General features: G+C 68.0%; 86 protein-coding genes and 12 pseudogenes (1 of these 98 cut by a window edge). 53 read left to right on the forward strand and 45 right to left on the reverse strand.

What is annotated here, in order from left to right:
- Positions 1 to 151, reverse strand: a pseudogene (locus ACTWQF_RS10295) (IS5 family transposase) (it extends 702 nt beyond the left edge of the window).
- Between the two features lie 325 nt (positions 152 to 476).
- Between ACTWQF_RS10295 and ACTWQF_RS10300 the strand changes: the two are divergent.
- The 6 genes from ACTWQF_RS10300 (at position 477) to ACTWQF_RS10325 (ending at position 5,905) form a co-directional block, all read left to right on the forward strand.
- Positions 477 to 1,274, forward strand: a complete 798-nt coding sequence (locus tag ACTWQF_RS10300) for an ABC transporter ATP-binding protein (protein WP_443278860.1) — start codon at positions 477 to 479, stop codon at positions 1,272 to 1,274.
- Positions 1,271 to 2,041 carry an ABC transporter permease gene (locus ACTWQF_RS10305; RefSeq protein ID WP_443278861.1) on the forward strand — a complete coding sequence of 257 codons (771 nt, stop codon included), beginning with the start codon at positions 1,271 to 1,273 and terminating at the stop codon, positions 2,039 to 2,041. The genes ACTWQF_RS10300 and ACTWQF_RS10305 overlap by 4 nt, the downstream gene beginning before the upstream one ends.
- 21 nt (positions 2,042 to 2,062) lie before the next feature.
- A complete protein-coding gene (locus tag ACTWQF_RS10310) occupies positions 2,063 to 2,677 on the forward strand; it encodes a TetR/AcrR family transcriptional regulator (protein ID WP_443278862.1) in 615 nt (204 codons plus the stop codon).
- 68 nt (positions 2,678 to 2,745) lie between these two features.
- Positions 2,746 to 3,777 (forward strand): IS481 family transposase, encoded by a 1,032-nt coding sequence (locus ACTWQF_RS10315; RefSeq protein WP_443278863.1) that lies wholly within the window; start codon positions 2,746 to 2,748, stop codon positions 3,775 to 3,777.
- On the forward strand, positions 3,744 to 4,223 hold the full coding sequence (locus ACTWQF_RS10320; RefSeq protein WP_443278864.1) for a GNAT family N-acetyltransferase: 480 nt from the start codon (positions 3,744 to 3,746) through the stop codon (positions 4,221 to 4,223). Before ACTWQF_RS10315 ends, ACTWQF_RS10320 begins: the two co-directional genes overlap by 34 nt.
- 386 nt (positions 4,224 to 4,609) lie before the next feature.
- Positions 4,610 to 5,905 carry a cytochrome P450 gene (locus ACTWQF_RS10325; protein WP_443278865.1) on the forward strand — a complete coding sequence of 432 codons (1,296 nt, stop codon included), beginning with the start codon at positions 4,610 to 4,612 and terminating at the stop codon, positions 5,903 to 5,905.
- Positions 5,906 to 5,967: 62 nt separating this feature from the next.
- Here the strand turns inward: ACTWQF_RS10325 and ACTWQF_RS10330 are convergent, their stop codons facing one another.
- The 3 genes and pseudogenes from ACTWQF_RS10330 to ACTWQF_RS10340 all read right to left on the reverse strand — a co-directional run.
- Entirely contained in the window at positions 5,968 to 6,600 is a 633-nt protein-coding gene (locus tag ACTWQF_RS10330; RefSeq protein WP_443278866.1) for a hypothetical protein, read from the reverse strand.
- 428 nt (positions 6,601 to 7,028) lie between these two features.
- Positions 7,029 to 7,298: a hypothetical protein gene (locus ACTWQF_RS10335; protein WP_443278867.1), complete on the reverse strand. Its 270-nt coding sequence runs from the start codon at positions 7,296 to 7,298 to the stop codon at positions 7,029 to 7,031.
- Between the two features lie 388 nt (positions 7,299 to 7,686).
- A pseudogene (locus ACTWQF_RS10340) lies at positions 7,687 to 7,857 on the reverse strand (ATP-dependent DNA ligase); the annotation flags it as partial.
- 139 nt (positions 7,858 to 7,996) lie between these two features.
- Here ACTWQF_RS10340 and ACTWQF_RS10345 point away from each other — a divergent pair.
- Complete coding sequence (locus tag ACTWQF_RS10345; protein WP_443278868.1) at positions 7,997 to 8,380, forward strand: hypothetical protein; 384 nt, start codon at positions 7,997 to 7,999, stop codon at positions 8,378 to 8,380.
- 51 nt (positions 8,381 to 8,431) lie between these two features.
- On the opposite strand, the gene ACTWQF_RS10350 is transcribed toward ACTWQF_RS10345, so the two are convergent.
- A complete protein-coding gene (locus tag ACTWQF_RS10350; protein WP_443278869.1) occupies positions 8,432 to 9,052 on the reverse strand; it encodes a TetR/AcrR family transcriptional regulator in 621 nt (206 codons plus the stop codon).
- 106 nt (positions 9,053 to 9,158) lie between these two features.
- Between ACTWQF_RS10350 and ACTWQF_RS10355 the strand changes: the two genes are divergently transcribed.
- From ACTWQF_RS10355 to ACTWQF_RS10375, 5 genes are all read left to right on the forward strand, one after another.
- Positions 9,159 to 10,553: an MFS transporter gene (locus ACTWQF_RS10355; RefSeq protein WP_443278870.1), complete on the forward strand. Its 1,395-nt coding sequence runs from the start codon at positions 9,159 to 9,161 to the stop codon at positions 10,551 to 10,553.
- Positions 10,554 to 10,631: 78 nt separating this feature from the next.
- Positions 10,632 to 11,159, forward strand: a complete 528-nt coding sequence (locus ACTWQF_RS10360; protein WP_443278871.1) for an aspartate carbamoyltransferase — start codon at positions 10,632 to 10,634, stop codon at positions 11,157 to 11,159.
- Between the two features lie 53 nt (positions 11,160 to 11,212).
- Positions 11,213 to 11,674, forward strand: a complete 462-nt coding sequence (locus tag ACTWQF_RS10365; RefSeq protein WP_443278872.1) for a GNAT family N-acetyltransferase — start codon at positions 11,213 to 11,215, stop codon at positions 11,672 to 11,674.
- 174 nt (positions 11,675 to 11,848) lie between these two features.
- Positions 11,849 to 12,634, forward strand: a complete 786-nt coding sequence (locus ACTWQF_RS10370; protein WP_443278873.1) for a sulfite exporter TauE/SafE family protein — start codon at positions 11,849 to 11,851, stop codon at positions 12,632 to 12,634.
- 17 nt (positions 12,635 to 12,651) lie between these two features.
- Positions 12,652 to 13,446: a DUF6233 domain-containing protein gene (locus ACTWQF_RS10375; protein WP_443278874.1), complete on the forward strand. Its 795-nt coding sequence runs from the start codon at positions 12,652 to 12,654 to the stop codon at positions 13,444 to 13,446.
- A gap of 421 nt (positions 13,447 to 13,867) precedes the next feature.
- On the opposite strand, the gene ACTWQF_RS10380 is transcribed toward ACTWQF_RS10375, so the two are convergent.
- Positions 13,868 to 14,260, reverse strand: coding sequence for a hypothetical protein (locus ACTWQF_RS10380; RefSeq protein WP_443278875.1), 393 nt, complete (start codon positions 14,258 to 14,260; stop codon positions 13,868 to 13,870).
- A 196-nt stretch (positions 14,261 to 14,456) separates the two neighbouring features.
- Positions 14,457 to 15,145: pseudogene (locus ACTWQF_RS10385) on the reverse strand (class I SAM-dependent methyltransferase).
- A 144-nt stretch (positions 15,146 to 15,289) separates the two neighbouring features.
- Here ACTWQF_RS10385 and ACTWQF_RS10390 point away from each other — a divergent pair.
- Together ACTWQF_RS10390 and ACTWQF_RS10395 are read left to right on the forward strand one after the other, a co-directional pair.
- Positions 15,290 to 15,955 (forward strand): hypothetical protein, encoded by a 666-nt coding sequence (locus tag ACTWQF_RS10390; RefSeq protein ID WP_443278876.1) that lies wholly within the window; start codon positions 15,290 to 15,292, stop codon positions 15,953 to 15,955.
- Positions 15,956 to 16,444: 489 nt separating this feature from the next.
- Positions 16,445 to 16,852, forward strand: a complete 408-nt coding sequence (locus tag ACTWQF_RS10395) for a hypothetical protein (protein WP_443278877.1) — start codon at positions 16,445 to 16,447, stop codon at positions 16,850 to 16,852.
- 71 nt (positions 16,853 to 16,923) lie between these two features.
- Here ACTWQF_RS10395 and ACTWQF_RS10400 read toward each other — a convergent pair.
- Positions 16,924 to 17,741 (reverse strand): IS5 family transposase gene (locus ACTWQF_RS10400; protein WP_443278878.1). Its coding sequence is split into 2 segments (ribosomal slippage): positions 16,924 to 17,399 and positions 17,399 to 17,741, totalling 819 coding nucleotides; the frame shifts between segments, so codons are not numbered across the junction.
- A gap of 96 nt (positions 17,742 to 17,837) precedes the next feature.
- On the opposite strand from ACTWQF_RS10400, the pseudogene ACTWQF_RS10405 reads away from it, so the two are divergent.
- Positions 17,838 to 18,344 (forward strand): annotated as a pseudogene (locus tag ACTWQF_RS10405) (ISAzo13-like element transposase-related protein); the annotation flags it as partial.
- Between the two features lie 137 nt (positions 18,345 to 18,481).
- Here ACTWQF_RS10405 and ACTWQF_RS10410 read toward each other — a convergent pair.
- A pseudogene (locus tag ACTWQF_RS10410) lies at positions 18,482 to 18,788 on the reverse strand (aldehyde dehydrogenase family protein); the annotation flags it as partial.
- 188 nt (positions 18,789 to 18,976) lie between these two features.
- On the opposite strand from ACTWQF_RS10410, the gene ACTWQF_RS10415 reads away from it, so the two are divergent.
- From ACTWQF_RS10415 to ACTWQF_RS10450, 8 genes and pseudogenes are all read left to right on the forward strand, one after another.
- On the forward strand, positions 18,977 to 19,201 hold the full coding sequence (locus ACTWQF_RS10415) for a hypothetical protein (protein ID WP_443278963.1): 225 nt from the start codon (positions 18,977 to 18,979) through the stop codon (positions 19,199 to 19,201).
- Between the two features lie 68 nt (positions 19,202 to 19,269).
- Complete coding sequence (locus tag ACTWQF_RS10420) at positions 19,270 to 19,500, forward strand: IclR family transcriptional regulator domain-containing protein (protein WP_443278879.1); 231 nt, start codon at positions 19,270 to 19,272, stop codon at positions 19,498 to 19,500.
- The gene (locus ACTWQF_RS10425; protein WP_443278880.1) at positions 19,422 to 19,616 is read left to right on the forward strand and encodes an IclR family transcriptional regulator domain-containing protein; all 195 of its coding nucleotides are present in this window, start codon (positions 19,422 to 19,424) and stop codon (positions 19,614 to 19,616) included. Before ACTWQF_RS10420 ends, ACTWQF_RS10425 begins: the two co-directional genes overlap by 79 nt.
- Positions 19,617 to 20,023: 407 nt before the next feature.
- Positions 20,024 to 21,706, forward strand: coding sequence for a SpoIIE family protein phosphatase (locus tag ACTWQF_RS10430; protein WP_443278881.1), 1,683 nt, complete (start codon positions 20,024 to 20,026; stop codon positions 21,704 to 21,706).
- Between the two features lie 423 nt (positions 21,707 to 22,129).
- Positions 22,130 to 22,681: an MBL fold metallo-hydrolase gene (locus tag ACTWQF_RS10435; RefSeq protein ID WP_443278882.1), complete on the forward strand. Its 552-nt coding sequence runs from the start codon at positions 22,130 to 22,132 to the stop codon at positions 22,679 to 22,681.
- Positions 22,653 to 22,952, forward strand: a complete 300-nt coding sequence (locus tag ACTWQF_RS10440; protein WP_443278883.1) for a hypothetical protein — start codon at positions 22,653 to 22,655, stop codon at positions 22,950 to 22,952. Before ACTWQF_RS10435 ends, ACTWQF_RS10440 begins: the two co-directional genes overlap by 29 nt.
- Before the next feature lie 148 nt (positions 22,953 to 23,100).
- A pseudogene (locus tag ACTWQF_RS10445) lies at positions 23,101 to 23,856 on the forward strand (transposase family protein).
- A 16-nt stretch (positions 23,857 to 23,872) separates the two neighbouring features.
- Positions 23,873 to 24,019, forward strand: a pseudogene (locus ACTWQF_RS10450) (IS5/IS1182 family transposase); the annotation flags it as partial.
- Positions 24,020 to 24,233: 214 nt separating this feature from the next.
- Here ACTWQF_RS10450 and ACTWQF_RS10455 read toward each other — a convergent pair.
- Positions 24,234 to 24,773, reverse strand: coding sequence for a hypothetical protein (locus ACTWQF_RS10455; protein WP_443278884.1), 540 nt, complete (start codon positions 24,771 to 24,773; stop codon positions 24,234 to 24,236).
- Between the two features lie 1,591 nt (positions 24,774 to 26,364).
- Between ACTWQF_RS10455 and ACTWQF_RS10460 the strand changes: the two genes are divergently transcribed.
- Both ACTWQF_RS10460 and ACTWQF_RS10465 read left to right on the forward strand, forming a co-directional pair.
- A complete protein-coding gene (locus ACTWQF_RS10460) occupies positions 26,365 to 26,565 on the forward strand; it encodes a hypothetical protein (protein ID WP_443278885.1) in 201 nt (66 codons plus the stop codon).
- 499 nt (positions 26,566 to 27,064) lie between these two features.
- On the forward strand, positions 27,065 to 27,598 hold the full coding sequence (locus ACTWQF_RS10465) for a hypothetical protein (RefSeq protein ID WP_443278886.1): 534 nt from the start codon (positions 27,065 to 27,067) through the stop codon (positions 27,596 to 27,598).
- Positions 27,599 to 28,547: 949 nt separating this feature from the next.
- On the opposite strand, the gene ACTWQF_RS10470 is transcribed toward ACTWQF_RS10465, so the two are convergent.
- Both ACTWQF_RS10470 and ACTWQF_RS10475 read right to left on the reverse strand, forming a co-directional pair.
- Positions 28,548 to 29,153, reverse strand: coding sequence for a dihydrofolate reductase family protein (locus ACTWQF_RS10470; protein WP_443278887.1), 606 nt, complete (start codon positions 29,151 to 29,153; stop codon positions 28,548 to 28,550).
- A 331-nt stretch (positions 29,154 to 29,484) separates the two neighbouring features.
- Positions 29,485 to 30,000 carry a hypothetical protein gene (locus tag ACTWQF_RS10475; RefSeq protein WP_443278888.1) on the reverse strand — a complete coding sequence of 172 codons (516 nt, stop codon included), beginning with the start codon at positions 29,998 to 30,000 and terminating at the stop codon, positions 29,485 to 29,487.
- A 133-nt stretch (positions 30,001 to 30,133) separates the two neighbouring features.
- On the opposite strand from ACTWQF_RS10475, the gene ACTWQF_RS10480 reads away from it, so the two are divergent.
- Complete coding sequence (locus ACTWQF_RS10480; protein WP_443278889.1) at positions 30,134 to 32,110, forward strand: hypothetical protein; 1,977 nt, start codon at positions 30,134 to 30,136, stop codon at positions 32,108 to 32,110.
- A gap of 197 nt (positions 32,111 to 32,307) precedes the next feature.
- Here the strand turns inward: ACTWQF_RS10480 and ACTWQF_RS10485 are convergent, their stop codons facing one another.
- Both ACTWQF_RS10485 and ACTWQF_RS10490 read right to left on the reverse strand, forming a co-directional pair.
- Positions 32,308 to 32,814 carry a hypothetical protein gene (locus ACTWQF_RS10485; protein WP_443278890.1) on the reverse strand — a complete coding sequence of 169 codons (507 nt, stop codon included), beginning with the start codon at positions 32,812 to 32,814 and terminating at the stop codon, positions 32,308 to 32,310.
- Positions 32,815 to 32,882: 68 nt separating this feature from the next.
- Positions 32,883 to 33,011, reverse strand: a complete 129-nt coding sequence (locus tag ACTWQF_RS10490) for a hypothetical protein (protein WP_443278891.1) — start codon at positions 33,009 to 33,011, stop codon at positions 32,883 to 32,885.
- 40 nt (positions 33,012 to 33,051) lie between these two features.
- Between ACTWQF_RS10490 and ACTWQF_RS10495 the strand changes: the two genes are divergently transcribed.
- Positions 33,052 to 33,195, forward strand: coding sequence for a hypothetical protein (locus tag ACTWQF_RS10495; RefSeq protein ID WP_443278892.1), 144 nt, complete (start codon positions 33,052 to 33,054; stop codon positions 33,193 to 33,195).
- A gap of 1,232 nt (positions 33,196 to 34,427) precedes the next feature.
- Here ACTWQF_RS10495 and ACTWQF_RS10500 read toward each other — a convergent pair.
- Positions 34,428 to 34,649 carry a hypothetical protein gene (locus ACTWQF_RS10500; RefSeq protein ID WP_443278893.1) on the reverse strand — a complete coding sequence of 74 codons (222 nt, stop codon included), beginning with the start codon at positions 34,647 to 34,649 and terminating at the stop codon, positions 34,428 to 34,430.
- Between the two features lie 9 nt (positions 34,650 to 34,658).
- A complete protein-coding gene (locus ACTWQF_RS10505) occupies positions 34,659 to 35,153 on the reverse strand; it encodes a hypothetical protein (RefSeq protein ID WP_443278894.1) in 495 nt (164 codons plus the stop codon).
- A gap of 32 nt (positions 35,154 to 35,185) precedes the next feature.
- Here ACTWQF_RS10505 and ACTWQF_RS10510 point away from each other — a divergent pair, with 32 nt between their 5' ends.
- Together ACTWQF_RS10510 and ACTWQF_RS10515 are read left to right on the forward strand one after the other, a co-directional pair.
- Entirely contained in the window at positions 35,186 to 35,668 is a 483-nt protein-coding gene (locus ACTWQF_RS10510; protein ID WP_443278895.1) for a protein-tyrosine phosphatase family protein, read from the forward strand.
- A gap of 29 nt (positions 35,669 to 35,697) precedes the next feature.
- A pseudogene (locus tag ACTWQF_RS10515) lies at positions 35,698 to 36,125 on the forward strand (Tn3 family transposase).
- 60 nt (positions 36,126 to 36,185) lie between these two features.
- Here ACTWQF_RS10515 and ACTWQF_RS10520 read toward each other — a convergent pair.
- Positions 36,186 to 38,006, reverse strand: coding sequence for a pentapeptide repeat-containing protein (locus ACTWQF_RS10520; protein ID WP_443278896.1), 1,821 nt, complete (start codon positions 38,004 to 38,006; stop codon positions 36,186 to 36,188).
- 285 nt (positions 38,007 to 38,291) lie between these two features.
- Between ACTWQF_RS10520 and ACTWQF_RS10525 the strand changes: the two genes are divergently transcribed.
- Both ACTWQF_RS10525 and ACTWQF_RS10530 read left to right on the forward strand, forming a co-directional pair.
- Positions 38,292 to 39,341 carry a tyrosine-type recombinase/integrase gene (locus ACTWQF_RS10525; RefSeq protein ID WP_443278897.1) on the forward strand — a complete coding sequence of 350 codons (1,050 nt, stop codon included), beginning with the start codon at positions 38,292 to 38,294 and terminating at the stop codon, positions 39,339 to 39,341.
- Between the two features lie 1,464 nt (positions 39,342 to 40,805).
- Positions 40,806 to 41,468, forward strand: a complete 663-nt coding sequence (locus ACTWQF_RS10530) for a hypothetical protein (RefSeq protein WP_443278898.1) — start codon at positions 40,806 to 40,808, stop codon at positions 41,466 to 41,468.
- A 1,004-nt stretch (positions 41,469 to 42,472) separates the two neighbouring features.
- Here ACTWQF_RS10530 and ACTWQF_RS10535 read toward each other — a convergent pair.
- Positions 42,473 to 44,923, reverse strand: a complete 2,451-nt coding sequence (locus ACTWQF_RS10535) for a tetratricopeptide repeat protein (protein ID WP_443278899.1) — start codon at positions 44,921 to 44,923, stop codon at positions 42,473 to 42,475.
- Between the two features lie 388 nt (positions 44,924 to 45,311).
- Between ACTWQF_RS10535 and ACTWQF_RS10540 the strand changes: the two genes are divergently transcribed.
- Positions 45,312 to 45,977: a recombinase family protein gene (locus tag ACTWQF_RS10540; RefSeq protein WP_443278900.1), complete on the forward strand. Its 666-nt coding sequence runs from the start codon at positions 45,312 to 45,314 to the stop codon at positions 45,975 to 45,977.
- Positions 45,978 to 46,662: 685 nt separating this feature from the next.
- On the opposite strand, the gene ACTWQF_RS10545 is transcribed toward ACTWQF_RS10540, so the two are convergent.
- Both ACTWQF_RS10545 and ACTWQF_RS10550 read right to left on the reverse strand, forming a co-directional pair.
- Entirely contained in the window at positions 46,663 to 47,739 is a 1,077-nt protein-coding gene (locus ACTWQF_RS10545; protein WP_443278901.1) for a methyltransferase domain-containing protein, read from the reverse strand.
- Positions 47,740 to 48,046: 307 nt separating this feature from the next.
- Positions 48,047 to 48,346, reverse strand: a complete 300-nt coding sequence (locus tag ACTWQF_RS10550; RefSeq protein WP_443278902.1) for a tetratricopeptide repeat protein — start codon at positions 48,344 to 48,346, stop codon at positions 48,047 to 48,049.
- Positions 48,347 to 48,544: 198 nt separating this feature from the next.
- Here ACTWQF_RS10550 and ACTWQF_RS10555 point away from each other — a divergent pair, with 198 nt between their 5' ends.
- Both ACTWQF_RS10555 and ACTWQF_RS10560 read left to right on the forward strand, forming a co-directional pair.
- Entirely contained in the window at positions 48,545 to 48,811 is a 267-nt protein-coding gene (locus ACTWQF_RS10555; RefSeq protein WP_443278964.1) for a hypothetical protein, read from the forward strand.
- The gene (locus ACTWQF_RS10560; protein WP_443278903.1) at positions 48,702 to 49,175 is read left to right on the forward strand and encodes a hypothetical protein; all 474 of its coding nucleotides are present in this window, start codon (positions 48,702 to 48,704) and stop codon (positions 49,173 to 49,175) included. Before ACTWQF_RS10555 ends, ACTWQF_RS10560 begins: the two co-directional genes overlap by 110 nt.
- A gap of 388 nt (positions 49,176 to 49,563) precedes the next feature.
- Here the strand turns inward: ACTWQF_RS10560 and ACTWQF_RS10565 are convergent, their stop codons facing one another.
- Positions 49,564 to 51,069 (reverse strand): SulP family inorganic anion transporter, encoded by a 1,506-nt coding sequence (locus ACTWQF_RS10565; RefSeq protein ID WP_443278904.1) that lies wholly within the window; start codon positions 51,067 to 51,069, stop codon positions 49,564 to 49,566.
- A gap of 413 nt (positions 51,070 to 51,482) precedes the next feature.
- Between ACTWQF_RS10565 and ACTWQF_RS10570 the strand changes: the two genes are divergently transcribed.
- Positions 51,483 to 51,893: a MerR family transcriptional regulator gene (locus ACTWQF_RS10570; RefSeq protein WP_443278905.1), complete on the forward strand. Its 411-nt coding sequence runs from the start codon at positions 51,483 to 51,485 to the stop codon at positions 51,891 to 51,893.
- Positions 51,894 to 51,962: 69 nt separating this feature from the next.
- Complete coding sequence (locus ACTWQF_RS10575) at positions 51,963 to 52,613, forward strand: VOC family protein (RefSeq protein ID WP_443278906.1); 651 nt, start codon at positions 51,963 to 51,965, stop codon at positions 52,611 to 52,613.
- Between the two features lie 48 nt (positions 52,614 to 52,661).
- On the opposite strand, the gene ACTWQF_RS10580 is transcribed toward ACTWQF_RS10575, so the two are convergent.
- Complete coding sequence (locus tag ACTWQF_RS10580) at positions 52,662 to 53,312, reverse strand: TetR/AcrR family transcriptional regulator (RefSeq protein ID WP_443278907.1); 651 nt, start codon at positions 53,310 to 53,312, stop codon at positions 52,662 to 52,664.
- An 88-nt stretch (positions 53,313 to 53,400) separates the two neighbouring features.
- On the opposite strand from ACTWQF_RS10580, the gene ACTWQF_RS10585 reads away from it, so the two are divergent.
- Entirely contained in the window at positions 53,401 to 54,840 is a 1,440-nt protein-coding gene (locus ACTWQF_RS10585) for an MFS transporter (RefSeq protein ID WP_443278908.1), read from the forward strand.
- Positions 54,841 to 54,889: 49 nt separating this feature from the next.
- Here ACTWQF_RS10585 and ACTWQF_RS10590 read toward each other — a convergent pair whose 3' ends face one another.
- The gene (locus ACTWQF_RS10590) at positions 54,890 to 56,152 is read right to left on the reverse strand and encodes an MFS transporter (protein ID WP_443278909.1); all 1,263 of its coding nucleotides are present in this window, start codon (positions 56,150 to 56,152) and stop codon (positions 54,890 to 54,892) included.
- On the reverse strand, positions 56,152 to 56,817 hold the full coding sequence (locus ACTWQF_RS10595) for an antibiotic biosynthesis monooxygenase (RefSeq protein ID WP_443278910.1): 666 nt from the start codon (positions 56,815 to 56,817) through the stop codon (positions 56,152 to 56,154). Before ACTWQF_RS10595 ends, ACTWQF_RS10590 begins: the two co-directional genes overlap by 1 nt.
- A 147-nt stretch (positions 56,818 to 56,964) precedes the next feature.
- Between ACTWQF_RS10595 and ACTWQF_RS10600 the strand changes: the two genes are divergently transcribed.
- Positions 56,965 to 57,654: a TetR/AcrR family transcriptional regulator gene (locus ACTWQF_RS10600; RefSeq protein WP_443278911.1), complete on the forward strand. Its 690-nt coding sequence runs from the start codon at positions 56,965 to 56,967 to the stop codon at positions 57,652 to 57,654.
- A gap of 18 nt (positions 57,655 to 57,672) precedes the next feature.
- Here ACTWQF_RS10600 and ACTWQF_RS10605 read toward each other — a convergent pair whose 3' ends face one another.
- Complete coding sequence (locus ACTWQF_RS10605; RefSeq protein WP_443278912.1) at positions 57,673 to 58,185, reverse strand: DUF6262 family protein; 513 nt, start codon at positions 58,183 to 58,185, stop codon at positions 57,673 to 57,675.
- A gap of 5 nt (positions 58,186 to 58,190) precedes the next feature.
- Complete coding sequence (locus ACTWQF_RS10610) at positions 58,191 to 58,361, reverse strand: hypothetical protein (protein WP_443278913.1); 171 nt, start codon at positions 58,359 to 58,361, stop codon at positions 58,191 to 58,193.
- Positions 58,362 to 58,364: 3 nt separating this feature from the next.
- Between ACTWQF_RS10610 and ACTWQF_RS10615 the strand changes: the two genes are divergently transcribed.
- A complete protein-coding gene (locus tag ACTWQF_RS10615; RefSeq protein ID WP_443278914.1) occupies positions 58,365 to 58,739 on the forward strand; it encodes a hypothetical protein in 375 nt (124 codons plus the stop codon).
- Positions 58,740 to 58,777: 38 nt separating this feature from the next.
- Here ACTWQF_RS10615 and ACTWQF_RS10620 read toward each other — a convergent pair whose 3' ends face one another.
- Positions 58,778 to 59,143: a hypothetical protein gene (locus ACTWQF_RS10620; RefSeq protein WP_443278915.1), complete on the reverse strand. Its 366-nt coding sequence runs from the start codon at positions 59,141 to 59,143 to the stop codon at positions 58,778 to 58,780.
- Positions 59,144 to 59,333: 190 nt separating this feature from the next.
- A complete protein-coding gene (locus ACTWQF_RS10625) occupies positions 59,334 to 59,768 on the reverse strand; it encodes a nuclear transport factor 2 family protein (protein ID WP_443278916.1) in 435 nt (144 codons plus the stop codon).
- Positions 59,769 to 59,863: 95 nt separating this feature from the next.
- Between ACTWQF_RS10625 and ACTWQF_RS10630 the strand changes: the two genes are divergently transcribed.
- The 4 genes and pseudogenes from ACTWQF_RS10630 to ACTWQF_RS10645 form a co-directional block, all read left to right on the forward strand.
- Entirely contained in the window at positions 59,864 to 60,346 is a 483-nt protein-coding gene (locus ACTWQF_RS10630; RefSeq protein WP_443278917.1) for a MarR family winged helix-turn-helix transcriptional regulator, read from the forward strand.
- 242 nt (positions 60,347 to 60,588) lie between these two features.
- A pseudogene (locus ACTWQF_RS10635) lies at positions 60,589 to 61,426 on the forward strand (isocitrate lyase/PEP mutase family protein).
- 131 nt (positions 61,427 to 61,557) lie between these two features.
- Positions 61,558 to 62,615, forward strand: a pseudogene (locus ACTWQF_RS10640) (IS701 family transposase); the annotation flags it as partial.
- A 150-nt stretch (positions 62,616 to 62,765) separates the two neighbouring features.
- A pseudogene (locus tag ACTWQF_RS10645) lies at positions 62,766 to 63,227 on the forward strand (transposase); the annotation flags it as partial.
- 146 nt (positions 63,228 to 63,373) lie between these two features.
- Here ACTWQF_RS10645 and ACTWQF_RS10650 read toward each other — a convergent pair.
- Positions 63,374 to 63,505: a hypothetical protein gene (locus ACTWQF_RS10650; protein WP_443278918.1), complete on the reverse strand. Its 132-nt coding sequence runs from the start codon at positions 63,503 to 63,505 to the stop codon at positions 63,374 to 63,376.
- Between the two features lie 610 nt (positions 63,506 to 64,115).
- On the opposite strand from ACTWQF_RS10650, the pseudogene istB reads away from it, so the two are divergent.
- A pseudogene (gene istB, locus ACTWQF_RS10655) lies at positions 64,116 to 64,858 on the forward strand (IS21-like element helper ATPase IstB).
- Between the two features lie 39 nt (positions 64,859 to 64,897).
- Here the strand turns inward: istB and ACTWQF_RS10660 are convergent.
- On the reverse strand, positions 64,898 to 65,386 hold the full coding sequence (locus ACTWQF_RS10660) for a MarR family winged helix-turn-helix transcriptional regulator (RefSeq protein ID WP_443278919.1): 489 nt from the start codon (positions 65,384 to 65,386) through the stop codon (positions 64,898 to 64,900).
- 77 nt (positions 65,387 to 65,463) lie between these two features.
- On the opposite strand from ACTWQF_RS10660, the gene ACTWQF_RS10665 reads away from it, so the two are divergent.
- The 3 genes from ACTWQF_RS10665 to ACTWQF_RS10675 all read left to right on the forward strand — a co-directional run bounded on the left by ACTWQF_RS10665 (position 65,464) and on the right by ACTWQF_RS10675 (position 68,472).
- Positions 65,464 to 66,723, forward strand: coding sequence for a multidrug effflux MFS transporter (locus ACTWQF_RS10665; RefSeq protein ID WP_443278920.1), 1,260 nt, complete (start codon positions 65,464 to 65,466; stop codon positions 66,721 to 66,723).
- Positions 66,724 to 67,109: 386 nt separating this feature from the next.
- Entirely contained in the window at positions 67,110 to 67,805 is a 696-nt protein-coding gene (locus ACTWQF_RS10670) for an HNH endonuclease family protein (RefSeq protein WP_443278921.1), read from the forward strand.
- Positions 67,806 to 68,178: 373 nt separating this feature from the next.
- Complete coding sequence (locus tag ACTWQF_RS10675) at positions 68,179 to 68,472, forward strand: hypothetical protein (protein ID WP_443278922.1); 294 nt, start codon at positions 68,179 to 68,181, stop codon at positions 68,470 to 68,472.
- 21 nt (positions 68,473 to 68,493) lie between these two features.
- Here ACTWQF_RS10675 and ACTWQF_RS10680 read toward each other — a convergent pair whose 3' ends face one another.
- The gene (locus ACTWQF_RS10680) at positions 68,494 to 68,913 is read right to left on the reverse strand and encodes a hypothetical protein (RefSeq protein WP_443278923.1); all 420 of its coding nucleotides are present in this window, start codon (positions 68,911 to 68,913) and stop codon (positions 68,494 to 68,496) included.
- 1,229 nt (positions 68,914 to 70,142) lie between these two features.
- On the opposite strand from ACTWQF_RS10680, the gene ACTWQF_RS10685 reads away from it, so the two are divergent.
- Together ACTWQF_RS10685 and ACTWQF_RS10690 are read left to right on the forward strand one after the other, a co-directional pair.
- On the forward strand, positions 70,143 to 71,006 hold the full coding sequence (locus ACTWQF_RS10685) for a hypothetical protein (RefSeq protein WP_443278924.1): 864 nt from the start codon (positions 70,143 to 70,145) through the stop codon (positions 71,004 to 71,006).
- Between the two features lie 1,366 nt (positions 71,007 to 72,372).
- Positions 72,373 to 72,747, forward strand: coding sequence for a hypothetical protein (locus ACTWQF_RS10690; protein WP_443278925.1), 375 nt, complete (start codon positions 72,373 to 72,375; stop codon positions 72,745 to 72,747).
- Here ACTWQF_RS10690 and ACTWQF_RS10695 read toward each other — a convergent pair.
- Both ACTWQF_RS10695 and ACTWQF_RS10700 read right to left on the reverse strand, forming a co-directional pair.
- Positions 72,672 to 73,355 (reverse strand): hypothetical protein, encoded by a 684-nt coding sequence (locus ACTWQF_RS10695; protein ID WP_443278926.1) that lies wholly within the window; start codon positions 73,353 to 73,355, stop codon positions 72,672 to 72,674. The genes ACTWQF_RS10690 and ACTWQF_RS10695 overlap by 76 nt on opposite strands.
- A gap of 328 nt (positions 73,356 to 73,683) precedes the next feature.
- Entirely contained in the window at positions 73,684 to 74,706 is a 1,023-nt protein-coding gene (locus ACTWQF_RS10700; protein ID WP_443278927.1) for a hypothetical protein, read from the reverse strand.
- Positions 74,707 to 74,816: 110 nt separating this feature from the next.
- Here ACTWQF_RS10700 and ACTWQF_RS10705 point away from each other — a divergent pair, with 110 nt between their 5' ends.
- Complete coding sequence (locus tag ACTWQF_RS10705; protein ID WP_443278928.1) at positions 74,817 to 75,131, forward strand: hypothetical protein; 315 nt, start codon at positions 74,817 to 74,819, stop codon at positions 75,129 to 75,131.
- A 68-nt stretch (positions 75,132 to 75,199) separates the two neighbouring features.
- Here the strand turns inward: ACTWQF_RS10705 and ACTWQF_RS10710 are convergent, their stop codons facing one another.
- From ACTWQF_RS10710 to ACTWQF_RS10740, 7 genes are all read right to left on the reverse strand, one after another.
- Positions 75,200 to 75,541, reverse strand: a complete 342-nt coding sequence (locus ACTWQF_RS10710) for a hypothetical protein (RefSeq protein ID WP_443278929.1) — start codon at positions 75,539 to 75,541, stop codon at positions 75,200 to 75,202.
- 299 nt (positions 75,542 to 75,840) lie between these two features.
- Positions 75,841 to 76,053 (reverse strand): DUF6207 family protein, encoded by a 213-nt coding sequence (locus tag ACTWQF_RS10715; RefSeq protein ID WP_443278930.1) that lies wholly within the window; start codon positions 76,051 to 76,053, stop codon positions 75,841 to 75,843.
- A 551-nt stretch (positions 76,054 to 76,604) separates the two neighbouring features.
- Entirely contained in the window at positions 76,605 to 77,741 is a 1,137-nt protein-coding gene (locus tag ACTWQF_RS10720) for a hypothetical protein (RefSeq protein ID WP_443278931.1), read from the reverse strand.
- A 237-nt stretch (positions 77,742 to 77,978) separates the two neighbouring features.
- A complete protein-coding gene (locus ACTWQF_RS10725) occupies positions 77,979 to 80,189 on the reverse strand; it encodes a DEAD/DEAH box helicase (RefSeq protein ID WP_443278932.1) in 2,211 nt (736 codons plus the stop codon).
- A complete protein-coding gene (locus tag ACTWQF_RS10730) occupies positions 80,129 to 80,503 on the reverse strand; it encodes a DEAD/DEAH box helicase (protein WP_443278933.1) in 375 nt (124 codons plus the stop codon). Before ACTWQF_RS10730 ends, ACTWQF_RS10725 begins: the two co-directional genes overlap by 61 nt.
- Before the next feature lie 263 nt (positions 80,504 to 80,766).
- Positions 80,767 to 81,510: a hypothetical protein gene (locus ACTWQF_RS10735; protein ID WP_443278934.1), complete on the reverse strand. Its 744-nt coding sequence runs from the start codon at positions 81,508 to 81,510 to the stop codon at positions 80,767 to 80,769.
- A gap of 457 nt (positions 81,511 to 81,967) precedes the next feature.
- Entirely contained in the window at positions 81,968 to 83,419 is a 1,452-nt protein-coding gene (locus ACTWQF_RS10740) for a hypothetical protein (RefSeq protein ID WP_443278935.1), read from the reverse strand.
- A gap of 60 nt (positions 83,420 to 83,479) precedes the next feature.
- Between ACTWQF_RS10740 and ACTWQF_RS10745 the strand changes: the two genes are divergently transcribed.
- Positions 83,480 to 83,935 (forward strand): hypothetical protein, encoded by a 456-nt coding sequence (locus tag ACTWQF_RS10745; protein WP_443278936.1) that lies wholly within the window; start codon positions 83,480 to 83,482, stop codon positions 83,933 to 83,935.
- A 111-nt stretch (positions 83,936 to 84,046) separates the two neighbouring features.
- On the opposite strand, the gene ACTWQF_RS10750 is transcribed toward ACTWQF_RS10745, so the two are convergent.
- Positions 84,047 to 85,495, reverse strand: a complete 1,449-nt coding sequence (locus ACTWQF_RS10750) for a hypothetical protein (RefSeq protein ID WP_443278937.1) — start codon at positions 85,493 to 85,495, stop codon at positions 84,047 to 84,049.
- Between the two features lie 448 nt (positions 85,496 to 85,943).
- On the opposite strand from ACTWQF_RS10750, the gene ACTWQF_RS10755 reads away from it, so the two are divergent.
- On the forward strand, positions 85,944 to 86,492 hold the full coding sequence (locus ACTWQF_RS10755; RefSeq protein WP_443278965.1) for a DUF6082 family protein: 549 nt from the start codon (positions 85,944 to 85,946) through the stop codon (positions 86,490 to 86,492).
- Between the two features lie 490 nt (positions 86,493 to 86,982).
- On the opposite strand, the gene ACTWQF_RS10760 is transcribed toward ACTWQF_RS10755, so the two are convergent.
- The 4 genes from ACTWQF_RS10760 to ACTWQF_RS10775 all read right to left on the reverse strand — a co-directional run bounded on the left by ACTWQF_RS10760 (position 86,983) and on the right by ACTWQF_RS10775 (position 92,602).
- Positions 86,983 to 88,020, reverse strand: coding sequence for a TniB family NTP-binding protein (locus ACTWQF_RS10760; protein ID WP_443278938.1), 1,038 nt, complete (start codon positions 88,018 to 88,020; stop codon positions 86,983 to 86,985).
- Positions 88,014 to 90,074, reverse strand: a complete 2,061-nt coding sequence (locus tag ACTWQF_RS10765) for a transposase (protein ID WP_443278939.1) — start codon at positions 90,072 to 90,074, stop codon at positions 88,014 to 88,016. The genes ACTWQF_RS10760 and ACTWQF_RS10765 overlap by 7 nt, the downstream gene beginning before the upstream one ends.
- An 80-nt stretch (positions 90,075 to 90,154) precedes the next feature.
- The gene (locus ACTWQF_RS10770; RefSeq protein ID WP_443278940.1) at positions 90,155 to 90,988 is read right to left on the reverse strand and encodes a TnsA-like heteromeric transposase endonuclease subunit; all 834 of its coding nucleotides are present in this window, start codon (positions 90,986 to 90,988) and stop codon (positions 90,155 to 90,157) included.
- Positions 90,989 to 91,207: 219 nt separating this feature from the next.
- On the reverse strand, positions 91,208 to 92,602 hold the full coding sequence (locus ACTWQF_RS10775; RefSeq protein WP_443278941.1) for a DNA-binding protein: 1,395 nt from the start codon (positions 92,600 to 92,602) through the stop codon (positions 91,208 to 91,210).
- A 242-nt stretch (positions 92,603 to 92,844) separates the two neighbouring features.
- Between ACTWQF_RS10775 and ACTWQF_RS10780 the strand changes: the two genes are divergently transcribed.
- Positions 92,845 to 93,420 (forward strand): hypothetical protein, encoded by a 576-nt coding sequence (locus ACTWQF_RS10780; protein ID WP_443278942.1) that lies wholly within the window; start codon positions 92,845 to 92,847, stop codon positions 93,418 to 93,420.
- Positions 93,421 to 94,021: the final 601 nt, after the last annotated feature.

Below are 94,021 nucleotides of genomic sequence, written 5' to 3' on the forward strand. Positions count from 1 at the left end.
AAGATCGCGTTCACGACCTCCCTCAGGTCACAGGACCCGGGGTCTCCGGTTGCCGACCGCTTCACCCGGCCTGCTTCCAGGCCGTGATCATCGGCGCTATCAAGGCCCACCGCTCGTCCGATAAGTCGCTGGGGTACGGCTCTCGCTCCATACCCCGCATCCCAGCATGGACATGCCCAGCAGATGGCTAGAGCGGCGCTCAGTACCACGATCGAGCGATCAGCAACCAAGGAAGATCAGACTTGACGTCCACTCAGCGCGGCCGTACAGCACAGTCACCCTCGCAGAAATGAGGCCGTGCCTCCGAAAAGGGCCTGCCGAACTCCGCCTAGGTGTATTGCCCACGAACGTTGTTGACAGGGGCCGGGAACCCGTCGATGAGTGAGGTGTCTGGACGGCGTGAAGTTGATCATTTGGCCCTGCTGCCCATTCGCGTTAGTATCTAACAAAAGTTAGTCACTAACGTAGGCGGTCTCATGCATGATCCCACCGTCGCGGGCGCTGGAACGCAGCGGCCGGTGACTTCTGGGCGGCAGACCGGCGATGTCCTTGTGGAGGCGCAGGGTGTGCGTCGGTCGCTCGGTGGCGAAGTTGTCTTGCGCGGCGTCGACCTGGCGGTCCGGTCCGGCAGCATCCACGCGCTGGTCGGGATGAACGGCGCCGGCAAGACGACACTGATGCGGATCATGCTCGGAATGCTGTCGGCCGACGGCGGGAGAGCGTCGCTGTTCGGCATCCCGGTCGGTGCGCTGCCCGCCGCCCGCTGGCGCGAGGTCGGGCAGATGATCGAGACCCCGGCCATCTACCCCGAGCTCACCGCTCGCGAGAACATCACCGCCGCCGCCCTCCTGCACGGCATGGACCGCGCGGCCCTCCCGGACAGCGTGCAGACCGTTGCCGAGAACCTCGGGATGGAGCGATGGCTGGACCAGCGCGGCAAACGGCTGTCGCTGGGCACCCGGCAAAAGGTGGCGCTCGCCTGTGCGCTCGTACATCGGCCGACCGTGCTCGTCCTCGACGAACCGAGCAACTCCCTCGACCCCTCGGCGGTCGTCCGCCTCCGGGAGAGCATCACCGGCGTCGCCGAGCGCGGCGGCGCGGTACTGGTCTCCAGCCACCACCTGGACGAGCTGGCCCGGCTCGCGGAGACCGTGACCGTGCTGCACCGGGGCCGGATCGTCGGCGGCCTCGATCCGCGCGGCTTCGACCTGGAGCGTGCGTTCTTCGACCTGATCTACCAGGCTGACCAGGACCATCCCGGGGAAGCGGCATGACCGGCGACTTCGGCAGGCTCCTCGCCGCCGAGACCAGGAAAATGCGCCGGGCGCCGGTGGCCGTCATCTGCACCGCCATCATCGTGGCCGCGCCCGCGCTGCTCGCCGCGGGGGCCATCCTGGCCCTGCGGGCCAACTCCTCGTCGAGCTTTGCGGCGAAGGCCCGGCTGCTGGTGCACGGATCCGGCTGGACCGCCTATCTCGGTACCGGCGCGCAGGTGATGGCGGTGGCTGTGCTGCTGTGCCTTGGTTTCGGGTTCGCCTGGTGCTTCGGCCGGGAGTTCACCGAGGGCACCGTCGCAGGGCTGTTCGGCCTGCCCGCGGGCCGCGGTGCCATCGCGCTGGCGAAGTGCACCGTCCTACTGATCTGGAGCCTGCTCGCCTCGGTGGCGTCGACCCTGGTGCTGGTCGGGATGGGTCTGGTCCTCGGTGACCTCGGATCCCAGCCGCCGCGGTGGTGGTTGCCGCTCGGCGTGTGCCTGCTGAGCGCGTGCAACACCTTCCCGCTGGCCTGGTTGGCCACCGTCACCCGGGGCTACCTCGGCGCCGTCGGCGGCCTGATCGGCCTGGTCGTCGCCACCCAGCTCGTCACCTCGTTCGGCGGTGGCGGCTGGTTCCCGTGGGCCGTGCCGGGATTGTGGTCCGGACTCGGCGGCGCCGACATCCACGTCGCCGGCATCCAGCTCGTCCTGCCGGTCGCCGTCGCGGTGATCTCCATCGTCGCGACGACAATGCGGTGGCGCCGCCTCGAACTCGGAAACGCCTGACCAAAGAAGGAGCCACCAGCGATGACCGCATCTGAGCCCGAGCCGACGGGTCTGCGGGCCCGCAAGAAGGCCCAGACCCGTCGCACCATCCAGGAACAGGCCCTGCAGCTGTTCCTGGCCAAGGGGTATGAGAACACCACGGTGGAGGAGATCGCCGCGGCTTCCGGGGTGTCCCACATGACCTTCTTCCGGCACTTCCCCACCAAAGAGGCCGTCGTCGAGACCGACGACTACGACCCGATGATCCGCCAGCTGATTGCGCAGCGTCCTCCAGAAGAGGACACGCTCACGGCCCTGCACCAGGCCCTGGCCCACGGACTGAAGACCGTCTACGCCACCGACAAAGAGGCACTGCTGATCCGCACCAGGCTCGTCCTGCGGACCCCTGCCCTACGCGCGCGGGTCTGGGAGAACCAGCACGCCACCGAGGAAATGCTCACCCACGCCCTTGCCAGCCGCCGACCAGAGCAAAGCGAACTGGCGACCCGCGTCCTGGCCGCCGCCGCCTTGGCCGCACTGACCACCGCCCTCACCGCCTGGGTGGACAGCGACGGCGCCGAAGACCTGCCCACCCTGGTGGATGCGGCATTCACCACCCTGCAGGGGCACAGCCCACCGTCGAAAGCCACCCGATGAGGGTGTCAATGGCCTCGTGATCGTCCCCGCTGGTACTCGTTCGCACCTACACCACAACAAAGGACCTCGTGTCTCATCCCCATGCCCGGCTGACCGTCCATGGCAGGCGGCTCCTTGTTGACCGGGTACGGGCCGGCCGACCCGTCGCCCACGTCGCCGAAGAGATGGGCATCTCCCGCACCACCGCCCACAAATGGGTTCGCCGCTGGCGCGCCGAAGGCGACACCGGGCTCTACGATCGCCCCAGCCAGCCCCGGACGACACCGCATCGCACCCCCGCCGACGTCGAAGCCCGGATCTGCGAGCTGCGGCGCGAGCGGAAACTCGGCCCCGCCAGAATCGGCCCGATCCTGGGCATGCCTGCATCCACCGTTCACCGCCTCCTGACCCGGCACCACGTCAACCGCATGCGCTGGATGGACCGGCCCACCGGCCAAATCATCCGCCGCTACGAACGCTCACGCCCCGGCGAGCTGGTCCACGTCGACATCAAGAAGCTCGGCAACGTACCCGACGGCGGCGGACATCGGATCATGCCCCGGCAGCAGGCTGGCGCCAACCGGCAAGCCACGACAGATGCGCGCAAGGGCGGCAGCCCGATAATCGGCTACAGCTTCGTCCACACCGCCATCGACGATCACTCCCGCCTCGCCTACAGCGAAGTTCTGGCCAGCGAACGCAAAGAGACCGCCGCCGCGTTCTGGCAACGCGCGAACGCCTTCTTCACGGCGCACGGCATCACCGTCGAGCGCGTACTCACCGACAACGGCTCCTGCTTCCGGGCCAAGCTCTTCGCTCAGACGCTGCACGCCACCGGTATCACCCACAAACGCACCCGACCGTATCGCCCGCAGACGAACGGCAAGGTGGAGCGCCTCAATCGAACCCTGCTGGACGAATGGGCCTACGTCCGTCCGTACTCCAGCAACGCCGAACGCACCGCCGCTCTGGCCGACTTCCTCCACACCTACAACCACCACCGGTGCCACACCGCACTCGGAGGCCGACCACCCATCAGCCGCGTGAACAACCCTGCGGGGCAATACAAGGGTCTGATCTCGATCCGTTGTGTGCGCTCTTCGAGGACCCGCTCGCGCTGAAGAACCTCGGGGGTGAAGCCGCCTGGGGCCGGGAGACGGCCCGCGGGCGGCTTGAGAAGTGGGCGCGGGAGTATGAGGAGCTGGGATCCGCTGTATATACGGTGGTGCAGCGCATCGACGGCGCGGTTGTCGGTCTGTGTGGGCTGTCTGCCAACGAGGACGGCGACCTTGAGGTCGTGTCCATGTTCATCCGTCGCTACTGGCGCCGGGGCTACTGCCGGGAGGCGTCCGCCGCGGTGCTGCCCCGGGCCCAGGCCCATGGTGGTCTGCTGTCCCTCACCGCCCGTATGGAAGCCGATCATCCGTCGCTCTCGTACATCGAGCAGGCGGTGCTCTTCGCGCACGGTTTCGTCTTCGAGGGGGAAGCTCCGTATCCCTACAGCGGCAAACTCATGCGCAATTACCGCTGGTCGTCGCAGCCTGTCGTTCAGGCCCGGGCACAGTGAGGGGGGTCCCCCACATGAGCGGCGCGCTGCGCGCACTACCGGACTGGGGCAACGCTCCCAAGCGCCGTGTGCTCCGCGCGTCTCCTCTCGTGCAGAAGGGGAGGAGATCTCATGAAGTCCCGGTGATGAGGCACAGGGAAGAGAAACCAGTGAGGAGCACGACCGTGATCAAGAAGCTGATGGGCAAGCTGCACATTTCACGCCAGTATGGGGCTTACTTCTTCTACTGGGCGTAGTCCAGCTCAACGCCGCTGATCATCGGGCCGCTGTGGTGGCAGGTGGCGTGGAGCTGTCTTGAGGTGGGCGGACGTTGCCTGGATAGCGGCGTCCCCGTCACTCGTCCGATGCGCTTTGCCAGGGGTGGAGTGAGGCCAGGAATGCGGCGTATGCAGCAGCCCCCGCGGCTGCCCGGGGTCAGCGGACGCGCGTCGGCCTGGCGGCGTGACCGGCTGGCTGCCGCGGAGCGGGGCGCCCGTGAGTGCGGCGACGTCTGGCAGTTGGATCCGGATGTCTACGTGGCTGCCACCGCTGGGCCCTGCGAGGCGGTACTGCGGCGGACCACCTACGAGTACGCCACGCTTCCGGGAACCTTCCGGCCCATGAAGCGGATCGACGGATCCGAGCCTGGCCCCACCGAGCGGGCCCACGGTCACGCCGCGCGGATGCGCGGGCTGCGGCCGAAGGCGGTGGCGGCCCGCATCGGGGAGATCGCCCCGGACACGGCGCGGTTCGCCGAACACTGGCCGCCCGACAAGGAAGTCGCCGTACTGCCCCGGGCTCAGCGCGTGCTGGCCGACATCGGATGCCGCTACCTCTTCTCCCAAGACGCGCACGCCCTCCAGGAGGCGGGCGCCCGCCTCGCCGAGGCCCGCGAGGGCATCATCAACAGCTGGCCCCTGCCTGGCTGGGTTCCCACCCCCGCGCGTCGCTTCCTGGCCGGCCAACAGGCCGTCTTCGCCCAGATGCTGCAAAGTGTCATCGACCGGCGACGAAGCACGGGCCGACTCGGCGATGACCTGTTGGGGCAGATGCTGCGCCCCTCCTCCCAGTATGGGCTGCTCCCCGACGCGGCGATCACCGACAGCCTCACCGGGCTGATCGTCGCCACCGCCGAGACACCGACCCGGGCCACAGGCTGGCTCCTTCTCACCTTGGCGCGGCATCCGCAGGTGGCGGACCGGGTGGCCGAGGAGGCGGCCCGTACGCTGCCCGAAGACCCGCACACGATCACCGGCGCCCATCTGGACGCCCTCCGCTACACCCAGGCATACGTCCGCGAGGTGTTGCGATGGCGCCCGCCCAACTGGCTGCTGGCGCGCCGGGCCACGCACCCGACCGAACTCGGCGGCTACCGGGTCGAACCCGGCACCACGGTGCTTGTCTGCCCCTATACCGCTCACCGCGACCCCCGTGAGCACCCGGCGCCCGACCAATTCCGCCCCGAACGCTGGCTGGACGCGTCGGGCTCCCTCACCACCCCCGGGGTGTTCCTCCCTTTCAGCACCGGACCGCGCGCCTGCGAGGGCACGGCCATGGCACTGGCCGAACTCACCCTCCTCACCGCCGAGACCGCCCGCCGCTACCACCTGAGCGAGCCCGCCGGCCCTGCCCCCAGCCACCAGGTCACCACCTTCGGCGCCCTCACCCCTGCCGGCCTGCGCCTGCGCGCCACCCGCCGCTAGTTCGTTCCTCCAGACCGCTCATGCCGACCTCGCTTCCAGGAGGAGTGGTCATTTCGGGATTTTCACGCTCGTGCTGTCGATTGCCGGGAGGTTGGGTGTGCCTGCGTCGGGAGGGAGATGCCCTGGAGCTGGGCGGACCTACCCGGCCGCAGAGTCCACGGCACGGGGGCCGTGTCCGTCAGCCACTCGTTGGCCAGCAGCCGCTGCACAACGAACCCCCGCAATGCAGGGCTCACGTTCCAGCCGAGCCCTGTGCACAGCTGGTTGTAGGAGGGGCCGTGGCCGTGCTCGGCACGGAAGGCGACGGTGTAGCGGGCGGCCAGCAGGCCCCGGTCCGGGTGCTCTGCTTTCCAGGATCCGTACTGGGCTTTCGTCTTCTTGTCGGGGTGGGACACGCGCGGCGGCTCCATGAAGGCGCGAGCGACTCGCTCCTCAGGCAAAGCGCACACAGCGCACTGCTCGACTACTTCGACGTGCCGCCGCAGCGCCGGGCTGGCCTCCTTCTTCCACTGCGCCCACGCCTGAGAGTCAAAGGGTGACTCCGGGTGCGGTGCCGGCTGGGTGCGCTCTCCCGTACGGCCGACGACAGGGTCAGGGCGCCGCAATCCTGACAGGTGGCGTACCGCAGGGGAGAGCCGGTAGCGGTCCTCCTCCGCCTCGTTCAGGAAGCCTTTGTTCACCAGATCGGGAAGCACCGGCCCGGCATGCTTCGGGCAGATTGCTGGGCAGAGTTCCGTGCAGCTTGGAGGAGCTGTGGGCGGCCAGGAACAGGGCGGCCAGTCGCGCGGCCGGACTGGTCTTCTTCACCGGCTTCGCTGCGAGTGTCTGCCTGGCCCATCCGGAAACACGCAAGCGCATCAACTTCCCGAACGGCATTCGGCGATCGGATTCACCGGCCAGGTCCGGCACGGTGACGGGCACGACCAGCTCCGGGTCACCGTCCAAGAGCTCGTCGGCCACCTGCCACCCCAGTTCCTTCGTGAATGCGTGGCGTGTCCGGGCCACGGTGGAGGAGTTCGAACTCCCGCCAGACGGCGTCCCGTTCGACACGCGGGTGCTGACGGAGGGTCGTGGCGACTGACTTCGCGAGGTGGGACTGGAGCCGGGAACGCCGTTCCTCATCTCACCGGTGTTCCGGGACGACGTCGCCCTGAATCGCTTCTTTCAGTCGCCCAGGATGCGGATGCAGGCGGTGAACACCCAGTTCGGCTACGCCCGGGACTTGGCGGCGTTCCTGACGTTCCTGTGGCTGGCCCGACGTCAGAAGGGGTGGCGAGACGCGGTCGAGGAAGGCCGCCTCGCCTACCTGGCCTGGCGGCGCCACCAGAGGCAGCATGATCATCGTGACGCACTGGGAGCCGAAGTACGGCCCGTCGTCGAGAGCGGATTTCACCACCGCCCATGCTGCGGCGGTCAGCGCGAGGGCGCTGAGCCACCGGGCCCGGCTCCACCAGGGTCACGTCGAGCGTCCTGCGGCTTCCCCACCCCGCCGATAATGTCCATCCCTCCCACGGGTGCCGGCAACACCAGCAGTCCGGCCACGGCACGAGTCGCTTCCCGGGACAAGGACCGTGCTGCGGCCGACGACTGCAAGCGGCTGCCCCGGTCGAACCGGCCCAGCAGCAGGGTGCGTGGAGAACCCGGCGTGCCGGACACCGCACCGACCACCGCCTCCGTGGTCACGCGAACCTTGTCTTGCGCCAGCCACGGCGTCCAGGCAGGTAGGGCTCCTCCAACCGCTTCATGCACAGCCCTTCGAGGCCGGCCACGGTCCAGTCCAGCTACTCTCGCGCCTGCTCCGGGTCGGTGGTGGAGGGGCACAACGTCAACGGGGCCGTCACGCCGTCCTCAACGAAGAGCTCCTCCAGCGCCGCGCGGCGCTCCTCGTACGGCCGTCCGGTCAGATCGGCATCACCAAGTTGGAGCAGGTCGAACGCGATCAGTTCCCTGTTAGATCTGCGTGTTGAAGCGGATCGGCAGAGGTGGGTCGTGTGGTCGGGCGGCGGGTTTTCTGGGTGCCGAAACTCCGAGCGGCGCCGTCATCAAGGGCAGTGAGCAGCCCTACCTGCCCGGCAAACGGCCTGGATCAAGGTGCGTGCCCAGCCCACGGCAGAGGCGGTGATCGGCGGTGTCACTGGCTCCCTGAAGGAGCCGCTCACCCTCCTGCTGGGCCGCTACGACGAAGCCGGAAGGCTGTGGATGGTCGCCCGCACCACTGAGCTGACGACCGCGGTCCGGCGCGGTGTGGGTCGGCGGCTGACACCCGCAGGATCCGAACACCCTTGGCACGGGCGGAATTTCAGCGCTGGCTGGGGAGCCTCCGGAGAGCTGGAGTTCCGCACCGTGAAGCCGCACCTCGTTGCCGAGTTCGTCGCCGACACTGCCGTCGACGCCAGCCGTTACCGCCACCCGGTCCGCTTCGTACGGCTGCGCGATGACCTCACCCCGCACGAGATGCCGCTCTTCACCACCTGACCGCCCACGCGAACGAGGACTCCTCGCAGATCACGGCTTCTTCCGTGCGGGTTACAGGTGGGCCCCGGCGCCGATATCGGGTACCGGTATGCCCGGCGCTGTGAAGGCGGCGAGCACCGTGGCGGTGATGTGGCCGGCGGCGTGGTCGGAGGTGAGTCGGCCGGCGCGGATCTCTTCTGCCGCGCTGTGCATGACCGCGTGCAGCACGTTGACCATCCAGGCAGTCGGCAGGTCGGTGCGGAAGGCACCTTCGGCGCGGCCGCGGGCGACCAGCGCCTCGACCCGGGCGGCGGGCCCGGCATGGAGTTCGAGGATGCGCCCGGCGGACAGTTCCCGTTGCGCGGCGGCGAGCAGCGCCCGTGCCTGGTCCACCAGATGCCAGCCGGCCTCGACGTACCGGGACAGGGCGAGCCGCGGGTCACCGGTCAAATCGACCGTGTCCAGGACCTCGTTGCCCCGGTCGAGAGCGCGGCTCATCGCCGCGTCGACGACCTCCGCCCGTGAGGCGAAGTGGCCATACAGCGTCACCCGGCCCACTCCTGCGGCCCGCGCGATCTCGCTGAGGCTTGCGTCCGGGTTGCGCCCGAGGCATTCGGCGGCGGCCTGCACGATCGCCTCGATGCTGCGCAGCGCGTCGGCGCGTTTGGCGGTCGTGGAGTTCTTGCTGCCCATGGCGCCCCACCCTACCCGAGTAAGTCGTACAGCACTGTTTGCCTTATACCCCCGTGGCGTATAACTTGAACAGCCTTGTACGACTTAGTGATGAGGGGTGAGCGTCATGAGCGACACGGAATCCACCACCACACGCGCACCGGATGCACCGCATCCGCTGCGCTGGACGGCCCTGGGACTGCTGGGGCTGGCCCAGCTGATGCTGATCCTCGACATCACCGTCGTCGCGATCGCCCTGCCGGACATGGGCGCCGAACTGGACCTGGGCCGCGCGGCCTTGACCTGGGTGGTCAGCGGCTACGCCCTCACGTTCGGGAGCCTGATGCTGCTCGGCGGCCGGGCCGCGGACCTCTTCGGCCCCAGGCAGGTCGTCCTGGCCGGGCTCGCCGTGTTCACCGCTGCCTCCCTGGCCGCCGGACTGGCCACCGGCGCCCCGTTGCTGCTCGCCTCCCGCATCGCTCAGGGCGCGGGCGCCGCGCTGCTCTCGCCCGCTGCGCTGTCGGTGGTGGTGCGGCTGTTCGACGGCGACGAACGCAACCGCGCGCTGGGCATCTGGTCGGCGCTCGGCGGCGGGGGCGCCGCCCTCGGTGTGCTGCTGGGCGGGCTGATCACGGCAGGTCCGGGCTGGGCCTGGGTCTTCTTCGTCAACGTCCCCGTCGGGCTGGCCGTCCTCGTCTCGCTCGCCCGGATCCTGCCGAGCCTGCCGCGGGCGGCTACCGGCTCCCTGGACATACCCGGTGCCGTCCTGGTCGCCGCCGCGACCGGAGCGCTCATCTACGCCCTGATCCGTGCCGGTGACCACGGCTGGCTCGACCTGGTCACCGTGGTGCTCGCCTTCGGTGCGGCAGTCGGCTACGCAGCCTTCGCCCTCTGGCAGCGCCGGGCGGCGGCGCCGCTGATGGACCTGCGGCTGCTCGGCCGGCGGCCGCTGGTGGCGGGCACCTTCGTTATTACCGTCACGACGGCGCTGATGGTGGGGGCCTTCTTCCTCGGCTCCTTCTATCTGCAGAACCTTCAGGGCCACGGGGCGCTGATGACCGGTGTGCTGTTCCTGCCGGTGGCGCTGCTGACCATGGCCGCCGCCGCAGCCGCCGGCCGTGTGATCGGCGTTCTCGGAGCCCGGCTGCTGGCGGTGATCTCTCTGGCGGTGGCGGCTGCCGGGTTCCTCGTGCCGGTGCTGTGGTCCGGAACGGCCGCGATGGTCACCGGCGTGAGCGTGGCTCCGGCGGGACTGGGCGGCCTGTTCGTGGTCGCCTCCGCCACCGCGCTCGCCAGCGTCGCCCCCCAGGAGGCCGGGGTCGCGTCGGGCATCGTGAGTACCTTCCACGAGTTCGGCGCCTCCGCCGGCGCGGCGGCCGTCTCCAGCGCCGCCGCTACGAGCATCGCCGCCACCGGTGCCCGGAGCGCCTCCGGCTTCGACGACGCGTTCCTCGTCGCCACCGGCCTGGCCGCAGTCTCCGCCGTCATCGTCCGGTGGCTGATCCCCGCCAAGCAGCAGTAAGCCCAGGCCACACGCCGGATTCCACCCACAACGAAGCGGGCCCGCTACCCGCCCTCGACAGGCTCACGGAAGGCACACATGAACATCGGAAAGCGCCGGCTGCTGACGGCCGGCATCACCACGGCCTGCATCGGCGCGGCAGTGAGCGCAGCCTTCTGGATCGGCGGCCCCCAAAAGGACAGCAGCGAGGGGCGGTCCGACCGGCAGGAAGCGGTCGCCGAACGCGGCCGGACCGTGATGCCCTTCGACCTCGAAGAGACCACCCACCACTTCACCCCGACCGGCACAGGCGGTGTCCAGGACGTCGTCGCCGACCAGCCCAACGACGAAAAACAGATCGCCCTCATCCGCACCCACCTCAAGCAGGAGGCCAAAGCATTCGGACGGGGCGACTTCGGCGACCCCGCCCAGATCCACGGCGACAGCATGCCGGGACTGGCCGCACTGGAGGAGGGCTATGAACGCATCGAAGTCCGCTACAAGGAGCGGACCGACGGAGCCACCCTGACGTACACCACTGACGAGCCCGCCTTGGTCGACGCCCTGCACGACTGGTTCGAAGCACAGCTCAGCGACCACGGCGACCACGCCGAAACCGGCCACTGACCCACCAGCTGAGCACCACGGCAGACCGCCACCGCAACGACGCACGATCGGAAGTGGACAGCTTGAACGACCCGTACGAGTTGAGCGTCGGCGTGCCCTCCGTCGAGGTCTTCCGCCGGCTGCGCACCGACGCCGGCCTCTCCGACAAGGACCCCGAAGCGGTCGCGCTCGCCCTGCCGAACACCTGGCACGGGGTGATCCTCCACCACGAGGGGGAGCCCATCGGCATGGGACGGATCATCGGGGACGGCGGCACCGCCTTCCAGATCGTCGACATGTGCGTTAACCCCGCCCACCAAGGACGTGGCCTCGGCAGGCGCATCATGGCCGCGCTCACCGAGGAACTGGAACGACGGGCGCCCGCCACCGCCTACGTCTCACTGATCGCCGACGGCCCGGCCCGCTTCCTCTACGAGAAGTTCGGCTTCGCCGAGACCGCCAACCACGACTCGATCGGCATGTACCGCGTCATCAGCAAACGTCCCGGGATTGGCCGACCACCGGCGCAGCTCTAGACGTTGCCGGCCCCGTGAACCGTGGCTCCCAGCGGGACTACCCGTCCGGTGACCGCGATGGCCGGGCGAGGGCACCGCACCCCGCCCGGCCGATCGTGAACATCTCGTTGCAGGTCACCTCACGGTCCTTCGAAGCGTTGATACTGGCCAGGCGAACAACCGGAAGGGGCGGCGGTGGACTGGACGGTGCCAGGAGGACTGGTCGCCGGGCTACTGATCGCGACCGTGACCGCACCGGTCGGCGTGTCCGGTGCGGTGTTCCTCCTCCCCGTCCAGCTGAGCGTCTTCGGTGTGCCCAACCCGTCCGTCACCCCGACAAACCTGCTGTTCAACGTCGTCGCCGGACCCGGCGCCCTGTGGCGCTACCGCCACGACGGCGCCCTGCAGGATGGCCTCGCCCGGCGCCTGGTGCTGGGCACGCTGCCCGGCGTCGTCCTCGGCGCCGTCCTCCGCGTCATCGCCCTCCCCGGCCCCGGAGTCTTCCGCCTCCTGATCGCCGCCCTGCTGTTCCCGCTCGGCCTGTGGCTGTGCCTGCGCACCCTCACCCCGTCCCGCCACCGGACGGTACCGGCCAGCGAATTGCCCCCGCGCACCCTGACTGGCCTCGCCCTGGCGGTCGGCGTAGTCGGCGGCATCTACGGCATCGGCGGCGGCTCCCTCCTCGGCCCGATCCTCGTCGGCCGCGGCCTGCCCGTTGCCCGCGTCGCCCCGGCCGCGCTCGCCGCCACCTTCGCCACCTCCGTCGTCGGCGCCGCTGTCTACGTGCTGCTGTCCCTTGTCAGCTCCGGAGACGTCGCCCCCGACTGGTGGCTCGGACTCGCCTGCGGCACCGGCGGCCTGATCGGCGGCTACCTCGGCGCCCGCCTCCAACCGCGCCTGCCCGAACGCGCCCTACGCCTCCTCCTCGGTACCCTCGCCACTGCCCTCGGCACCCTGTACGCAGCCCAGGTACTGACCTGAGTACCCGGTCGCGGAGCATGAACGGGGGACTCTCCAAAGGGAGTTCGCTATGGACAAACGGACAGCGAGAAACCCCGTCCATAACTTGGCCTCGTACGCGAGGCCCGTTCGTGTGGGCAGGCGTGCGGCGGGGCGGGCGAGTATCGGCTCCACCGGCGGCCTCAGGTGCACGATCCTCTCCACGGTCAAGGGGGGAGGGCCCCGCGTCCCACACGCGGGGGAGTAGGGGCGCGGGGCCTTGGGTGAGTGTGCACTGCGGCGGGGGAGAGGCCGGCTGCGGCACGCCGTGCTCTGTCCACCCTGCATTTCGAACTCGAATTCAGTTTCGTGAATGGAGGTATCGCACGGGACGGCAGCGGGCCTTGGGCCCGTGTCCGTCTTCCCGACGGGCAGGAGTTGGGCATGGAAGTGGTGCGGCGCGTGCGCCTCCGCGACGGCTCTTGGTGGTTCGACTGTGTGGCTCTCCTTTGCGGGCGCAGCGACGACACCCACAACCCCGAGGTCACGACGGCTCCGACGCCGGTCACTGTCCCCGCAGAGAGCATCGTCCCGATTCCCGGCGAGCGATACGACGGCGTGCCCACCGTCGGAGCCGAGAGCGGCCGCCAGTGGCTGGCCGTGCGCGCTCGGGGAGCGGGCAGCGTGGTCCCTCATGGGTGGTCCATCACCGCAACTGCTGGCAGACCCGAAGCGGCGCCTGGCGGCAGCACCTAGTCACCACTCAGGAGGCCCGCCGGATGCTCACCGCTCCGGGGGCCCGGGTGTGCGACGTGTGCCGACCTGATCTGACGCTGGCTTCGCCGACGCCCTGAGCTTCCGCTCCGCGGCGGAACTGAGCCCGCCCGGCGCCTCTCGCTCTTCAGCGTGGCCGGTAGCCGCGTGAGCTGTAGGGGGCCTTCTGGAGGACCAACCCGCGTGCGAGCAGACCTCGTCGCCGTCACAGACACAACAACGCCCAGGCCGCAAGTCACCTATCGCCATAACCGCCAACCTACCCAGCGACCAACCAAGGGGGATGCCACAAACCCCCAGCCCAACCGCGGCCGGAGGCTTTCGTGCTGGCGCTAGCGCCTAGCCGTCACTCGGGCCGGCGGCGGAGCCAATGCAGCCACAACAGCGCGGCACCGACCACGAAACCGCAGCCCGCACACCACTCCCAGCCAGCCGTGAACCTGACGTCACCTCCGCGAGTCCGACCCACGTGGACCGCCTCTGCGACCATCGACAACGCCGTCACCCCCTGCACCCGAACACCTCACCCGCGGCTCGCCCCAGACCCTCCGTCGGCTTCGCCCTTGCTGGCTCGGGCGATCCCGTCCAGCTCGCATCGATGGCTGCTCGTTCAGCGGCCCAGCGGTGGAGGTCCTCGCGGATCTCCTCAAGAGGTGCCGGGTCGTCAGCGGCTGCGGAGGCTGCCACGATCGCGAAACCGGGACTGCCATCAGGCCCGGGCATCTCCACCATGCGATGTCCGAGCGGCCGACCAGCATCATGGCCAGGACCATCACGGATCACGAACTCGCGCTGCGCCTCCGGCGTGAGATCTGCCAGGTCGTCCTCATCGGCCGGCTCAGCCGCCGTTCGCTCGACGGCGTGCTCGAGACCGCCCAGAATCCCGTACGTCATCAGCAGGTTTTGCTTGCAGTGGGACAGCTTGCTGGTCCGCTCCTGCGGAGCGTTGAGCTCCAGGCCGCGTCGCTGCTCACGCTTGTTCCTCGGTGCCGGCGGTGGCTGCCACCGCGTGGTCGCCCCAGCTCGAGTAGCGTACTTACCGGGATGAGCAGCCCCCACTGCTCCGAGGAATCACCCCCAAGGGGGATGGTCAGGACGGGTGGTGTGCGGTCACCAGCAGGGTGTCGGCAGGGCGCGGACCGTCGCTGCCGGGAAGCGTCTCCACGGTGATGCGGATGAGCCCGGCCTGGTCGAGCAGCTTGATCCACATGGTTTCTGGGGTACCCAGCGGCGCAGCGTGACCGTCTCGTCGGGCGTCTTCGCGGGGATGTCGGCGTGCTGGACGTCGGGCTGGGCCGGGGCCCCGGTCCGGTAGTGGGCGAGGGTGGAGAAGACCAGTCGCCCGCCGGGCCGCTGCGGCGGCTGCGGCCGGAAGCAGTTCGCCCGGGTCGGTGAGTCCATGGCGCCGAAGACGCTGTAGAGCACGTCGTAGGTGCCGGGGGCGGCGCGCAGGTGGTGCACCACGTCGGCCTGCACGATGCGCAGGCGGGGCGCGAGGTGGCCGTACAGGTCGGTGGCCATGGCGTGCTGGGCGGGTGAGGCGTCGACGGCATCGATACGGGCCGACTGGTGGCGGACGGCCAGGTGGGCGGCGTGCCGGGCCGCTCCGGCGCCCAGCCCGCCGACGAGACGCCCGTTCAGGTCGCCCAGGACCTCGGCGCCGGGCCCGCTGTCCTGGGTCCAGTTCCAGTAGAAGGCGTCGGGGACGGCCCGGTCGGTGGCGTGGCGGGCGCGGCCGCCGCGCTGCCGGAGATCTGCGGTGGCGGTCACGCGGCCCATCCTGGCGGGCCCGGCCGGGCGGTGGGCCGATTCTGGTCAACCTCACCCGCACATGCCCGGGGCCCCGGTCGCCGACGACCAAGGGCCCCGGGGATGGTACGGGTGGTCAGTGCAGCTGTCAGTGGTGATCGCCATCATAGGGATATGACCAGCCCGAACCTGACCCTCGGCAGTATCTGGCGGCTCCACCACAGCGACCGGGAGATTGCCCGACTGACCGTGACCGGCGCCGACATGCCCTGGACTCACGCCGAAGTCGAGACACTCCCTGGCTTTGAAGAGTTCGGTCCCCTCTTCGCTGAACAAGAGCGGGCGGTCGACGAGGAGGAATGGGAGCAGGCCGACGCCTGCTACACCCAGATCCGCAGTGCGCTCACCATGACGTTTCCCGACGGTAGCCCGGTCGCTGAGTTCATGCTGCACATCCACGACGACGGCACCGCCGGCTGGCGCTGGCACGACGAGCCCTTCGACACGGTCCTCGTGACTCGCTGGCTTCGCTGCTTCTGGGACGAGGAAGCCGTCCGGTTCTACTTCGAGCTGGACACCGACGGGTACGTGATCCGGCAAGTCGAGTTGCAGGAGCCGGGAAGCAAGGCTCTGGCCGCTGCCTCGCTGGCCGAGTGGCAACAAGCCCAACGAGAGGGTCGGCTGGCTGAATACGAGAGCGTCTACGGGCTGACCGCGGAACTGCCTGTCTCTGAGTGGGAGGGGTACGACCCGCAGTGGTTGTCGGCCCATGAGTTCGAGACCGTTTGGTCGACCGCCCGTCGGGAGCTTCAGGACCGTCAGCAGCGGCATCCCTCCTGAGCGGGTCGGCTACGGCGGCCTCTGATGAGGCCATCTGGGCTGCCAGCAGCCGTCGACGTCTTCCGCGGTAGCGCCGGTGCCGGACCACCGCTGCCATAGCAAGGACCGGAGGGACTTGTTCTTTGGCAAGCCGCTCATCGCGAGTGCCCGGTGCAGCCGGTGTGACGAGTGCTGTTCCGTACCGAAAAAGAGCCCCCGGTTCGTCCAGGTGCACCTGACACGGCGCACCGGAGGTCCGAACCGCCGCCAAGGTGGCCCTGAACGCGAGAATGTGTCGCTGCCGTGTGCAGCAGCCTGAGCGACCACACACATTCATCTCGCCGGACTGGCGGAACGGATCCCGACCGGAGGCGTTGGCTTCCGAGCAGCGCCCGTTCTGGTCACCCGAGAAGGGGGTGGGTGTGCCCGGCCCGGCCGGATGGACGACTTCCAAGCCGTCGGCGGCCCGGGTACGTAGCGTTGGGCTGTAGCCAGGTCGCGTTCATCGAAGTGGCCTGCGAAGACGAGTACGCCGTAGAGGAGTTCGCCACAATTCCAGTTTTTGTCAACAGAAGTGAGATGGCGATGAAGCGAGTTTCTGCTTCCCTGCTGCGAGCCAATGTATATGTCGCTGCGATCGATATAACCACGGAGGAAGCTACAGCAAAATGGGGTAAGCCAGAGATCACCTGGGACGACCTCGGGTCATGGAACACCTTCGTGTTCCGCCTCAACGATGGGACTCTCGCCGGGCTGGTCCGTGAAGTCGAACACCCGCCAAGCCCTGGCTACGCGCTCGTCGCGAGCAATGAGGAGACGGGGAACGTTACTGGCGTCGACCCCAGCAACGCCTTTACCGCCTTCCTCACGGAAGCCGGGCCGGAGGAAACCAGGGTGCTGCACAGGGGCTTCGACTGACAGCAAGCGGCGTAAGGGTGCTCAGTTCGGCAGGTTGCTCACGCTGACAACCTGTCGGCTTAGACCGTGTCCTATGTGGTGAGTCGGATGAGTCGTTTGTAGCAGCAGATGGCGGCGGCGAGTCCGAGGAAGGCCAGGTAGTTGCCCGGGTTGCGTTCGTAGCGGTGGTTGAGTCTGCGGTAGCCGGTCAGCCAGGACATAGTGCGCTCGATGACCCACCTGCGACGTCCTAACCGCTGGCTTGACTCGATGCCTTTGCGGGCGATGCGGACGCCGATGCGTTTGCCGCGTAGCCATCTGCGCAGGTCGGGCCGGTCGTAGGCTTTGTCGGCGTGCAGCCGCCGGGGCTTGAAGTACCGGCCTCGATCAGGGTCGTGTCTCGTTTGGTGACCGGCCACCATGGGCTTCAGCCCTTCGCTGTCGTGGACGTTGGCCGCGGAGACGCCGACGAGGAGGGGCAGCCCGTCCGCGTCCGACAGGACGTGCATCTTGGAACCCGGCTTGCGCCTGTCCACGGGGCTCGGGCCTGTGTGTTCGCCCCCTTTTTCGCCCTCGCGTGGGCGGAGTCGAGAACGACACGGGTGACGTCGATGAGGCCTACGTCGTCGAGCCGGTGCAGAACCGCCTCATGCAGCCGGCCCCAGACGCCCGCTCTCGACCAGATCACGAACCGACGATGAGCGGTCGACTTCGATATCCCGAAACACGGCGGCAACGACCGCCAGGCACAACCACTGACCAGCACATAGACGATCGCCGCGAACACCGTCTCATCAGGCGTGTCCTGCGTTCCGCCACCCTGCGGCCGCACCTTTGACGGCGGGATCAGCGGCTCGGCGATCTCCCACAGCCCGTTCGGAACAATCCAACTCCACGTTCCCCGCCCCATACACAGTCCAACGTCCGCCTCACCACATAGGACACGGTCTAAGGGCTTGCAGATCATCAACGTGTTGCTTCCCGTTCTCGGGCTCGTTGGTGTGGTATGCGCATCCCGGACGAGCCTCGTGCCCAACTCGCCGTGAAGTTTGAGGTGTTGTTCCCGCATCTCGACGAGCGGCAGCGACGCTTGCTGATGGGAGCGGAGGCCCGGCTGCTGGGGCACGGCGGCATCCGGGCCGTCGCGCGGGCGGCCATGGTGAGTGAGACGACGGTGCGCAAGGGCGTGTTCGATCTGGAGGCAGGAGAGGCCCCGTTGGGGCGGGTGCGGCGGCCGGGCGGAGGACGCAAACGGGTCGCAGACCTCGATCCGGGGCTGCAGTCCGCACTGCTGGCCCTGGTCGAGCCGGATGAGCGGGGTGATCCGATGTCGCCGCTGCGCTGGACGGTGAAGTCGACCCGCACCCTCGCCCGGGAGCTGACCCGGACCGGGCACCGCGTCAGTGCCGATACCGTCGCCGACCTGCTGCGGGATGAGGGCTTCAGCCTGCAGGCCAACGCCAAGATCCTGGAGGGCGGCCAGCATGCGGAAAGGATGCTCCGGCACCGGCACCGCCATCTGCGGCGCACTACGTGCACATCCGCGCCGGCCGACGCGGGGGGCGGGCGTCGCCTGGTGCCGCGCTCCGCTTTGCAGGGTACGGAGATGACGGCGCAGTGGTCCGCCCGGTCGACGACGTGGCCGACCCACGTCTGCGGGGCGGGCTTGAGCACCATCGTGTGGCCGGCCGCAACTGCCGGGCCGATCTTGGGGGTGCCCATGCCAGCGGGAAGTTCCACGGGGTGATCAGCAGGCCGGGGCCGACCGGCGGCGGAAGAGCGGCATCCTGTTGCGGCCGTCCGGCAAGGTGGCGAGGCCGCCGTCGATGCGGACGGCCTACTCGGAGAACCAGCGGAAGAACTCGGCCGCGTACGCAACCTCCCTCCTGGCCTCGGCGAGCGGCTTGCCCATCTCGGCGGTCATGAGATGGGCGAGTTCGTCGGTGCGCTCGATGATGGGGATCATCTCCCGTGCGATCCGGGCGGTCGCCAGTGCCGGCGGCCGGTGGCTGTGGCCGGAGAGGGTGACGCGGCCGGTGGACGGTTCGGAGTGGTTTGCGACTCCTTCGCGGGCGAGACGGCGTGACGGTCCTTCACCTGCTCGCCGCGAGAGGAGAGGCCACAACCGCGTAGCCTGCGGAGGAACTGGGCGAGCCCCGCAGTTCGGTCTACAGGCTTCTGTCGAGCCTCCAGGGTTTGGACACGGTGGAGAGCGGGAGCCGCGGCACCTTCCGTCTGGGCTTCCCTCTGCTCAGCCTCGGTACCACCGTGATGGAGCGTTTCGACGAGCGGCGCCTCGCGCAGCCGGTGATGGAGCGCCTCCACGACGAGACGGCGAGACGTTCATCTGTGCGTCCGGCGCGGCCGTGAGGCAGTGTGCATCGAGCGGCTGGACGGCAGGCGGATCCAGTCCCTCGCCCTGAAGCTCGGCGGTACGCGTGCCGTTGCACGCCGGCGCGGCCTCCCGCGTCCTGCCGGCCTTCCAGGACCGCTCGACCTGGTCCGAGTACCTCGAGCAGGAACCATTGGAGCAGTTCACCAAGTCGACTCCGGTCAAGGCGGAGACGTTGGTCCCCACGTCACACTCAGTGTGGCCGCGCTCGGCGTACCGATCCTGGACCACCGGGGGCAGGTGCGTGCCACGCTGTCCATCAGCGGGGTCAGGGTAGCGATCCTCGGTGCGGAAACGGCTGGACTGCGTGAGCGGTTGGTCGAGGCCGGCCAGGAGATTTCGAGGGTGCTGGGCTGGAAGGCCGGCGCCGGAGCGGTCGCCGACTTCGGCTGACAACGGGCAGCGGCGGCTTCCGCCGCATCGGGCCCCGAGGCCCGCGGTCATTCTGCCGACAACGCGTGCTCCAAAGGGACGCCTCGTCGTATCTGCTGGGGCACCTGCGCGTCGGCCGGTCCGGCGAATCATCGCTCGATCAGGCCGAGCCAGGACGACTCCCTTCGTAGGCATGAAGTGCAGGTGGAAACGGGGCACCGCAAGGCCCGTACCTGCGATGTCGGGCGACGCCACACCCCGGACTTCCGGCGCATCCCGTTCCTCCTCCGGCAGAATCAAGATCCGACGGAAATCAAGCCGGCCCTCGGCCGTCCAGTACGCGCCACCCCGCGATTTCGTATATCTGAACAGAATCCCTGACTCAGAAGACCAGAGCTTCGGAAACCGAGGGATCGATGCAGCTCTCAATGGATGACCGCGGAGGTCGGCAGCCTTCGTCAGTGTTTGAGGTGCGCGGCGTCGGCGTGCTCCTGCTGGACGACCAGGGGCGGATTGTTCAGGTGAACCGCGAGGCCGAGGTACTGCTCGGCCGGCCCGCGGAGGATGTGTTGGGCCATGACTCTCACGACCGCCTTCATCGTGATCGTCATGGGCATACGCTGCCCCGGAGCAGTTGCCCTTTCCGGCAGGCCCTCAACAGCGGTCGGGCAGCTCAGGGGCAGCTCGGATGGTATGAGCGCGGGGACGGGACCCTGCTGCCGCTCTGCTGGCTGATCACCCCCTGCCGGATCGCCGGGGGCAGGGACGGCGCGGTGATCGTCTTCTACGAGCGTGAACCCGGCACGGCCGCTGAGGAGTCCCGGGACCGGAGCCGGCCGGAAGCAGCAGCTTTGCCGGAGCTGGAGCGTCTTGCGCTGTTGGCCGAGACCACCACTACCCTCACCTCGACCCTGGATGTCCAAGAGGCGCTGCGACGGCTCACCCGGCTGGTGGTCCCCCGCCTGGCGGACTGGGCCGTGATCGACCTGATTTCTCCGGGCGAAGAGGTGTGGCGGGCCTCTGTGGTGCATCACGAGGCGGGAGCCCTGGTCGACCGTGAGGACTTGCAAGGCCGGATGCCTCCCATTCCCCACGAGTCCGTGATGCCCTTGTCTCGGGCACTGCGGGGGGCGGCATCGACGCTGGCGGGGCCGGAGAACTATCAGGGGCCGCCGGATACGGGTATCGCGGTCGCCCAGCGGGAGATGTTCGAGGCGACGGGCATGCACTCGGCGGCCATCACCCCGATCCGGGGCGTGCGCGAGGTGCTCGGGGCGCTGACGCTGGGCAGGTCCGAGCAGATCGAGCCGTTCTCCGATCTGCCCTTGCTGGAGGACATTGCGCGCCGGGCAGGACTGGCTTTGGAGAACGCACGTTTGTACCAGCGGCAGCGGCGTGTCACCGAGACCATGCAGCGGCACTTGCTGCCTCGGCTGCCCCGTGTACCAGGGCTGGAGATGGCGGCACAGTATCTGGCCGCGCCGGAAGCCTCGGAGGTGGGAGGTGACTGGTACGACGCCTTCCGTCTCCAGGATGACACACTGGCTGTGGCGATCGGTGATGTCGTGGGCCACGACGCTGATGCCGCCGCTTCGATGGCGCAAGTCCGCAACATGCTGCGGGCCTACGCCTGGTCCTATCAGGAACCGCCCAGCGCCATCGTCGACCGGCTCGACCAAGCCGTGCAGCATATGACGGAAGCGTCCCTGGCCACGATGATCTTCGCCCGGGTCGAATGCAGCGGTGCAGACCACCGGGGCTGCCAAGTGCGGTGGACCAACGCGGGGCACCCGCCGCCGCTTCTCGTCACCCACGACGGGCAAGCCCGGTTTCTGAACAGCTCTGTTGATCCACTGATCGGCGCGGACCTCACTGCTCCACGCCAGGACGCAACGGAGCAGCTGCCGCCCCTGTCCACCCTGGTCTTCTACACAGACGGTCTGATCGAGTCACGTGCCCGGTCACTCAGCCAGGGACTCAGCAGGTTGAGCCGACACGCTGCCGCGCTGGTCCACCGTCCTCTCAATGCTTTCTGCGACCTCCTGCTCGAACGGGTCCGCCCTGCCGACAACGACGATGACGTCGCCCTACTCGCCCTGCGCAGGCCCTGAACGGGGACGTCACTTGAGAGAGAACCCCCATTGCGGGCTGGTTCGCGGGGACGGTGGTGAAAGTGCTCACGCAGCGTCCCGGGTCGACAGTTCCAGCCAGTCCGTTTTGCCGCGGCCGCTGGGTGAGCTGCCCATGCTGTGGCGAGGCCGTCGACGATGATGAGACCGCATCCGTGAGCCTCGTCCAACCTGAAGTGCCGAGCTCAGGGCCGTCATCTGACATAAGCTCAACACTGAAGAAGCCTCCGTGGACGGTCTCGTCGTTGGGGGTCGCCATCGCACACCCCCGTCCGGTTGTGTTGATGTGCGTCAGACCCTCTGGCAGGGTGACGCTGCAAACCGGGCAGGGAGTTCGATCTTGAGCAGGGCCAACGACCCAGTGCCGGTCAAGACGCGGCCGCAGTCTTCAAACGGGAGCGGCCCATGCTGAAGCAGGTCGCCGAGGGTGTACTGATCCACCAGAGTGAGTTGCTCGAGAACAACACCGTTGTCGTGCATGGCAGGGACGGCGTGCTACTCGTAGACGTCGGGATTACCGGCGCCGAAATGACCTGCCTGGCGAACGACCTTCGTGAGCTGGGCCAGCCCGTGGTGGCAGGCTTCTCGACGCATCCTGATTGGGATCACGTGCTCTGGCATGCCGAACTTGGCGAAGCGCCTCGTTACGGCACAGCCCGCTGCGCGGCCTTCATGCAGGACGTGTTGTCGAACGCGGACTGGAAGGCCGGCGTCACCGAGGGGCTGCCTCCGGAAATCGCCGAGGACACACCGCTGGCCTTGTACGGCCTCATCACTGGTCTGCCTGCTGAAACCGCGCAGCTTCCTTGGGATGGCCCCAAGGTGCGGATCATTGAGCAAACGGCGCATGCCCCGGGCCATGCGGCGCTGTTGATCGAAGAACGCCGAGTTCTCATCGCCGGCGACATGCTCTCCGATCTTCGTTCCCATGTTCGACGACACCGACAACCCGATTGAGGACTACCTCGTCGGGCTGGGACTGCTCGAGGGCGTAGCGGACGACGTCGATGTCCTCATCCCCGGACACGGATCCGTCGCCAGGGACGAGGAGGTACGCGCAAGGATCAAACTGGATCGAGCGTACGTGGAGGACCTACGTGACGCCCGGGTTTCCAGCGACCCACGGGTCGTATCGCCCAAGCCCGGCTGGGAGTGGGCAAGCGACATTCACGAAGGGCAGGCCCGAAGCCTCGCCCGAGGAAGCGAGCGCGAGGGGACGCCTGACTAGAGATCCGCTTCCGCCACAGGACGACCCTGCCAGTGAACCGTTGCCAAGATGGCGTCGCTGACCGCGAGTTGGATAGTCCTGCGCATTGAAGAAGCTCCTGGTAGACGGGTTCTCGACCAAGATCACCCGTGTTCGCCAGGAGCTTTGCGTGCTTGTCTATCCGTCCTCGATAGATCTGCCCAGCCGTACCTTGCGGTTCCTGACCGGACAACTGACGGCCAGGCGGCAGGAGATCGGGACGCGGTGACGACGTCTTCCCGCTTCACGTCAGGCCCTACTCGCCCTGGCTCATCTGCGGTGCGGTGACACCTACACCCAGCTCGCCGCCGGGTTCGGCATCGGGATCGCGACCGTCTTCCGATACGTACGGGAAGCCGTGGAGGTCCTGTCCGCCCTCGCCCCGTCCTTGGCTGAGGCGATGAGGGCGATACGAGCGAAGGCGTTCGTCATCCTCGACGGCACTCTGCTCCCCATCGACCGCATCGCCGCCGACACTCCGTACTACTCGGGGAAACACAAACGCCACGGAATGAACGTGCAGGTCCTCGCCGATCCGTTCGGGCGGCTGCTGTGGGCCTCGCCCGCACTGCCCGGATCCACGCACGACCTCACCGCCGCGCGACAACACGGGATCATCGAAGCCCTTGCTGATGCGGGACTCAAATGCTGGGCCGATAAGGCGTATCAAGGCGCTGGCGCCCTTGTCCGGGTGCCGTTTCGGGGCCGCCGTCTCAAGCGATGGAAGCGCCGGCACAACACCACTCACGCCAAGATCCGCTGTGTCGGTGAGCTGGCGATGGCCACCCTGAAGGGCTGGCGCCTCCTGCGGAAACTCCGCTGCAGCACCAACCGCATCGCCAACGTCGTGAAAGCCGTCCTGGTCCTTCACCACGCCTCATCGTGAGGTTGGAAAACGTTCACTGCGCCGCTGCACGGAAAGACGCAGAGCCACCGCCGACTTCTTCCTCGCCTTGGCCTCCGTGATCATCACTGTGCGCTGCCTGATCCGACGGGCCTGGACCCACTACCGATGGGACACCCGCCCCCGCACACCACGCATCCGATGACCTACTGGCGGACGCTCTTATAGAGTCGCCACGAGATGAGAGCTTGTTGCACTATCAACCTGTGACTGTCGTCACGTCGGAATGTCTGGGCGACGGCAACCTGAAGTTGCAGGTCAGGAGGCTTTGGGCGTCCGGAGGGCGCCACAGGGGCAAAGCGACGTGAGCCTTGTAGAGCGCAGCGATACGGGCCGGGCTCCGCCCGGCAAAAGCGCTCTCAGGCGCGCTCTGCGTCCTCCCACAGGGCCTCAGCATGGGTAGCGAACCGGTCGAACAGTCCATCTTGTTGCATCCGCTTCAGATGCAGCGTGGGGGAGTCGTGGCCGACCAACCCGTGCAGGTGCGGAGTCACTAGCATTTGATCGTCGAAGCGGAAGACGCTCAGCGCCAGATGTCCCTCGCTGAACCGGTGCTCGATCCCACTGTCCGGCATCTTTGCCAGCTCATCCACTGTGATCCTGATGCGGGTGGAAACGGTGAAAGCAACGTCTTCCACGGCCTCTCGGGCGCGGGTCACCTCACTGTCAGGCTTACCCAGCAGGAAGCGCACACGGGCACCGGAGGTCACCTTGTCGGCGAGGAACTTCGCGACTCTGGGCCTCTGCTGCCAGATGAAGTAGTTGGTGTAACCGCCGTAGTAGATCTCCTTGCGGGCGTCGTCCAGCAGCCTGACCCACACCGAGGTAGGGCAGGCAGCGCGGTACGGATACACGCTGATGATCTCTCGATCGGGGCCGAGTTTCACGGCAGCTTTCACCGCTTCAGGCCAAAGGTGCTCCACTGGTACCCCCAGTGCTTCCGCTACTTGCTGCCGCGTCGCTCGCCGGGGCTTCACGGTGGGGTCTGCCAGCCACGCGGACACCGTTCTTGGGTCTACCGACACCCTACGTGCAAGCCCGGTCTCTCCTATGTGCGCGGCAGTCATAGCATTCATCAATGCCGTGTGCAAGACGTTCCCCCTTGCAGTTTCGGAAGGATTGCGGTTTACGGCGAAAACCGCGTTATTGACTGCGCAGAGGCGTACCCATCAGGCGGCCAGGGTGAGTTGACTGGGCATCAAGCACCCCGGCGACGCGGGCACGTCCCGGGGTATGGCCGGCACTGGATAGGAGCGCCAACGTGGACGACAGTAACCGGCTCGCTGCTGGCCCGACAGGGCGGATGCCGATACCCCCGCAACCCCACCTGCGGGAGGGCTGCGTCGACTGTGAGGGCTTCCCGAACGGGATTGAGCAGGCGAAGGGGGGCAGTCAGGCCCGTGCCCTCCGGGAGCAGTACCACGAGCATCTGATCTCCCCGGCGCACAGCATTTCCAACGCCGCCGCATGGATCATCGTGAGATCCGAGGTCGGCCGAGAGGAATCGCGATGATCCTCGGGGAGGGCATCACAGTGAGACTGTCGGGATCGGGCAAGCTCATGCGGTTGATGGCAGTGGAGACCGTGTACGACTCTTCGCGCCGGCCGGGCGACAGGGCATGGCAGTGGAGACGGCCTTCATGCGCCCGCTGGAGGGAGGGTGCGAGCAAGGCGCACCTGTCGAACAGGTCGAGGTTGTCTGCGAACACCCGGGCGTTCTGGAGGACCGCAAAGACGGCAAATACTGCCGGAGCTGCGGCGCTCTGATCTACGTAAGGGGCCGGCATGAAGCGACTTGACCGCGTCGCCCACGCCGTCACGGCGTATACCGGGCTGATCATGATCATCGCCATCAGCGGTAGCTGCGGATTCGTCCTCGGCGTCGGTGTGCGCGGAATCTGAGACCAGCCGGACGGCGTCGGGGTCCAGGCCGATCCGTCGTCCGGCTGCACCCCATCGCGTGGTCCGTCATCCCCCACGGATGGGAAGGCCCGGCCCTGGGCCCAGACCTCGTTCAGGGCCGGGCGTAATCCCCAAGGAAAGGAGAGACGCCGCCGCATGTGCTGCGGACAACAGATGGAAGATCGCGGCGGCGGCACGTATCAGTGCGCGAAGTGCAGCCGCACAGTTCACTTCACCTGACTGACCACACTGAGCCGAAGGGAGGTGACAGCATTGGGAGGCGAAGGTGAAATCAACGGGTATGACGTAGCGGGACAGGAGATTGTCTCTGCACCAGAACCCGAAGAGGACAGCGGCGACGATGACGAGTAGGCGACGTCAGCTCGTGGGACTGATCAAGCGCGACTTGCCAGACCGGTCAGGCCCGTCCAAGTGGTGCGGTAAGCACCCCCAGGAGAGGACGCGGCTCGTAGCCCGCAAGGGGTGGATCTGCCTGGAGTGCGTCCGAGAACAAGGCCGGTAAGGCTCACTACGGCCCCGTCCATACGCTCCCCTCACGGCGTGTGGGCGGGGCTCTATCATGGCCTCATGACCGCTGACCGTGACCCGCAGAAGCTTGGCGAGGAGTTCGCCCAGCTCGTCACTGGCACAGTGGTCGAAGAAGGCCCGGCGCCGGCCGATTCCCCCCTCGGGCGCATCGAGCAGTTCGCCGCCGAGCACGGGGAGGATGCCCTCACTCCCGAGCACTTTGCCGCGGCGCGCGACGGCAAGCCGCTACCTCCTCCGTAGATCAGAGCGCGCCCTCGGGCCTGGGGTCCGCGAAGCCTCTGGCGGTGCTCATGGGGGCGCCTGGATCTGCAAGCTTCAGAAAGAATATGACCTCACAGTCACCAGCGACGAGCGCAAAGCGCTGGAAGGCATGCTCAACGCCACCGGGTGCACGTAGCCCGACCAGCTCATGCCATAGCCCAGTCACCCCGGCGGGGTGATCCCCGCTAATCCCTCAGGCCGAGCGGCAGCAGCAAGCGGAACGGGAAGCAGCAAAGGCAACCGACTGTGCGCGCTCGACTCCCAGACCCTCGTGGCCGGCAATCGCGCCAGCACTGATGAACCCCGCCCCGATCGACTACCGCTGCCACAGCTGCCAGACCACACCAGCACTCTGTGGGCCTCCTCCAACGGCCTCGGCGCCCTGGTGCACCACACCTGCATGTGGGAGGTCCCCCATCCCTCCAAGGAGAGCCACCGCGGCTTCCCCCGGACAGACCGGAGTCCGCTTGCGACGGCGGTGACCGACGCACTCGATGCCTATGACGTGATCGTCCTTCTACCGAAAGAGGGGTGGTGCTACCCGGACCGGGAGAGCGCGACGGCCCATGTGGTTCTCGGAGAGGTGGATGTCTTCCCGCACACGGACTGCCGGACCCTGCTCCCCGGCACCAGGGGCGAAGAGGAAGGCGTCCCGCTGAGCCCGGAGCAGAGTGCCGCGGTTCTGCGAGAGCGCTGCGTGAGCTTCCTCTTCGGATCCCCTCGTCTGCCCATCGCGCTGGACGGGGTGATCTGGCAGTCGAACGGGAAGCTGCCCGTCGACGCGGACTATCTGGCGGGCGTCGACCGGGATATGAGCCGGGCTGGACTGCGCCCCCTTGGCTGGACAACCTTCGAGCGTTGGCCTACCTCGCACCGGGAGCTGCCCGAGCCCGCCCAGTTCCAGAACCTCGACTTTGTTCAGCGGTACCAGCTCGTCGCGGAGCGCCTGCGCATGGCTCTGGATGCCCGCCCGGCCGGCAAGCAGCAGACCAGCCCTCACGCCAGGGCGTAGCGCACCGTCACCCAGGCCCGCCACCCGCAAGAGAACGCCGCGCACCCGAGGACCCGGCTGGTGCGCACCCGCGTCCTGCGCCCAGAACCCACCGCATGGCTCACCAGGCTGGAAGCCATCCGCGCCTACGCGGCCAAGCACGGGTCATCCCCTGTGCCCCTGTCCGGTCCTGTCCGGGAGACAGGAGCCAGAAGGGCAGCGGCGAGTCGTGGGACAGGCCTTCGAACACCTCCCTCAACGACACCGGAGCCTCGTACGTTGCGGACACCGATGCACGTCTGGCTGAGCGCTTGGGTTGGCCAGTGAGCCGGACCCACCACCCGGCTAAGTAGAACGGCCGAAACTCCTTGAAGTCCGGCGTCGGGTGCGGAGCGGGCAGTCGGTAGGCCGGGGTCCGCGGCTGTGCCACTGGCCGGGTCAGTCGTCCCGTCGGCCGGAGCGGTCGGCACCGGATGCCACCCCAGATTGGTTTCGGAGTACGTTGCGGCAGCGCCGACCGATCTCGTAAAACGCCTGGTCAGGGCGCGTTACTCGCGCGGGCTCTCTTTTCCATAAGACCCGCGCGCGAGCAGGCACCGGGGACACGACCACCAGCACACCTCTCCACCCACTGTCCTCCCCGCAGCTACCGGCGCCCTCACCTCTCCTGCAACTCATCAACGAAGGCCCGGCGACACCATCAGCGACGAACCCGTCTGGCTCAGTTCACGTTGAGCGACAGCACTTGTGCATGAGTTCCGGAGTCAGTTGGTGATCAATCCGGCGGGAGATGTTCACGAGTTTTGAACAGCACCGTCGTGCTGCCGCCGCGTCTGGGGAACAAAACCCCTGCGCCTCGGGAAGACCTGGACCGGGCGTCCTGACGTCGGCCGTTCGCCCCCTATTAGGTCTTACTCAGCGCCCGTCGGCGCTGGCCTGGCGGCCGTCCAGACCGGCGGACGGGGCGACGTCACGCAGGGACGCCGAGCGGCGGGTGCTCGAGCACGCGGGGCTTGTACTCGACCAACTGGATGCGGCCGTCGAAGGTGCGGTGCTCGATCATCTCGAGGGCGACGTCCGGATAGCCGTCGTAGATGCGTTCTTCGCCCGTGGCCCCGGTGATCACCGGGAACATCACGACCCGGAAGCGGTCGACGAGTCCGGCAAGTAGCAGGGACCGGCACAGGCTTAGGCTGCCGATCGTGCTGAGGAGCCCCGAGCCACTCGACTTCATGGCGCGGACCGCCTCGACGGCGTCGTCGCGGATGAGTGTGGAGTTGGCCCACGTCAGTGGCTCCTCGAGTGAGGAGGAGAACACCACCTTGGACGCTTGCGTGAGCTCGTCGACGGACGCCTCTTCCTCGGGCCTGAACTCGTCTTGGCCACTCGGGACCTTGCCTGCGGCGAAGCCCGACATCAGGCGGTAGGTGTTCGCTCCCATCAGGTAGGTGGCCTCAGGCTGCTCGCCGAGCCATGCGAGGTACTCCGGGCCCTCGAGGCCCCAGAACCCGGGCCATCCCTCTCCCGATGCGTGGCCGTCGAGGGAGGTGATGAAGTCGACGAGAAGCTCCGACATGGCGGTGTCCTTTCCTAGGGTGTCACGAGCTTGGACCGGCCGGGAGCCACAAACTCATCGGCCGCGCTGTGGAGTAACGAGAAAGCCCATGACGCTGCAGTCGATCAGGTCGGCGGGGCGGCTTCTTGCGCGGCTCCGGCCAAGCCGCGTTCACCGCCTTGCGCACCGTCCGATAGGTCACGCCGTACTTGCGCTCCAAAGCCCGCATCGAGGCACCGGCCCGGTGATCGCGTCGGATGTCGGCGTACACTCCACCTTCGACCGATGCACCATGACCAGCACCTCTCTCCTGGATCATCTTGATGCTGGCCGGTCAAGCACCGAAGTGCTGTCAAAACTCGGGTTCTGGCTCAGCTTCTGTGATGCAGCCACGCTGAGTGACCGGGTCGGCTCGGGAGTGACCAATCCCGGTGGCGAGAACGAACCGCTCGCCTTGGCGCTCGGTGAGCATGGTCGCGAAGGTCTGGACGTGCTTGGTGAGTGCATCGATCTCGGGGTAGTTGGCCCGGACGTTCTTCAGGTGGAGGTGTTCGGTTTCGGTGAGGGTTTCCGGGCGGCGAAGGATCCATCTGGCGAGGACCCGGGGCGAGGGCGGCCGCGCCATCACGGGCCGCGGCGAGGTGTGCTTCTGGCGGAGGTAGGCGCGAACGCGCTGGTAGCTGCCCTGATAGCCGAGCGGGACGATCTCTTCCCACAGTTTCCAGGCATTCGTGCCACCCTCATTCCAGCGGTCATCGAGGGAGGTCTTGTACTCGTCGAGGACCGAGGCTCGGGCCTGCCGCTGACCGGTGAAGAGGTCTTCCGGCTTGGCGGCGTCCGCGTAGCGTTTGACTGTTCGGCTCGTCACTCCAGAAGAGCCGCACCCAGCTCCTTTCCTTCCGCACCTTGCTCATTGGCGGTCCAACCCGCGCGCAGTTCGCGGGCCACACGGTCGCCGGGTACCGGCGAAAGGCGGGCACGTGATCCGGCAGGATGGCCGCATGCCCCACACCCCGATACGCCCCGCACAGCCCTTCGACGAGAAGTGGATCACCCAGGCCCTCAGCGGTTTCATCGAAGGCGCCGGACACTGGATGCCCGGCACGCTCGCCGCGTTCACCGAGGTCGGCGGCTACTTGACTGGGAGCGGCGAGGAGGCGCCCGCGCGGTACCGGGGTTGGAACTGGTACCGGTTCATCGGCCGGTGCGGCGCCGTGGCCCTGCGGGCGAGTTCCTTCCACGTGCAGGACCATCTGCGCGCGGTCCAGCTGGCGATGCTGGACGTATGGGCAGAAACTCCCTTTGCCGACCCGGAGGTTCGCGCCCGGATGCGTACGGGCGTCCTCGAACTCGCCGACAAGGACACGCATGCCGCTCGGACCCACGACGGTGCGGTGGTCGCTCTGCACGGGATCGGCGCCGGCCGGGACGGGCAGCGTTTCGTCGAGTTGCGCACCGGCTCCGCGCAGCCGCCAGCACCCGGTCGGATCACGGCCACCGAGCCGGTGCCTGCAGCCGGTTGGGACACACCTGACCGGCTGCGGCGCCTCGTGCACCTCGTACGAGAGAAGGGGCCCGCGCCCTGGGACCGCGCGGCGGCCGCGGTGCTCGCCGAGCGGACCGGGCTGAGCCGGGCCGGTGCCGCGCTGCTGCTCGCCGGAATGCCCGATGTGAAGTACGGGTACCGGGGCCTCAATGCCGAGGCGCGCAAGGTGATGGGGCTCAAGCAGTCCGAAGCCGAGGCCGGTGAGCGGGAGTTGGGGAGCCTGCGGGTGGCCGAGCGCCTCGATCTGCTGGCCGACGTGCTGCCCGCGGACCCCGGGCAGCTGTGGCAGGAGGGCGGGCAGCTGGCGCTCGCCGAGCGGGTCGCCGAAGCCTGGCGCAGGCAACAGGGCGTACGCCCCGCCGTGCCGGAGTCGACGCTCGCCGTCGCCGCCGAGCACATCGATGTGCGGATGGCCCCGGCAGCCGTGTGCGCCGTGTTCGCCGATCCCGCGCGCGAGCCGCGGCTGACCCGCGACCCGGACACCCGGCTGCGGGTGAACAGCATCAGCGGCGGCGGCTGGGAGGGCGACGAAGGTTTCCTTTTCAGGGAGCTGCTCGCCGTGGTCTGCGACGCCGTCGACTGGGTGTACGCCGAGCTTCCCGAAGGAGATCCCGTACGCCAAGGTGTCCCCGCGACCGTACGGCTGCTGCGGGAACGCCTGGCCCACCCGGGGTTGCTGCTCTCCGCCCGCGGCCGCAGCCTGCGCGGCCGCACTGTGGCGGAACTGCTGCCGGACTTCCCCGGCGCCCTGCCCTACTTGGACGCCGCAGAGCCGCTTGACCATCCCACACTCGACGACGGCCTGGTCGTCGTGTCCGAGGCAGGGTTCGACCGGCGCGGTGAGCGCGAGGCGCCCGGTGTGTACTTCCGGCCCGGCCGCTACGGGGCCGACGAGCGCTCGCGGCGCTTGGAGGCCCTGGTCGACGAGGAGGACTCGCATCTGGCGCTGGTCCGCCGACTGCGCGGTCCCGAGTTCGAGCGGATCGTGCAGCGCATCACCGAGGGGTCGCTGCCGCCGGGCGGCTACGAGGCCGATCCGCGGCTGTCCGCACCAAAGGTGGTCGAGGAGGCGGTCGCCGCCACCGGTCTGGATACGGACGCCGCCACGTTGTATCTGCAGCTGCTGGCCCTGCCCGTGCCCACCGACCGCCGTATCCGCCGCTTCAACCAGTGGACTCCCGGGCACCACAAGGCTGTTGTGGCCGGACTCGTCGAGGCCGGTCTGGTGGTCGCCGACCGCAGGGCCCGGGCCGGGCGGGGGGTGTTCCTGCCCGGCGACTGGGCGGGCGGGGACAAGTTCTACCCTCCGATGGAGACCTGGAAGGCCGGGCTGCTCGGGGTCCGGGTCATCGGGCGCAAGGTCTACTCCCGGCCCGTCGCCGGGCCCCTTCCCGAACTCTTCGCCCGGGCCTGGCGGACGCGTCCCCACTGAGCGTGGCGGCACGTTCCGCAGGTTGCGCCCGTAGGTTCTGGATCAGTTTCTTGTGGTCGATCACGCTCTGTGCTCGCATCACGCCAGAAGCACGCGTTTCCGGAGGAGCGCGAAACCAGCTCGCCCGTACATCTGACGCTTGATCATTTTAAAAGTTACGTGGAATCTGCCGGGGTGAGCATGTCTCCCTGGTGTAGCTACGAACTTGGGAGATGGCTTGAGCGCACGACGGTGCTCACGGAGAAGTGGCCGGTGCTCGGCCGGCACGAGCAGGCGGCGTCCTGGCTGACGGTCTGGACGGATCTCGGAAGTGAGCCACGACGATCGATGCCTACGGCCGGGGACTGGCCGAGTACCTGCTGATGTGCGAGCGGGAGAGCGTCGACCCGGTCGCCGCGAACCGCGCCGATATCGCCGTCTACGTAAGGGAGTTGAGCTCGCTTGTCCGCGTCCGCCTCCCACAGTGCCCAGGGGTGGTCGACGATGTAGTAGGTGGTGAAGTCCGGGTCGATGGCGTCACACGGTCCGGCGGCGGCAGGAATGTGACTTGGGGTGCCGTGGATGCCCATGGCATCCACCAGCCGGGACGACATCCGGTTGACCTCGTCCTCCGCCTGGCGCCCCGCGCGCACCTCGGGTGTGTATCCGAGGATCTTGCGTACCTTCGACGGCTTGGCGACCCGCCCGGGGCCAGTGTTGAACATGATCGAGCATCCCATCAGCGGAATCAGGGTCAGCAGGGTGGCTGCAACGGTAGCTTTCCGGTGGCCGGTCACTGTTTGAGCGAGATGTTGATGTAGTCACCGGCCACTACCTTGGCCATGTTGCGCAGGCTGACCGACGGGTCGCCGTCGTGTTCCTCGTCCCAGAATCCGCCACCCGGGCTGTTTCCCTGCGCCACTTCGCTCGTTGAACGGTCATGACCAGCGACATCGTGTCAGATGGCTGATCTGGCGGGCGTGCTCCTCGGTGGTGCCCTCGCCATCGCCGGAGGGGTTGTCACCTCTATTCTGCAGAGGCGGCAGGCCAGGGAAGAACGCATGTGGAACCGCCGCGCCGAGCTCTACGTTGACCTGATCCGCTGACCAGGGCAGCGGAATACTTGAGGGCTGCCGTGGCCCACGCGGCCAGGAGGAATGGGCTGTTGTCAGCCAGCTGTCGGCGAGGGCGGCGGCGTTTGCCTCAGATGCGGTGCAGGAGTTGGGGCAGGACTCTGCCCGAGCTAGCCGCGACTTGGCAGACTATGTGGCGGAGGACTGGCCGCAGTGGAGCGTTGCACACCATGGGGAATGGTTCGACGTCGAAGACGTCGAAGACCAGATGGAGCAGAACGCAACATTCCAGGACCTCCGCCGGGCTTCAGACGATGCGTCGCGGAGACTGATCCGGAAGATCCGAGAAGAGATCGGAACGCACCGCTCGTAAGACCTGCGGCTGCTCACGGTCGTCGCCGTCTGGTTTCCGGTAAGTAACTGGCCGGTCCGTCCGCCTTCGGCCCGGTGAGCCAGCCAGGCTGCTCGGGTCCGATATCCACGGCCGGGTGCGGTTCGTTCTGCTCCTGGTGCACCCTCTCAGCAAGCTCCAATCGCTCGTGGTGGACGCGCTCAGCTTGCTGAAACTGCTCCCTGGCGACACCCACCTGCTCGTCGGCGGATTTGGGCCTGGCGGGCGGCCTCCGTCTGCCGAGTCGCCTGGGGTCCGGGCCTACCAGAGTGGGGACGCAGAGCGCCCGACCAGCACGATCAGACCGTCACCTGCCGTCTCCCCTCCAGGGGAACGGCGTACGGGCCCAGACGCCCCCAAGCAGCGAGCAGCCCGCGTTTGTTCTGCTCCTCTAGAACCAGACGGTTCGCCTAGTGATACCGTCTAGTGCGCCTCGCGCGGCTTGGACCTGCGGATTTCCCCTTCAAGGAAAGCGCGCAGACGCCGATCACGCCGCGGTTTGTTCCAGAGAACCAGAACAAGACGGTTCCTCTGGTCATACCGCCTCACGTTTGCTCGCACCCTTCCGAATGAACTTCGGCCCGCTGCGACATGCGAACGGCGCCGCACCTCGGGGTGCGGCGCCGTTGCGTCACAAGGGCCCTTGAAGTCCGCTGCGGGCGTCGTGTTGATCTCAGGGACCGCCTGGGCGGCGCCGGCGATCCGGCCACCGGTGAGAACCGGGTGGAGCTGGTAGCGCCCGCGGCGAAGGAGCCAGGCCAGGCCGACTGTCCGCAGCTGCCGCACAGCGGCCGAGTCCTCAACCACCAGAGTGCCCGCTCCCTACCGGTACTGGCCGTCTGGGTTCCGGTACGTCCCGAGGGCTTCTGCCGCTTCATCCGCGGACAGCCGTGCCCACCGGGCCACCTACTCCAGCCCCACCCCGGCGTGCGTTCACGGCGGCCACCATGACCCGCAGCAGCACCTGGTCGAGTAGATCCGTGCCACGGCTCAGACCCTCCAGCATGTGCCGCGCCACGTCGGCGGTGGCCCCGACCTGCGCGCCGTGCAACTGCTGCAGCTGCTCCTCGGCCTCGCCAAGGAGATTGGTGATCACGAACCGCTGCTATGCGGGCAGCACAGCGCGCCAGTTCGTGCCGGAGCCGGGTGCCTTCTTCTCTCTGGACAAGACTCGCAGTCCGGCGGCCATCGTTGATAACTGGTGTTCCTGCCGCACCCACCACAGGTTCTCGTCGAACCGCGCATACCGTCCGGGCCGCCCTCCGGGGCGGCGGCGCAGGCGGACAACGGTCCCCAGCCACGCGAGCAGCGGACCCCCGTAGTCGACCGCGGCCAGCGGCCCCAGCCACTCCCTTCCCACCCGCTCCCCGAGCCCAAGAAATCGACGAGATCCCAACTCGTCGAAGCCAAAGCCAACTTGCAGCGCATGCTTGTGATCATTCCGCTCACCGAAGAGGAACGCGCCGCCGTCGACGATGGCCAGAGCGCCCTCGACCGCCTTCTCGAGCGCCTCGCCGAGGTGGCCACCCCAGCCGGCCCGACCCCGAACGAGCTCCGCGCCGAACCCGGCCGACCCCTGCCCCACTGACTGTCCGACCATCACCTGACCCCACCGAACGAAAGTGTGCTGACATGCGCCCCACCCTCTTCACCATCGACCGCCCCGGCCCGGGACGACTGAGCACCATGGCCAGACCCCGTGGCAATGGCTGGCTCGAAGACGAGATGACCGCCCTGAAGAACGACGGCGTCGACATCCTGGTCTGCACGCTCACCGGACCCGAGCTCGACGACCTCGGCCTCGCAGACGAACCCCGGACAGCCGTCACAGCCGGGCTGCAGTTCGTTGCCATACCCATCCCCGACCGCACCGTCCCCGACCGCACCACGATCCTGCCCACCCTGCACAGACTCGCCGAACAGCTACACCAAGGCGCACACGTCGTCACCCACTGCCGAGCTGGCATCGGACGCTCATCCCTCCTCGCCGCCGCACTCCTCATCCTCAGAGGCGTCGATCCCGACACCTCCTGGCACCAGATCGAACGAGCTCGCGGGCTCGCCGTCCCAGACACCGCCGAGCAGCGAGAGTGGACGATGGAACTGCTCAAATAGGCATGGTGTTGACACATCAGATCCACAGAATGCTGCGGCACCTGACGGACGCGCCGCTGCGCCGGCGGGTGACCGCGGCGACGAACAAGGTTGAGTCGTTCAACCGGTTCCCCCAGTGGGTCGGCTTCGGCAACCAGGGCGTCATCGCCGACAACGACCCCGTCGAGCAGGAGAAGGCGATGAAGTTCAACTCTCTGCTCTCGAACTCCTTGATCTTCCATAACGCCCTGGACATCGCCGAGATCGTCCGCCAGCTCCTGGGGAGGGCTGGGAGATCGACCCCGAGGACCTGGCCCACATCTCCCCGTACCTGACCGAGCACATCAACCGGTTCGGCGAGTACTCCACGCACGAACTCGGCATCGAGCCCGAGGCGTACGAGACGAAACTCGGCGTCGACTCCACCCATCTGCGCGAACCGGACCAGACCGCGGCCGGCTTCGGCCAGGTCGCCTGAATAGCCGGAGGGCTCCGCCCTGCGCAGACGTCCGGTGCGCCTACGACTCTGGCTGGGCAGTTACCGCTTCACGCGGCCGCGGACGGCGAGGAGGGCCAGAGCGAGCAGGACGGGCTCGGCGAAACGGGAGGCCATCTCGGTGTAGCGGCCTGCGGTGGTCAGGTCTTGGCCGCTGGAGCGGAAGACCACAGAGTTGATGACGACATCGACGGCCTTCTGGGCACGGGCGCCGGTGAAGCGGTCAGGGAAGGCGGCGTGCACCTGTGGGTTCTGTCTGCCGATGACCCCGGCACCCGGTGGATAGGGCTTGGCGGGGGTGTCCGGCAGTCCGAATCCCATCATCAGCACAATGGTGGCGGCCATCGCGGCCAGCAGCCAGCCCAGCGCCCGGGTGGCCCGCAACCCGTAGCCGGAGGCCGCCCAGTACAGCCTCAGCAGGAACCGCTCGGCCCAGGGGGTGTGCCGGTCGTTGCGGCGCATCTCCATCTCGCCGTAGTAGAAGTCGGCCGCTCCCGGCTCGTTTTTGGCGTCCTCGAACGCCTTGCGCAGCGCCCGGTACACGGGCGCCAACGCGGTCGGCTCCAGCGGCGCGGGGCTGTGGAGGTCCGGCACCAGGATCCAGCCGGCCCTCGCCGTCTCGCGCGCTATCCGCCATTGGACTTCTTCGGCAAGGGTCTGCCGCTGGGTCCAGCGCACCGGCACCTGTCCGCGGCGGTGCCAACCACGCGGGAGGGCGGCAAGGGGGCAGCGCCCCTCCAGTCGCAGTTGGTCAAGGTGGATGGTGCCGGCGAAACGGCACGCGCTCAGATCGATGTCGTTGAGCACCAGATGTGCGGCGTCGACTCCGCGCAACGACAGTACCCGCACCGGGGCCTTGTTGAGCCCATCCTCGTTGAGCACCCCCCTGCCGTGCCAGGTCACGATGAACGGTGTGGCCTGGGCGGCTATGCTCACCGGGAATTCCAGCACCGCGTCGGTGAGATCCACGCTCGCATGCCGCAGCCGCAGCGCAGCGGTCGAGGCCCAGCGTGTGCGTCGGCAGTCCAGGTGCCCCACCGCTGCCTCGATCGTCACCGCCGTGGAGAACACGGCACCTGCCAGATTCAGCTTCTGGCGGCACGCCAACGGTCCGACCTGCGCGACGCGCTCGAAGACCACCTGCCTGAAGTCGGCTTTGCCCTTGACGACCATCAACAGGAAGCGGGCGTCGCCGCGGAAGACCGCTTCGCCGAAGTCGGCGTCGCCGTCGAAGACCGCCTCGTCGAACGCGGTGTGGTCCTCGAAGACCGTCCAGTTGAACGAGGCGGTGCCGGTGAAGCTTGTCCCGCGGCACCCGACGCCGCCCTTGAAGACCACTGCGGCGAACAGGGCGTGGCCGTGGACGGTCGCCCAGTCGAAGCTGGCGCCGCGCGCGAAGACCGCCTTGCGGAACCCGGCGCCGCTGGTGAAGTGCGCCGCGTTGAACCAAACCTCGCCTTCGAAGACCGCCCCGGTGAACTCGGCCTTCCCGTCGAAGTTCACATCGCTGAACTGGGCGCCGCCGGTGAAGGTCGCCTCGCTGAAGTCGCCGGCGCCGAAGCGGGGCTTATTGGTGGCGGGATCGCGCACGGCATCCAGCAGCCGATCGAGCAGAGCACGATCCAAGGTGGTGCAGCGGTGGTCGACGTCGCTACCGGGTGAGAGGGATGCCAGGTAGGCTTCGCGGTCCGCGTCGGCGAGATGGGCCAGGCAGGCGCCGTACGGCTCCGGCAGTCCTTCGCCGCTATCGCCGTGCTGGCGCTGGACGCGGCGACCGCGGCATCCCACAGGATCCCCGTCAGCCGGGTCGGCGCCGTGAGCACAGTACGGGTAGTCGGGGGGCTGGGTCGGCGTCGTGGTCATGCATGAATCGACGCGGCCGAGTCGATGCCAGTTGCGTGGGCTCCGCTGAGCACGGGGATCTTGGCCCTGTTAGCTACGGCGAAGGGGCGTGTAGCGCTGCGTGGCTCTTCTGAGAGCCAATCGACCATCGGCTAGCGGTGGCGACCGTTCTGTTCGAGGTCGGCTTATCGGACTTCCGTCGCCTGGCGGCTCGCCGGGGTGATGCCGCAGTAAATGCCGGATTTCACGAGGGCTGGGGGCGAGGTGTACGCATTTACTGCGGCGGAGCCGGAAGGAGTCGACGGGGTGGCAATCGAACGGTCGGCCGGGCCGGAGGACGGGGGCGTGTTGCGGGTGCCGCTGTCAGCCCCGCCGTCGTCGTACGAAGCCGCGGTCGAGCGGTACCTCACCGGCGCGGGCACCGCGAAGTCCTCCGCTCGCATCTACCGGATCTCGCTCACCACCTGGGGGTGGATGCTTCGCGGCGAACCAGCGCCAACTGGCCCGGCTCGCCGCGGCGCCAAGCCCGAAGCCTTTGCCCTCGCAGCCATTGATGACCCGGGCCTGCCGCCGGCGCTCGCCGAACTCGCCGCAGCACGGGCGGACGAGATGGACGCCGACACCGTCAACCGTGAACTGTCCATCGCGCGCAAGGCGATCGGCTGGTGGCAGCGCCAGGGCTGGATCATCAGCGATCCGACGATCGGCATCGAGCGTCGCCCGGCACCCCCGGACCGCACGAAGGCGCTGTCCAAGCCCCAGATCACTGCCCTGTGGGCACTGGAGGCGTCCGTACGGGAGAAGACCTTCTGGAAGCTCCTCTACGAGAGCGCCGCGCGGGCCGAAGAGATCTTGTGCCTGAACATCGAGGAGCTGTTCCCCGCCAACAAGCGCGGCCGGGTCGTCTCCAAGGGCGGGGCCGTGGAGTGGATTCACTGGCAGTCCGGTACCGCCCAGCTCCTGCCGCGGCTCATCGCCGGCCGCACCCGCGGCCCGCTGTTCCTCACCGACCGTAAAGCCCCCGCCCGCACCCCGACCCTGGACACCTGCCCCGTGACCGGCCGCGCACGGCTGTCCTACCGCCGTGCGGAAGAGATCTTCGAGGAGAGCACCCGGCTGCTGGTCAACCCCCTCGCCATCCCGGATGACTTCGACGACCTGGAGGGGTGGACACCCCACCGGCTCCGCCACAGTGCGTTGACGCACGACGCGGAGGACGGCACCTCAACGCCGATGTTGTTGGCCCGCTCCCGCCATGCCTCCGTCCGGTCCCTGGAGAGGTACGCCGGACCCGACGTCGACGCCGTCGCCCAGCACGTCGCCGATCGTGACCCTGCGGCCCGCCGGCGGAGGTGAATCCGGACGCTAGGGCTTCAAGATCAACTACTGGCGGGCTTCTGGGTTTACCTCGGCGATCCCCCTTACTCGCGCTGCTGGCCGGACTCGCTGCTGGAGCGCTGACCTGGGCGGGGAGCGGTGTGCCGCAGAGCGTGCTGTGCAGTGCTGGCAGTGGAGGGCTGGGAGTGCGCTTCTTCAACCGGCTCGTCGCCCCCGAACAACCGCCCTCCACGCCCCCACAACGGACCGGCGTGGTGCCCACCTCGTCGGGCAGGCCGCAGCCAGCCGAGGCAGCGCGGGTACGGCACCGAGCCCGTCCGGGTGGCTACGCGGGTGTCGCCCGCCTCGAGCCGCGGTTCTGCTGGCATGGCCCGAGGCGGGCCACGTTCCGATCGCCGCCCGATCCGGCGTACTGGAACGCAAGGAGCGTGGCATTGCACCGGCCTGCACCACCGTAAGCACACACCGCAGCTCGCCAGTGTTCAGTCGTGCCGCAGATCGGGCCATGGCACGTCGGGAAGGCACTGCCATGAGCCGCCAATCATCGTCCCGCAAACTCCGCTACTGGGCAGAGTGCAGCCGGCAATCCCGCCGCGCCGGCCTTCGCACCAGCCACCCCGCCCCTCCCGCTGGGCCACCGCAGGCACTGCTGGAAAGCCGCGTCCCCGAGCAACTCGGCACCTCGCCGGGCCTTTGCGCGCACCCCTTCGGTATCGCCTCACTGAGCAGCACCGGCACCTCCCTCACCCTCCACCTCGATGCGTACATGGGCGAGGAAAGCACTCCTTTCCCGAGTACTGCCTGAGTCGTCTCCTGCCTGCTGCTCCCGTCCTCGGCAGCGGTGACGATCTCCACGGGATCCCCGGCCTCCGGACCAGCAGCATCCAGGCCCGTAGTCGGCAGTTGCGGCTGCGCATGGTGCAAGGCCCTGGACAAGCAGCCAGTCTCGTGCTCGTACTGCCCAGTTGGCTGTCGGAGGGCTGGGAAGAAGTCGAGCGACGACACCGGCGCTGGTGCGAAGGCAACGGTCTGCGACCGCTGTGGGCTGCTCCTGGGCTCCACCCTGAAGAATCCGCCTTCATCGAGGCGTTCCCCAGCCTCGAACGCTAGCGAACCCGACGGGCGGCAGTGGGAAGCGCCCTGCTACGGCGTATTGCTCTCTTCCACACCGTCGCCGCCTTCTACCGTGTCCAGTGCTGGGATGACGGCGACAGCTGGAAAATCGACGCCCGAACCGCCCCCCGGGCCCGCTGGCACGACCAGCTCCTGCAGCGACTGTGCCATCCCCGATGGGGCATCCCCGTAAAGGCGTCTCACAGGTTCTGCGACTGCGCTGAACCGCACGTCCCCTACCAGTGGGGGCACACCTGCTCCTTCTACTTCAGCCACCCCCACACCAGCGAGGACGACCCCTCTACCTGCGCGTGCACGTAAGCCCTGAAGGACGGGACTACGACCGGCAAATCCAGACCTTGCGCCAGGTTGGAGCGCCAGCAGGTTGGATGGCACGTGCCTTCCCCCGGCAAGCCGTCCAGCACCATGATCAGCACTTGCAGGCAGAACAACTGCGGTAACGGCACGCTCGCTCACACGAGCGTCCTCCGGGCTTCCGTGGAAGATCCACCGATCGCCGGGTTGGCGCGGCGGCTGGCTGACGATCCGGACCAGCGGCACAGCATCGCCGGCGTCCTCAACCAGCAGGGCGCCGACAGAGTGGAGCCGGTGGACGCTCTCCCGGACGTCACCGTCGGCGGAGGCAACGCCCAGCGCGCTCGCGAGTTCCTCGACGGGAACCAGCGCCGCTTCCTCGCCCTCGCTGTCGCAGCTGACGGCGAGAGCGCCCGTGTCGAGGGCCATGTCGAGCCGCACGGCCTGCATGGGGACCGGGCCCCGGTAAAGGGGCCGCAGGCGTGCGAGACGCTGAATGAGGCCGACTGCCTCCTCCCCGAGGCGAGGATCGCTGGCAGCAGCATCAGCGGTGACGTGGGAGCCGAACTTGATCCACTCGTCGTAGCCGGGAGGCTGCAACTGCTGGAGTGTGTGGATCCCCTGACACCGACGTCCCGCCTTGCCTGGCTTCTTCCTGCCCACGAACGAATCCTCCTTCAGTCACAGCGGCCCCTCGGCTGCGAGCTCCACGCATGAGAAACGCGCACAACGCGGCAGCGACGCGGGTATCCCGGCCAGTTCCCGGCTTCGGCCCAACCGGGCCAGGGCCGAAATCCCAGATGAGAAGCACGCGCCGTCGGGACTGGTGACAAGCCCACGAAGGCCAGCAGTGGTACCCGTCGCCGGTGTCAATGAGTGGGTGGGAGGCTGTGTGCATGAGCGATCCGCGTCGGTGGGTGACGGCAGCGACCACGACGACCCGCACCCTTACGCCCATCCCGACCCGCTCCTAACGCGAACTGGTTGGCGGCTCCCTGGACGGACTGCTGTTGGACGTCACAGATCAAGTGAGGTTGAGCTGGCTGAGGGACGCCCGTGGTGAGATGCCGGTGAGAGCCGGGGTGACGGCCCGCGGTGGTCGCTTTGCGAAAGCCCGCATGACACTGCCGTCCCCGGCTCTTCCGGAGCTGTCGACCGGTGCCCAAAACGCTCATGCCTCACCGGGAATGAGGGGCGTTGGACGCTGAACGGGCCCCCATGAGTCCGGCCGCATGTCGCGGCACATAACATCCGCATGCGAGGAATGGGCACTTGGGAGGTCAACTGATGCGTACGGACAAAGCGGTTGGTGTGGCTGCCGCGACCCTTCTCGACGAGCAGGGCCACCGGCCCCTGCGCACCGTGGCCACCGACGAGCCCGGAGCCGGGCTGTAACGGCAATCGGCCCCGCAGCCTGGGCAGCACAGTCGAAGGCGGTCCGGAGTCGGCTGCAAGACTCCGGACCGCCTGTCTCAGCTCACTGCTCGGCAGCTCGTCGGCCTCCGCCTTCTGGGCAGCGAGCACGCCGGCGACCCTGTACCCGTTCTCGACCATGTGCGCAGCGGCCTTCTCAGGATCTTGCTGCCGAGTACCAGCCCTGCATTGAGCCTTGTCCATCCTCGAGGGTGGGAAAGGCCATCGCAGAGGGTGAGCCGGCCAGCATCGACGAGGTCTCGCAGAAGTTCTTCAGGGGCGAGCGTCGTCGAGCGTCTCGCCGGGCCTCAGTCCGTCTGGGTCAGCAGTTCCTGGGCCTGCTGCGCGAACGGTTCGTACCCGCTGTCCGCGGCGCGCCGAAGGTAGGCAACGGCAGCTTCCGGCTTGTTCTGGCCGGTGAGGATCTCGCCCACCCGGTAGCCGGCCTCGCCCACCAGTTCCGGTTCGTCTGTGCGGTCCAGGGTGCGCTGGTACCAGTGAACCGCCGCGTCCCAGTGCTCCAGCCAGTAGTTCAGCTCCCCGATATGCGCGGCGAACCGCGGCCCGTCCTCGTGGCGGGACTCGGCTATCCGCCCCCAGTGCTCAAGCAACTCCGGCAGGTTGCGCTCCTCCTTGGCGATGACGCCGAGATTCGTTCTTGCCTTGTGGGACATCTCCTTGTCGCCTTTTTCCAACGCACGATGCAACCACTCACGTGCCGTGGCGTTCTCCCCTGCGCGGTTTGCGATGGCGCCCAGCGTGACGGCGGCGGCAGCTGCCCACTTCCCTTGTCCTACGGCCACCCTCCTCAGCAGCGCCTGGCCCAGCTCCGTGTCGCCTGCGTCCGTCATCCAGTGGCCGTAGTGGCACGCTGCGATCAGTTGGCTCTTGGATGCCGCGCGGACTCGTTGCAGGAACGCCTCACCCCTCCGTTCCACAGCCTGGTCCACGGCCCGCGCCGCCTCCGAGGCGTTCAGTTCGGTGAGGAGTTTGCCCAGCGTGTGGATGGCGCGGGCGGCGGTCTTGTCGTTGCATTCCCATAGGGCCATGAATACGGCGGAACGCCCCCAGGCAGCGAACGCCGCTGTCCGGTCTCCGCGTTCGTACGCCAGCTCGGCCAACTGCCGTGCGGCCCGAGCGGCATTGTCGACCTGGTGATTGATGCGTCCGTAGGCGGCTTCGGCCTGCGTGAACGCCTCCTGGGCCCGTGCCGTCTCGCCCAGTTCACGCAAACAGAGACCGAGGCGGTACAAGGAAGACGCTCGGGTGTCGTCATCGGCGCCCTCGACCGTCGCACCACGCTCGAACCACCGTGCGGCCCCCGTGAAGTCGCCGCGCTCCCTCACCCAGTTACCCACGACCCAGAAACCTCTGCACGCCGTCCCTGGGTGCACGGGCTCGGCCGCCGTGGCCAGCGCGATGACGGCCGCCTCATCACCGTTCTCCTCCGGCAGCTCCAGCAGACCCAGCAGCTCATGCGCCGCCTCCCGCACGCTGGGAGTGGTCAGAGCGCCTGTCTGACGGACGGCATGCCGGTACCCCTCGGCCGCGCGGCCGGTAGACACCGCCAGGCGCAGCATCCTCCCCACCATCTCCCTCCAAGGCCGCTCATCCGCCCACACGAAAGCCAGATCGACGAGGAAGGTCGCGGCAGCGTCGCGATCACCTGCGTCGACGAGCGTGGCGAGAAGAACCTCGGCGGCAGACAAATCCTCGGTGAACAGGTGCCCGGCGAGGGCAGCGACAGGCTCACCGTAGTGCTCACCGACCAGAGCCACGGCTCCAGCCCGGTCAGCCTCGCCCAGCAGCCGGTGGACCATCGCTGCCGAGGACTCCGCGCTGGTGAGGCGGCGCACCTCCGCCAGCAAACGCTGGTCGCGATCCACGTCATCCATCGCGAGGGCACGGGCGAACGCTGCCTGTGCCTCCTCCTCACGGCCAAGGTGCCGCAGCAGAATGCCCCGCCTCAGCGCAGCCCGGGAGCGGTAGCGTGACGCGTAGTGCTGGTGCTGCTCACTCTCCTCGGCCTTTTGGTACGTGGCACACGCCGCCTCGTGCTCCCCCTGGCCCGCCTGGAGGTCACCCAGGTACAGCAGCGCCTTGCCCCGCAACTGCGGTTCGGTCCCGTGCCCAGCCCGCAGGTACTGCTCCGCGGCTCCCGCGGCGTCCCCCCGCTCCTGACGCAGCCACCCCAGCATGAAACAGGCATCCATACTGCCGCGCTCGGCCTGCTCGGCGTACCGCTCCTCGACGTCGTCGACCAGCGGTGCGACAGCACCGGTGGCGTAATTGCCGGTGTCCCAGCAGTCCCCGACACGCAGCGGCTCCAGCCAGCGAGGATCCGTCACGTGGACGTCGTAGTCGCCCTGGGCAAGCCGCTTCTCGTACGGCCAGCCGCGGTCGTCGCATTCGTAGTCGTACGACTCCAGCCCCTCCAGGGCCTCCTCGCCGACCGGATGGTTGCGCACGGCCACCCGCTCCACACTCGCCACGAAGCGATACGTGTTGCGGTCCACCCAGCCGTCTTCAAAGTACTCGCCGAAAGTGACCACGTCCGTCAACGGGCCGTAGCGGTAGCCGATGACGGTGTCCGCGGCCTCGCACAGCACCCGGAAGAAGAAACTCGGGTCGTCGGGCAGCAGCTTCTCGTCGCCCTCGTCGACGTCCTCGTAGTTGGTGACGAAGACGCGAAAGCGCACTCGGCATCGCTCACGGTCCAGATCCAGGACACGCACACCGAACAAGTTGTTGACAGACATCGAGCTTTCCAAAGGTGAAGTAGGGAAACCCGACCAGACGGTGCAACCGCCAAGCGAGGTTAGGGGCCACCATAGAGCGACCCACTGACACGGACGCGCTCCACGCCGCCGACGATGCGCCCAGCCGCTGGCACCAGCCCTCACGTGTCGTCAAACGAACGAATGACGACACGCGTGGTGGGCGTCCAATGAACCCGGACTTTCCGGGGCCTGGCGACGGCTCAGATCCAATGAGATCCGATGGCGGTTGACGACAGGGTTAGATGACACCCGAGGTCCGATGAGGCGGCAGAAGCGGGGGACAGCGTGGCCAACCTGGTCTACAAGCGGGTGTCGACCGACCAGCAGTCGACCGACCGCCAGAACCTCGTCCTGGCCGAGGCCGGGATTGAGGCGAGAAGAGCAGCACCCGGGTACGGGTCGGCCGAAGTTCGAGGAGGCGCTGCGGACCGCGCGGGAGGTCAAGGCGCACGCCCCGCACTGCCGGGTCATCTTCACCGTCTACGAGATGAAGCGGCTCGGCCGCGACGCCGCCGAACTCACCGCGCTCGCCGACCACCTCACCGCCCACGGCCTGGTCCTGGAGATGCTCGCCGGGCCCCTGCCCGGCATCTACGACCCCACCGGCCCCGGCGAGCTGCTGTTCGCGTTCTTCGCCGCGATGGCGGAGACCGAGCGGGAGAACATCCGCGAGTCCACCCTCGAAGGGCTCGACACTGCGGCCCGCAAGGGCAAGCACGGCGGCCGGCCGCCCGTCATCACCGACGACATGCTCCACACCGTGCTGAGGCGCCGGGCGAACGGCGAGTCCGTCGAGCAGATCCAGCCCGACCTGATCATCCCCACCGGCAAGCGCAAGGGACAGAACCCCTCGGTGGCCAGCATCTACCGGGCGCTCGCCGAGCACGCCAAGCGGGAGGCGTATCCCGAAGCTGTCGAAGCCGCCCACGCCGACTTCGCCGCCCTCCAGGTCGGCGAAGTCCCCGGACCCCGCCCGCTATCCCTGACTGAGCGTCACTCTGATTACAGAGAGCTACTTATCACTTCGCCGTAGCTTCGGGAGAACAGGCCTCGTGGTCGGCGGCCGTGTGTTCGGGCATGAGGACGGCGACGGCCGTGCGGATGGCGCCGCGGCTGACCCCGTGTTCGCGGACCAAGGCGGCGATGGACCGGCCCTCCAGGTACGCCGTGCGGACGGCGTCCGAATGCCTCGAGTCCCGACCAGCCTCCAAGCGTCTTCGTGTGGGCTCCGAGTGAACGCCCGTACTGGAGCCCTCCTGACGGTTCGGGGCGGACCCCCGGCGGGTATGCATGCCTGGATACCCGGCGGAAGGGGAGAAGCCTGTGAGCACCGAGGAAGAAGAGATGATGCGGCGCGACGCCGAACGGCGCCAGCAGGAGGAGCAGCAGCAGCGCCAGCAGCAGGACGACTGGAACCGGTGACCCTGATTACCGGCCGGAAGCCGAAACCACCGAAGCCTCCGATGCCGCCGGGGCTGCCCGGCGGCCCAAAACCCCACTGAACGGAGAAGGCCCCCAGACCGGGGCCTTCTGTCACTTCCAGTCAGCGATATCCGTTGTTCCTGCGGCCGTTACTACGCCTACCCCATCAGGGGGTCAAGGCTTTCTACTGACTGTTCCGCCCCTGCCTCATGAGTGCCATCACCCACAGGGATAACCGGGCTCCTTCGAATCCCAGCTTCTGACCGAATAAGCCAGCAGGATCGGTGACACGGTTCTTACCAGCACCCCAGCACCTGACCCCGTTCTCGCGGTAGGCAGGCCGATTGATCGCTCCCATGAACGACTTGGTTGTGGTTATCGATCCACACACGCTGCCCCTCGGCTGTGACCGTGATCCCGGCACGGTCACGCTGGGGTTTCCCGTGCTGGTTCCATGCCCTCCATGCGTGGGTGACTTCGTCCCACAGGCGTCGGGGCCCGTACTGGGCGATGACGTACTCGCTCTGGCCGGGGACGTAGTCGGCGGCTGCCCAGGAGGAGCGGTCGTCCGCCAGCAGCCACCAGGTCACCTCGTCGCTCCCGTCTTCGGCCTCCACCTCCATATGCCAGGCATCCGGCAAAGCGAGGCCGACCCAGAACTGGGCGTCAGCGTCGTGGGCGATCTTCAGCGGGTTGATGGCCGTACGCGTCTCCACCGCTTCGTCCTGGTGGTGAAGGAAGTCACTCAAGTAGCCTCGCGGCGGCCGGCCAGTGCGTGACCGCATGAACGCCGGATAGCCGGAGAACCGGCCGTGCGCTTCCCCGTCGGTGACGGAAAGAGCGACGAACGAGTGCGAGAAGAAGGATCCGCCCCATGGAGCGACGATCCTCCCGCCGGGGGCCTGCTCGACCCAGGCGTAGGGGATCTCCGGCACCGTGTAGGTGGCGATGATCCGGTCGTACGGGGCCCCTTGCGGCCATCCGGCCGCCCCATCGCCGCACATGATGGCAGGGCTGTACCCGGCCGCCTGGACGTTCTTTGCCGCCTGCTCGACCAGAACGGGGTCCACGTCGACAGCGACCACGTTGTCGGAGCCGAGCCGGTGGGCGAGCCAGGCCGTTTGCAGGCCGGTTCCTGCGCCCACATCCAGCACCCGGTGCCCGTCGGCGACCTGGAGCAGGTCAAGCATCTCCAGCATCAGCGAGGGCATCGAGCTGGAGGACGTCGGTAGCCGGAACTCCCCGTCAGTGGTGGGACAGCCGTCGTTGACCTGTGTGGTTAACGGCAGGTCGCCATACACGGCAGTCAGCCAGTCGTCCGGGTCCGCACTACGCGAGATGGTCCTGCGCGGCGTCTCGATCGTGTCAGGCAAGAACAGCTCTCGCCGTACTGCGGCGAGGCTCGGCGCCCAATCCTGAAGGGGCGCACCCTTGTTCTGGAGGATCTCAAGCAACCGCTCTGGCGTTGGCAACGGCCGCCTCTACTTCTGCTCTTCTTTCGGGACTGGTCCGTCCCACTTGCCGTCGGATTCCTTGGGCGACTGCTGCTTGTCCCCGTCGCTGCCGCCCTTGCCGTCGCCGTGGCGCCCCATGCTGTTCCCCTCCCTGCTCAAGATGAACGGTACGTTACTGTGGGTGGGTGATGTGCACCAGAGTGCCACCATCCACTGGTGCGTTCGCTTAGCCCGCTTCAGACGCTGCCACGGCATCCGCGAGACGCTGGCGGATGCGGGCGGCGTCTCGCAGGTCTGCCGCTTCGACGACCTCCAGGGCCCGCGCGTACAGCTCCCGGACTTTCTCGTGCTGGTCCTGGCCTTCGGCGGTCTGGCCGAGCATCTCGAGCACACGCCCGTGCCACTCGTCTGAGCCGACGGCCCGGAACTCCTCCAGGGCCTCGATGAGGAGCTCCTCAGCCCGACGGTGCCAGCCAGCGGCGGCCCAGGCACCGCCGAGCCACGCGGTCGCGCGAGCGGCCTCCAACTGGTCACGGCCCCGGACTCCTACCTCTGTCCCCGGGGGAAAAGTAACCGGCAGGTACCTTTCGGGTAGTCAGATATGCCGTTTCCCTGTTCTCGTCGTCTCGTTGGGCTGTCCGAGTGAAGCCCGAGGCTGACGAGGAAATGGGCGGGTGTGCGGCAGGAGCGGTCGCTGGAAGACGTGGTGGCGTGCTGGACGCTGGTGGACGGCGACTGGGACTTGGTGGCGAACAAGGCGGGGACGACGAGGCTCGGCTTCTGCTTGATGCTGAAATTCTTCGAGATAGAGGGCCGGTTCCCCGATCTTCTGGAGGAGGTTCCGCAGGCCGCGGTGGAGTACGTCGCGGGGGCAGGTGAAGGTGCCGGCGGCCGAGTTCGCGAAGTACGACCTGACCAGTCGTTCCGCGAAGAACCACCGCAAGCAGATCCGGGAGGCGCTGAAGTTCCGTCCCGCGACGCGGGCGGATGAGGACCAGCTGATCGTGTGGCTGGCGGACGAGGTGTGTCCGGTCGAGCTGGTGGAGGACCGGCAGCGCGATGCACTGCTGGTGGAGTGCTGGGCGAGGAAGATCGAGCCGCCGGGCCGCATCGACCGCATCCTCACTGCGGCTCAGTCCCGGGCGGAGAAGGCGTTCTGCACACGGACTATCGAGCGTCTGGGCCAGGTGTGCACGGTTCGGCTGCTGGCGCTGGTGGCCGAGGGCAACGAGGACGGCACCGCGCTGCTGGCCTCGCTCAAGCGGGACCCGGGTGCGGTAGGGCTGGACTCTCTGCTGACGGAGATCACCAAGCTGAACGACGTATCGAGGCCGACGTCAAGCGATGGCACCTGACCCATCAGCACCCCGACCTCAAAGACCTCTTCCAGGCCCAAGCTGTCCAAGCGGAGGCCGAGAGAGCGGCGCATGTCCGCTCCGCAGACGCCTTCGAGGCGCTCAAGAAGAAGCACGCCGATCTTCAGGCGCACTGCCGGTTCCTGGAAGCACGGCTCCAGATCTACGCAACCGCTCTCAACCTGGTCTCCCTTGAGAACGCCGCTCTGTCCGGACGAGACGCAGAAGCGGCGAACCTTCGGACTCTGCCCCGGCAGCCGCCGCGCCTGCCCTGACAAAGCCCGGCTGGTATTGGAGCGTTCTGCGTGCGCGAACTCGGCAGCAGACATAGCGAGGGCCGCCCGGACCCTGTTGGGTCCGGGCGGCCCTCGTAGGCGGGATGGATCGGTCAGTGGCTCCCGGCGAGTTCGCCGCTGAGCTTCTCGTGGATCTGGGCGCTCGGCTTGTTCAGGCCGATGATCTCGACCGTCTTGCCGCGCTGGGCGTACTTCGTCTCGATCGCGTCGAGAGCGGCGACCGAGGAGGCGTCCCAGATGTGCGCGGCGGTCAGGTCGATGACGACCTTGTCCGGGTCGGTCGCGTAGTTGAACTGGCCGACGAGGTCGTTGGAGGAGGCGAAGAACAGCTCGCCGGTCACGGTGTAGACCACGCTGCTCCCGTCGGGGTCGGTGACCGCGGTGACGTTGGCCAGATGGGCGACGCGCTTGGCGAAGATGACCATGGCGGTGACGGACCCGACGACGACGCCGATGGCGAGGTTGTCGGTGGCGACCACGCAGATCACGGTGATGACCATGACGGCGACCTCGCCGACGGGCATCCGCTTCAGCGTCTTCGGGGCGATGGAGTGCCAGTCGAAGGTCGCGAAGGACACCATCACCATCACCGCGACCAGCGCGGCCATGGGGATGTCGGAGACGACCGGCCCGAAGACGATGCACAGCACCATCAGGAACGAGCCCGCCAGGAACGTGGACAGGCGGGTACGGGCGCCGGACACCTTCACGTTGATCATCGTCTGGCCGATCATGGCGCAGCCGCCCATGCCGCCGAAAAAGCCGGTGACGATGTTGGCGATGCCCTGGCCAATGGACTCGCGGGTCTTGCTGGAGTGGGTGTCGGTGATGTCGTCGACCAGCTTGGCCGTCATCAGTGACTCCATCAGGCCGACCAGCGCCATGGCGAGCGCGTAGGGGGCGATGGTGGTCAGCGTGTCCATGGTGAACGGCACGTCGGGCAGGCCGGGCACGGGCAGCGAGGAGGGCGGCTCGCCCTTGTCGCCGACGGTCGGCACCGCGATCCCGGCGGCGACCGTGATCACGGTGAGGATGACGATGGAAACGAGCGGGGCCGGGATCACGGTGGTGACCTTCGGGAAGAACACCATGAGCGCCAGCCCGGCGGCGATGAGCGGGTAGACGGGCCAGGACACGTCGTGCATCTCGGGCACCTGGGCGATGAAGATCAGGATGGCGAGGGCGTTGACGAAGCCCACCATCACGCTGCGCGGCACGAACCGCATCAGCTTCGCGACGCCGAGCGCGCCGAGAATGATCTGGAAGACGCCAGCCAGGATGACCGCGGCGATCAAGTAGCCCAGGCCGTGTTCGCGGTTGAGCGGGGCGATGACCAGGGCAATGGCGCCGGTGGCGGCGGAGATCATCGCGCGGCGCCCGCCGACGATGGAAATGGTCACAGCCATCGTGAAGGACGCGAACAAGCCGATGGCGGGGTCGACTCCCGCGATGATCGAGAACGAGATTGCCTCGGGGATCAGCGCGAGGGCGACGACGAGGCCGGCCAAGACCTCGGTGCGCCAGACCTTCGGGTCGTTCAACCAGTCGGGCTTGAGGCCACGCAGCCGCGCGGCCGGGGACAGTGCAGACGTAGACAAGAACAGATACCTGTCGTGCTCGGGCACGCCCGGCCGTGGTGCGGGGCGTGCGGGAAGGCGCCGGAGGGCCGGGCGGCCGTCCGCGGAACCCGCGTACGGCGGGCTGAAGTTCAGAACGCAGCAGCGGGTACGAGCGAAGGCTCCGGGCGCTGCTTCAGGGGCGAAGGTTCACGGCGGGCAGGCGGCGGCGCTGGGCATCTGGGGCATGCGCACGCTCTCTCCTGCAGGCATCGGTCTTCGCCGGGGGCATCGTCGGCCCCGACACGGCTGACGGTCACGGGAACGATCCCGCACCATGGGAGCGGGGACGGCTTGGAGCCGACCCCGACGATCACTTACTCTACCCTAACGTTACGGTAGAGATCGACGTCGGCCGCCTGTGGCCTTGGTGACAGATGAGGAAGGGCGCCCGCGTGAGCAGCGAGCACATGCAGATCGGCGAGGTCGCCGCACGGACCGAGCTGTCGCTGCGCACCATCCGGCACTACGAGGAGACCGGCCTGGTCATCCCCTCCGCCCGCTCCCAGGGCGGCTTCCGCCTCTACACCGAGGCCAGCGTGGCCCGCCTGATGGTCATCCGCCGTATGAAGCCGCTCGGCTTCACTCTCGACGAGATGCGGGATCTGCTGGAGGTCACCGACCGCCTCGACTCCGGCGAGGAGCTGGCGGCGGACGAGCGGGAGACCCTGCTGGAGCGCGTCCGCGGATACGAGCAGGGCGCCGCCGAGCAGGTAGAGAAGCTCCGCACCCAGCTGGCGCGGGCTGAGGAATTCGCCGCCACTCTGCGCGAGCGCCTGACACGGGACCAGGCCGCCGCAATTTAGGAAGCCTTTTGGTCACCCGATACCCCGGCATCCGGAGGACAAGGAGCCACCGTGAACAGGTTCTGCTGGATGGACCTCAAAACCCGCGACCTGCCCGGCACTCCGGCGTTCTTCTCGACGGCGCTGGGCTGGCGCTTCGCGGTGGATGAGAACGACTGGCGCAAGGCCACCAAATTCGCCGCCAACGGTTACCAGATCGGCAGCGTGAGCGACCTCGCGAATCCGGTCTACCCGCCGGGTACTCCCGCGCACATCGCCTACTACCTGGGGGTCGACGACGTTGACCGACGCACCGAAGCGGCGATAGCTCACGGCGCGCGCCTCGTGCTCCCTCCCTTCGAGGCAGGTGACCAGGGCCGCATGGCGACGTTGATCGATCCGGTCGGCGCGGCCTTCTCCCTGTGGCAGCCTCACCGGTTCAGCGGCTGGGAGTTCCCGTTGCATACCGCGTACGCCCCGCACCGCATGGTCCTGGCCTGCAACGAACCAGACCAGGCCCGGCACTTCTACCGCAAGATGGCCAGCGCTCCGCTCGCCGACGCCGACTTCATCACAGCACGCGAGCCCCTCTCTTCCGCCCCTCAGTGGGAACTCGCCATCGGGGTCGATGACTTGGAAGGCGTCGCTGCTCGCGTAGGTGGTCACGGTCAAGGCGCCGTCGCCCGGCCTGGTCTGAACGACGGCCCTTCTCTGCGGTTGAGCAGCCCAGAGGGGCTGTGACCTTCCAAGTTCGATCGCTCGGCCCATGACCGGCAACCACACGAGCAGTTATCCAGCATGCTCTGCTGCTGCATCCGGGCTTGCTCCGGGGCGGACAGGGGGCTGGAAGAGCCGGTCGAGGTGGGCTCGCAGGATGCCCATGGCCGCGTCCGCACTGCGCTGGCCGACCAGGACGCTGGTGCCCAGGCCGTGACTGAGGGACAGCAGGTGAGCGGCCTCGGCCGCCGAATCCCGCCGTAGGTCGAAGGTGCCCTCCTGCTGGGCCTGCTCCAGTACAGCGGTCAGCTGCCTCTCCAGGCGGTCGGGCCCTTCGACGAAGGGCTGCGCGGCCAGTTCGGGGTCGGTCATCGCCAGCACCGCGTACGAGGTCCACACCAGATGGAAGGCCCGGCTGGCCTCGTCGCTGGGCAGCGCCTCGGCGAGGAACGCCTCGATGAAGGCGTGCGCGGTCATTGGGTGCGGCAGGCTGGCCAGCCGGGCCGACCACCGCTGGTGGCTCTGTTGCTCCAGGCGCTCCAGGGCGGCGTGCAGCAGGTGGGCCTTCGTCTCGAAGTAGTACTGCACCAGGTTCAGTGACATGCCCGCCTCGGCGGCGACCGCGCGCATGGTCACCGCGTGCAGGCCCTCGGCCGCTGCCACGCGCACCAGGGCATCAATGACGTGCGCCTGGCGCTGGGCGTGGTCCACCCGTTTCGGCACCCCGGCCCCTTTCCTTGCTTCGGCAACCGGGTTTTATAGTACCGCTGTACGATGAAAATCAGGGGCGGGCGACGACGGGTGAGGGCCGATGGGTTTTCGCGAGGCGCACGGCGCCACCAGCCAACTGGGCACGGAGCCGACCCTTGAGGGACCGGGGCTGCGGGCGGCGGTGCTGTGGCTGGCGTGCATGGCGCAGTTCATGGTGGTGCTCGACGTGTCGGTGGTGAATGTGGCCCTGCCCTCGATGCAGTTCGCCCTGGACTTCGACGCCGCGGACTTGCAGTGGGTGGTCGGTGGCTATGCGCTGGTCTTCGCCGGTTTCCTGCTGCTCGGGGGTCGACTCGCCGACGTGTACGGCCGCCGTCGGGTCTTCCTGTGGGGCCTGGCCTTGTTCGCCGCCTCAAGCCTGGTGGGCGGGCTCGCCACCTCGCCGGGCGTGCTGATCGCGATGCGGGCCGTGCAGGGGCTGGGGGCCGCCGTGCTGGCCCCGGCCACGCTGACGATCCTGACCACCACGTTCGCCGAAGGACCGGCCCGTGTTAGGGCGTTGGCGATCTGGACCGCGGTCAGCTCGGCTGGCGGAGCGACGGGGAATCTGATCGGCGGGGTGCTCACCCAGTCCCTGTCCTGGCGGTGGATCCTGCTGATCAACGTTCCCATCGGTGCTGTGGCCGTGCTCGCCGCTCTGCGGCTGTTGCCCGCCGACCGTTTTCGTATGCAGGGCCGCAAGCTCGACGTGCCGGGCGCTGTGCTTGCCACGCTCGGTGTCACCGCCCTCGTCTACGGCGTCACCCAGGCCCAGGCGCACGGCTGGAGTGGGCCAGCGACCCTGGCGAGCCTCACCGTCGGTGTGCTGGCGTTGGCCGCGTTCGTGTGGGCCGAGATGCGGGCGACGGCTCCGCTCATGCCGCCCCGACTGGTGCGCCTGCGGCCCGTCTGGGCGGGCAATACGGCGATGCTGCTGGCCGGGGCCTGCTTCATCCCCATGTGGTACTTCCTCTCGCTCTACATGCAGGACGTCCTGCACTACGGGGCGCTGGCCACCGGTGTCGGGTTCCTGCCGCACACCCTGGTCGGGATCGCCGCCGCCCGCCTGGCCCCCGCCGTCATGCACCGCACCGGCCCCCGGACACTGATCGTGCTGGCCGCGCTGATCGCCGCGGTGGGCTTCGTGTGGCAGAGCCGGATCGAGGTGGACAGCAACTACCTGGACGGGCTGCTGGGACCCGCGATCGTGATGTCCGCCGGGATGGGCCTGCTGATCACCCCGATCACCACCACCGTCACCTTCGGCATCGCCGAGCAGGACGCCGGCGCGGCCTCGGGATCAATGAACGCCGCCCGGCAGATCGGCGGTGCCGTCGGTCTGGCCGCTCTGGTCACCCTCGCCGCAGCCACCGCAGGCACGGCTGCCTCCTACCGGACGGTGTTTGTGGCCATCGCGGCCGTGTGCACGACAGTTGCCGCCCTCGCCTTCGCGCTGCCCGCCCCACACCGGCCAGAAGCCGCGGGGGCACCGGACCAGTAAGCCCGGGGCACCGCCCGCTCCCCCAGACCACCGCTCCCACCAGGAACGGTCAAGGCTGTTCGCCGACCGGGGCCTCGCGTGGATCCCTCTCACCGGCCACTACGTCGTCGCTCGGCGGAGCGGGTTCCTGAAGGCGGAACAACGCAACCAGGACGCCCGCGGTGCCTGCGGCGGCGACCAGGGCACCGGTGGCGATCGAGGTGGCGTCGATCAACGGACCGAACACCAGAGGCGAGCCGAACTGCCCGCCGAACAGGGCCGTGGCCTGCAACGAGGTCGCGGTGCCGCGCTGGTCGGCCGGGGTCGCACGGTCGACCAGGACGGTCAGGGTGGGCATCATGATGCCGCTGCCGACGCCGGTCAGCACCGGCACGAGCAGCAAAGGCCCCCAGTGTCCGGCGACGGCGAACAGCAGCAGCCCTGCTGTCCAGGCACCGACCGCGCACCGCATCAACACCGCATAGCCGAAGCGGGCGGTGAGCTTGGCGTAGGTCAGGCCGATCAGGCTCGCGGCGCCGGAGGACAGCACGATGCCGTACAGCGCAACCACCAGCGTGTCGTGAATGCCCAGTTGGTCCAGGCGGCGAGGCAGGGAGACCGCCAGCACCATCATCAGTCCGGTGCTGGCCACCCACAGCCCGCACAGCCCCAGCACCAACGGGTGCCCGCGCAGTAGCCGGACAGCCCCGCCCCGCTCCTTCTTCGGCTTCGCGCCGGTCCCGCTTGCCGGGGCCGTCTTGGGCAGCGCGACGAGGGTGGCGATGCTCAAGGGAAGCCCGATGAGGTAGATGGCGAACGGGGCGTGCCAGGAGTGGTTGCCCAACGCGCCGGCCGCTATGGGGTAGGCAAAGCCGCCCGCTGTGGTGGCGGCGGTGCGCCAGCCCATCACCTTGTCACGCATCTCGCCCCGGTACAGGCTCAGCAGGGCGGCGGTGGAGCAGGTGAACACCGCCGCCGTACCCACACCCAGAACCAAGCGGGAGGCGAACAGCACCGGGTAGGAGTCGATGACCAGACCCGCGCCACCGCCCAGCCCGTACACCACCAGCCCCGCGGCGAGCGGGAGTCGGACCCCGAAGCGGTCGGTGGCCCGCCCGACCAATGGACTGACCATGGCGATGGCCAGACTGTGGGAAGTCAGGACCAGCCCGGCCTCGGTGCCGCCCACATCGAGGGCCTGGCGGATCACCTCTATGACCGGGGCGATGGTGGCGCCGCCCATCACCCCCAGCGTGGAGGCAAGCAGCAGCACCGTCAGCGAGCCCCGCCCCGCACCCGGGATGCCCTTCGATGTCGCGGCATCAGCGGACATCACGGCGCCGTGGTCAGGGCGGTGTGCAGGTGCCAGCGGCGGTATCCGCACGGCCGCACACCCTCGATCTCCCCGGTGATGCGGCTCCGGATGCGCTGCGGGTCGTCGGCGGTGACGGCGTCGATATGGGCCTGCTCATCCGTCCACTCCGCATAGTTGAAGACCCGGGTGCCATCGGCGCTGGTGTGGAAGTGCGCGGCGATCGCACCAGGCATCGCCGGCACATCCTTGGTCATCGTGAACACCTCGTCGATGAAGTGTCGCTGCCGCTCCGGCCCGTCCGCATCGAACACCGGGGTGACCACACACCCCGACTCAGCCTGCCCGGCCACGCTCACATGGGAGCGGTGCAGGCGGTAGCGGACCGGCGCGGACGGCTCGGTGCCCACGATCCCCGGCACGTATGGTGTCGGGGAGGCCAGCGCCGCATCGAGGGACGCATCGTCGGCCCACGGTTCGTACGCCATCAACCCCTGCCCGTCGGTGCTGGCGAATAACGACCAGCTCAATAGCCCACCCGGCCAGGGCTGCTGCTCCCGGCCGTCAGCCGCTGCCCCGGCCAGGGCCTGCTGGCGCGCGGCGTCGCCTGCGTGCCGCACGGTGATCACCACCGTGCGCGCGTCGGCGCGGGTGATCTCGGGCGGAGTTCCGGTACGGCGTATCACGACAGCTCTCCCCACACGTCGAACGGGCGGGCAGGGCGAAGCCTGGCCCACACTCAAGAAAGTGAGACTGAGTCTAAGCCTGTCATGAGTGCCGAAATGACTCCAGTGCCATTCAGGTCCGGGGTCCCACATCGGTAATCTGGCTTCGTGGCCACCGACACCCCCGCCCCCGACGACGACAGCGCCTTGCCGTTGCGTGAACGCAAGAAGCAGCGCACCCGCCGCGCGCTCGCCGACATCGCGTTGGCCTTGTTCAGCGAGCGCGGCTTCGACCGCGTCACCCTCGAAGAACTCACCGCCCACGCCGAGATCGGCCGCAGCACCTTCTTCCGCTACTACGGCACCAAGGAAGACGTCGCCATGGCCGCCGAGGGCGAGCTCTGGGACGCCTACACCACCCACTTCGAAGCGCACATCGCCCCCGGTCCCGCACTCGACGCGCTGCGCACCTCGCTGACCGCGGCCATCCTGTCCATGCCCGAGGACTGGGACCAACGCTTCCTGCGCACCCGCCGCCTCGCCGCTGGCACCCCCGTCCTGCACGATCACAGCCTCGTGTCCTCCATGAAGGTCCAGCAGCGCCTGGTGGAGATACTCGAAGAACGCCTCGGCAGCGACAGCCGCGAGGACGTACGGCTGCGTCTCCTCGGCGAATTCGCCCTCAGTGCTTGGCGCTGCGGCGCCCGCAACTGGGTCGCCGGCCGCGGCCCCGACGGATACGACAAGCGCCGTGGCCACGGCGGCACCAAGACCCTGGCCCGCCGCGTCGAAGAAGCCTTCGATGCCATCCCGGCGAGCCTTGCATTGGATCTGCACTCCGCCCCAGTGCCGCAGTAACGGTGACCCATCAGGTAGTCATCCGCGCTGGTTCAGGGCCCGGGTCAGCTCACGGTTCGCGCTGCGGGCTGCTTCCAGGTCCGCCTGGCATTCCTCTAGGCGCCCGGCTAGGTCGACTTTGTCCTGTTCCAGCCGCGTGATGCGGCGCTGTAGTTCCTCGATGTCGGCCGTAGCGCCTAGACCGGACTCCCGCCAGACCTGTTCCCCCAGCGTCTCGGATATGCGCTTCTCCAACTGCTGGATGCGGGTGGCGAGCCGGGTATTGCGGGCCTGGGCATTGGCCAGGTCGGCTTGGAGGGAGGCGCGGCTGACCGGAGTGGCGCCCGCCGGGTCCTGCGCGGCGGGCTTGAACTCGGCGGCGTGGACCAGGGCTAGCAGGTCCCGGTGGCGGTAGAGGAAGGTGCGGTCGACCCCGGCCTGCCGGGCGATGCCGGAGACGCTGATGGGCGTGCCGTTCTGGGCCGCTGCCTTGAGCGCGTTGGTCACTCGCTGGCGTCGGCGGTCGGTGCCGTCCTGGCGGCCGCGGCGCATCGTGGTCAGGTGAACCTCTGGGCGCGGACGTCGGGAAGGGGCTGGCCGATACGGGGCATGCCGAGTAGCACGGTCCGGCTGCGGCGGACCACGGCGACGGTTTCCTCGATCTGCGCCTGTTCTTCGACGCTCAGGTCGCCGAGGTCGGCCTTGACCCGGGCGATCAGACGTCGCACTCGGTGGATTTCCTCATCCGAGGGCCTGGCCTCGCTGCGTGCCCAGTCGTCTGCCTCGAAGGCGGACCTCAGCCGTTCACGACTGCGGAGCAGGTCGGCAAGATGGGCTTCGAGGTCGGGGAGATAAGAGACGTCGGTGCTGAAGTGCTCGCAGCCCAGGCAGCGGAATCGGAGCGGGCAGGAGTGGCCGCTGGCGGCCACGTTGGACGGTTCGCGGCAGACGCCGTAAGCGGTGGCGACCTCGCCGATCGCGCGGCGGACGTGTTCGGAATCCAGCAGGCTCTTCGCAGTACGCCAGACCCGCTGCCCGTGCCGGTCGAACTGGAGAGCCGTGACGCGGTCGACAGCTTCGCGGCGCCGTTCGGCGCTGACACGTAATGGTGGAGTCGGTATTGGAACTCTCGGAATGAGTAGGGCTATTCGTCGAGGTACTGGTGTCTGATGTCGGCCGGTGTGATGAAGAGTTGACCGTCGCGGACCTGCCAGTCGGTCGTCCCCTCGACTTCGTGGCTGGCAAGGAACAGACCCTGGACAAGGTCTCCGTCATCGTCGGAAGGGGGGATCCGAGCGATCTTTCTGATCTGGTCGGTGAACCAGTCCAGGGCCGACTCACGGATGTCGGCGCCGTAGAAGATGTAGTGGGTCCAGTTGACGTGCTGGCGGGGTGAGCCCCATCCGTTGGCGTAGTGGTTGTCTTCGTGTGAGGAGATGATCTGTTGGATGGCGGCGAGTTGTGTCTCGTCGCACTCCAGCCACCCTCTGATCGACACGTAAGTGCCCATTGGCGTGTCCTCTCTCATCCTCAGTTCTGACGTGACAGCCTTCGGCTGACGTCGGCGGCGTAGGTGCCCCAGTCCCCGGCGGCGGCTCGCTGCCATTTGACGGCGACAGTGATGTCTGGCCGTCCGCTACGAAGCGACCGTCCAACTCGCCTTGATACGGCAGTCGCTGTGACCCCGTTGCAGTCTCACCCTAAAGGGCCCGGTCGAGGGCCTCAGTCAGTGCGACCGGGGTGATTTCGAGGCGGTCGAAGCGCCAGCCGTCCTCGGAGCGGCGCGCTCCGTAGTGGTGGATCGCGGCCGCGATCGCCTCCGTCTTGTCGTCGATGACGAAGACGGCGATGTCGTGGGCCCGCACCGTGGCTGATTCGCCGTCGATCTCGATGACGAGATTTGACTTGTTGTGCAGGGTGCGGGCGTAGTCGTCATGGCGCGCGCGAACGAGCTCGATGAGCGCCTCGATGCCGCGGGCCTCCCCGCGCAGGGACTTGACGACGACGTCCGGGGTGAAGAGCCGGCCGGTCTCGTCATAGCGGCCCTCGTCGATCCACAGGCTGTGGCGGGCGACCAGGTCGGCCAGTTCGATGCGGTCAGCAAGCTCGCGGATCAGGGTTTCGGTGCTGGTCATGACGCTCCCCTTCAAACAGTTAGGATCACTAACGTTCGCCTCGCTAACGAATCTATTTCGTTAGTGCCTCTAACGCAAGCGGGTAGAGTGTCAGCATGGAGACCGGCGACGAGCTGCGATTCGACCGCGGCAACGAGACCCCGGAACGGCTCAAGGGCCAGCTCTCGCGACTCCTCGGGATGACGGCTGCCCAGACACGGCGCGTCGCGGGCGACGCACTCCAGGCGGTGGGCGCCCACAAGGACCACTTCGTGGTGCTCGCCACCCTCGCCGAGTTCGGCCCCGCGAGCCAGGCGGCCCTGTCCGGCCGCACCCGCATCTACAAGAGCGATCTCGTTTCAGTTCTCAACGACCTCGCGGACGGCGATTGGGTCCGTCGCGCCCCCGACCCGGCCGACAAGCGCCGCAACGTCATCACCATCACCGACGACGGCGAGCGCCGCCTCGACGAGCTCAGCCGTGTACTCGACGGCGTCAATGAACACATCATGGCGCCGCTCGGCCGCGACGAGCGCGCGCAGCTGTTCGCCCTGCTTGGCCGCATCAACGCGCACCTCGACGACGGGCCGGACCACTAACCGAAAACTTCCGCATTCTCAAACACGGCCTAGTACTCCAGTCTGGTTTCGCGATCTTGCGTTAGTACTGCAACCGCATCTGGGGGGGCGCTTGGGTGCGGCTGTCTTTGATGTGACTGCGTGCCGAAGGGGCGACGGTTGAGCAGGTCGAGTTGTGATCGGAACCAACGGGCGGCCGAGCCGCACGTTCCCGTCGGATTCCTGCCAGCCATCGCCCGGAGCCGACTGGTTGAGTGATCCGCATGACGCCGAACCACATCGTCCATGACCAGGCCCTCGCCTTCCGTTCCCGCCACGTCCCCGGGCGTCCGCTCGTCCTGCCGAACGCTTGGGACGCCACGAGCGCCCGCATCGTCGAGGATGCGGGTGCCGCCGCGGTGGCGACCACGAGCGCGGGGCTGGCCTGGGCCCTGGGAGCAGCGGACGGCGACCGGCTGGACCGCGACCGGGCCCTTGGCGCCGTTGCACGCATCGCCGAGGCGGTCCGGGTGCCGGTGACCGCCGACATCGAGAGCGGCTACGCGCGGGACCCGGTTGGCGTCGGCGACACGATCCACGCGGTGATCGCGGCAGGCGCGGTCGGCGTGAACATCGAGGACGCGCTGTACGGAAGTGGCGAGGGCCCGCTGCGGCCGATCGCCGAACAGGCCGAGCGCCTCGCCGCCGCCCGCGAGGCCGCCGACGAGGCGGGGGTGTCGCTGTTCGTGAACGCCCGGATCGACACCTTCCTCAGGGGCGCCGGGGAAGTGGACCTCACCCTGGACCGGGCAGCCGCCTTCCTCGCCGCGGGCGCTGACGGGATTTTCGTCCCCGGGGTTGTCGACCCGGTGACCGTGAAGGCGCTCGTCGAGGGCATCGACGCTCCGCTCAACGTGATGGCGGGCCCCGGGGCACCGCCCGTCGCCGAGTTGGCCGCGCTCGGCGTCGCGCGCGTGAGTATCGGGTCGAGCATTGCCCAAGCCGCGCATGCCGTGGTCCGCCGCGCCGCGCGGGAGCTGCTGGGCCGGGGGGACCTACGAGTCGCTGGCTGGAGGGCTCGACTACGGCGAGCTCAACGCGTTGCTGGGAAGCGGGCGTTAGTTAGGCCCGGCTGGGAACGGGTACGGCCACCGCGTGATCATCGGGGGTTGTGTGGACTCCTGAAGACCGTTGCGGTGGCCACAGGCCATAGCGTAGACCCTGCCCGCTGGCGGGCGATGTTCGACCAGGCCATGGCCCGAATCGCGGGGCGGTTCAAGCGAGTTGAGCCTCGGGCCTCAGCCCGCGCCTACCTACTCGGGCTGCTGTCGAAGGCGGAGCGGAAGAACTGCTGGCAGCTGGCCGAACAGGCCGGCCACACCCGGCCGGGACCGATGCAGCGCCTGCTGCGCTACGCCCGCTGGGACGCCGATGCGGTCCGCGACGACCTGCGTGCCTACGCCGCCGACCACCTCGGCATGGACAACGCGGTGCTGATCGTGGACGAGACCGGCTTTGTGAAGAAGGGCCGCTCCTCGGCCGGGGTGCAGCGGCAGTACACCGGCACCGCGGGACGTATCGAGAACTCCCAGGTCGGCGTGTTCCTCGCCCTGGCCACCAGCCGGGGACGGGCCCTGATCGACCGACGGCTCTACCTCCCAGAACACTCCTGGTGCAACGATCCCGAACGCCGCAACGCGGCCGGGATACCCCAGACGGTGCGGTTCACGACCAAGCCCCGCCTGGCCGAGAAGATGATCGCCGCCGCGCTGGACGCCGGCATCAGCGCGTCCTGGGTGACCGGCGACGAAGCCTACGGCCAGGACCCGCACCTGCGCACCGCTTTGGAGACACGCGGCATCGGCTACGTCATACAGCCGCCTGTTCCACCCGGGTCCGGATCAACCAGGGCCGCACCTCCGCCCGCGCCGATGTCCGTGCAAGCCGTCTGCCCGCCACCGCCTGGCAGCGGCACAGCGCCGGGACCGGTGCGAAGGGCCCGCGCTACTACGACTGGGCCTGGATCCACATCGGCACCGGCCGCCACCGCCACCTGCTCATCCGCCGCAACCGGACCACCGGTGAAGTCGCCTTCTATCTGTGCTGGTCACCCACCGAGGTCACGCTGGCGGAACTGGTCCGCGTGGCCGGTACCCGCTGGAGCGTCGAGGAGTGCTTCCAGGCCGCCAAGAGCCAGGTCGGACTCGACCACTACCAGGTCCGCAACTGGACCTCATGGCACCGGCACATCACCCTCGCCATGCTCGCCCTGGCCTTCCTGACCGCCCTCGCCGCCAGCACAGCCCCGGGTCGGCCCGCCGATCCGCACCACCCCACCCGCAGCAACGACCCGATCACGCTGACCGTCCCCGAGATCCGCCACCTACTCCCCGTCGCGTTCAACACACCAGCCACCTCAGCGACCAGACTGCTGCACTGGTCCAACTGGCGCAGACGCCACCAGATCGTCGGGCGGAAGCGGAGCATCGTCATAGACACGATCGGCCTCCTGCTCGCGGTGCTGGTCACCGCGGCCAGCGTGCAGGACTCTGTGGCCGGTACTCAGCTCCTCGACCAGGTGGCCGCCGACCACCCGGGCATCCGGAAGGTGTGGGTCGACGGCGGCTACCGCCAGCATCTCGTCGAGCACGCAGCGACCCTCGGCATCGACATGGAAATCACCGCCCGCACCCCCGGGACCAGGGGATTCACCCCGATCCCGAAGCGGTGGGCGGTCGAACGAACCTACGGCTGGCTGATGCTCCACCGCCGGCTCGCCCGCGACTACGAAACTCTCTCCGGACGCTCCGAAGCCATGGTCCACCTCGCCATGACCGACCTCATGGCTCGCCGTCTCACCGGTGGAGCCACCATTTCCTGGCGCGACCCGAAAAACATCACTAAACAACCAATTCCGGGATGAAACACTGGGGAGAACACGACCTCTGACTGCTGCCCGAAACCTGCACTCGCGCCGTCGTCCCGGCCCGTTCCCGGGCGGGATTACGCCGTACGCGAGGTTCTTTCGCGGCGACCAACGATGCACTGCTGGGCGGACGTCGATTCGGGTTACCGCGCAACGCTGACCATGTATGCGGCGAGCGCGCCACCCCAGGTGCCGCAGAGCACCACGACGAGGCGGCCCGTCCAGTTGTCCTGCTGTATCGCCATCCGGATCGTCCGCCAGAATTCCCTTCCCATGGAGCCTCCTTGGCATCGTCAGGGCGTTTCTGGCAGATGGCCAGTCGGCTCACGTTGCACTGCGCCGCAGCACACGGAAGCGTCACGCGTGGCGGACTCAGTCGTAGCTGAGCCCTTCATAGGGCCGGCAGCCCCCACGGCAGTGACGCACCCAGCCCTCTAGCGCCCGCAGACACGACTACCGGTACCGGGCACGGGAATCAGCCTCGCCAGCGTTCACCAAATTTTGCACTGTGACCGTCAGTGGACACCCCACTTCGCCACTCTGCGGCCAACTGCAGCGCTCAAGTGGCCAACTGAAGCGCGCAGCGTCGCCGTCTGCCCCAGGGCTCTCGCCGTCTTTCCGACGATCTCGGCGGCCTCGTGTGGGGTGGCGCCTGCCCGCAGTTGTTCCAGGTACCGCAGCCCTGTTACTCCGAGGGCAGCGGCCCGCTGCTGCAGCTGCATAGGTTCGCAGATCTGCGATGTTCCGCGCGGGATTTATGCACGGCTGATGCATGCAGCAGTCCGCCTGGTGCTGCTCGCTGTCCCGCCACCTGCAGCGTTCCCCTTGAAGGGAACGCCGCAGGTGCACAGCGTTCGCGCCTCTTGAAGCCCAGACGTTCCGAGGGTGATCGACACCGCCTGCCGCATGCTGCGGCTGCCCACCATGCGGGCCCAGGCCGCCGATGTCATCTCCCGCGCCGAACGCGAGGGCCTGTCTTATGCCGGGTTCCTCGCCGAGCTGCTGATGGCCGAATGCGAGGACCGCGACCGCCGCCGGGCCGAACGCCGCATCCGGGCCGCCCGCTTTCCCCGTGAGAAGTCCCTGCGCGACTTCGACTACAGCGCCAACCCCAACGTCGACCCGGCCGTCATCCACACACTCGCGACCTGCGACTGGATCACCAAGGGCTACCCGCTGTGTCTGATCGGGGACTCCGGCACCGGCAAGTCACACCTGCTGATCGGCTTGGGCACCGCGGCCGCCATGGCCGGCCACCGCGTCCGCTACATCACCGCCGCGGCCCTGGTGAACGAGCTGGTCGAGGCGGCCGACGAGAAACAGCTCGGCAAGACCATCGCCCGTTACGGGCGTGTCGATCTTCTGGAGATAGACGAGCTCGGCTACCTCGAACTCGACCGCCGCGGCGCGGAGATGCTCTTCCAGGTCCTTACGGAGCGTGAGGAGAAGAACTGTATCGCGATCGCCTCCAACGAGGCGTTCACCGGGCTGGAGCAAGACTTTCACCGATCCGCGGCTGCGCGGCGATCGTGGATCGCCTCACTTGCAACGCCACCATCATCGAGACCGGCACCGAGTCCTACCGTCTGGCCCGCACCAAGGCGAGCAAGACCAATGGGCCGAAGTAGCCGCCTGTCGGGCCGGATCGGGAGCGGTGACCTCGACTGTCAACTGCGGGGGGTGGTGCGCTGAGACTTGAGGGCCGAGGCCAGTGCGTGCAGCGCCGGGACGGCGGCGGACAGCGCGGTGCGTTGGTCCTGGGAGAGCGTCGCGAGCGAGTCTGCGAAGATCTCGGCCCACGCCTGCTCGATCATGGCCATGCCCTGCAGGGCCCCCATGGTCGGGAAGAGCTGAACGGCACGGCGGTCATGCGGGTCCGGTTCCCGGCGAATGAGCCCCTGCGCCACCAGGCCGCGCACGGCGGTGCTGACGTTACTCGTATGCAGCCCCACTTCCTGGGCCAGCGCGCCCACGCCGATGCCCGGTGAATCCAGCACCTGGCGGAGCACTTCGAGGTCGGAGGGGGGCAGCGGGGGCAATTCGGCTTCGTTGACGCCGCGCAGCCGGAGCACGCGCCCGAGCGCGTGAAGGGCCGGAGTCAGATTCCTCGCCTCACGCAAGAGTGCCGCATCGCCTGCCGCGTCGGTTGCGTCCATGCAGCGATCGTAGCCATGCCTATAGTTATATATCTATAGTGAAAACTCGGTTTCGTCGGCACGTTCAGGAGAACGAGATGTCCATACCGTCCACTGGCGCGGCGCAGAGGCCAGCAGCTCTGCTCACAGCAACGCTGGCGCTACTGTCGTTCGTGGTACCGCTCGCCACGGACATGTACCTCCCGGCCTTCCCGGCGATGGCCGACGAGTTCGGCACCGACGCCTCCGGTGTCCAGCTGACCCTGACCGCCTTCCTGTTCGGCACCGCAGCGGGCCAGCTGGTACTCGGTCCGCTCTCCGACCGTTACGGACGGCGCATGCCGATCCTGACCGGCGCCGCGGTATGCACCCTGGCCACGGCGCTGTGCGCGACGGCTCCCAACCTCGGGGTGCTGATCGTGCTGCGCTTCGTGACCGGCTTCAGTGGCGCGGCCGGCCTCGTTGTGGGCCGGGCCGTCATCTCCGACGTTGCGACCGGTGCCGTCGCGGCCAGGCTCTTCGGCGTGCTGATGGCCCTCGGCGGCATCGCCCCGATCATGGCCCCCCTCGCAGGCGGCGCTGTCGTGAGTAACACAGGCGGCTGGCGGGGCGTCTTCTGGATCCTGTCGGGGGCCTCGCTGCTGATGTTCCTGGCCGTGCTGTTCTTCATCCCCGAAAGCCTCCCCAAGCAGCGGCGCCGGCCTGGCGGTGTTGCAGCCACCCTGCAGGCCGCCCGGTCTGTGCTTACCGACCGCGCCTACGTGGGCTACACCCTCGCCTTCTCCTTCTCCTGCGGCGCGCTGTTCTGCTACATCGCCGGCTCGGCGTTCCTGCTCCAGAACGTCCTCGGCTTCACCGTGGGCCAGGCGTCCGTCGCCTTCTCGCTCGGCGCCCTGACCGCAACCCTCTCCAGCACAGCCAACACCAAGCTGGTCGGCCGCTACCACCCGCGACTGCTGCTACGCATCGGCCTGGCCACGATGCTGATCGCCACCACAGCGGCGCTGCTGGTCACTCTCGCCGGTCAACTCAACCGCGTTCTCGCCCTCGGGCTCATCGGGATCGCTTTCATCGGAATCGGCCAGGTCTTCGGCACCGCCACGGCACTCGCTATCGAGCGGGTCCCACACGCGGCCGGCACCGGCTCAGCCGTACTCGGCACCCTGCAGAGCATCTTGGGAGGCGTTGCCGCACCGCTCGTCGGCCTGGGCGGCGAGGACACCGCCGTGCCGCTCTTCGCCGGCATGGCCGCTTGCTCCCTGATCGCCGTGCTCGCAGTACTGCTCACCCGGGGTGACACGCCCTCACCCGGCATCCCCCACGGCGACATGAAACCATCAGCGAGCGCCGCGATCTGACATCCCTTGCCAACCCGGCGAGCTTTCCCGCTCGCAGCCCCACCAGGTGGTCCCAAAACCAGCCGCCCTGCGGCGCCACTTCGCAACGCCTGGTCTTCACGAATCATCCGCGAACTGGGGCTGGAGTCGCTTCAGTGGGTCCAGATGGAGGCCGCCCTAGCCAGCCGGGAGCCGACTACCCCTCCGGAGCGCCTGCCGCAGAAACAGAGACGGGCACGCATGGCCACAGTCGCCTGTCGCTTTTTCTTCACCGGGTCGTGCGGCTGCTGGTGCGTGCGCCAGTGCGCTGTTGGTGCGCTGGCTTCTTGTGGGTGAAGTGCGGATATGCGCTGCGGGGTTGGCGGGGAAGTCCTTCTCCGGTGGAGAAAACGGGTGAAGGGAACTGAATGTCTTCTCGGGTGGTGTCAGTCCTGGCCGGTGTCGTGACAGTGGTGATGGTTCCCTTGTCCGTGCCGGGGGCCCCAGCAGCAGTTGCCGACTCCAAGAACGACAGGGCGTTGCCGCCGGTCCCCGACAAGGCTACGGATGTCAAGGAGCTGGCGGGGCGGACGACGGACAATAATGCTCCCAACGTCGACGGCTACAAGCGGGAAGAGTTCCAGAACCCGGGTGAGGGGTCGTGGAAAGTATGGCCGGGCGATGACAAGTGCACGACCCGCGACAAGGTGATGGCCCGGGACGGGCAGAACGTGAAGAAGACCAACAAGAAGAAACCGTGCGAGGTAACTTCCGGAAGGTGGGTCAGCCCCTACGACGGCGTCACGATTTCGCGTACGGATAAGGCTGATGTCGATCACATCGTGCCGCTGAAGAACGCCTGGCAGTCCGGCGCAAAGAACTGGACCCGGACCAAGCGGGTCAGTTTCGCCAACGAGCTGACCCATCCGCAGTTGCTGGTCGTCTCCAAGACCAGCAACACCCAGAAGGGCTATAAAGTCCCTGAGAAGTGGCAGCCCCAGCAGACCTACCAGTGTACGTATGCCAAGGCGTGGGTGCGGGTGAAGAAAGAATATGACCTCACGGTCACCAGCGACGAGCGCAAAGCGCTGGAAGGCATGCTCAACGCCACCGGGTGCACGTAGCCGGACCAGGTCATGCCATAGCCGAGTCACCCCGGCGGGGTGATCCCCGCTCATCTCTCAGGCCGAGCGGCAGCAGCAGGCGGAACGGGAGCAGCAAAGGCAACCGGCTGCCGCAGTGGACTCCCAGACCCTCGTGGCCGGCAATCGCGCCAGCACTGGTGAACCCTGCCCCCGATCGACTACCGCTACAACATCTGCCATCGGACCGCGCCGCCCTCGCCACCGCCTACGAGATCCAACACCCCTGACCTGTACCCGCCTGCCCGAACACCTGCTGCCCTTCGGGGACAGCCGACCTCCCGCTCGCGATGTCGATTAGGAGCCCATAGTGCGTCGAGTGACACCTGTCCTGTGCGCTCTGTCCCTCTCAGCCATGCTGACAGCAGCCGCTCCATCCGCGGCTGAGGCCGAGCCCCCCTACTTCGCGTACTCAACGTCCAAGGACGGGACAAACCAGAAAAGGATCAACAGTCCGACGGCGGGCCAGTGCACTGCCGTGAGCAACGGAAACTGGGCCAACAACCAGTCCGGGCTGTTCGCACACCTCTATACCGACGCAAAGTGTAAAAAGAGGCTCCTCACGATGGAGGACGACCACTACACGCTCCTCGGTACCGGAGGGACGTTCTACAGCGTGAAGTTCACCAAGAAAAAGGACGAGTGGTAGAAGCTGCGGGGGCTGAGGGCGTTACCAGGTGGCGCACTTCCAGGCCATGCCGATCCAGGCTCCGGCCGTGGCACCCATGCGCCCGCTGGTCCACATGGCCTTCAGTGTCCTGCCCTTCACGCCGTAGCTTTCAGCGAGCTTGCGGTAGTTCTCACACGCCTTTTCCTTCTTGTCCGGCCGGGAGCCGAGACCGGGGTAGAAGGAAGAAGAGGCTCCGGGATCGTTGACGACCATGCCCACCACAGCCCCCATGCCCTTGCCGAGGCTGTCGGAGTTCCAGCTCTTCGTGGACTCCTTGGTGGAGACCTTCCGCCCGTCGGAGTCCATCAGGCCGACATTCAGCTTCGGACCGTCAGGCGTGTGCTCGTCCGGTCTGACCCCCTGCCCCTTCCGGTGTCGCCAGGTGACCAGATCGACCCGGTACTTGTTCTTCTTGGCCATCCAGTTGTCGAAGTCGAGGCTGACGTAGGCAGTCTTTGGGCGTGAGGACGCAGAAGAGTGGAAGGGCGGTCGATGGAGTAGCGAACCTTGCCTCCGACGCCCCCGCCTGAGGTGTTGATCAGCTGGATCCCACTGGCACCGGGATCGATCGTCTTGGGCGGCACACCGTAGGGGTACTGCCCGTCGACTCCGTTCCCGGTCGACCACTGGCCCTGCACGATGCCGCTGTCCCGCAGCTGCAACTGCTGGCTGGTGTTGTTGTAGATCACCACTGCGGTCGTCGGCGTCAGATACGTACCACTGGGGAGCCCGGCGGCCTGCAACAAAGGTGTGAAGTTGTAGCTGCTGCCCCAGGCCGACCGCGGCGGATGCGCGGGAGGGCCCGGTCTGGCTTCCTCCTCATCGTCCGCCCTTGCCTCGGAGGTGACGAGGACAGGTGCCAGCATCACCCCCACGGCGGCTACACCCGCCACCAGCCTGTTCTTCCTGCCCCATCGGCGTGCTGTACGCGGGTGCACCATTCCTCGTCCTCTCCCACGGCCAGCATCAGACGGCCGGATCCCACGCTGGAAAGCCTCGCAATCCAGGTCTACATCCGGCCGCCCTCAACGGCACACAGACCAGGGCCGAATGGGTATCAGCCAGCCTCCGCGTCGACATGAACGCTGCAGGTTGCGTGAGCAAGGCCGGGTGAGGTGCCGCCGGGCCCGTCAGGATGGGACAGGTGACTGCCTGTGGCATCACTACTGCCGATGCGGACCCCGGACAGAGCGTCCCGCGAGAGCGCAAGGAAACCGCAACCGGGCCATCGCTGTGTCCGGGTCCTGCAGCGAGGGGCAGTCCCAGCGGTGCAAACGCGTCCCGCTTCGGCCCTTGGCATAGGTGGCACCGGCCTCCCGCTGCGCCTTCCAGCGGGCCACATCCTGGCGCAGACGCGCCTCAGCACGGTCAGCATCGGCACACGGCTGGCACCGGCCGGGCATGTACTGGCACGAGCACTCGCTGCACCCCTCACACGGCACACAGGGGTGGGGAAGGCGAATGACAAGGTCGTGAGGGACGGAAGCCGTCACGGGTCTCTGTGTTTCGGGCAGCCCCGAAACACCTTCCGGCGGCGCGTGAGGGCGAGGAGCATCACCCCCCCCCGGCAGCATTGCAGGGCTCCGCAGCACCGAGCTATGCGTACTCCCGCTGCCCGGACGGGACGACAGCGACCGAGGGGGATTTCGATGGGAAAGAACCGCGCGGCCACAATCGGCTTCGCCTCGCTGCTTCTAGCGGCAGGCGCACTGACCGCAACCGGCAGCTCCGCTACCGGGCAGCCTGCGGCGCCCGAGCCGCGAAATAGCTGCGATGACGAAGGCTTCGACTGGGGCAGCGACAAGCTCTATCCCAATGAGAAGAAGTACAACCCGGAAGTCGAGGACTCCAAGCTGCAGATGTGGCAGCAGCACTACCTGCGGGAGGACACCTACGGCGTCCTGACCGCCGGTGGACCCCATGTGAAGTTCTACATCGAGGACAAGAAGAGCGGCCAGAAGTGCTGGGGCAAGAAGGAATCCGAAGAGTGGGGCGAGGAGATCGAGACCGGGGTCCTGGACAACCGCAACACCTCCATCCGGGGCTGCATCGTGGACCCCGACGAACGGAAGTGCGGGGCGTGGCTCCGCGAGGACGCCGGCGGACACCGGCAGAACGGTACCGGCCTGGGCAAGATCGACAACTACCCCGACCTCCACCTCAAAGCCAAGGCCAGTTACGACGACCACGAATACCCCGGCGCCGGACCCGATGTCCCCGGAACCACCGTCAAGGTCGGCAACCACACCAAGGCGGTCATGCGCATCCGCATAGACGAAGGCGAGGCCATCAAGACCTTCGGATTCGTCCGCACCTCCCGCAAGGACACGGAAATCGCGCTCGTCAGCGACAAGTACGGATTCGCCGACTGGATGAAGGTCTACGCGACGTCGGACGGCGACTACGCGGCACGCACCGGCATCCTCTACAACAAGCACGACCAACTCATGGTCTGCGTCCGCCGGATCTCCAACCCCTCGCCCACGCACTGCGGGAACTGGAACCGCGCCTGACCTTGCGCAACCTTCTCCGAACTAAACCGGTCGGAGTGCTCGGCTTCTGCTCGCGCCTGATGTTCTCAGCCATCGACTGATGCATCCGGCCCGGACTGCTCAGCCAGGCCGGCTGTAGTAGGAGGGCTCGCGGGGTCCGCTCGTACGGGGTCGTCAAGGACCGGAGGCGACTCCTTCCATAGGCTCGTCGATCCCAGGTCCGCCTGGCCGCCGGTGAACTCGGCGCAGGCGCAGCCGGACACGTGGTCCACCGGCGCCACGGCGGGCTTGGGGAGGAACCAGGAAGCCTCGGGGATTCCTTCAGATCGGTTCGGCGGGATGGAGCACTGTCAGCCTCCCGGCACCCCGTCGCGGAGGGCTGGCTCACGATGGCTGCAATCGGCGTCCACGCCCTCGCCGAGGCGGGCGTCGGACCGGGCGGTCGCCTTACATGGCGGCAACGCTCAAGCTCGACATGGAGTCTTTGGCCGGGGCGACGCGGCAGTCGACCGGAACCGCCGCCCGGCTGCGCTGGCCACGGCTCGGCTAGACCTCAGCACAGTTCGCCGGGCTCATACTTGGCGAAGTCACGCTTCCCTCGGTCCCAGACCCATACTCTCGACTCACGCCACAGGCGCGGGTAGTCGTGAAGCTCGATCGCGTTCGGGAGTCCGGGGCCAGGCGCCTCGGTCCCGGTGTCTCCCTCCACCCACCGGCCTGTAGGCACCTTCGTCGGCCGCCATTCAGCGTCGGCAATCAGGACGGCTGCCACCCTTTTGATGCCGGCCCCTCCGCCAGGCAGAGGGACCCGCCACTCTCGCTCGTGCAGCCACGTGGAGTCCGCGGCGGTGCGTACCGCCCAGTGCCCGAGCCCGGCTTTCTGGAAGGCCTTGTGCACGTCCGGCGGTACGTAGGCTACGGCCCCTCCACCGAGGCTGTTGACCATCTCTCGGACGATCACAAGGCCCCACGGCGTGAAGCCCCGCGCCGTAACGAGGTGGTCGAGGTGGCCAGGGGGACACTCGGAGAGGCACAGGCATGGCGTCCCAGAGCGACCACGGTCTGCCGCTCCGAAGGGTGCGAAGGCCCGAAAGCTCTCCTCACGCAGGATCGTGTCCAGACGCTCTTGTGGGGTCATGTCCCGTATGTGCTCGGGCACCCAGTCGGGCCGGCTTCCGTTTCTTCCGGTGAAGTGGATCAGATACTCACTCTGAGCCGGCCCGACCGGCCCCAGGCTCAACACCATTCCGCCCCCTGCGTGACGCGTGACCTTCGATGCGAAGGTCATACAGGATGGCCCCGGGCGGCACGCCGAATTTCGCGCTGGGCCGGGACCGCCGGACACTTGGGAGTTCGACTCTCGCCAGTGGACCGTAGGCTCGACGCCATGACTCCAGGATCGCGGGCTTTGCGCGGCTATGACGGACACCGGTACCAGGCGTTGGCCGTGGCGGTATGGGACGACCTGACTCAGCAGGGACTGAGAGTGCGCGACGCCAACGCGTCGGCCAGCGACGGGGAGGGCGGCGTGTCGCTGATGCTGGAGGATTCTGGGGTGATCCTCTCCTGGCGGGCACACGACGACGTCGAGCGCATCATCTACGACAAGTCACTGCGGGCTGAGCGAAGCCGCAGCACTGCTGCGATGATGACCGGAGCACTGGCGAGTATTCTGGCGACCCTCGGCTACCAGGTGAGAGCCGAATTCTGGGACGCGCTTCCGGCACCGGCTCTGCTCGTGGAGTCGAGCCCGAAGCCGTAGCGGCAGGAAGAAGGGAAGGCCCTGTGCGCCCGGAGCGCACAGCCGACGAGGAGGCTGCGGTGCGTCGGGCTCCGGCCTTGGCGGATACTCCAGCGGGCAAAGCCGTCTGCCTGGACGCGGCCTGAAAGCACTCCTTCGTGGGCGGGCGCCGTGCTCAGCTCTTCAGTCCGTTTCGTCCGGTTCGCTGGCGCGGGCGATACCGTCCAGTTCGGCGTCGATGGCTTCCCGTTCGGCGGCCCAGCGGTGGAGGCTTTCGCGGATCTCCTGCAGCTTTTCCGGATTATCGGCTGCGGAGGCTTCCACATGGCGAAGCCGGTGCTGCCGTCCGGGTCGGACATCTCCACCACCCGGTGGTCCGCGCCGCCGGTGATCATCATGGCCAGGATGGTCGCCAGCTCGCGCTGCATCTCGGGTGTGAGTTCCGCCTGTTCGTCCTCGTCACCGAAGATGCCTTCCCGGCCCTCTGCCAGCAGGTGCGCCGACTCGTGCACGAGCCGGGCCAGCCGCTCGTACTGCTCCGGGTCCATGCGCGCCTTGAGCGCCTCCATGTACAGGGACACGGCCTCGACCCGGTCCAGCCCGCCGTCGTCCTCGCTCTCGTCGTTCATTCCTTCAGCGTGCTGCGCCGGGCGGGACGGCGTCCAGGCCCCTGCACAGCCGCACCGTGCCGAGAGCCGCCCCTGCCTGACCAGCACCCGTACGCCGCCCAGCACCGCGGGCGATGACGTGCGCCCCTCACCGAGGTGGAGCATGCCACCAACTCGTGCTGCTGCTCGCCGAGTTGCCTCGCTCTTGGCAGGGCGCGACAGCGCCTCTGCTGTGTGCTCGGAGGGGGCGAACCGACGCCCACACAGACTGCAATCGCAATTCCGGAGCGAATCCAAACCCGCCAAGTGCAGAAATCTCAAGCCGCATCACAGCAGGAGCCGCTGACTGTTAACCAGCAATTCTCGTCCCTCCCGGCGGCCTCTTTTCCACTCTCCTCGCCGCCTTCTTTCTTCCGGGAGAAACTGCGTTGACCGGCACCTCACCGGCCCCGGCCCGGCGCCGCCACCACGCCCACCTGATCGCCACCGCGACCCAACTGGTGGGCGAGCGCACCCATGGCCAGCACAGCTGTCCTGCGACCCGATCAGCCAGGCCCCGCCCGGCCCGGGAGAGGTGCCGGTCTCTTCCTGGCCGGGCCCATGCCCTCCTCCACACCACCCCCCAGGACTCTGGGAAGCCGCACCTGCCCGGGACGACGCCCGCTGGTTGCAGGCCCGCGACCACGAACAGCACGCACGCCAGTCCTCCTTCGAGCGGCGCTGTGCGGTCCCCGAGACACGATTCGGTCCTGCTGGACGCCGCCTCCGGCTTCGACGGCAGCGCTCCCGGCGGAATGTGGCGAGGTCGTGGGTGTTGTTGGGGAACGTCATCGCGTCTGTCGTGGGCGGTGGCTTTTGTCAGGCGCGGGGAGGGGTCGGTGCCTTCGGGGGCTTGGTAGCAGGGCGAGATGAGGGTGACGTCCATCTGTGGCTTGAGGTTGCCTGAGCGTGTCTTCAGTGCCTCGATCACCACGTGGTGACGGGAGGTGGTGTGTACCGCCGTGATCTCCGGGTTGCGGGCCATGCTGTTCATAGGCCCGTCCTTGGTGATACGCCACCCCATGCCGGGAAGTCGGGAGCGCAGGTTGTCCATGGCGGTGTCGAAGTCGTCCGCGTCCGCCTCCCACAGTGCCCAGGGGTGGTCCACTCTGTAGTAGGTGGTGAAGTCCGGGTCGATGGCACTGCACGGTATGGCGGCGGCGGGAATGTGACTTGGGGTGCCGGGGATGCCCATGGCATCCACCAGCCGGGACGACATCCGGTTGACCTCGTCCTCCGCCTGGGACACCTCGCGCACCTCGGGTGTGTATCCGAGCCTCCTGCGCACCTTCGACGGCTTGGCGACCCGCCCGCGGCCAGTGTTGAACATCATGATCGAGCATCCCCTCAGCGGAACCAGAGTCAGCAGGGTGGCTGCAACGACCGTCGTGCCGGATGCCGCCCTGGGCTTAAGACAACACGACGCCTGGCAGCCCGGTCCAGGTGCCCTCACCCCCTGCTGATGGCGGCCTGGCCGCGGGTGTAACCGACGCCGGACTGGAGCTGCTGGCCGCATCGGATGTTCCCGGCCGGCCCCTCGAACTGCTGGAACAGGTCCGCAAGGACGGGAACCACGACCCGCACGAAGTCCTCGACGATGCGCTCGCCACCGTCCTGGCCGGCGCCTGCCTTACCCTCCGAGAAGCGACCGACACCCCGGATCCCAGCCAGGCGGCAGAACACTGTCCAACAGCCTCCCGGCACTTCGCCCAGGCCATGACCCTCACCAGTATCGACACCGGCCCTGAGCCCGCCTGACCCGGACTGTCGCACCTAAGTTGGGCCGCCGGCGACTTCGCGGGGCGCACAAGGAACCGGTCAACGGGTCACGCGTGGCTGAGGACCTCCATCAGGGCCGCGCACTCCGCCAGGACCTGGGCGGCGAGCGCCGCCTGCCGCACCCGCGCGACGGGCGCGGCCAGAGCGATGAGACAGGCAACAGCGCCGAGGCCCACCCCCCAGGTGAACAGCCAGGCGGGCAGTCCCGGCGCGCACTGCTCCCCGTATGTGAGGCAGCGCGAGGCTCGCTCGGAAGCCAGGGTCAGCACACCGGCCGCCACGGCCGCCGGCGCGAAGCCGACGGCGCACAGAACGGACCAGAGACGCGAGCGGTCCCTTCGCACAGCCACCCGGATCGGGGGCGCTGGAGAGCGGGCCGTTGCGTTCATGCCTCGATCCAACGCCGCCCAGCCGGCCCGGCACACTGAACCGGTACTCAATCGTGGGTGCGCACCGTACTCAGACAGACTGCGCCCCCTTGGACGCCGTGGGCGTGACTGCGAGCGCGTTCCGCACCGAGCCGGCGGACAGAGCGGCCGTCCTGGGTGGAAATCCTGGAACGGCACTTTCCACCCCCAGCTGCCTGATCCCGGCCACACCACCGAGTAGCCCCGAACACGGCAGTACATGCCCCGACCCCGCTGCTGCGGCCTCCCCGCCTGGTCAGCCTGGGCACGCGGGCTGCGTGTCATTCGGCGGCGAGGTTCTGGCGCAGGTCCAGGTAGCAGCGCAGTCGGACGCCGGGCTGGCCGGGGTCATGTGTGGTGCCGTCGGTGGTAGCGGTGGCCCACCGGGAGGCCAGCGCCTGCTGGAAGGCGAAGGCGGTGCGGTCATCCATCGCCGCGACGTCGACGACGACCAGCCCGGGTTCCGCCAGGCGCATCTCGTTGATCGGCTCCATGCCCGGCACGACGCGCTGAACACAGAGAGGGATCGCCGGAACACGGAGATTCACCCGGACAAGGCGACCTCCAGATCCTGGGTGAACCCGGTGGTGCCCGGCGACGTCCCCCGTGCCATCGCCGGGCACCGCAGCGGCCGGCAGCGTCCCTGAGCAAGCCCAGCCCTACTCTCTTCTCGTGCTTCGCCGGGCGGGAGGCGGCTACCCGGCCAGCTTCTTGAGGATTGGAGGATGGAGGGCGACCATTCCGTCAGGTCATCAGACGAGGGCGGGGCCGACCACCGTCTCCAGCACGCGCCTGCGGAAATCTCTTCCCGATCGGTATCCCCCAGCGGGGGCCTGGCGCGTGTAGTGGGTGAGGGTGGAGCGTGTTGTACGACCCCGCTGTGTTGCACCAGTGGGGGCGGACACTGAGCACAGCCCGGCTGGACGCCGGTTTAACGGGGCCATGGGACAGCTGGCCTCGCGCACCCAACGGAACGACGGCGAGTGAATGCCGCAGAGTGCCGGACGAGGGTACGCAAGGCGGCCTGCCGGTCGGTCGTCTCCGGTCAGAGTGTCGGCTTCCGGTGCCGGGCCAGGAGGCCGGTGAAGAAGTCTTGCAGGACCTGTTCACCGTCTGGTTCGGTCAGTTCCCATCCGCCGAAGCGGTAGACCTCGTATCCGGCCAGCCTCAGTCGGCGGTCCTCGGCGACCATCTCCGCATACAGCCGCGGCACAGCGGTGTGGGTCACCTGCCCCTTCTCGTCGGCCGGGTTCGGCCGGCCGTAGTGCTGGACCCCGTCGACCTCGATGACGATGCGGGAGCGGTCCGGTGCCAGGAGCAGGAAGTCCATCCGCTGCCTGTGCAGCGCCCCGGACTGCTTGCCGCTGCGCCGTGTGTAGGGGTCGTAGTGGAGGTAGACCTGGGGGATCAGGGCGGGCAGGTCGAAGCCGCCCTCCTTGGCATACCGGGCGCAGTAGGTGCGCATGAGGAGCTGCTCGGGTGGTGAGTCCAGTGACCGGTACAGGCGCCGGTAGAGGGAGTCGGCGGCGCTCTTCTCATCGGCGCCCGGCTGGTGCCTCCTCGTCCACCAGACGATCATCTGCCGCCAGGTCAGCCCGTGCGGCGGCAGGGGATCGGTGAACACCAGGCAAGTATCAGCATGGCGGACGATCTCCACGTCGTTGTTCACCGCGTCGCGCAGCACGATCTGCGGCTTCGCCCCGTCGGCAGCGAAGATCAGGTTCTTGAAGCTGCCGGACGGCCCGTTGGTGAAGCGGCGTTCGTATTCCAGCTCCTGCAACTCCTCCAGCGCGTCCCGGGTCGGGCCGAGGATCTGCTCGATGCAGTCGCGGCGGGCCTGCCAGCTGCCCCGCATGCCGTTGTCGCGCCAGTAGGTGCCGAAGCCGCGCGGGCCCTCGAACGTCCGGAACGGCCAGGCGGGCGGCTCCAGCGTGAGGCGTTCCAGGACGGCGCGGTGGGCCTTGATGACGATAGGCACGTTCCCGTCATCTAAGTGCCTGCGCTGGCCGTCGGTGCCGTGGGAGACGAAGTCGCCGTACAGAAGCTGGGTCAGAGCGATGGCGACCTCCAGGTCGGTGCGGTCGGCCGGAGGTCCGAACCGCAGCGATTCGACCAGCTCGACATCGAGCACCCACGGCATGGCCCAGCCGTCACCGCTGCTGAAGAACGCCTCCACGTGCACGCACCCCACCCCCCGCGATTCGTAGACAGCATCCTCAGCCCCGCAATAGCCAGTCCGCCAGACACTGCTGAGACGCCTTCATCCCATCCTCGGCCCCGGCGCCCCGGCGAGGCCCTCATACCGCCGCAGGGTTCACACAAGCGCAGACAGCCCGCACGACTCGCGTTCCGGCGAACCGGCGGCGGCCTGCCGGAAGGTCCCGGCAGGCCGGCCACCACTTAGCGCTGCCCGCGGTGGTCAGGAGGCGCACACGGGGTCGGCGTAGGTGGTGAAGAATCGGTCGCCGGTGAGCTTGTGGTGTGCGAGCTGCTCGCGTACGGCCTGTTCGTCGGCCCAGCGGTCGGGACTGCTGGCGAGCGCGGTCGCATACTGCGTCACGGCTTCCTTCAGCTTCTCGAACCTGGCCGGCGTGACGACGCGCATGCCGGGCGGCGGGGTGGCCTTGGCGTCGCTGACCCGGCTGGGGTGCAGCATGACCGGCAGGGCCTCCACCTCCGGGTTGTGGTCGTTGAGCCAGCGGACGCTGCCGCCGAGCTGGTTGATGTCCTTCTTCGCGATCGTGTCGGTGACACACCCTGTCTTCAGCTCGGTCACTGCCTGCCGCGTCGCCGAGAGCGCCCACAGATTGTCCGGGCCCATGCCGTACTGCTTTTCCGGGCGCGCGCTGGTGAACCCGAGGTGCTCGCCCAGAGCCTGCCACGCCCGCTCGGCGTCATCGGAGCGCTCCTCCTCGCCCCACACCACGTTCTCAAACAACGCTTGCACACCGAGCCGCAGGCTGAGGCCGTCGCCGTACTGGGCAGCTAGGAAGTCGGCGGCGGCGCGGGCCTGTACTGCTGCTGCCTTGAGCTGTGTCGGGACAGCTTCGTTCACGGGACGCAGGACGAATGAGTTATCGTTCAGCGCGCCAGCCAGGGCCTGCTGGGCGGCCACAGGGTTGGTCAGGTGCAGGTAGGCGGCCTTCTGCTCCCGCAGCCAGCCCCTCAGCGCCGTGTCACGGTCGCCGAGGTCGTTCACCGCCCGCTGCACCCGGTCGGCCGCGGCCAAGGTCCGCCTGGTGGCCGCCAGATCAAACGCCTCGCGAAGCGCCACGGCTTCCGGCCGTACCGTCCCCTGCGGGGCGTAACGGACCTCCGCCAGCGCCCGGCGGCTGCGCTGCGTCCACTGCGGCATCCGCCCGAGGCAGGCCCGCAGCGCCTGCCGGACCGCGTCCAGTCCTTCGCCCCTGATCTGGCGAGCGATGTCGCGGCTCAGCTTCAGCTGGGCCTGCGTCGCCGGCGAGAACAGGGCCAGGTGCCGGGCGTCATTGATCGCGACGGCGAGGTTCGCCCCCATCAACAGGACCGCGCAGTAGTCCTCGTTGTCCCGCACACCCCGGCCCATGCCCTGTTCGATCCGCTGAACCTCTCTGGCCAGGCGGACGGTGCTGTCGGCCAGCGCGACAGCCTCCCGCCGCTCCACCCCATCCAGAGGGCGGGGGACACCGTCCAAAATCAACAGACGGCAGGCGCCGGCCGGGAGGTTGACACCGTCGTACTTGTTGACCAGCACCACCAGGCCGACATGGCCGCCCTGGAGCTCCTTCACACCCGCCTCGAGGTCGCCGACCCACCAGGTGCGGTCGGCGTAGCGCTCCCAAGCTGCGGCGGCCGGGGCACTGGGCACCAGCACCACCACGTTGACCGGATCGGTCTCCGGCACACCATCTCCGTCCTGGTCGCCGTCGGCGAACTGACGGGCGAGCACACGCACGGCCTCGTTGTCCAGATCCGGGTTGAGGGCGCGGGGAGCCAGAATCATCCGCTCCCCGAGGTCCGACGCACTGCCCGGCGTGACAGGCTTCGCGACCAGCTTCGAGTTGGCGTCGAAGTCGGTGACCAGGGCGCTGTCGTCGGCGAGCGTCGCGGTCAGGTAGACCCTGCGGTGGGCGCGCACAAAGGATGGGATGCGGTCGATTGGCGTGCACGAGGGCCTGATCTCGATCGCCTTCGACGTCGCCGTCGCGGTGCACAGGTGCAGTACCTCGGCGAGCAGCGGCCACACGAACAGAAAGTCCTGCTCCTCCCGATGCGGCCGCAGGATCCTCAGCACCTCGTCGTGCTTGTCGGCCCACGCCCAGAAAGGGACCTGTGCCAGCGCCGTGGGGTCCTTGTCCTCCAGCTCCGACCAGGCGTTGGCCGACTGGTGCCGCAGGTCCTGCGCGAACAGATTCAGCAGCTTCTCGTACGCTTCATGGCTGGCGGGCACCCGCAGTCGAAACTGGTCCTCGGTCCGCGCCAGCGCGGCGTGCGCGTCGTCGACTACCACAATCACCAGGTCGAACGGTTCCTTGCCGTCCCCGACGACACCGAAAACCGACTTGCCGTTGATCAGCTTCTGGTAGTTCGTTACCAGCACTGCCTGGGCCGCGAGGAATCCCGGGTCGTGCTGATCCTCTGTGGTGGCCACGTCCAGCTTGGCGGCCTCCCCGCGGACTGCTTAACCAAGTAGCTGTCCGGGGCCAGGTAGACGGCCTTGCCGACGCCCTCGTTCAGTGTGCTCTGCGCGATCAGCAGACCGACGGCCGTCTTGCCCCCGCCAGTGTTCTGCTTGATCACCACATCGCGGTCATCGCGCCGGTTGTCGAACCACTCGTCCAGCACCTCGCCCTGCTCATGCCGCAGATACGGCCACGGCCGGTTGGCCAACCCCGCGTAGATGTCCCGAGGCCGCAGCAGCGCCTCGCTGTCCCCCGCGCCGATCCGGTCCCAATCCAGTGCCATCGCGCCATCCTCCTCAGCTGACCAGGCGGCGCCACGCCGCCTGCACTTTCCCCGTCCCCTCCGCCGGCTGGGAGCCTTCCGCAGCAACACCCGCCCGCCACAAGAAACAGAAACCCGCCCCCGACCAGACCCCGCGAGGCACACGAAGTGTGCCTACTCGCCTGACCGCTCAACAAAGGACCGACCGGTCCCCAGTGCCTGTTTCGCGCTCCTGGCTGCTGCGGAGGTGCTGGCGCTTGAGATGGCAAGGAGAGGGTTCCCTTTTAGCGGCTGCTTCCTTCTTGGAGTGCCTTCCAGCCCTCGGCTGAGAACTTCCGGGTTCCGAGGTCTGCAGGAGCTGGGATCTCCGAGCGGTCGATTTCCTCTTCCGGCGAGGTCATTTTCCAGTCTCCTGCTGTCCAGATCGCCTCGGACGGCAACGCCATCAACTGGGTCTTGGTCTCCTTCCCTTTGCCTGCCTTCGTGGTGACGCGTGTCAGGATGTAGACGCGTACCCGGCCTGCGCTGAGTGGCTTCCACCGCACTCCGATGGGGACGCCGCTCAGGTTGGCGCCGTCCGGGACAGGGCCCTTGGCCGGCACGCCCGCCATCTCCCGCGCCGATTTCACGGCGAAGGCAACCGCCGCTGCCTTGTCCTCCTGCTCGTTGGGGTCATCTAGGTCCTTGGGGTCCGCGTAGGTCTCCATCGCCCGGCGGATCTCGTCTTCATCCATGCTCCAGCCCGCCCGGTTGTTCGCGACTGCCGCAGCGACAGCGCCCCTGTCCGTGTGGGGAAAGCCGATGGGCAGCCCGTTCTTGCCGGCCTTTCCCTCGGGCAGGTTCACCCAGGAATCAGGGTCGTGAAACGTGCCGTCGCCCTCCGAGTCACTCGGCGCCTCCGATGGCTGCACGGGGCCATGGGAGGGCCCAGCGGCGCCGTTCTTCCCGGCGTCAGAGTCGTTTCCGCCACCGGCCAGGACGCCCACCAAGACGCCCACGAGCAGAAGAATGACGCCCACCAGGGCCATGACCAGCAGCCGTACACGCCTCTGGGACATCTGATCGGGAACCAGGGACAACAGAGACCCCTTCATACATGTGAGTAGTTGAGCGACAGGGAACAGCACTGCGCGCGATCATTCTGATGCGCTGGGCTTCCCGGTGTCCGTCAGCCCGGAGACGCGGCGTCCGGGAGTGCGGAAGTCCGCCGAGTACTGGGTCAGGGAGGGGCGTGCTCGGGAGAAGGCTGTCGGTCGGCCTGCCTGCCCGGCCACGTCTACCGCGAGCTGGCAGCGGCCCGCTCGATGGCCTGCTGGTCGACGTCACCGGCCGGAGTGACGAAGAGCTGGCCGAGGGTGCGGCTTTGATCACCGAGATCGGCCAGTTCGGACCGGTGGCCGCGCCCTCTACAGCACCCGGCTACCGCAACCCCTGCTGGTGGGACTGGGAAGGCGACCCCTATGTGCAACGGCTGCACGACCCTACCTACGAGCCGTTGTTGGGAGCCAGTACGGTCAATCGGGCGGTGTCCTGGCCGCCGTGGACGAAGACGCCGACACTGCCTGCAGTCTGGTCCGGGGTACGGGTGCTGTCCGGTAGGGCGTGGGGCTTGCCTTCCGCCGCGGATACGCGCACCGGCACGTCGTTGTCGCTTGTGCTTGTTGCTACGCCGTAGGCAGTACCGTCGTCCATGACGGAGCGAAGACTGATCGTCTTGGCGTCCTCACCGAGAGAGACGCAGCGTCCCTTTCCGCTGCGCAAGTCGAACAGCAGACTTCCGCTTGCCAGGTAGCGGCCGTTCCGGGAAAGCACGCCGTGGGTGGGCGGTTGCCAGGCCGTTTCTTCGGCCTCCTCCGTCATGAAGGAGGCGCCATCTGGGCACTTCACCGTTGCCTGCACGCGTCCGGTTGCGGTGTCGTGGACGGCCAGGAGCGACTCAGCGTTGTCCGCCTCGTCGTCGTCCATGGGGTCCCAGGCAGCAATCAGATGCCGTCCGGCCCTGTCGACAATCGTTCCGTTGGGACGACCGGCATAAATCCCTTCGTTGATGTCGACATCAGCCTTTCGGTAAACGGCACGGACACCGGGCGGCGTCACCTTCTTGCTGTCCCACTTGTGCTTCAGTCCGAATCCGCCCCGACCCCTGCTGGCCACGAGGCCTGAAGCCGTGGGAATGCCTCCAGGGTGGGCGTCGTCTCCGTCAGCCGTTCCTGCGGGTCCGATGTCGTCGGTGACGTCGGTGACGCGACCGGACGATGCATCCACGGAGGAGGCGTCGTCGCCGTCTGGGTCGGCGATCAGTAAGCCGCTTTCCCCTGCGGTGACCTGTGGATCCTCCGGAGGGGCGGGAACGGTGGCGGTGCTGATCGGCGCGACCGCATCACCGGAGGCACGCACCTTGTAGAAGGCGACGGCAACAACGTCCCTGGTCTCGTGCAACCGGTCTTTCGCGCGCTCACCGTAGGCCCAGACCGCAAAGTATTCCCGCTTCCCGTCCGAAACCAGGGTCACGCGCGGCACCGTCAAGGGCTCCGCATCACCGGGCGGCCCGGCGCTCGGCTGCTGACCGCCCGTCAGCGCCGGCGCCTTCCAGGACTTGCCGGTCCACCGTGTCTTCCCGCCGACGGCACCACGCGCCCGAAGAACGTATGCACTCTCCCGGCCCTCCCGCTCCCTCTCAAGGTAGGCAACCGTTTGACTGCGTGCGGACACGGCGTAGGGGAACGGCTGCATCCCCGGCAGCCAGTCTGCAGTCACCTGCCAGCCCTTGCGGCTGTCGAACGGCGCAGGTGCCTTCACCGGCTGCTTGAGCCGCACGTCGGCCGCCTTCCGATGGCCGTCGCCGTCTTTCTCGTCTGAGCTGCAGCCGCTCAGCGCACCGCTGAGCATGCCGAAAGCAACCGACGCGGCAACCGCCCGCCACCGAACCGAAAGCACCTCTTCCCCCCTTGTCCACGGACCAGTGCTGTGAGTGATCACAGCGTGCGTGACTCTACTGTGAGTCCAGCAACAGCGCCTCACCAAGTTGGGCATCCAGCCCGCTGCCACGGCGGCGCTCCCCGCCGCTCCGATGGTGCCCGCGGGGGCTGGACGGACGCCGACCTGGCCTCCGCCCTGCGTGCCCTGATCCGGCGCTGCGGATCCCCCAGCCTCCGCTCGGTATCCACCGTCATCAGCCACACCCTCACCCCCGAGCAGCTCGATGCCCTCCTTGCCGGAAACTTCGTGCTCGACTGGCCCCGCACCGAACGCCTCGTGCGCGCGCTCCAAGGCGACCCCAACAGCTTCCGGCCTCTGTGGCAGTACGCCGCCACCGACGCCGTCTCCTTACCGCCCACCCAACCCACCCCCGACCACCCCGGGAACGCCACCCCCCACAACCGCCTCGAAAGCCTCTTCGCCGCCTTCGGCCCCACCCTCAGCACACCAGCCCTCGCCTTCGGCCGCATGTGAGCAGCGGCAAGCCTGCCGCAGGCCAGGTGTCGGCGTACAGGTTGATGTGATTCTGGCAAGATTTTCGTAGCCGGAGATCATCTTGGTGCGGCGGTGGGTCATTGAGCGGGCCTATTGGTGAGGAGGTCGGTCGGCGGCGTCGATGGCGTCGATCGCTGTGAGGGTGTCCCGCCATGCTTCGCGCCATGCCCTGCGACGGAGATCATCGACCATGACCACATCGATGCCATCCGCGCCCATGGGCCACAACGGGGCGTTGCCGGCCGCGAGGCAGACTCGGGCGAGCAGACTGCGCCGGACGAGGTCGCGCAGTCGTTCCACGGCATGGGCGGTCGCTTCTCCATCGCGCACATCACCCGGAACGGTCGAGATCTTCCGGACCTCCTTAAGCAGTTTCTTCCTCTCCATGGCACTGCCATGGACGAGCTGAGATCGGAGCTTGTAGATCGCGTCGACGTCTTTGAAGATCTTGTCCGCTGGGTCGAGGCCGGTGGACAGCAGCGTCGCCGCGCGGACTTTCAGCCGCAGCGTGACGGCGTCTTTCTCCTTGCCGGACAGCGCCGCCTCGAAGGCGGTCGCCAGGTCGACGACCTGCTCGTACCAGGCGTGCGCATGGAAGGACAGGAGGAACTTCTGCAACGCCATGTCGAACGAGGTGAACACCATCTCCGGTCCTGTCTGCTGCGCCGCGTCGAGGAGCCGCCCGAGCCCTTCGACGCGGCCGACATCGTCGGGCCCGAGGGTGATTACTCGTGCTGCCAGCTGCGTCGGAGACGCGAACCCAGGTCTGGCACCGCGGAAGCGGACCACGAAGGGCTTGAACTCTCGTACCACGTGGGTTTCGCCCTGGACCTCGAACATCGACTCGCTGGTGCCTGGCTTCAACAGCCGCACCAGCAGCAGGAACCGCTCGATCCGCTGCGACAGCGGCTCGCTCAGGTCGAACGGCTTCGACCCGCTGTCGCGCCCAACGACGACGCTCTCCGGCGGTGCAAAACCGTCCGGCCAGACTCGATCACCGGCGCTCGCGGCCCCAGGGATCAGCGTCGAAATAACCCGGTGCAACTCCCCACTGTGTCCACATGCTTCCGGGAGAACTGGCTCAACCCGGACGTCAGTGAACTCGACTGGCTGGCCGTCCGCGGTGGTCATATGGGAAACCACCCGGCAGCACGCGACCTCGGACGTGTCCGCCTGGACTGCCTGGACCAGGTCGCGTAGCGACTGCTCCGCGGCCGACCCGTCAGGGGAGAACTCCTCGCCCGCAATAGTCAGCCGGGCGATGAACGTCTCGAGGAAACTGAAGATCAATTCACCAGGACATCCGCGCTCACCCAATGGCAGGTCAGCGTCGAAGCGAGGGTGAGCAGCGGCAATCGCGTCCTCAAGCGAGCGGTACTCGGCGAGCACCATGATGGAGTCGCCAAAGTAATCTCGCCCGACCTCGATGTACGGGTGAAAGGCTGGCCGCGGAACCACCCGCTCCTCCCGAAGCCGCAGCCATGCCACAGCCAGGAACGCCCGCCCCACATCGTGCAGGCAGCCCTCGATGTCCTTCACGCACCCAGCATGGCCGACCGTCAGCCACCTGCACGTGGGTTGCCACTGGTCCAATTCCGTGTCGCCTCGATCACCTGGCTAGGCGCGGGGCGACCGGCCGAAGCTGCCAAACCGAACAAGCGTCTCGACACAGACCGATCCGGCCCAGGATGGCAGCCGTGTCAGCTGTGCCTGCCACCACGACGTCGGCCGGTGGGCGTAACGATGCCCACAAACATGCTGGTGTGGCTCTGGCAGAGTCGCACCGACCGAGCACGATGAGTTCTAAGACGCAGGCTGGGGTACGCAAAACAACATCGACCATGTCGAGCCCCGGAGGTATGTACCTGTGCGCGAATCAATAATTGCATGGTGCCGAACTGTGTTGGGACGTTCAGCTGGCCGTTTAGCAGCCTGCGCTTTTTCCGTCTTAGCCTTCTTGACCCTTCTGGTATTTACGCCGTACCTCGTGCGCGCAGCGGCCCCTGGAGGACTTGATTGGGCGTACTTGAGTGATGTTGTACAGGTATATGGATTTCTCTCGATGTTCGTCTCCGCCGCTGCCCTGGCAGGGGTGGCCCTCTCCCTGGTGCTGCAGGCGCGGCAGACACAGGCCGCGCAGGAAGAGTCCAGTTGGGCTGGCTACCGGGAGCTGGTTTTCAGGTCTCTGGAGGATCCATCGGTGGCTGTCTGCTGGGAACCCCCGACAGTCCCTCGCTCACGGGAGGAATGGAAGCAGATTGCCTACACCAACCTGATCGTCACAGGTTGGGACAAGGCGTTCCGACTTGGCCGAATCACATCGGACCAGCTCGCCATAGTTCTGCGACAGCACTTTCGCGGGGAGTTGGCCCGACGCCATTGGGCAGCGGCACGCGAGGATTGGCTCGCCATCGCGAAGACAGCAAGAAGCCGCCGAACTCGGCGTTTCGCAACGATCGTGGATACCGAGTACTACGCAGCACTTCGCACCGGACCGGCCGTTGCACCTGAGGACTATTTTCCGCAGACAGGCTGAGGGGCCGCAACATTTTGGGAACTCATCGGTTGAAGCCCTTGTGGCGTAGCTCTGTGTTTGCTTATTGATCTTGGTTGTGGCCTGCTGTTGCTCAGTTGTACTGAGCGGTGTGTCTGTCCCGTTGGGGAGGTTCACGCGAGGACGGGGGTCGATGATGGGTGGAATGTGGGGGTTGAGCTGGCTGTTTGTGCTGCGCAGTGATGCTGAGCGTGGCGGGAGCTTTTGCCCAGGGTGGTTGGCGCGCCTGTAGGCACGGGAGTCGGCAGCTGGTTTTGTCAGGGGCGGGGCTGCCTGGCGGCGCCGGACATGGTTCAGCGGGTGCAGGCGGTGCCGGAGCAGGTTGTGGCCGGGTGGGCGCGAGGCGGGTGCGGTGGCCTTGCTGGGCAGCGGCCGAGCGCGCAGGGGCACCGGGCGGAGACGGGGCACACGGTGTCGGCTTATGTTGCAGACGAAGGGCTGGCTGTGGCTTGGGAGCTTTGGGGCGTGGGGGTTATCGGCTGCCTGGGCGGGTGCGGCGGGTGGGGGTGCGGGGCCGGTAGTGCTCCTCGGCGAGGTGGTCCAGCGTGATGCCGTCCAGCAGCCCTTTGGTGATGCGTTCGCTGCCGGCCAGGATGGCTTCGATAGCGGCCTGACGGATCAGGCGGGCCAGACTGCCGATCCTGCCTGCGGTCCGCTCGTGCAGATAGGGCGCCAGTCTGGGCAGGCTGCCCGGCCGGTGAGCGGTCAGGTCGAGGGCTTGTTCCAGGGCGGTGATCAGCTCGCGGAACGGCTCCCGCGATCCAGCGCGTGCGGGCAGCGCCCCGCAGTCGATCAGGGAGGCACGCCCGGCCAGCTGTGCCCCGCGTACCCCGGTGAACACGGCGCTGGCGGTCACATCGATCCCCGCGTACACGAACGTCGCGGCGATGCGTTCGGTGAGGTCTTTGAGCCAGTCGGCCGCCTCCGCGCCGCTGGTGGTGCGCGGGTTGAGCCGGTGGACTTCGTCGATCATCACCAGCTTCACCCCGACCGCGGTGTAGGTGTGGCACACGGCGGTGGTGATCTGTGCGGTGGTCATGCGGCCGGTGACGGGGATACCGAGGTAGCGGGCGAACTCGGCGGCCAATGTTTTCGCGGTGGCACCGGGCGGCACCAGCACATACGCCACGGGCACGCTGTCGTCCATGGGGACGGCGCGCCGTGTGTGGGCGAGGTGGCAGGTGCGGCCGACCTGCAGCAGGGCGGTGGTCTTCCCGGTGGTGGCCGGGCCGGTGACGATCAGGGAAGGGCGTGCGGTGGTCTGCTGGTGCCGCCCCAGGATCATCAGAGTGCGTACCTGGTGGGCCAGGGATTCGATGGCCGGGGTGCGCACGGTGACGAACTGCGAGTGGTAGGCCAGGCGTTCGGCCACCGAGCGTGGTGCCTGGCCCGGCGCCGGTGGTGTCAGGGGCGTGGCGTGGGCGAAGCGGGCGAAGGTGTCGAACCTCGTCACGGTGCTGGCGGCGCTCTCCCCGGCGCCCGCGGGTGAGGAGTCGGCAGGGGTCACCACAGCTCGGCCTCCTGCTCGGCGTCATACAGCATGAGTGCCCCGGGCACCGGCACCAGGTGGGCGCCGGGCTTCTCGGCCCCCACTTCGTCACCGGCCTCGGCCTGAACCTGAACCTGGTCCTGGGCTTCAAGGACTTCCAATGCGTCGAGGCTGTCTTCAGCATCCGCCGTGCAGCTCCTCACTGCTGCCTGGCCGTCGTCCGCCCCCTGCGGCTTGGCCAGTTGCGTGTGGGCTGCGCCCGGCACTGTCCTGGGTCCGGCTGCGTGCCCCGGGGCGGTGGGCCGGGCACGGCGCAGGACCTGGTCGGCGGCTTCGGCCAGGGCTGCTTCGTGCGCCTCACGGCCTGGGCGCTGGTTCACAGTGGTGCGGATGTGGCGCCAGACGGTCTCGGCCATCGGGGCGTGGACGTGGTCGCGGTGGATCCACGGAATCTCGTGCAGGCCCCCGTCCGGCAGCCGGATGTAGACCTGCCGCACGTCGTGCGGGTTGAGGTGGACCTCCCACTTGCCGCCCGCACCGGTGGGGGAGGGCCGGCCGCGGTGCTCGTTGAGCACCGCGTGGTCGTAGGTGCGGTAGTGGATGCGGATGCCGCGCCCGGTGACGGGGTGCCAGCGCACGGGCAGCAGTTCGAGGTAGTCGTCGCCGGTCAGCGGCCACGGCACGTACCCTGAGGCGCCCAGCAGCGCTCCCCACATCTCGTTCGGGGCCAGAGCCTGCTTGGGCAGGAGAGGGTGGCGCAGGCCTTCGTGGGGGCGGTGCTGCCAGCACGCGGTGATCCACTCATCCAGCAGCTCCTGCAACTGGTCCACGGTGAGTCGTGCTTCGTCCTGCACTGTTTCGCCGCGCTGGAGGATGTGGGAGCCGGTGTAGCCGGCGATGTGCTGGGCGAAGAGCGTGTTGATGCTGCCGAAGGTCCGCTCGACCGAGCCCTTGGCGGCCGGTGAGCGCGGCGGGGCGGGCTGGACGCTGACGCCCAGGGTTTCGCAGGCTGCCAGGAACGCGGCGGAGACGAACACGGCTCCGCGGTCGATGACGATCGTCTCGGGCACTACCACTGGCCGCGCCGCCGCCGACTCCAGCCGCTCATCCAGGGCCAGCAGCCGGTCGTAGGGGACAGCGGCGTGGGCCAGGCGCAGGTGGTCGCTCCAGCCGGGCCGCGCCGGGTGGGGCACGGCCATTTCCGCGAGCAGCAGAGCCGCGTCCACCGCCTTGGTGCTCTCCTCGCGCAGCACGGCCGCCACCACGGACCGGGTGGCCACCTCCAGTGCGATCGTCAACTCCGGGCGTACCGGCTTCCCGTTCTCGCCGACGGCCATCACATCCAGCCGGGTGGTGTCGACCTGCACCAGCTCGCCCGGCCGCAGCGCCACCGTCGGCGTGAACGGCCGCACCGGCGTATTGGTGCCGCGGGCCGAGCGGCCGGGATGCTCCAGCGGGTCGGCCAGGACCCGCACCAGCCGGTTGAACGTCGACGGCGGCGGCACCGCCACCACACCCGGCCCATGCGTGTCGGCCAGAACCTGCCCGGCCACCTCCCGCAGCCCCTTCAACGTGCCCTTGGAACGCCCGCGCTGGCGGCGCAGCGCCTCCAGCGCAGCAGCCACCACCCGCTCATCGGCCCGCCCCGTCACACTCGACGGTTTGCGGCGCGGGATCAGACCCCACAGGCCCTGGTCCCGGTAGCGGGCCCTCATACGGCGCACGGTAGCCCGGCTGACCTTCGGCCAGCCCAGCGCCGCAAGTTCGTCGGCCTTGGCCTGCTCCCGCTCGGCCATCGACGTGCGCTGCAGGTCGTACTCGGGGCGCGGCATCCCGCCACTGTCCGGGCCACCGGACAGGCCGGTCTCGATCTCGCGGATGTGCCGCTGCCAGGCCAAGGCCCGCTCCCGCTCCCGTTCGGGCACCGACTCCATCAGCCCCCACGGCGGCACACCGACGGCCGCGGAACCCACCACGGCGAACGTCGGGTCGGAGAACAGGAACGAGACGAGCACCGAAGCCGTCTGCCCCTGCTCGTCGACCAGCCGCACCGACCCACCTGCCACGGCGGCCACCTGCCAGGTACAGCCCTCGAACCTGACCTGTGCGCCAACTTCAACACACCGCCTACCAGGGACGGTTACCCGGTGCCTGCTCAACTCTCGTGCTCCTCCTGCTCCCCGTCGCCTGCGGCCGGGCACAGGGCCACGAGAGTGTGCTCGCCCAGCGGCCGTGTCAGGTCCGCGGTCAGCCGCCCGCTCCACAGCGCGTGGTAGACCACCGGCAGAGCCGCCAGCACTTCGCCCGCCGCCGCGGCCCCGGCCATCAGCGGCCGTGGCTCGGTGAACGCCTCAAGCACCGCGTGCTCAAGGCCGCCTGCGTCGCGGTGGCGGGCGTGGCGGTAGCCGGCCAGCCACCGCACATTCGCCGCCACCACCACATCCGGCGGCACCAGGCGCTGATAGGTGAACCCCACCGCCCCACACGTCGCCCCAAGCACCACGGCTGCCCGCGCGGCCCGGCCCGCGGCGGGCGCGCAGGTGGCGGGGCAGTCGGCGAGCAGGGCGCGCCCGTCGGCGTAGCGGGCGAACAACTGCGGAACCCACGTCAGCACCCGCCCGCTGCCCGGATCGCGCCAGATCAGCCGCACCGGCCGCGCTGACAGACCCACGACATGCCGATCGCGGTCCAAGACCATCAGCTGCATGCACATCGCCTGCGAACCGTGCATCACATGCCGCCCGGTCGTGGCCGACCACCACCAGCCCGGCCCCCACCGCCGACCGGGTACCACCGGGAATGCCGCCACCGGCGCAAGCTGCTCGAATCGCACCGCGACCGCGGCCTCACACCAGGAGCGCTGCACGAGTGTGCCGTCCACCCCGACGAACTCCGCCTCCACGCTGCCCGGCTCCGGCACACGGCAGTCACCGCCCGCAACGGCGGGTAAGCCGACCTGCGCACCACCCTGACTACTGTCGATGATCACGCACCCACACAACGTCATTCCCGTGCTGCCGCGCAGAAGAACCGACCGGTAACCCCAACTGCAGTGCCAGACCAGACCATTGGGCCGCGCGCCCGGCCACGATGCCACCCAGGACGCGCCGGTGTCAGTGCACACCCTCGCACTTTCCAGCTCTCGGCCCGCCCCCTTTTCGCCACTGCACCTCGGACGCAGACCAGTCCCCAAACGCACGCCCATTGCTCAGCAGCCGTCCGCGTCAGTCCCCGCTGCGGCCAGCACCGCAGCCAGCTCCTCCGCAGACAGACGGGACCACCCGGCCACCTCCTCCAGCGCCACCCCGGCAGCAACAGCCGCAGCGGCAGTATCCAGCACAGCCCGGTCGATCAGCTCAACACTCTGACTGAGGTGCTCCAGCAGCGTACGGGCCACCTCCGCAGTGGTACCGCTCTGCGCACCACGCACCTGCTCCAGCCCCTCCCGAGCCTCGTCGAGCAACTGAGAGATCCTCAAACGCTGTTCGGCGGACACTGTGGCACGCCACCGGGTGCCCGAGCCGCCCGACCGCTGCTCCGCCGCCCCCACGCGCAGTAGTCCAGCCATCGTTGCGGGCTGTTGTTCACGCTTCAGCCGCCACGGGTCATCCCGCCACCCCGGCGGCCTGCTGCCGCGGCGGGCGCGCACGACCGCCCCCGTCCAGTCGCTCAGCGGGCTGCCGTAGTCGGCCGCGACAAGCGGCCCCAGCCAATCCCGGCCCACCCGCTCGCCCAGCCGCCGGCAGAACGGGTCGTCATCGCCCCGCGCCCGCGGCCGCATCCCGCCGCTTGCCCGCCAGGCCAGTTCGGCCATTGCCGGCTCCAGCAGCGCCCCCGCCACGGTCACCACCTCCGGGAAGATAGCCGCGTCCCGGCTCACGATCCGCCACCACGCCAACTCGCCCCCCATGCTGCCGCCCACCAGATGGTGCAGGCGGCGCGGCCAGACCTCCTCCTGCTCCCACTCCAGGGCCCGTTCCCACCACCGGGCCACCACCGCATGCGCCACTGTGAACACCTGCTCCGGCTCCACCCCGGCCCGCACCGCACGCCGCGCCACACCCGGCCACCGCCGCTGCGCGGCCAGCACCTCCGGAACACTCCCAAGATCCAAGTGCTCCAGCGGATGGTCCGCGTCCGCGTCCAGCAACCAGCGCCCGTGCCGGACGCAGACCCGCCGACAGCGTGGCAGATACCGCACCGTCCGCAGTGCCTGTCCGGTGCGCCGAGCGGTGCACAGCCGGCAGCCGAACGCGGCCGGACCCACCACCGCGCCCGCCGCCCGCCACCGTGCCTCCGCGGTGGTGGCCTCCCGGCCGGTGCCGATCTGGGTGTCATCCACAGTGAAGGCTGGCAAAGCCCGCGCCAGCACCTCGGTCTCCACCCCGCACAGCTCGGCGAGCCCGTGCCGACCCGCCTCGTTGAGCACGACCTCCGCATCGGCCCGCACGCGCCCGCCGTCGTGCCGGGTAGGGGAGTTGTGCCATGTCCACAGCCGCAGCACGTTTTCATCTGCCAGACCGTAGCGGGCCGCAACCCGGTTGATCAGCGACGCGGTCAGCTCCCCGGCCAGCGGAACGGTCCGCAACGCCCCTACTGCCACAGCTCTCCCCGATGCCTTTGCGCCTCACGGCTCAAGAGCCGCGCCCCGGCCTGGCGCCGGGCCCCTTCATCATGGTCCGGCGCCAGCTGCGGAGCCGTGCAGACATCCGCACCACAGATGCTGTTCTGCTGGCTACCGAATTGGAAGCAGGATTGCCACTCGCGGGTGAATCCACGAAGCTCGCACAATCATTTGGGCGTCTGGTTCAGCAGCATCGGCCTGTAAGAGGCTGGACTGCACCCATGCGATTGGAGAAGAGCCGGAAGGCGCTCGTGCTGGCGGAGAAATACCTGGACGTCCTGCAGGAGCTCGCCGACGACCCGGAGGCGTTCCGAGGTTCCTTTGTCGGGGCCATCGGTGTGATCCGCAGGGTTGGTCACGTGGTCGACTTCGAGTCGAAGAAGTCGGGGCGGGGGCCGCAGTTCCGCCAGTGGTGGGAGGAGAGCACGAAGGACCGTCGGCATGTATGTGTCAAGGATGTGAGGGATCTGGTCCTTCATGAGGCGGTGGAAGAGGCGCAGGTCCGGCATGAGGTCGTGGGGACCGGGACGGCGGGGGCCATCGCGGAGGCCTACAACCCGACAGTGATCACCGGCACGGCGCACATCGACGTCGTCAGGGACGGAGAGCGGCCGGAACGGTACACCTTCCGCACCACGCCAACACCGCCTGAGGCAGATCAGGCTGGTCGGACGTACCGCCGAACCTGGGTAATCGCGAACGGAAAATGCGCCGGTGACGCGCTGCTTCCTGTCCTGCGTGATTATCTGAAGTGGATGAGGGGCGACGCCATCCCAAGAGCCGAAGCAGGTGATTGATGTCCGGCAGCGTCTCCTGTCGCTTGCTCACCACGGGGAAATAGGCTGTTTTTGACGGTGATGGGCGTCGTCGTTTTGTCAGTGCTGGCCGTGTGCATGTCAGTTGATTCCGCCGCTCTTCAGAGGTGGTTGGCTCTGGCATTTCCGCGGTCTCCCTGGTGAGGCTTCTGCGGTTTTGACACCGCCATTCTGTCGCGGTACTCATGGGGGTTGGGCTATGGAACTGAAATCTGGGGCGGTGTCCCGTAGTCCCAATTACGACCCCACCGTGCATACTTGAGTTGGTGTCAGGGAGTGCCTTTGGTGGGTGCGGGGTAGTGTTTTCGGATCCCAAATCTGACCCTGGTATGCATACTGGGGGAGCCGGACGGGCAGCCCCACCCCTCCCTGTAGCCAGCCGGTGCGCGACCCCGGAGGGGGCGCGCACCAACCCCAGCCCCGGACTGGTCCACAGACCGGAAACAAGACAACGCCCCAGGCCACAGGGCCGGTTGGCCACGCCGGAGGCGGGGCCCCCGACCCCGGAGGGGTCGGGACTGGCCCCCGGAGGGGCCAGTCTTCCGCCTCGTAGAGGCGGCGCGTCGTGTCTGCGGAGCAGACC

Origin of the sequence: Streptomyces sp. 8N114, from assembly GCF_052245835.1 — a bacterium.
Lineage (GTDB): Bacteria > Actinomycetota > Actinomycetes > Streptomycetales > Streptomycetaceae > Streptomyces.

Excerpts from the sequence above, each read along its gene's own strand:
- ACTWQF_RS10300 (WP_443278860.1), top strand. The coding sequence starts at position 477 with ATGCATGATCCCACCGTCGCGGGCGCTGGAACGCAGCGGCCGGTGACT.
- ACTWQF_RS10305 (WP_443278861.1), top strand. The coding sequence starts at position 1,271 with ATGACCGGCGACTTCGGCAGGCTCCTCGCCGCCGAGACCAGGAAAATG.
- ACTWQF_RS10310 (WP_443278862.1), top strand. The coding sequence starts at position 2,063 with ATGACCGCATCTGAGCCCGAGCCGACGGGTCTGCGGGCCCGCAAGAAG.
- ACTWQF_RS10325 (WP_443278865.1), top strand. The coding sequence starts at position 4,610 with ATGCAGCAGCCCCCGCGGCTGCCCGGGGTCAGCGGACGCGCGTCGGCC.
- ACTWQF_RS10350 (WP_443278869.1), bottom strand. The coding sequence starts at position 9,052 with ATGGGCAGCAAGAACTCCACGACCGCCAAACGCGCCGACGCGCTGCGC.
- ACTWQF_RS10355 (WP_443278870.1), top strand. The coding sequence starts at position 9,159 with ATGAGCGACACGGAATCCACCACCACACGCGCACCGGATGCACCGCAT.
- ACTWQF_RS10360 (WP_443278871.1), top strand. The coding sequence starts at position 10,632 with ATGAACATCGGAAAGCGCCGGCTGCTGACGGCCGGCATCACCACGGCC.
- ACTWQF_RS10375 (WP_443278874.1), top strand. The coding sequence starts at position 12,652 with ATGAACGGGGGACTCTCCAAAGGGAGTTCGCTATGGACAAACGGACAG.
- ACTWQF_RS10380 (WP_443278875.1), bottom strand. The coding sequence starts at position 14,260 with ATGACGTACGGGATTCTGGGCGGTCTCGAGCACGCCGTCGAGCGAACG.
- ACTWQF_RS10390 (WP_443278876.1), top strand. The coding sequence starts at position 15,290 with ATGACCAGCCCGAACCTGACCCTCGGCAGTATCTGGCGGCTCCACCAC.
- ACTWQF_RS10430 (WP_443278881.1), top strand. The coding sequence starts at position 20,024 with ATGGATGACCGCGGAGGTCGGCAGCCTTCGTCAGTGTTTGAGGTGCGC.
- ACTWQF_RS10435 (WP_443278882.1), top strand. The coding sequence starts at position 22,130 with ATGCTGAAGCAGGTCGCCGAGGGTGTACTGATCCACCAGAGTGAGTTG.
- ACTWQF_RS10440 (WP_443278883.1), top strand. The coding sequence starts at position 22,653 with ATGTTCGACGACACCGACAACCCGATTGAGGACTACCTCGTCGGGCTG.
- ACTWQF_RS10460 (WP_443278885.1), top strand. The coding sequence starts at position 26,365 with ATGACCGCTGACCGTGACCCGCAGAAGCTTGGCGAGGAGTTCGCCCAG.
- ACTWQF_RS10470 (WP_443278887.1), bottom strand. The coding sequence starts at position 29,153 with ATGTCGGAGCTTCTCGTCGACTTCATCACCTCCCTCGACGGCCACGCA.
- ACTWQF_RS10480 (WP_443278889.1), top strand. The coding sequence starts at position 30,134 with ATGCCCCACACCCCGATACGCCCCGCACAGCCCTTCGACGAGAAGTGG.
- ACTWQF_RS10485 (WP_443278890.1), bottom strand. The coding sequence starts at position 32,814 with ATGTTCAACACTGGCCCCGGGCGGGTCGCCAAGCCGTCGAAGGTACGC.
- ACTWQF_RS10495 (WP_443278892.1), top strand. The coding sequence starts at position 33,052 with ATGGCTGATCTGGCGGGCGTGCTCCTCGGTGGTGCCCTCGCCATCGCC.
- ACTWQF_RS10505 (WP_443278894.1), bottom strand. The coding sequence starts at position 35,153 with ATGGTCGGACAGTCAGTGGGGCAGGGGTCGGCCGGGTTCGGCGCGGAG.
- ACTWQF_RS10510 (WP_443278895.1), top strand. The coding sequence starts at position 35,186 with ATGCGCCCCACCCTCTTCACCATCGACCGCCCCGGCCCGGGACGACTG.
- ACTWQF_RS10520 (WP_443278896.1), bottom strand. The coding sequence starts at position 38,006 with ATGACCACGACGCCGACCCAGCCCCCCGACTACCCGTACTGTGCTCAC.
- ACTWQF_RS10535 (WP_443278899.1), bottom strand. The coding sequence starts at position 44,923 with ATGTCTGTCAACAACTTGTTCGGTGTGCGTGTCCTGGATCTGGACCGT.
- ACTWQF_RS10575 (WP_443278906.1), top strand. The coding sequence starts at position 51,963 with ATGGACCTCAAAACCCGCGACCTGCCCGGCACTCCGGCGTTCTTCTCG.
- ACTWQF_RS10585 (WP_443278908.1), top strand. The coding sequence starts at position 53,401 with ATGGGTTTTCGCGAGGCGCACGGCGCCACCAGCCAACTGGGCACGGAG.
- ACTWQF_RS10590 (WP_443278909.1), bottom strand. The coding sequence starts at position 56,152 with ATGTCCGCTGATGCCGCGACATCGAAGGGCATCCCGGGTGCGGGGCGG.
- ACTWQF_RS10605 (WP_443278912.1), bottom strand. The coding sequence starts at position 58,185 with ATGCGCCGCGGCCGCCAGGACGGCACCGACCGCCGACGCCAGCGAGTG.
- ACTWQF_RS10620 (WP_443278915.1), bottom strand. The coding sequence starts at position 59,143 with ATGGGCACTTACGTGTCGATCAGAGGGTGGCTGGAGTGCGACGAGACA.
- ACTWQF_RS10625 (WP_443278916.1), bottom strand. The coding sequence starts at position 59,768 with ATGACCAGCACCGAAACCCTGATCCGCGAGCTTGCTGACCGCATCGAA.
- ACTWQF_RS10630 (WP_443278917.1), top strand. The coding sequence starts at position 59,864 with ATGGAGACCGGCGACGAGCTGCGATTCGACCGCGGCAACGAGACCCCG.
- ACTWQF_RS10650 (WP_443278918.1), bottom strand. The coding sequence starts at position 63,505 with ATGGGAAGGGAATTCTGGCGGACGATCCGGATGGCGATACAGCAGGAC.
- ACTWQF_RS10660 (WP_443278919.1), bottom strand. The coding sequence starts at position 65,386 with ATGGACGCAACCGACGCGGCAGGCGATGCGGCACTCTTGCGTGAGGCG.
- ACTWQF_RS10665 (WP_443278920.1), top strand. The coding sequence starts at position 65,464 with ATGTCCATACCGTCCACTGGCGCGGCGCAGAGGCCAGCAGCTCTGCTC.
- ACTWQF_RS10670 (WP_443278921.1), top strand. The coding sequence starts at position 67,110 with ATGTCTTCTCGGGTGGTGTCAGTCCTGGCCGGTGTCGTGACAGTGGTG.
- ACTWQF_RS10675 (WP_443278922.1), top strand. The coding sequence starts at position 68,179 with ATGCTGACAGCAGCCGCTCCATCCGCGGCTGAGGCCGAGCCCCCCTAC.
- ACTWQF_RS10680 (WP_443278923.1), bottom strand. The coding sequence starts at position 68,913 with ATGGCCAAGAAGAACAAGTACCGGGTCGATCTGGTCACCTGGCGACAC.
- ACTWQF_RS10685 (WP_443278924.1), top strand. The coding sequence starts at position 70,143 with ATGGGAAAGAACCGCGCGGCCACAATCGGCTTCGCCTCGCTGCTTCTA.
- ACTWQF_RS10690 (WP_443278925.1), top strand. The coding sequence starts at position 72,373 with ATGACTCCAGGATCGCGGGCTTTGCGCGGCTATGACGGACACCGGTAC.
- ACTWQF_RS10695 (WP_443278926.1), bottom strand. The coding sequence starts at position 73,355 with ATGAACGACGAGAGCGAGGACGACGGCGGGCTGGACCGGGTCGAGGCC.
- ACTWQF_RS10700 (WP_443278927.1), bottom strand. The coding sequence starts at position 74,706 with ATGATGTTCAACACTGGCCGCGGGCGGGTCGCCAAGCCGTCGAAGGTG.
- ACTWQF_RS10710 (WP_443278929.1), bottom strand. The coding sequence starts at position 75,541 with ATGAACGCAACGGCCCGCTCTCCAGCGCCCCCGATCCGGGTGGCTGTG.
- ACTWQF_RS10715 (WP_443278930.1), bottom strand. The coding sequence starts at position 76,053 with ATGGAGCCGATCAACGAGATGCGCCTGGCGGAACCCGGGCTGGTCGTC.
- ACTWQF_RS10730 (WP_443278933.1), bottom strand. The coding sequence starts at position 80,503 with ATGGCACTGGATTGGGACCGGATCGGCGCGGGGGACAGCGAGGCGCTG.
- ACTWQF_RS10735 (WP_443278934.1), bottom strand. The coding sequence starts at position 81,510 with ATGGCCCTGGTGGGCGTCATTCTTCTGCTCGTGGGCGTCTTGGTGGGC.
- ACTWQF_RS10780 (WP_443278942.1), top strand. The coding sequence starts at position 92,845 with ATGCGATTGGAGAAGAGCCGGAAGGCGCTCGTGCTGGCGGAGAAATAC.